At 69.4% G+C, this 115343-nt stretch carries 104 protein-coding genes and 4 tRNA genes (1 of these 108 running past the window's edge); 76 read left to right on the top strand and 32 right to left on the bottom strand.

Annotated elements, in window-relative coordinates; genetic code table 11:
- Window positions 1–139 precede the first annotated feature (139 nt).
- The gene (locus tag AB0H42_RS13870; protein ID WP_030521621.1) at window positions 140–334 is read right to left on the bottom strand and encodes a hypothetical protein; all 195 of its coding nucleotides are present in this window, start codon (window positions 332–334) and stop codon (window positions 140–142) included.
- A 269-nt stretch (window positions 335–603) separates the two neighbouring features.
- Here AB0H42_RS13870 and AB0H42_RS13875 point away from each other — a divergent pair, with 269 nt between their 5' ends.
- Entirely contained in the window at window positions 604–963 is a 360-nt protein-coding gene (locus tag AB0H42_RS13875; RefSeq protein ID WP_357054778.1) for a DUF952 domain-containing protein, read from the top strand.
- Window positions 964–980: 17 nt separating this feature from the next.
- Here the strand turns inward: AB0H42_RS13875 and AB0H42_RS13880 are convergent, their stop codons facing one another.
- Together AB0H42_RS13880 and AB0H42_RS13885 are read right to left on the bottom strand one after the other, a co-directional pair.
- Window positions 981–1643, bottom strand: coding sequence for a response regulator transcription factor (locus AB0H42_RS13880; protein WP_357054781.1), 663 nt, complete (start codon window positions 1641–1643; stop codon window positions 981–983).
- A complete protein-coding gene (locus AB0H42_RS13885; protein WP_357054784.1) occupies window positions 1640–2848 on the bottom strand; it encodes a histidine kinase in 1209 nt (402 codons plus the stop codon). The genes AB0H42_RS13880 and AB0H42_RS13885 overlap by 4 nt, the downstream gene beginning before the upstream one ends.
- A 243-nt stretch (window positions 2849–3091) precedes the next feature.
- Here AB0H42_RS13885 and AB0H42_RS13890 point away from each other — a divergent pair, with 243 nt between their 5' ends.
- Together AB0H42_RS13890 and eutC are read left to right on the top strand one after the other, a co-directional pair.
- Complete coding sequence (locus AB0H42_RS13890; protein WP_357054787.1) at window positions 3092–4513, top strand: ethanolamine ammonia-lyase subunit EutB; 1422 nt, start codon at window positions 3092–3094, stop codon at window positions 4511–4513.
- The gene (gene eutC / locus AB0H42_RS13895) at window positions 4510–5331 is read left to right on the top strand and encodes an ethanolamine ammonia-lyase subunit EutC (RefSeq protein ID WP_357054790.1); all 822 of its coding nucleotides are present in this window, start codon (window positions 4510–4512) and stop codon (window positions 5329–5331) included. The genes AB0H42_RS13890 and eutC overlap by 4 nt, the downstream gene beginning before the upstream one ends.
- An 82-nt stretch (window positions 5332–5413) precedes the next feature.
- Here eutC and AB0H42_RS13900 read toward each other — a convergent pair whose 3' ends face one another.
- A complete protein-coding gene (locus AB0H42_RS13900; RefSeq protein WP_357054793.1) occupies window positions 5414–6799 on the bottom strand; it encodes an RNA polymerase sigma factor in 1386 nt (461 codons plus the stop codon).
- 168 nt (window positions 6800–6967) lie between these two features.
- Window positions 6968–7726, bottom strand: a complete 759-nt coding sequence (ppgK, locus tag AB0H42_RS13905) for a polyphosphate--glucose phosphotransferase (RefSeq protein ID WP_357054796.1) — start codon at window positions 7724–7726, stop codon at window positions 6968–6970.
- Window positions 7727–7950: 224 nt separating this feature from the next.
- Between ppgK and AB0H42_RS13910 the strand changes: the two genes are divergently transcribed.
- Window positions 7951–8841, top strand: coding sequence for an inositol monophosphatase family protein (locus tag AB0H42_RS13910; RefSeq protein WP_357055105.1), 891 nt, complete (start codon window positions 7951–7953; stop codon window positions 8839–8841).
- A gap of 21 nt (window positions 8842–8862) precedes the next feature.
- On the opposite strand, the gene cei is transcribed toward AB0H42_RS13910, so the two are convergent.
- Window positions 8863–9543, bottom strand: coding sequence for an envelope integrity protein Cei (cei, locus tag AB0H42_RS13915; protein ID WP_357054799.1), 681 nt, complete (start codon window positions 9541–9543; stop codon window positions 8863–8865).
- A 391-nt stretch (window positions 9544–9934) separates the two neighbouring features.
- On the opposite strand from cei, the gene AB0H42_RS13920 reads away from it, so the two are divergent.
- Window positions 9935–10237, top strand: coding sequence for a DUF4193 domain-containing protein (locus tag AB0H42_RS13920; RefSeq protein ID WP_030521610.1), 303 nt, complete (start codon window positions 9935–9937; stop codon window positions 10235–10237).
- Between the two features lie 13 nt (window positions 10238–10250).
- Here AB0H42_RS13920 and AB0H42_RS13925 read toward each other — a convergent pair whose 3' ends face one another.
- Window positions 10251–10766 carry a DUF3093 domain-containing protein gene (locus AB0H42_RS13925; RefSeq protein WP_357054802.1) on the bottom strand — a complete coding sequence of 172 codons (516 nt, stop codon included), beginning with the start codon at window positions 10764–10766 and terminating at the stop codon, window positions 10251–10253.
- Between the two features lie 52 nt (window positions 10767–10818).
- Between AB0H42_RS13925 and dut the strand changes: the two genes are divergently transcribed.
- Together dut and AB0H42_RS13935 are read left to right on the top strand one after the other, a co-directional pair.
- A complete protein-coding gene (dut, locus tag AB0H42_RS13930) occupies window positions 10819–11313 on the top strand; it encodes a dUTP diphosphatase (RefSeq protein ID WP_357054805.1) in 495 nt (164 codons plus the stop codon).
- 1 nt (window position 11314) lies between these two features.
- The gene (locus AB0H42_RS13935; RefSeq protein WP_357054808.1) at window positions 11315–12241 is read left to right on the top strand and encodes a DUF3710 domain-containing protein; all 927 of its coding nucleotides are present in this window, start codon (window positions 11315–11317) and stop codon (window positions 12239–12241) included.
- An 84-nt stretch (window positions 12242–12325) separates the two neighbouring features.
- Here AB0H42_RS13935 and AB0H42_RS13940 read toward each other — a convergent pair whose 3' ends face one another.
- Window positions 12326–13024 carry an alpha/beta hydrolase gene (locus tag AB0H42_RS13940; protein WP_357054811.1) on the bottom strand — a complete coding sequence of 233 codons (699 nt, stop codon included), beginning with the start codon at window positions 13022–13024 and terminating at the stop codon, window positions 12326–12328.
- A 122-nt stretch (window positions 13025–13146) separates the two neighbouring features.
- Here AB0H42_RS13940 and AB0H42_RS13945 point away from each other — a divergent pair, with 122 nt between their 5' ends.
- The 3 genes from AB0H42_RS13945 to shbA all read left to right on the top strand — a co-directional run bounded on the left by AB0H42_RS13945 (window position 13147) and on the right by shbA (window position 15068).
- Window positions 13147–13551: an OB-fold nucleic acid binding domain-containing protein gene (locus AB0H42_RS13945; protein WP_357054814.1), complete on the top strand. Its 405-nt coding sequence runs from the start codon at window positions 13147–13149 to the stop codon at window positions 13549–13551.
- Window positions 13552–13554: 3 nt separating this feature from the next.
- Window positions 13555–14286, top strand: a complete 732-nt coding sequence (locus AB0H42_RS13950) for a DUF3159 domain-containing protein (RefSeq protein WP_357054817.1) — start codon at window positions 13555–13557, stop codon at window positions 14284–14286.
- Window positions 14287–14429: 143 nt separating this feature from the next.
- Window positions 14430–15068 (top strand): RNA polymerase sigma factor ShbA, encoded by a 639-nt coding sequence (gene shbA / locus AB0H42_RS13955; protein WP_357054820.1) that lies wholly within the window; start codon window positions 14430–14432, stop codon window positions 15066–15068.
- A 33-nt stretch (window positions 15069–15101) separates the two neighbouring features.
- On the opposite strand, the gene AB0H42_RS13960 is transcribed toward shbA, so the two are convergent.
- Complete coding sequence (locus AB0H42_RS13960; protein WP_357054823.1) at window positions 15102–15821, bottom strand: TrkA family potassium uptake protein; 720 nt, start codon at window positions 15819–15821, stop codon at window positions 15102–15104.
- Window positions 15822–15823: 2 nt separating this feature from the next.
- Window positions 15824–16489, bottom strand: coding sequence for a TrkA family potassium uptake protein (locus AB0H42_RS13965; RefSeq protein ID WP_357054826.1), 666 nt, complete (start codon window positions 16487–16489; stop codon window positions 15824–15826).
- A gap of 185 nt (window positions 16490–16674) precedes the next feature.
- Between AB0H42_RS13965 and AB0H42_RS13970 the strand changes: the two genes are divergently transcribed.
- Both AB0H42_RS13970 and AB0H42_RS13975 read left to right on the top strand, forming a co-directional pair.
- Window positions 16675–18663 carry an APC family permease gene (locus AB0H42_RS13970; protein ID WP_357054829.1) on the top strand — a complete coding sequence of 663 codons (1989 nt, stop codon included), beginning with the start codon at window positions 16675–16677 and terminating at the stop codon, window positions 18661–18663.
- A 6-nt stretch (window positions 18664–18669) separates the two neighbouring features.
- Window positions 18670–20055, top strand: coding sequence for a TRAM domain-containing protein (locus tag AB0H42_RS13975; RefSeq protein ID WP_357054832.1), 1386 nt, complete (start codon window positions 18670–18672; stop codon window positions 20053–20055).
- Window positions 20056–20080: 25 nt separating this feature from the next.
- Here AB0H42_RS13975 and AB0H42_RS13980 read toward each other — a convergent pair whose 3' ends face one another.
- Entirely contained in the window at window positions 20081–20740 is a 660-nt protein-coding gene (locus tag AB0H42_RS13980; RefSeq protein ID WP_357054835.1) for an SIMPL domain-containing protein, read from the bottom strand.
- Window positions 20741–20971: 231 nt separating this feature from the next.
- Here AB0H42_RS13980 and dxs point away from each other — a divergent pair, with 231 nt between their 5' ends.
- Window positions 20972–22870: a 1-deoxy-D-xylulose-5-phosphate synthase gene (gene dxs / locus AB0H42_RS13985; RefSeq protein WP_357054839.1), complete on the top strand. Its 1899-nt coding sequence runs from the start codon at window positions 20972–20974 to the stop codon at window positions 22868–22870.
- 47 nt (window positions 22871–22917) lie between these two features.
- Here dxs and AB0H42_RS13990 read toward each other — a convergent pair whose 3' ends face one another.
- Window positions 22918–24273, bottom strand: coding sequence for a ribonuclease D (locus AB0H42_RS13990; protein ID WP_357054842.1), 1356 nt, complete (start codon window positions 24271–24273; stop codon window positions 22918–22920).
- A gap of 38 nt (window positions 24274–24311) precedes the next feature.
- Window positions 24312–24947 carry a DUF3000 domain-containing protein gene (locus tag AB0H42_RS13995; protein WP_357054845.1) on the bottom strand — a complete coding sequence of 212 codons (636 nt, stop codon included), beginning with the start codon at window positions 24945–24947 and terminating at the stop codon, window positions 24312–24314.
- Between the two features lie 212 nt (window positions 24948–25159).
- Here AB0H42_RS13995 and hemE point away from each other — a divergent pair, with 212 nt between their 5' ends.
- The 3 genes from hemE to hemQ all read left to right on the top strand — a co-directional run bounded on the left by hemE (window position 25160) and on the right by hemQ (window position 28482).
- Window positions 25160–26215, top strand: a complete 1056-nt coding sequence (gene hemE, locus AB0H42_RS14000) for a uroporphyrinogen decarboxylase (protein WP_357054848.1) — start codon at window positions 25160–25162, stop codon at window positions 26213–26215.
- A 117-nt stretch (window positions 26216–26332) separates the two neighbouring features.
- Window positions 26333–27691: a protoporphyrinogen oxidase gene (locus tag AB0H42_RS14005; RefSeq protein WP_357054851.1), complete on the top strand. Its 1359-nt coding sequence runs from the start codon at window positions 26333–26335 to the stop codon at window positions 27689–27691.
- Window positions 27692–27786: 95 nt separating this feature from the next.
- Complete coding sequence (gene hemQ / locus AB0H42_RS14010) at window positions 27787–28482, top strand: hydrogen peroxide-dependent heme synthase (RefSeq protein WP_357054854.1); 696 nt, start codon at window positions 27787–27789, stop codon at window positions 28480–28482.
- 97 nt (window positions 28483–28579) lie between these two features.
- Here hemQ and msrB read toward each other — a convergent pair whose 3' ends face one another.
- The 4 genes from msrB to AB0H42_RS14030 all read right to left on the bottom strand — a co-directional run bounded on the left by msrB (window position 28580) and on the right by AB0H42_RS14030 (window position 32920).
- Window positions 28580–29032 carry a peptide-methionine (R)-S-oxide reductase MsrB gene (msrB, locus tag AB0H42_RS14015; RefSeq protein ID WP_357054857.1) on the bottom strand — a complete coding sequence of 151 codons (453 nt, stop codon included), beginning with the start codon at window positions 29030–29032 and terminating at the stop codon, window positions 28580–28582.
- 38 nt (window positions 29033–29070) lie between these two features.
- The gene (locus AB0H42_RS14020; protein ID WP_357054860.1) at window positions 29071–30417 is read right to left on the bottom strand and encodes a glycosyltransferase family 87 protein; all 1347 of its coding nucleotides are present in this window, start codon (window positions 30415–30417) and stop codon (window positions 29071–29073) included.
- Between the two features lie 106 nt (window positions 30418–30523).
- A complete protein-coding gene (locus AB0H42_RS14025) occupies window positions 30524–32074 on the bottom strand; it encodes an alpha/beta fold hydrolase (protein WP_357054863.1) in 1551 nt (516 codons plus the stop codon).
- 81 nt (window positions 32075–32155) lie between these two features.
- Window positions 32156–32920, bottom strand: coding sequence for a pyrimidine reductase family protein (locus tag AB0H42_RS14030; protein ID WP_357054866.1), 765 nt, complete (start codon window positions 32918–32920; stop codon window positions 32156–32158).
- Between the two features lie 35 nt (window positions 32921–32955).
- On the opposite strand from AB0H42_RS14030, the gene zapE reads away from it, so the two are divergent.
- Window positions 32956–33972, top strand: a complete 1017-nt coding sequence (gene zapE / locus AB0H42_RS14035; protein ID WP_357054869.1) for a cell division protein ZapE — start codon at window positions 32956–32958, stop codon at window positions 33970–33972.
- 161 nt (window positions 33973–34133) lie between these two features.
- Window positions 34134–34943 (top strand): tyrosine-protein phosphatase, encoded by an 810-nt coding sequence (locus AB0H42_RS14040; RefSeq protein ID WP_357054872.1) that lies wholly within the window; start codon window positions 34134–34136, stop codon window positions 34941–34943.
- 22 nt (window positions 34944–34965) lie between these two features.
- Here AB0H42_RS14040 and AB0H42_RS14045 read toward each other — a convergent pair whose 3' ends face one another.
- The gene (locus AB0H42_RS14045) at window positions 34966–35499 is read right to left on the bottom strand and encodes a GNAT family N-acetyltransferase (RefSeq protein WP_357054875.1); all 534 of its coding nucleotides are present in this window, start codon (window positions 35497–35499) and stop codon (window positions 34966–34968) included.
- A gap of 175 nt (window positions 35500–35674) precedes the next feature.
- On the opposite strand from AB0H42_RS14045, the gene AB0H42_RS14050 reads away from it, so the two are divergent.
- The 3 genes from AB0H42_RS14050 to AB0H42_RS14060 all read left to right on the top strand — a co-directional run bounded on the left by AB0H42_RS14050 (window position 35675) and on the right by AB0H42_RS14060 (window position 40237).
- The gene (locus AB0H42_RS14050; protein ID WP_357054879.1) at window positions 35675–38212 is read left to right on the top strand and encodes an FAD-dependent oxidoreductase; all 2538 of its coding nucleotides are present in this window, start codon (window positions 35675–35677) and stop codon (window positions 38210–38212) included.
- A 7-nt stretch (window positions 38213–38219) separates the two neighbouring features.
- The gene (locus AB0H42_RS14055) at window positions 38220–39173 is read left to right on the top strand and encodes a LysR family transcriptional regulator (protein WP_357054882.1); all 954 of its coding nucleotides are present in this window, start codon (window positions 38220–38222) and stop codon (window positions 39171–39173) included.
- A gap of 149 nt (window positions 39174–39322) precedes the next feature.
- Entirely contained in the window at window positions 39323–40237 is a 915-nt protein-coding gene (locus AB0H42_RS14060; protein ID WP_357054885.1) for a hypothetical protein, read from the top strand.
- A gap of 41 nt (window positions 40238–40278) precedes the next feature.
- Here AB0H42_RS14060 and AB0H42_RS14065 read toward each other — a convergent pair whose 3' ends face one another.
- Window positions 40279–40863, bottom strand: coding sequence for a helix-turn-helix domain-containing protein (locus tag AB0H42_RS14065; RefSeq protein ID WP_357054888.1), 585 nt, complete (start codon window positions 40861–40863; stop codon window positions 40279–40281).
- A gap of 78 nt (window positions 40864–40941) precedes the next feature.
- Here AB0H42_RS14065 and AB0H42_RS14070 point away from each other — a divergent pair, with 78 nt between their 5' ends.
- Window positions 40942–42156 (top strand): FAD-dependent monooxygenase, encoded by a 1215-nt coding sequence (locus AB0H42_RS14070; RefSeq protein WP_357054891.1) that lies wholly within the window; start codon window positions 40942–40944, stop codon window positions 42154–42156.
- 70 nt (window positions 42157–42226) lie between these two features.
- On the opposite strand, the gene AB0H42_RS14075 is transcribed toward AB0H42_RS14070, so the two are convergent.
- Entirely contained in the window at window positions 42227–43447 is a 1221-nt protein-coding gene (locus tag AB0H42_RS14075; RefSeq protein ID WP_357054894.1) for a hypothetical protein, read from the bottom strand.
- A 219-nt stretch (window positions 43448–43666) separates the two neighbouring features.
- Between AB0H42_RS14075 and AB0H42_RS14080 the strand changes: the two genes are divergently transcribed.
- The gene (locus AB0H42_RS14080) at window positions 43667–44773 is read left to right on the top strand and encodes a hypothetical protein (protein ID WP_357054897.1); all 1107 of its coding nucleotides are present in this window, start codon (window positions 43667–43669) and stop codon (window positions 44771–44773) included.
- Between the two features lie 66 nt (window positions 44774–44839).
- Here the strand turns inward: AB0H42_RS14080 and AB0H42_RS14085 are convergent.
- The 3 genes from AB0H42_RS14085 to AB0H42_RS14095 all read right to left on the bottom strand — a co-directional run bounded on the left by AB0H42_RS14085 (window position 44840) and on the right by AB0H42_RS14095 (window position 45103).
- Window positions 44840–44914 (bottom strand) — tRNA-Val (locus AB0H42_RS14085).
- 1 nt (window position 44915) lies between these two features.
- Window positions 44916–44986: transfer RNA gene (locus AB0H42_RS14090), tRNA-Cys, on the bottom strand.
- A 44-nt stretch (window positions 44987–45030) separates the two neighbouring features.
- Window positions 45031–45103 (bottom strand) — tRNA-Gly (locus AB0H42_RS14095).
- A gap of 315 nt (window positions 45104–45418) precedes the next feature.
- Between AB0H42_RS14095 and AB0H42_RS14100 the strand changes: the two genes are divergently transcribed.
- Window positions 45419–45490: transfer RNA gene (locus AB0H42_RS14100), tRNA-Val, on the top strand.
- 381 nt (window positions 45491–45871) lie between these two features.
- On the top strand, window positions 45872–46972 hold the full coding sequence (locus tag AB0H42_RS14105) for a CapA family protein (protein WP_357054900.1): 1101 nt from the start codon (window positions 45872–45874) through the stop codon (window positions 46970–46972).
- A gap of 168 nt (window positions 46973–47140) precedes the next feature.
- Here AB0H42_RS14105 and AB0H42_RS14110 read toward each other — a convergent pair whose 3' ends face one another.
- Window positions 47141–49486, bottom strand: coding sequence for a molybdopterin-dependent oxidoreductase (locus tag AB0H42_RS14110; protein ID WP_357054903.1), 2346 nt, complete (start codon window positions 49484–49486; stop codon window positions 47141–47143).
- Window positions 49487–49710: 224 nt separating this feature from the next.
- Here AB0H42_RS14110 and AB0H42_RS14115 point away from each other — a divergent pair, with 224 nt between their 5' ends.
- The 19 genes from AB0H42_RS14115 to pdxS all read left to right on the top strand — a co-directional run bounded on the left by AB0H42_RS14115 (window position 49711) and on the right by pdxS (window position 73312).
- Window positions 49711–50295 carry a biotin transporter BioY gene (locus AB0H42_RS14115; RefSeq protein WP_357054907.1) on the top strand — a complete coding sequence of 195 codons (585 nt, stop codon included), beginning with the start codon at window positions 49711–49713 and terminating at the stop codon, window positions 50293–50295.
- Window positions 50288–51409: a synthetase gene (locus tag AB0H42_RS14120; RefSeq protein ID WP_357054909.1), complete on the top strand. Its 1122-nt coding sequence runs from the start codon at window positions 50288–50290 to the stop codon at window positions 51407–51409. Before AB0H42_RS14115 ends, AB0H42_RS14120 begins: the two co-directional genes overlap by 8 nt.
- Complete coding sequence (locus AB0H42_RS14125) at window positions 51406–52533, top strand: thiolase family protein (protein ID WP_357054912.1); 1128 nt, start codon at window positions 51406–51408, stop codon at window positions 52531–52533. The genes AB0H42_RS14120 and AB0H42_RS14125 overlap by 4 nt, the downstream gene beginning before the upstream one ends.
- Window positions 52530–53210 carry an ABC transporter ATP-binding protein gene (locus tag AB0H42_RS14130; RefSeq protein WP_357054916.1) on the top strand — a complete coding sequence of 227 codons (681 nt, stop codon included), beginning with the start codon at window positions 52530–52532 and terminating at the stop codon, window positions 53208–53210. The genes AB0H42_RS14125 and AB0H42_RS14130 overlap by 4 nt, the downstream gene beginning before the upstream one ends.
- Window positions 53207–53809 carry an energy-coupling factor transporter transmembrane protein EcfT gene (locus AB0H42_RS14135; RefSeq protein WP_357054919.1) on the top strand — a complete coding sequence of 201 codons (603 nt, stop codon included), beginning with the start codon at window positions 53207–53209 and terminating at the stop codon, window positions 53807–53809. Before AB0H42_RS14130 ends, AB0H42_RS14135 begins: the two co-directional genes overlap by 4 nt.
- Complete coding sequence (locus AB0H42_RS14140) at window positions 53802–55172, top strand: AMP-binding protein (RefSeq protein ID WP_357054922.1); 1371 nt, start codon at window positions 53802–53804, stop codon at window positions 55170–55172. Before AB0H42_RS14135 ends, AB0H42_RS14140 begins: the two co-directional genes overlap by 8 nt.
- A gap of 166 nt (window positions 55173–55338) precedes the next feature.
- The gene (locus AB0H42_RS14145; RefSeq protein ID WP_357054925.1) at window positions 55339–56598 is read left to right on the top strand and encodes a cytochrome P450; all 1260 of its coding nucleotides are present in this window, start codon (window positions 55339–55341) and stop codon (window positions 56596–56598) included.
- 150 nt (window positions 56599–56748) lie between these two features.
- Window positions 56749–57939: an aminoglycoside phosphotransferase family protein gene (locus tag AB0H42_RS14150; RefSeq protein ID WP_357054928.1), complete on the top strand. Its 1191-nt coding sequence runs from the start codon at window positions 56749–56751 to the stop codon at window positions 57937–57939.
- A gap of 1093 nt (window positions 57940–59032) precedes the next feature.
- Complete coding sequence (locus tag AB0H42_RS14155) at window positions 59033–61339, top strand: SulP family inorganic anion transporter (protein WP_357054931.1); 2307 nt, start codon at window positions 59033–59035, stop codon at window positions 61337–61339.
- 309 nt (window positions 61340–61648) lie between these two features.
- On the top strand, window positions 61649–63958 hold the full coding sequence (locus AB0H42_RS14160) for a SulP family inorganic anion transporter (RefSeq protein ID WP_357054934.1): 2310 nt from the start codon (window positions 61649–61651) through the stop codon (window positions 63956–63958).
- 209 nt (window positions 63959–64167) lie between these two features.
- The gene (locus AB0H42_RS14165; RefSeq protein ID WP_357055108.1) at window positions 64168–64533 is read left to right on the top strand and encodes a TIGR02611 family protein; all 366 of its coding nucleotides are present in this window, start codon (window positions 64168–64170) and stop codon (window positions 64531–64533) included.
- Window positions 64506–65177 (top strand): (2Fe-2S)-binding protein, encoded by a 672-nt coding sequence (locus tag AB0H42_RS14170; RefSeq protein ID WP_357054938.1) that lies wholly within the window; start codon window positions 64506–64508, stop codon window positions 65175–65177. Before AB0H42_RS14165 ends, AB0H42_RS14170 begins: the two co-directional genes overlap by 28 nt.
- Window positions 65178–65413: 236 nt before the next feature.
- The gene (thrS, locus tag AB0H42_RS14175; RefSeq protein WP_357054941.1) at window positions 65414–67486 is read left to right on the top strand and encodes a threonine--tRNA ligase; all 2073 of its coding nucleotides are present in this window, start codon (window positions 65414–65416) and stop codon (window positions 67484–67486) included.
- A gap of 36 nt (window positions 67487–67522) precedes the next feature.
- Window positions 67523–68122, top strand: a complete 600-nt coding sequence (locus tag AB0H42_RS14180) for an HIT domain-containing protein (RefSeq protein ID WP_357054944.1) — start codon at window positions 67523–67525, stop codon at window positions 68120–68122.
- Between the two features lie 78 nt (window positions 68123–68200).
- Window positions 68201–68872 carry a phosphatidylinositol phosphate synthase gene (gene pgsA, locus AB0H42_RS14185; protein ID WP_357054947.1) on the top strand — a complete coding sequence of 224 codons (672 nt, stop codon included), beginning with the start codon at window positions 68201–68203 and terminating at the stop codon, window positions 68870–68872.
- Window positions 68869–69840 carry a phosphatidylinositol mannoside acyltransferase gene (locus AB0H42_RS14190; RefSeq protein ID WP_357054950.1) on the top strand — a complete coding sequence of 324 codons (972 nt, stop codon included), beginning with the start codon at window positions 68869–68871 and terminating at the stop codon, window positions 69838–69840. The genes pgsA and AB0H42_RS14190 overlap by 4 nt, the downstream gene beginning before the upstream one ends.
- Window positions 69837–70961, top strand: a complete 1125-nt coding sequence (locus tag AB0H42_RS14195) for a glycosyltransferase family 4 protein (RefSeq protein WP_357054953.1) — start codon at window positions 69837–69839, stop codon at window positions 70959–70961. The genes AB0H42_RS14190 and AB0H42_RS14195 overlap by 4 nt, the downstream gene beginning before the upstream one ends.
- Window positions 70961–72010: an NUDIX hydrolase gene (locus AB0H42_RS14200; protein ID WP_357055111.1), complete on the top strand. Its 1050-nt coding sequence runs from the start codon at window positions 70961–70963 to the stop codon at window positions 72008–72010. Before AB0H42_RS14195 ends, AB0H42_RS14200 begins: the two co-directional genes overlap by 1 nt.
- A gap of 381 nt (window positions 72011–72391) precedes the next feature.
- Window positions 72392–73312, top strand: a complete 921-nt coding sequence (pdxS, locus tag AB0H42_RS14205; protein ID WP_083872722.1) for a pyridoxal 5'-phosphate synthase lyase subunit PdxS — start codon at window positions 72392–72394, stop codon at window positions 73310–73312.
- 139 nt (window positions 73313–73451) lie between these two features.
- On the opposite strand, the gene AB0H42_RS14210 is transcribed toward pdxS, so the two are convergent.
- Entirely contained in the window at window positions 73452–74066 is a 615-nt protein-coding gene (locus tag AB0H42_RS14210) for a hypothetical protein (RefSeq protein ID WP_357054957.1), read from the bottom strand.
- A 94-nt stretch (window positions 74067–74160) separates the two neighbouring features.
- Between AB0H42_RS14210 and AB0H42_RS14215 the strand changes: the two genes are divergently transcribed.
- The 3 genes from AB0H42_RS14215 (at window position 74161) to AB0H42_RS14225 (ending at window position 76520) form a co-directional block, all read left to right on the top strand.
- Window positions 74161–74979, top strand: coding sequence for an acyl-CoA thioesterase II (locus AB0H42_RS14215; protein ID WP_357054960.1), 819 nt, complete (start codon window positions 74161–74163; stop codon window positions 74977–74979).
- Window positions 74980–75089: 110 nt separating this feature from the next.
- Complete coding sequence (pdxT, locus tag AB0H42_RS14220) at window positions 75090–75752, top strand: pyridoxal 5'-phosphate synthase glutaminase subunit PdxT (protein ID WP_357055114.1); 663 nt, start codon at window positions 75090–75092, stop codon at window positions 75750–75752.
- A gap of 12 nt (window positions 75753–75764) precedes the next feature.
- Window positions 75765–76520 carry a YebC/PmpR family DNA-binding transcriptional regulator gene (locus AB0H42_RS14225; protein WP_357054963.1) on the top strand — a complete coding sequence of 252 codons (756 nt, stop codon included), beginning with the start codon at window positions 75765–75767 and terminating at the stop codon, window positions 76518–76520.
- On the opposite strand, the gene AB0H42_RS14230 is transcribed toward AB0H42_RS14225, so the two are convergent.
- On the bottom strand, window positions 76517–77020 hold the full coding sequence (locus AB0H42_RS14230) for an SRPBCC family protein (RefSeq protein WP_357054966.1): 504 nt from the start codon (window positions 77018–77020) through the stop codon (window positions 76517–76519). The genes AB0H42_RS14225 and AB0H42_RS14230 overlap by 4 nt on opposite strands.
- A complete protein-coding gene (locus tag AB0H42_RS14235) occupies window positions 77017–77418 on the bottom strand; it encodes a metalloregulator ArsR/SmtB family transcription factor (protein WP_357054970.1) in 402 nt (133 codons plus the stop codon). Before AB0H42_RS14235 ends, AB0H42_RS14230 begins: the two co-directional genes overlap by 4 nt.
- A gap of 156 nt (window positions 77419–77574) precedes the next feature.
- Here AB0H42_RS14235 and AB0H42_RS14240 point away from each other — a divergent pair, with 156 nt between their 5' ends.
- The 4 genes from AB0H42_RS14240 to ruvB all read left to right on the top strand — a co-directional run bounded on the left by AB0H42_RS14240 (window position 77575) and on the right by ruvB (window position 80457).
- A complete protein-coding gene (locus tag AB0H42_RS14240; protein ID WP_357054973.1) occupies window positions 77575–78099 on the top strand; it encodes an O-acetyl-ADP-ribose deacetylase in 525 nt (174 codons plus the stop codon).
- A 94-nt stretch (window positions 78100–78193) separates the two neighbouring features.
- Window positions 78194–78763 (top strand): crossover junction endodeoxyribonuclease RuvC, encoded by a 570-nt coding sequence (gene ruvC, locus AB0H42_RS14245; protein WP_357054976.1) that lies wholly within the window; start codon window positions 78194–78196, stop codon window positions 78761–78763.
- A complete protein-coding gene (ruvA, locus tag AB0H42_RS14250) occupies window positions 78760–79362 on the top strand; it encodes a Holliday junction branch migration protein RuvA (protein WP_357054979.1) in 603 nt (200 codons plus the stop codon). Before ruvC ends, ruvA begins: the two co-directional genes overlap by 4 nt.
- 6 nt (window positions 79363–79368) lie before the next feature.
- Window positions 79369–80457, top strand: coding sequence for a Holliday junction branch migration DNA helicase RuvB (gene ruvB, locus AB0H42_RS14255; protein ID WP_357054982.1), 1089 nt, complete (start codon window positions 79369–79371; stop codon window positions 80455–80457).
- 59 nt (window positions 80458–80516) lie between these two features.
- On the opposite strand, the gene AB0H42_RS14260 is transcribed toward ruvB, so the two are convergent.
- Complete coding sequence (locus AB0H42_RS14260) at window positions 80517–80762, bottom strand: DivIVA domain-containing protein (protein WP_357054985.1); 246 nt, start codon at window positions 80760–80762, stop codon at window positions 80517–80519.
- Window positions 80763–80953: 191 nt separating this feature from the next.
- Here AB0H42_RS14260 and yajC point away from each other — a divergent pair, with 191 nt between their 5' ends.
- From yajC to AB0H42_RS14375, 23 genes are all read left to right on the top strand, one after another.
- Window positions 80954–81325: a preprotein translocase subunit YajC gene (yajC, locus tag AB0H42_RS14265; RefSeq protein WP_357054989.1), complete on the top strand. Its 372-nt coding sequence runs from the start codon at window positions 80954–80956 to the stop codon at window positions 81323–81325.
- Between the two features lie 104 nt (window positions 81326–81429).
- Window positions 81430–83283, top strand: a complete 1854-nt coding sequence (secD, locus tag AB0H42_RS14270; protein ID WP_357054992.1) for a protein translocase subunit SecD — start codon at window positions 81430–81432, stop codon at window positions 83281–83283.
- Window positions 83284–83285: 2 nt separating this feature from the next.
- Window positions 83286–84494 carry a protein translocase subunit SecF gene (gene secF, locus AB0H42_RS14275; RefSeq protein ID WP_357054996.1) on the top strand — a complete coding sequence of 403 codons (1209 nt, stop codon included), beginning with the start codon at window positions 83286–83288 and terminating at the stop codon, window positions 84492–84494.
- Between the two features lie 18 nt (window positions 84495–84512).
- Entirely contained in the window at window positions 84513–86198 is a 1686-nt protein-coding gene (locus AB0H42_RS14280) for an ABC transporter substrate-binding protein (RefSeq protein ID WP_357054999.1), read from the top strand.
- A 96-nt stretch (window positions 86199–86294) separates the two neighbouring features.
- Window positions 86295–86801 carry an adenine phosphoribosyltransferase gene (locus AB0H42_RS14285; protein ID WP_357055117.1) on the top strand — a complete coding sequence of 169 codons (507 nt, stop codon included), beginning with the start codon at window positions 86295–86297 and terminating at the stop codon, window positions 86799–86801.
- A 185-nt stretch (window positions 86802–86986) separates the two neighbouring features.
- Window positions 86987–88564, top strand: coding sequence for an ATP-binding cassette domain-containing protein (locus tag AB0H42_RS14290; RefSeq protein ID WP_357055003.1), 1578 nt, complete (start codon window positions 86987–86989; stop codon window positions 88562–88564).
- A gap of 177 nt (window positions 88565–88741) precedes the next feature.
- Window positions 88742–91138: a RelA/SpoT family protein gene (locus AB0H42_RS14295; RefSeq protein WP_030521537.1), complete on the top strand. Its 2397-nt coding sequence runs from the start codon at window positions 88742–88744 to the stop codon at window positions 91136–91138.
- A 431-nt stretch (window positions 91139–91569) separates the two neighbouring features.
- Entirely contained in the window at window positions 91570–93216 is a 1647-nt protein-coding gene (locus tag AB0H42_RS14300) for a cutinase family protein (protein ID WP_357055006.1), read from the top strand.
- A gap of 57 nt (window positions 93217–93273) precedes the next feature.
- Window positions 93274–94206: a hypothetical protein gene (locus AB0H42_RS14305; protein WP_357055009.1), complete on the top strand. Its 933-nt coding sequence runs from the start codon at window positions 93274–93276 to the stop codon at window positions 94204–94206.
- Between the two features lie 14 nt (window positions 94207–94220).
- Window positions 94221–95090, top strand: a complete 870-nt coding sequence (locus tag AB0H42_RS14310; protein WP_357055012.1) for a hypothetical protein — start codon at window positions 94221–94223, stop codon at window positions 95088–95090.
- A 328-nt stretch (window positions 95091–95418) separates the two neighbouring features.
- Window positions 95419–96072, top strand: a complete 654-nt coding sequence (locus tag AB0H42_RS14315; protein WP_357055015.1) for a hypothetical protein — start codon at window positions 95419–95421, stop codon at window positions 96070–96072.
- Between the two features lie 96 nt (window positions 96073–96168).
- Window positions 96169–96468, top strand: a complete 300-nt coding sequence (locus tag AB0H42_RS14320) for a hypothetical protein (RefSeq protein WP_030521532.1) — start codon at window positions 96169–96171, stop codon at window positions 96466–96468.
- A 7-nt stretch (window positions 96469–96475) separates the two neighbouring features.
- Window positions 96476–96745 carry a hypothetical protein gene (locus tag AB0H42_RS14325; protein ID WP_030521531.1) on the top strand — a complete coding sequence of 90 codons (270 nt, stop codon included), beginning with the start codon at window positions 96476–96478 and terminating at the stop codon, window positions 96743–96745.
- A gap of 31 nt (window positions 96746–96776) precedes the next feature.
- Window positions 96777–97427: a hypothetical protein gene (locus AB0H42_RS14330; RefSeq protein WP_357055018.1), complete on the top strand. Its 651-nt coding sequence runs from the start codon at window positions 96777–96779 to the stop codon at window positions 97425–97427.
- On the top strand, window positions 97424–98230 hold the full coding sequence (locus AB0H42_RS14335) for a hypothetical protein (RefSeq protein WP_357055021.1): 807 nt from the start codon (window positions 97424–97426) through the stop codon (window positions 98228–98230). Before AB0H42_RS14330 ends, AB0H42_RS14335 begins: the two co-directional genes overlap by 4 nt.
- 35 nt (window positions 98231–98265) lie before the next feature.
- On the top strand, window positions 98266–99795 hold the full coding sequence (locus AB0H42_RS14340) for a hypothetical protein (RefSeq protein ID WP_357055024.1): 1530 nt from the start codon (window positions 98266–98268) through the stop codon (window positions 99793–99795).
- A complete protein-coding gene (locus AB0H42_RS14345) occupies window positions 99792–101282 on the top strand; it encodes an SCO6880 family protein (RefSeq protein ID WP_357055027.1) in 1491 nt (496 codons plus the stop codon). The genes AB0H42_RS14340 and AB0H42_RS14345 overlap by 4 nt, the downstream gene beginning before the upstream one ends.
- Window positions 101283–101289: 7 nt before the next feature.
- Window positions 101290–103329, top strand: a complete 2040-nt coding sequence (locus AB0H42_RS14350; protein ID WP_357055030.1) for a hypothetical protein — start codon at window positions 101290–101292, stop codon at window positions 103327–103329.
- Window positions 103326–103634, top strand: coding sequence for a transposase (locus tag AB0H42_RS14355; RefSeq protein ID WP_357055033.1), 309 nt, complete (start codon window positions 103326–103328; stop codon window positions 103632–103634). The genes AB0H42_RS14350 and AB0H42_RS14355 overlap by 4 nt, the downstream gene beginning before the upstream one ends.
- A gap of 16 nt (window positions 103635–103650) precedes the next feature.
- Window positions 103651–105327 carry a peptidoglycan DD-metalloendopeptidase family protein gene (locus AB0H42_RS14360; protein ID WP_357055036.1) on the top strand — a complete coding sequence of 559 codons (1677 nt, stop codon included), beginning with the start codon at window positions 103651–103653 and terminating at the stop codon, window positions 105325–105327.
- Window positions 105324–105932, top strand: coding sequence for a hypothetical protein (locus AB0H42_RS14365; RefSeq protein WP_357055038.1), 609 nt, complete (start codon window positions 105324–105326; stop codon window positions 105930–105932). Before AB0H42_RS14360 ends, AB0H42_RS14365 begins: the two co-directional genes overlap by 4 nt.
- Window positions 105933–105960: 28 nt before the next feature.
- A complete protein-coding gene (locus tag AB0H42_RS14370) occupies window positions 105961–107910 on the top strand; it encodes a TraM recognition domain-containing protein (protein WP_357055041.1) in 1950 nt (649 codons plus the stop codon).
- A complete protein-coding gene (locus AB0H42_RS14375) occupies window positions 107907–108338 on the top strand; it encodes a DUF4913 domain-containing protein (RefSeq protein WP_357055043.1) in 432 nt (143 codons plus the stop codon). Before AB0H42_RS14370 ends, AB0H42_RS14375 begins: the two co-directional genes overlap by 4 nt.
- A gap of 79 nt (window positions 108339–108417) precedes the next feature.
- Here AB0H42_RS14375 and AB0H42_RS14380 read toward each other — a convergent pair whose 3' ends face one another.
- Together AB0H42_RS14380 and AB0H42_RS14385 are read right to left on the bottom strand one after the other, a co-directional pair.
- Window positions 108418–109011 (bottom strand): hypothetical protein, encoded by a 594-nt coding sequence (locus tag AB0H42_RS14380; protein ID WP_357055046.1) that lies wholly within the window; start codon window positions 109009–109011, stop codon window positions 108418–108420.
- Window positions 109012–109335: 324 nt separating this feature from the next.
- A complete protein-coding gene (locus tag AB0H42_RS14385) occupies window positions 109336–110223 on the bottom strand; it encodes a peptidylprolyl isomerase (protein ID WP_357055049.1) in 888 nt (295 codons plus the stop codon).
- A 192-nt stretch (window positions 110224–110415) separates the two neighbouring features.
- Between AB0H42_RS14385 and hisS the strand changes: the two genes are divergently transcribed.
- Both hisS and AB0H42_RS14395 read left to right on the top strand, forming a co-directional pair.
- Complete coding sequence (hisS, locus tag AB0H42_RS14390) at window positions 110416–111678, top strand: histidine--tRNA ligase (protein WP_357055052.1); 1263 nt, start codon at window positions 110416–110418, stop codon at window positions 111676–111678.
- 101 nt (window positions 111679–111779) lie between these two features.
- Window positions 111780–112424 (top strand): hypothetical protein, encoded by a 645-nt coding sequence (locus AB0H42_RS14395; RefSeq protein WP_357055055.1) that lies wholly within the window; start codon window positions 111780–111782, stop codon window positions 112422–112424.
- Window positions 112425–112472: 48 nt separating this feature from the next.
- Here the strand turns inward: AB0H42_RS14395 and AB0H42_RS14400 are convergent, their stop codons facing one another.
- Window positions 112473–113561: a 2-oxoacid:ferredoxin oxidoreductase subunit beta gene (locus tag AB0H42_RS14400; RefSeq protein ID WP_357055058.1), complete on the bottom strand. Its 1089-nt coding sequence runs from the start codon at window positions 113559–113561 to the stop codon at window positions 112473–112475.
- Window positions 113558–115343: the 3' portion of a 2-oxoacid:acceptor oxidoreductase subunit alpha gene (locus AB0H42_RS14405; RefSeq protein WP_357055061.1), read on the bottom strand. 176 nt of this gene lie beyond the right edge of the window; only the last 1786 of its 1962 coding nucleotides appear in the window; its start codon lies off the right edge, out of view; the stop codon is at window positions 113558–113560. Before AB0H42_RS14405 ends, AB0H42_RS14400 begins: the two co-directional genes overlap by 4 nt.

Genomic DNA, 115343 nt, shown 5'->3' on the forward strand with positions numbered 1-115343 from the left:
AACTGATGGTCGGCACCCCGTGGACGTTCCAGGCGCACGGCCTGTTCGTGCTCGCGCTGCTCGCGTCGACCGGATCGGTCGCCCGCCACGGAGACGGTGTTCTGTTGTTCGATGCTGTTGTGTCGGACGCGAGGACGGGTCAGAGAGCGGGAGCGGACTCCGTGTCGATCACGGCGTCGAGTTCGCGCAGTCGTTCCATGTGTTCGTTCGCGTGGTGCTGGCAGAAGAGCAACTCGCCACCTGCGGGCAGAACGGCACGTACACGCGCAGCCGCCCCGCAGCGATCGCAGCGATCGACCGCGGTCAGTGGGGTGCTAGTCAGGGTTCCTGGCATGACTCCTCCGTCCTGGCTTCCGGCACAATACCGTTCACCTGGTGTGAGGCCCGTGGTCACTCCGCGGGCTCGCTTCCGCTACTTCCCAGCAGTGGTGTAACTACTCTGTCAGACGTTCGGGGCATCGGGATTGTTCCCACTGGGGAACCAATGTGTTTTCCCTAACACGACCAGCGGTTTTCGCCTGTGGCGAACACCGCGGGGCGGGTGTGGAAAACGTACGGCCGTTGCTCCGTACCGACTGTCGAGTTGTGTATCGGAGGTTACCCGTGCCCTGTGACACTCACACCCTTGTTCACCTCTGCACTCCCGGTGAGTGGGCAATTGCCCGCGAAGTGGGTGCGCATCGGCCCGATTCGCTGCGGACGGAGGGTTTCGTTCATCTCTCCGCGCCACCGCTGGTGCACCTGCCCGCGAATCGTCTTTTCGCAGGTCGGCGCGATCTTCTGCTACTCCGTCTGGACCCGGACCGCCTCGCGGCGCCGGTGCGCTGGGAGCCGGGGGCGCCCAGCGACGATCCGGCGTTGCGTTTCCCACATCTGTACGGTCCGCTGCCGGTCGAGGCCGTCATCGGGGTGGACAGCTACCTCCCCGGCACCGACGGACGCTTCGCGCCGCTGCCCGGCTGAGCCGCGACCGGATTCGGCTACCGATACCCGGTGGCCCCGTCGCCGAGTTCGCGCGCCAGGATGGCGGCCTGCACCCGGGACCGCACCCCCAGTTTGGTGAGGACACGTGACACATGTGTTTTCACCGTGGTCTCGCTGATGAACAGCTGCGCCGCGATCTGCGCGTTGGACAGCCCGCCGCCCAGACAGTCGAACACCTCTTTCTCCCGGCCGGTGAGCTCGGCCATACCCGGTGGCGGTTCGGGTCCCCGGCCGGACGGAGTTCCGGCGAAGGCGTCGATCACCGCGCGGGTGACCTCCGGGGCGAGCACCCCCTCGCCCGCGGCGACCGCGCGGACCGCGTCGACCAGCGCGGGTCCGGACGCCGACTTCAGGACGAACCCGGAAGCGCCCGCGCGGAGGCTGCGGAACACGTATTCGTCGAGGTCGAAGGTGGTGAGGACGAGCACCCGCGCCAGACCCTCGCCGGTCACCCGGGTGGTCGCGGTGATGCCGTCCACCCCCGGCATGCGCAAATCCATCAGCACCACATCCGGCCGCAGCGCCCGGGCCTGGGCCACCGCGACCTCGCCGTCGGCGGCCTCGCCCACCACCTCGATATCGCCGGCCGCGTCGAGGATCATGCGCAGTCCGGCGCGGATCGCGGCATGATCATCGGCGATGAGAACCCGGACCGTCACCGCGGATCCCCCGCGGTGACGGGCACCGCGGCCAGCGGGAGCCGAGCCCGCACCCACCAGGCGCCGGCCTCCGGCCCCGCCCGCAACGTACCGCCGAGGGCGGCTGCGCGTTCGCGCATATTCGACAGGCCGCGCCGGTCGGCCGGCGGCTCCGGCGCCGGAGGCGGCCCGGCGCGCAGCGGATTGCGGACCGTCAGCACCAGTGTCGTGGACTCGGCGTGCACGTCGATATCGACCTCCTGCCCAGGGGCGTGTTTCATCACATTGGTCACCGCTTCCTGGACGATGCGGTAGGCCGCCTGGTCCACCGCCCCGGCCGGTACGGTGTCGCCCAGGTCCAGCCGGACGCGTACCCGCATACCCGCCTGCCGGGCCGCGGTGACCAGCCCGGGCAGCTGGGCCAGGCGCCCGGGCGCGGTCGTCTGATCGGCGTCGTCCTCGCGGCGCAGCAGGCCGATCATCGTCCGCATCTCCCGGAGCGCTTCGACGCTGTTGGTGCGGATCGCGCCGAGCACCCCGGCCAGCCGCGGGTCGGCGGTGCCGCCGAGGCCGCCCAGTGCCGCTTCGGACTGCAGGGCAATGGCCGACAGATGCCCGGCGATCACATCATGCAGGTCCCGGGCCATGGCCTTGCGCTCATCGGCCACCGCCACCCGCCGGTCCAGTTCGGCGACGAGCGATAGGGCGCGGGCGCGGGCCCGTTCGGCATCGGCAGTCTCCTTGTGCGCGCGAACGGTCAGGCCCCACCACAGCGAGGTGCCGACGAAGGCCGCCGCCAGCACCAGCGCCAGCGACATCAGATGCCAGTCGCCGGTGATCGCCAGCACCACCCCCGCCGCGGTCACGGAGAGGGTCAGCCAGGCCACCACCGCGCCCTGCATCTGGCGTCGCGTGCCGTACACCACCGCCGCGTAGATCAGATCGGTGTACACCAGCCAGACCGGCAGTGTCGGACCGAGCGACAGATCCATCACCAGCGGTATCAGCCCCAGCACCATCGCGGTGATCGGTGCCCGGCGTCGTACCGGCAGGACCGCGCTCGCCAGCCCGAGGATCGCGATATGCGGCCACAGTGGGCCGGCCTGCGCCTCGGGCGTGAACATCATCTGGAAGCCGGCCAGGTACAGCAGCACGCCGAACAGGAACCATCCGCCCGCCACGACGACGTCCCGTGTCGTCGCCGACAACGCCGACCACCGCTGCATCCGTACATCTCAGCACACCGATCCGCGGCTCGGATCCATCGGAGTGATGAGCGGTGCCGGTACGAACTGCGGAGGCCGCCGCAGCCGGCCGTGGTCCCGGCGGAATCCCCCGGTGTCCGGGCGCGGAACCATCGAGGACGGTAATCTGCGGGGGCACCGTGTATGTCGGCCGCCCACCGCCCGGTCCGCAGGACACCGTCCACGGGCCGGGCGAGCAGAGCGGCCCGGACGGACGGGAACCGGATGACGGTCTACACCCAGCGCCTCGGCGGCACCAACTATCGCTTCGACGGACTCGTGGACGTGCTGGCCAAGGCCACACCCCGGCGCAGCGGCGACGAACTGGCCGGGTGTGCCGCGGGCATCGATGCCGAGCGAGCGGCCGCGCAATGGGTGCTCGCCGATATCCCGCTCACCGAGTTCCTCGAGCAGCCGGTGATCCCCTACGACACCGACGAGGTGACCCGGCTGATCCTGGACACACACGATCGCACCGAATTCGGTCCGGTCGCCGCGCTCACGGTCGGCGGACTCCGGGACCGGCTGCTCGCGGTCGCGGCCGGCGAGGGAACCGCCGATCCGGCCGCCACCCTGCGCGCTCTCGCGCCCGGCCTGACCCCGGAGATGGCCGCCGCGGTCAGCAAGATCATGCGCAATCAGGACCTCATCGCCGTCGCGCACGCGGCCCGCGTCGGTTCGGCGTTCCGGACCACCATCGGGGCGCCCGGCACGCTGGCCACCCGGTTACAGCCCAACCATCCCACCGACGACCGCGACGGGATCGCCGCCGCCGTCCTGGACGGCCTGCTGCTGGGCTGCGGTGACGCCGTGATCGGCGTCAACCCGGCCACCGACTCCCCGCGGGCCGCGGCGGACCTGCTCACACTGCTCGACGATATCCGCACCCGCTTCGACATTCCGGCGCAGTCGTGCGTGCTCGCCCATGTCACCACCACGATCGAGCTGATCGCGGCCGGGGCGCCGGTCGACCTGGTCTTCCAGTCCGTCGCCGGGACGGAGGCCGCCAATGCGGCGTTCGGCGTGAACCTGGCGCTGTTGCGGGAAGCGAATGACGCCGGGCGGTCGCTGCGACGCGGCACCGTCGGCGACAATGTGATGTATCTGGAGACCGGCCAGGGATCGGCGCTCTCTGCCGATGCGCACCGGGGAACGGGCGGCAGGCCGGTGGATCAGCAGACCCTCGAGGCACGCGCCTACGCCGTGGCCCGGGAGTTGCGGCCGCTGCTGGTGAACACGGTGGTCGGGTTCATCGGCCCGGAGTACCTCTACGACGGCAAACAGATCGTGCGGGCGGGTCTCGAGGATCATTTCTGCGGGAAATTGCTGGGTCTGCCGATGGGTGTGGACGTCTGCTACACCAATCACGCCGAAGCCGACCAGGACGATATGGATACGCTGCTCACCCTGCTCGGTGCCGCCGGATGCGCCTTCGTCATCGCGGTCCCCGGCGCCGACGATGTGATGCTCGGCTATCAGAGCCTGAGCTTTCACGACGCGCTCTACGCCCGCCGGGTGCTGGGACTGCGGCCCGCCCCGGAGTTCGCGCACTGGCTGGACCGGCTCGGAATGCTGGACGAGACGGGCCGGGTACTGCCGGTGGCGCCGGCCGCGTCCCCGTTGCGCGCGCTGACGGGGGGCCGATGACCACCGACCAGGAGAGGGCGTCTGCGGACTCCCAGGCGTTCTGGACCGGACTGCGGTCGTTCACCCAGGCGCGTATCGGTTTGGGCCGGGCCGGTGACGCGCTACCCACCCGGCGTGTTCTGGAATTCGCGGCGGCACACGCCGCCGCCCGCGATGCGGTGCACCTCCCGCTCGAGGTGCCGGCGCTGTGCGCGCGGCTCGCCGAACTGGACGTGGGCGCGCCGGTCCATATCCGCAGCCGGGCCCGGGACCGGGCCGAATATCTGCGCCGCCCCGACCTCGGCAGGCTGCCGGCGGTCGACCCGGGCGCGGCGGACGGTGGCCCGGCGCGGCTCGCGCACTCGGGCGCCGATATCGGCCTGGTACTCGCCGACGGATTGTCCGCCCGGGCGCTCACCACCCACGGGCCGCCCACTGTCACGGCGTTGCTGGAGGTATTGCGCCCGCACTGGTCGATCGCGCCGCCGGTGGTGGCGACGCAGGCACGGGTGGCGCTGGGTGACCATATCGGTGCCGCCCTGGGGGTGACGACCGTGCTGGTGCTGATCGGCGAACGTCCCGGCCTCTCGGTGGCCGACAGCCTCGGCGTCTACCTGACCCACCGGCCTCGGCCCGGCCGCACCGACGCCGACCGCAACTGCGTATCGAATATCCATCCGCCCGAGGGCACGGGATACCGCCGGGCCGCGGAGATCGTCGCCGCCCTGATCGCCGGGTCCCGCCGGCTCGATCGCTCCGGTGTGACGCTGAAGGACACGTCCCGGGACCCGATCCTGCCGGGGCCGTCCGGCCGGTTATCGGACGGCGAAGCGGGGTAATCGCGCAACGGCCCCTGGACACCGCGGGGAACCGGTGGTTCCACAGGTGTGCAGGGGCCGTTGTGGGTGCTGCTGCCGGGACTCAGTCCAGGTAGTCGCGCAGGACCTGCGACCGGCTGGGGTGCCGGAGCTTGCTCATGGTCTTGGATTCGATCTGCCGGATCCGCTCGCGGGTCACCCCGTAGACCTGACCGATCTCGTCCAGGGTGCGCGGCTGACCGTCGGTCAGGCCGAAGCGCAGCCGGACCACGCCCGCCTCACGTTCGGACAGCGTCTCCAGCACCGACTGCAGCTGATCCTGCAGCAGGGTGAAGCTGACCGCGTCCACCGCGACCACGGCCTCGGAGTCCTCGATGAAATCACCGAGCTGGCTGTCGCCCTCGTCGCCGATGGTCTGATCCAGCGAAATGGGCTCCCGGGCGTACTGCTGGATCTCCAGCACCTTCTCCGGGGTGATGTCCATTTCCTTGGCCAGCTCCTCCGGGGTGGGCTCGCGACCCAGGTCCTGGAGCAGCTCGCGCTGGATACGCCCGAGCTTGTTGATGACCTCCACCATGTGCACCGGGATACGGATGGTGCGGGCCTGATCGGCCATGGCGCGGGTGATCGCCTGCCGGATCCACCAGGTGGCGTAGGTGGAGAACTTGTAGCCCTTGGTGTAATCGAACTTCTCGACCGCGCGGATCAGGCCGAGGTTGCCCTCCTGGATGAGATCCAGGAACGCCATCCCGCGGCCGGTGTAGCGCTTGGCCAGCGACACCACCAGACGCAGGTTCGCCTCGAGCAGGTGGTTCTTGGCGCGGTTGCCGTCGCGGATGATCCAGTTGAAATCGCGGCGGGTGGCCACGGGAAGCTTGTCCCCGGCCTCGGTGAACTCGCGCATCTTCTCCGCCGCGTAGAGCCCGGCCTCGATCCGCTTGGCGAGTTCGACCTCCTCCTCGGCATTGAGCAGCGCGACCTTACCGATCTGCTTGAGGTAGGCCCGCACCGAATCCGCGGACGCGGTCAGCTCGGCATCCTTGCGCGCTTGGCGCAGCGCCTCGGACTCCTCCTCGTCCCAGACGAAATCGCCCGAGGCCTTGTCCGCCGCGGTGGGCTCGGAGGTGCCGTCCTCGGCTGCCTCGGTCTCGGGTTCCTCCCCGACGGCCTCGGCGACGAGTTCCTCGCCCTCGTCGGTGAGATCGTCCTCGGAGACCTCCAGGTCGCCGAGATCCGCCACATCCAGCGAATCGTCGTCGAGCTGTTCCTCGCCCGAGCCCGGGGCGCCCGCGCTCCCCGCCTTCTTGGCGGGGGCCTTCTTGGCCGCTCCCTTCTTGGCAGCGGCCTTCTTGGCCGGAGCCTTTTTGGCGGCGGCCTTCTTCGCCGGGGCCTTCTTGGCCACGGCCTTCCGGGCCGGGCGTGCCGCGGGAACTTCCGTGGCCTCGGCGTCGGCCGATTCGGCTGTCTGACGGGTATTCGTGGCTACCACGTACGCCCTTTCGTGACGGTCTCGTGCGGCGTCACGCCAGAGTAGTATTCCGGCGGAGCGGTCTGTCGGGTTTACCGGCTAAAACGCCGGTCTGGGGTCCGGCTCACCGCCGGGTGCTTCCATTGTAACGATCCGACCAGTGTGCACTGGCCCGTGGCGTGGACAACCTCAGGGGGTGATCCCGGCATCGACGGCCATGGCCGCGCCGACAATACCCGCTGTGTTCTTCAAGTTCGCCGGAACCACGCGGGTGCGGTTGGTCAGCAGTGGAATCCACTGGTCGGCGTCGCGGCTGATCCCGCCACCGGCCACGATCACCGTCGGCCAGAAAAGGTCCTCCAGGCCCCTCAGTACGGTGCTGACCCGCGCCGCCCACGCGGGATAGTCGAGGCTTTCCCTCTCCTTGACCGAGGCGGCGGCCCGGTGCTCGGTTTCCATGCCGCCGATCTCGAGGTGGCCGAGTTCGGTGTTCGGAACGAGGGAGCCGTTGTTGAGCAGCGCGGAACCGATTCCGGTACCGAATGTGAGCAGGAGTACGAGCCCGTGGATATCGCGGGCGGCGCCGTAGCGGTCTTCGGCGAGTCCCGCGGCGTCGGCATCGTTGAGCACGGTCACCTCGCGACCGCCGAGTGTCGTCGCGAAGAGGGCCCGGGCGTCGGTGCCGATCCAGGATCTGTCGACATTGGCGGCGGTGTGCGCGACACCGTCGAGCACCACACACGGCAGGGTGAGACCCACCGGTCCGTCCCAGCCCGCGGTCTCGATCAACTTGGCCACGGCTGCCGCGACCGCGTCCGGGGTGGACGGATGCGGGGTCGCGATCTTGATGCGCTCGTGCACGAGCTCCCCGGTGTCCAGATCGACCGCGGCGCCCTTGACGCCGCTACCGCCGATATCGATACCGAACGCGTGCCGTCCAACGGACATGCGGGTTCCTCGTTCCCTGTGCTGGCTGATGTCGTGGTGCGCACCGGTTTCCGGGTGGGCCGGCCGCGCGCGAGGAGATCCGGACGGCGTCGGTGGGCCACCGCGTCGCGCTGCCTCCGCCGCGGCTGCGCTCCGCCGGTGTGGTGTGCACGACAAGGGTAATGCGCGCGCCCGGACGACCTCATCGCAGGATCTGTGCTCCGATGGAAGACGTGCCGGAATCGATTTGGTCTCTCACCGCTGCCACCGACCCCGCCCCCGCCGATGCCACCGTGCTGCGCCGGATCGCGGCCCATCTGGCCGGTATCGCCGCCGCGCATGCCCGGGTCCGACGTCGCGAAGTCTTCGCCTCCGCTGCCTCCGCCGAGGCCGCGGTGCGGACCAAGAGCACCCCGACCGATCCGGTGACCGTCGTCGATACCGAGACCGAACAGCTCATCCGCGACGAACTGGCCCGGCTGCGACCCGGCGACCACATCCTCGGCGAAGAGGGCGGCGGCGATCTGGCCGCGGCGGGGGACGACGAAGTGGTGTGGGTGATCGACCCGATCGACGGCACCGTGAACTTCCTCTACGGGATCCCGGCCTATGCGGTATCGGTGGCCGCGGTGCGCGGTGGGCGGCCGGTCGCGGGGGCGGTCGCCGATGTCGCGGCGTCGACGGTCTACACCGCGGCCACCGGCCTCGGGGCGCTGCGGATCGGCCCGGACGGCCGCGATACGCCGCTGCGGTGCAATCCGGTGCGCTCCGCGCGGCTGGCCCTGGTCGCGACCGGCTTCGCCTACGGGGTCCCACGGCGGACGCGGCAGGCGGCCCGCGTCGCCGAGTTGCTGCCGCATGTGCGCGATATCCGCCGGATCGGCGCGGCCGCGCTGGATCTGTGCATGGTCGCCGAGGGACGGGTGGACGCGCACTACGAACACGGTCTGAATCCGTGGGACTGGGCGGCCGGCGCGCTGATCGCGGCCGAGGCCGGTGCGGTGCTGCGGCTGCCCCCGCTGCCGACGACCGGCGCCGCGGGGGCACTCGTGGTGGCCGCGGCGCCAGGTATCGCCGACGAGCTGTTCGCGCTGCTCGATCGCCTGGGTGTCGCCGCGCCGATCCCGGAGGCCTGACTCGCGGCCCGGCGTCCGCGGTCAGCAGCGGGCGGTCCGGGCGGCCGCGAGCATATCCGGGTCGATCGCCGGGCTCTCCCCGCTCACCGGGTTCTTCAGCGACCGCAGCACTTCTTCGGCGTCGTTGTTGGGCTGCAGGTCGCCGCCGAACAGCGAGCCGAGCACCAGGTCGACGGATTTATCGGAGCGTTTGTCCTCGACGAGTTCGGCGCACGGAACGGCCAGCTGTACCGCGGCCGCGATGGGACGGCCGTTCTCACCGAACCGGATCTGGCCGGTGCATTCCAGGTCACCGTTGGCGTATATCGGATCGTTACCGTATGGATCCCCGGGCGGACTGCCGAACCCCAGATCGCCGAGCTGGGCCGCGACATGCGCGGCCTGGCCGCGCTGTCCGTTGGCGTTCAGGACGCGAACCTGGGTACCCGCGGTCGGTGCGGGTTCCACATCCTCGAGGCGACTCGCCCCGACCCGCTGGCCGGGCAGCGGCTGCGGCGCGGCCTTGGGATCGGTGGCCGGGGTCGGCGAATTGCATGCCATCGGCGTGTGGTCGTCATCGTTGGTGGTCAGTGCCTTGATCCACAGACCTGCGCAAACAACCATGAGAACGACCACGAGGATCAGCCAGGGGCGCGGCCGTCGACGCGGGTAGGGACGGCCTTTGGCATCCGTCGGTCTGCCTTCGGTGATCAGTGAAACCACGTCGATACTGTACGTACCCCGGCCCGCGTGCCGCGCACTACCCAGGCCGCTCCGGGCGCGTTACCGGGGCCGGTCACGGCTCGCTCGGGGCGGCATATCGATTGCCCAGCGGTTTCGACACGGCCGGGTTTCGATTGCGACATTTTCCGCACCGTCCGCTATTGTCTGGCCGCCCAGACCGAAATATCCATGAGTAAATCGGCGATCGGTCGCGGGAACAAGCAGGGCAACTCATGCGTTGTCCGGACGCTATCGGAGGTGAGTCCATCGGATTCGCGCTGATAGAGGACCGGTGCGGGTGTGAAGTGCACCACCGGCGGGGCGGCGGGCGCGGTCGAGAGACGGCGTACGCCGGTCCGGATATACGGAGTAAGGACGAGGGGAAGACGACATGGCAACCGACTATGACGCACCGAGGCGTACCGAGTCCGACGATGTGTCGGAGGATTCGCTGGAGGAGCTGAAGGCTCGTCGCAACGAGGCCCAGTCCGCCGTCGTGGATGTCGACGAATCCGATACCGCGGAGTCGTTCGAGCTCCCCGGCGCGGACCTGTCCGAGGAAGTGCTGACGGTTCGGGTGATCCCGAAACAGGCCGACGAGTTCACCTGCTCGAGCTGTTTCCTGGTACATCACCGCAGCCGCCTGGCCAGTGAGGCGGGCGGTCAGATGATCTGCATGGATTGCGCGGCCTGAGCGGAGCGTGAGGTCAATCCGCGCTCGGCAGGCCGAGCGCGGCCAGGACCGCTGTGGGCCGGCGCGTGCTGACCAGCCAGTAGGGTGTCGGATCGTCCGGGTCGTCGAGAACCAGCAGGACCATGGTGCCGATCCACGGCCGGTGCTGGACATAGGCCGCGGGATCGAGCTGACGGCCCAGCGCCGCGCTCTTGGCGCTCCTGGGCACCACGGTCGCCCGGGCGACGAACGATACCGGCAGATGAGCCCGGTCCACCCGCAGTTCGGGGGTGCCCGTCGCGTCCGGGGTGACTTCGAGGCGATGTCGGCTCGTCCACAGCAGCACCCAGACGGGCACCGGGAACAACAGGACATACGGCAGCCAGGCCCGCAGGCCGGGTGCTCCCATATGGATCTCCGCGGCGAGCAGACCGGCGAGGGCGAAGCCCACCGGCCACCACCACAGCGGCACCCAGAGGCGTTCGCGGTAGGCGGTCGCTTCCGGTCGCGCGGGGCGCTCGGTTTCGGCGGGTCGAGGCTGGTCGGACACGACTCAACACTAAGCGACACCCGCGCCGGGCCTGCGCGTAGGCTGGTCGGACGTGAACGCACTCTCACCGATACCGCTGCTCCGGCTGGACCCCGGGATTCCCATGCCGACGCGCGCCCACGAAGGCGACGCGGGCGTGGATCTGTGCACCGCCGAGGACGTCGTCCTGGAGCCGGGGGAGCGGGTACTGGTCGGCACCGGTATCGCTGTCGCGCTGCCGGTGGGCACCGTGGGCCTGATCCATCCCCGCTCCGGGCTGGCGGCCAAGGCCGGACTATCCGTGGTGAACGCGCCGGGGACCATCGACGCCGGCTACCGAGGTGAGATCAAGGTATGCCTGATCAACCACGATCCGCGCACCCCCATCGAATTGCGCCGCGGTGACCGGATCGCGCAGCTACTGGTGCAGCGGGTGGAGCTGGTCGAGTTCGTGGCGGTGGACCGGCTCGACGAATCCGCCCGCGGCGCGGGCGGTTACGGATCCAGCGGGGGACACGCGAGTTTGACGCCGGGCGGGGCGGACGCCGCCGACGGCAAGGAGGCCTGACATGTTCGGACGACGGAAATCCGGCGGACGCAGATCCGGCGACGGGAACGACACCGGCGAGTACACCACGGGTGAGTACGAGACCGGCGAATACGAGGACTACGACGACGGCGGGTACCACCGCGCCGAATACGACGAGCCCTACGACGACAGCTACGACGACGGTTACGGCGGCGCTGCCTACAGCGACGCCTACGACGCCGCGATCGACGATCCCGACACCGAACCCCAGCGGCGCGGCCCCTACGACTACGACGATGTCGCCGAGGTGCTGGAGAACTTCACCGATACCCGCCTCGACCTGGGCTCGGTAATCCTGCCGGTGCCGCCTGGCGGGCAGCTGCAGGTGGAGATGACCCCGCAGGGCACCCCGCAGGCGGTCCATCTGGCCACCGAACACGGACGCATCACCGTCGCGGCCTACGCCGCGCCGAAATCCAAGGGCCAGTGGCGCACGGTCGCGGCCGACCTGGCGGAATCGCTGCGCAAGGACGGGGCCCGGGTCTCGGTGGAGAAGGGCCCGTGGGGCCGGGAACTGGTGGCCGTCACCGAGGGCGCCGATCTGCGCTTCATCGGGGTGGACGGTTACCGGTGGATGATCCGGCTGGTGGCGGCGGGACCCTCGGGTGCCACCGCGGCGGGCGGCCCGCTCGTCGTGGCGGCGCGAACAGTGCTCAGTGAAACGATCATCCGGCGGGGAACCGACGCGCTGCCGGTGCGCGAACCGCTCCCGGTGGTCTTGCCCCAGCAGCTCGCCGAACAGCTCACCGCCGCCCACCAGCAGCAACAGCAGGCCCAGCAGCCGGTTGCGACCCCGCCGCCCGCCGCCCGGCCCTCGCCGGCGCCCGCGGTGCTGCCGCCGCAGCAGCCGCAGCAGCCGCGGCGGGGCGCCGAAGGGTCGGCGATGCAGCAGCTCGGCCGTAACTGACCGACCGCGTGGTCCGGTGCCCGAGCGGATCCGGACCACGCGGCCGGGATGCGGATCCGGACCGCGCGGCCGGGACGGCGGGTGTCAGCCGAGGTTCCGCAGCGCCAGCCGCCCCACAATGCCCGGATCTGCGCCGAATTCGTCCAGCGTCACCTCGGTGAGCACCGAGCGGGGCGCCCGGCGTGCCCATTCCCGTCCCACGGCCACCGGATGCACCGGGTCGTCCGAAGCCGCGATCACCGCCAGGGGGACCCGCAGCGCGTCCAGCAGGGCGGGTTCCGGCCATTTGTACTGCGCCGCTTCTTCCAGCGCCGCGGGCAGCCCGGGCCACTGCGAACGCCACGACCGGGTGAGCGCGTCGGCCAGCCAGCCGGGGCTGCTCGCCCGCATCCTGGCGATCACCGCGTCCAAACCCTCGGCGCGCAACTGGGCCGCCGTGACCGCCGCGCTGTGCGTGGCGGGGCATTCCGCGGTATCCGGACCGGTCCACGCGGGCAGGGCCGCCACCACACCACCGACTTCGTCCGGTTCCCGGCCCGCGGCCCATTCGACGGCGACCGCGGCGCCGAGCGAGATACCCGCCGCCAGCACCGGGCCGTGGGTCGCGGCGTCGTCCAGGGCGGCGCGGTAGCTCTCGATCACCGCGGCCGGATCGGGGTGCACAGCGACGAAATCGATTCCCGCGGCGGCGGATGCGGGGCCGAACGCGCGGCGGGCGAAATGTGCGTCGGAACCGGTTCCGGGCAGGGCGACGAGAACGGCCGGACGTGGGGAATCGAACACCGGACCGAGCGTAGCGGCGGCGCCGGTACCCATCTACAGTGGCGGGTACGGCCACAGCCGGGCCGGAGTAAGGAATTCGGATGACGTGCGACCCATGTCGTCCGCGCACAGGAGAGCAGGCGATGTCTTCCGGGGCAGGAAAAAAAGCGGGCGCCAAGTCCGCGACCGGATATTTTCGCAGGCTCGGCCGTAGATTGACCGAGGATATCGATCAGCTCGACGCCGAGGACCTGGCGGAGAAGGCAGACGCATCGGGCGCCTGCCGAGTCTCCGAGTGCCGGCGCGGTGAGGAGGCGACGATGCTGGGCCGTTTGCGCAGTGTCGACTCCTGTCCGCAGTCCGCGGCTGCGAGTATGCAGGCGGAGTTCTTCGACGGTACCGATGCCATCACTCTGGTGTGGATCGGGCGCCGCCGGATTCCCGGTATCGAATCGGGACGGCGCATCATGGTGCGCGGCCGGGTGGGAGAACGCGAAGGCCGTAAGGTGATGTACAACCCCTACTACGAATTGCGCGGAAACAGCTGACGTATGCCATCGAGCGACGAGTACGCCACCAGACCGCTGCCCCGGGCCGCGACCACCCCGGACTCCGCGCCCGTCGTCCGGGCCGGTTCCGCCGACGACACTCCTGAGGAACCGGACAAGCAGACCCTGCTGGAACAGCTGGGTGGCTTCGGCGGCCTGATCTACTCGACGCTGCCGGTTCTGGTCTTCGTCCCGGTGAACACCCTGTTCGGACTGACTGTGGCGGTCTGGGCGGCACTCGGAGTGGCGGCGGCGATCCTGATCTGGCGGCTGGTGCGCCGCGAGCCGATCCAGCCCGCCGTCTCCGGCTTCGTGGGCGTGGGTATTTGCGCGCTGATCGCCTGGCGGGTCGGCGAGGCCAAGGGTTTCTTCCTGTTCGGGATCTACACCAGCCTGATCTACGGTGCCGCGTTCCTGATCTCGATACTCGTCCGGCGGCCCCTGGTCGGGGTGGTGTGGGGTGTGCTCAACGGCCACGGCGGCGACTGGCGCGGAGATCCGCGGGTGGTCCGCCTCTACGACCTGGCGACCGTGGCGTGGGTGCTCGTCTTCGGTGCCCGCTACCTGGTCCAGAACCACCTCTACGACACCGACAGCACGGGCTGGCTCGCCGCCGCGCGGATCGCGATGGGCTGGCCGCTCACCGCCGTCGCGCTGGTGGTGACGGTCTGGGCGGTGCGCCGGGCCGGGCATCTGCCCGCCGGCTCCGGACGGCATTCCGCCGGCCCGGCCTGACTCTCGCCGCGCCGCATCATCCGAAGATACGGGCCGGCATCCTCCGAAAGGGTGGATGAGGACCCACCCTTTGGTGTCTATTCCGCACGCGCTGTTCATCGGACGATCGTTGACGTAGACGATCTCCTCGAGAGGACTGGCGAATGCGAACCGAGCAGCACCCGATCACCCGCCCCGAGCGGGGATCCGAACATCCGGTGCAGTCCCAGAGCCGCCGGATCTCCGCCGAACTGGACGTCCTGGTCCCGGCGGCGGCCGGCGGTGACCGCGCCGCCGTGGCCGAGATCCTGCGACTGGTCCAGCCGCTGGTCCAGCGCTACTGCCGGACCCGTCTGGGCAACGCCGCCCATCTGCACGTCACCGCCGACGATGTGGCGCAGGAGGTGCTGATGGCCACCGTGCACGCCATCGGGCGCTACCGGGATCAGGGGAAGTCGTTCCTCGCCTTCGTGTACGGCATCGCGGCGAACAAGGTGTCCGACGCGTTCCGCGGTGCACAGATCCATCCGGCCTATCCCATGGCCGAGGTCCCCGAAGCGGTGTCCACCGCGGCGGGCCCCGAGGAGTGGGCGCTGGCCGCCGAACGCGGCGCCCTGGCCCGCGAACTGATGCAGCAGCTCAACCCCGTGCACCGGGAGGTGCTGGTGATGCGGATCGTGCTGGGCTGGAGCGCGGCCGAGACCGCGGCGGCGATCGGCACCAGCCCCGGCGTGATCCGGGTCATGCAGTACCGGGCGTTGAACAAGCTGCGTGCGCGCGCGACGCAGCCCGTCGCCGCCTGAGGCCGCGGACGTGGGCCGAGTGCTGCCGGGCGGTCAGTATTCGGCGTCCTGCGCGGGTGTCAGGCCGGTGGTGCTGCCGGTCTGCGATTCGATCCCGTGCGGTGCCAGCACCGCACGCAGTTCCTCCTCGGCGGCCGTGGAGACGACGAACAGCAGTTCGTCGTCGCCCTCGAAGGGGTCGTCGGGCTGTGGCACGATGACCCGCCCGCCGCGCAGAATGGTGACCAGCGCGGAGTCCCGCGGCAGGGTCAGATTGCGCACCGGTTTACCGGCCAGCGTCGTATCCGGTGGCAGGGTGAGTTCGACCAGATTGGCCTGCCCCTGCCGCAAGGTCATCAGGCGGACCAGATCGCCCACCGAGACCGCTTCCTCGACGAGAGAGGCCAGCAGACGCGGGGTGGAGACGGCCACATCGACACCCCAGGAGCCGTCGAAGAGCCATTCGTTGCGCGGATCGTTGACCCGCGCGACCACCCGGCGCACTCCGAATTCGGTCTTGGCCAACAGACTGTGCACCAGGTTCGCCTTGTCGTCGCCGGTCGCGGCGATGACGACCTCGTAGCCCTCCAGCCCGGCGTCTTCGAGCAGTTGCAGTTCGCAGGCGTCGGCATGGACCCAGATCGCCTCGGGGACCGCCTCGCGGTCGATATGGTCGAGCTCGCGTTCGAGCAGCATGACGTTGTGTCCCGCCCGGAGTAGTTCGCGGGCGATGGAGCGGCCGACGGCCCCGGCTCCGGCAATGGCCACTTTCATGATCAGTCCTTGCTAGCTGGAGGTTTCGCGGCCAGCGCGACGGCCTCCCCGGCCGAGCCGGAGGTGGCGGCCACGTACACGATGTCGTCGGCCTGCACGACGGTCTTGGCGTCCGGCAGGATGCCCTGCCCGAACCGGATGACGAACGCGACCCGGGCGCCGGTGGCGTCCTCCAGTTCGCTTACCGTGCGCCCGTACCACTCCTCGTGCAGGATCAGCTGGGCGACGGCGACGGTTCCGGTGGGGTCACGCCAGGTCGTGGTGCCCGCGTCGCCGATCAGTGTGTGCAGGAAACGGTCGGTCGTCCACGGCACGGTGGCAATGGTCGGGATACCGAGCCGTTCGTAGACGGCGGCACGTTTGGCGTCGTAGATACGGGCCACCACCCGGTCGATCCCGAACATCTCCCGTGCCACCCGCGCGGAGATGATGTTGGAGTTGTCACCCGAGGACACGGCCGCGAAGGCCCCGGCCCGTTCGATACCCGCCCGGCGCAGGACCTCGCGGTCGAATCCGACCCCCACGACCTGCGCACCCGGGAAATCCGGGCCCAGGCGCCGGAACGCGTCCGGATTACGGTCGATCACAGCGACTTCGTGACCTATCCGGACCAGGGCGCGGGCCAGCGACGCCCCCACCCGGCCGCATCCCATGATCACCACATACACGGTGAACCTCGCTCCTGACTCGGTCTGCCCTACGGCAAGTGAAACAGCCGTGTGGCTGCTGCGAAAACGAACCGTACTCGCTGGTTCTCGCCCCCAGCCACGTTCCCCCCGCGGGGGGCGGCCAAACCCCGCCGTCCGGTGATGCCTCGCAGCGCAGCGGAGCACGGGGGCTTATGCTCCGTCCAGTGTCGAAGTTGACGACCGCCACCAAGCGTCTGGTGTTGGGGCGGCCATTCCGTAGTGACTCCCTGGGCCACACCCTGCTGCCGAAACGAATCGCGCTGCCGGTGTTCGCCTCGGACGCGATGTCATCGGTCGCCTACGCGCCCGAGGAGATCTTCCTCGTGCTGTCGGTGTCCGGGCTGGCCGGTTACGCGTACGCCCCGTGGCTCGGCCTCGCCGTCGCGGTCGTCCTGGTCATCGTGGTCACCAGCTACCGCCAGAACGTGCACGCCTACCCGTCCGGCGGCGGTGATTTCGAGGTGGTCACCACGAATCTGGGTCCCACGGCCGGGTTGACCGTGGGCAGCGCGCTGCTGGTGGACTATGTGCTCACCGTCGCGGTCTCGATCGCGTCGGCCGCGTCCACCATCGGCTCGGCGATCCCGTTCGTGGCGACCCACAAGGTGCTCTTCGCGGTGGCTGCCATCGTGCTCATCACCGCGATGAACCTGCGCGGGGTGCGGGAGTCCGGCCGGACGTTCGCGCTGCTGTCCTACGCCTTCCTGTTCGGCATGTTCACCATGCTCGCGTGGGGACTCATCCGGATCTTCGTACTGGGTGACGAAGTGCGCGCCGAATCATCGGGTTTCGAACTCCGGGCCGAGGAGGAGCATCTGGCCGGGCTGGCCCTGATCTTCCTGCTCGCCCGCGCCTTCTCTTCCGGTTGCGCGGCGCTCACCGGTGTCGAGGCGATCAGCAACGGCGTGCCGGCCTTCCGCAAACCCAAATCGCGCAATGCCGCGACGACCCTGCTGATGCTCGGGGCGATAGCCATCGTGTTGCTGCTCGGCATGATCGTGCTCGCGCGCCAGGCGCACGTGGTGTTCGCCGAAGACCCCGAACAGCTCGTCGGCGCGCCCGAGGGATACCACCAGAAAACGTTGATCGCGCAGATCGCGCACGCGGTGTTCAGCGGTTTCACCCCGGGTTTCTACTTCGTGGCCGTAGTGACCGCGGTGATCCTGGTACTGGCCGCCAATACCGCGTTCAACGGATTCCCGGTTCTGGGTTCGGTCCTGGCCCAGGCGCGCTTCCTGCCCCGCCAGCTGCACACGCGCGGCGATCGGCTCGCCTTCAGCAACGGGATCCTGTTCCTGGCGGTCGGCGCGATCGCGTTCGTGGTGGCGTTCGACGCGGAAGTGACCCGGCTGATCCAGCTCTACATCATCGGCGTGTTCGTCTCGTTCACCCTCAGCCAGACCGGGATGCTGCGGCACTGGAGCCGGTTGCTGGGCCGGGAGACGGATCCCGTCGAACGGCGCCGGATGATGCGTTCCCGGGCCATCAACGCGCTGGGCCTGGTAGCCACCGGGGCCGTCCTGGTGATCGTGCTGGTGACGAAGTTCTTCGCCGGCGCCTGGATCGCCATCGTGACCATGGCGGTGATCTTCGTGATCATGAAGATGATCCACCACCACTACAACTCGGTGGCCAGGGAACTGGACGAACACGTGTGGGACGGGGTCCTGCCGAGCCGGACCCACTCGATCGTCCTGGTGTCGAAACTGCACCTGCCGACCCGCCGGGCACTGGCCTACGCCCGGGCCGGGCGGCCGGATACCCTCGAGGCGATCACGGTGAACGTCGACGAGGACGACACCCGGGCACTCGTGCGGGACTGGGAGAAGAGCGACAATCCGGTCCCGTTGAAGGTGATCGAATCGCCCTACCGCGAAATCACCAAACCGGTGCTCGAATATGTGAAGCGGGTGCGCAAGGACGCGCCGCGCGATGTGGTGACCGTCTTCATCCCCGAATACGTGGTCGGGCACTGGTGGGAGCAGGTCCTGCACAATCAGAGCGCGTTGCGGCTGAAGGGCCGGTTGCTGTTCGAACCGGGCGTGATGGTGACCAGCGTGCCGTGGCAGCTGAGTTCCTCGGTGCGCGCCCGTGCGGCGGGCGAACCCGCGGCACCGGGCGCGGTACGGCGCGGCTACGGCGACAATGGGTGAGGTCCGATGAGTTCCTGGCGCGATCAAGTGCTGTCGGTACGGCTCGGGCCGCCCGGGCACGGCGGATTCTGTGTGGCACGCCATGAGGGCCGGGTGATGTTCGTCCGGCACGGCCTGCCCGGGGAGCTCGTGCGGGCCCGGGTCACCGAGGACCGCGGCGGCGCGTTCTGCCGGGCCGAGGCCGTGGAGATCCTCGAGGCATCACCGGACCGGATTCCCGCCACCTGTCCGGTATCGGGTCCGGGTGGGGCGGGATGCTGCGATTTCTCCTTTGCCACCGCGGCGGCGCAGCGGGAGCTGAAGGCAGCGGTCGTGGCCGAACAGCTGCGCCGCATCACCGGTATCGAACGCGCGGTCGAGGTGGAACCCATCACCGGTTCCGGCGATCGCACCGGCGGCTGGCGCACCCGGATCCGGCTCGCGGTGAATATGGAGGGCCGGGCCGGTGTGCATCGCTATCGCAGTACCGGGGTGCTGACCGACCTCCGCTGTCCGCAACCCGTGCCCGGCGCCCTGGACGATATCGACCGGCGCCGCTGGACGCCCGGCGCGGAGCTGGTAATCGCGGTCGACGACACCGGGGCCCGGCATATCGTCGAAATCGCCCCGCCGGTGCCCGAAACCGGCCGACGCGGCGGTGATCGGTACGGCGGCGGCTCCGGCCCCGGGAGCCGGGTCGACCGGCGTGGCGGACGTGTACGCGGGCCGCGGGACGGCTCGAGCCGCGCCGGCGCGGAGCCGGAGACGCCGGGCGCGCAGCGGCGGCGCACGGCGGCCCGGCGCGCCGCCGCGCACACCGACCGCGACGAATGGGTGGTCGAGGGCAGCGGCCGGGCCGTCCAGTACGTGGCCGGCCGGCGCTGGGAGGTGTCGGCGGCCGGATTCTGGCAGGCGCACCGCGGTGCCGCGCAGTGCTATTCGGATGTCGTCGCCGCCTGGGCCGATCCGGGCGTGGGTGCGACCGCGTGGGACCTGTACAGCGGCGCGGGAGTTTTCGCGGCGCGCCTGGCCGAACAGGTCGGCCCGACCGGCGCCGTGCGGGCACTGGAATCCGCACCGGCCGCGGTCGCCGACGGGAACGCCGCCCTGGGCGATCTGCCGTGGCTGGAGCTGCGCACCGGACGGGTCGAGCAGTGGGCGGCCGGACACCATCACCCACGGCCGCGGGTGGTGGTACTCGATCCGCCGCGGGCCGGGGCCGGCAAACCCGTGGTGCACGCCGTGGCCGGCGCGGCGCCGGACCGGATCGTGCACATCGGCTGTGATCCGGCGTCGTTCGCCCGGGATCTGCGCCTCTACCTGGACGCCGGCTACGGGCTGACCGCATTGCGCGCTTTCGACGCGTTTCCGGCCACCCACCATGTGGAATGCCTTGCGCTCCTGGAGCGCTGACAAGCCCGGCCGGCGCCGCGGCGCCCTACTTCAGCTGCCAGGTGGCCCGCAGCGTCGCGGTGATCTCGGTCTCCCCGGATTCGACGGGCACCGGCGCCGGTGCGGACGCGGCGACCATCCGGATCCCGCCGGGCTCCGTGGGCTGCGCCGGCGCGGTGGTGTGCTCGGTGATCTCGAGCACGGGACCCAGCTCGCGGGCGGCGCGGCGGGCGTACTGCCGTGCCTTGTCCAGTGCGTTGTCCCAGGCGGCGTCGCGGGCGCGTTCCAGTAGCCGTTCCCGGTCGGCGAAGGTGTGCCGGAGCCCACCCAGCCGCGCGTCGTCGCCGCCCGCCGCCACGGCATGGGCCACCACGTCCGACGGCGCCGGGCGCGCGGGGTCGGCCGTGGCGGCGAGCGTGACCGTGAGCGTGCTGGTCGCGATATAGCCGATCACCCGTGCGGTGCCGTCCTGCCAGGCAGTATCCGAGCGCACCGACAGCATGCCGGTGCCGATATCGGTGCCGGGGACGCCGTCTTCGCGTAACGCGGCCGTCAGCGCCGTCACACTCCGGCCCGCCCGGTCGTAGGCCAGACCGACGGTGCTTGCGCGACATTCGACGCCGATCGAGAGCACGATCAGATCGGGAACGGCGCGGACGGTGCCGTACCCGAATACGGTCACCGTTCCCGCCTGCGGCTGGGTCATCCGGTCTCCTCGCGGCCTGTGTGCGGCGCTCGTCGGTGCGCCGCCGTCCCGGGGCCCGCGGCCGGACGCGGTTCGCGCGGTACCCGCCTCTCACCCTAGGCTGGACCGATACGCCGGACCGCGGTTCCGGCCCGGTTCGGAGTTGGGCACGTCTCGCCGCCCGGGTGGTGCAGTCGGCCGCGGCTCCTAGACTGGTCGGATCAACTGCGCTATCCGGAGGGAGCGAATCAGGTGGGAGTGCTTTCCCGGGTCGATACGCCCGAAGACGTGCGTCGGCTCTCGGCACCGCAACTGCGGGAGCTGGCGGCCGAGATCCGCGAATTCCTGGTGCACAAGGTCGCCGTCACCGGCGGGCACCTGGGACCCAACCTCGGGGTGGTGGAACTCACCCTCGCCCTGCACCGGGTATTCGATTCGCCCGCCGATCCGTTGATCTTCGACACCGGGCACCAGGCCTATGTGCACAAGATCGTGACCGGTCGCAAGGATCGCTTCGACACCCTGCGCCGCAAGGACGGGTTGTCGGGGTATCCCAGCCGCACCGAGAGCGAACACGACTGGGTGGAGTCCTCGCATGCCTCGGCGTCGTTGTCCTATGCCGACGGCCTGGCCAAGGCGTTCGCGCTCACCGGCCAGGACCGTCATGTCGTGGCGGTCGTCGGTGACGGGGCCCTCACCGGCGGTATGTGCTGGGAGGCGTTGAACAATATCGCCGCCGCCAAGGACCGCCCCGTGGTGATCGTCGTCAACGACAACGGCCGCTCCTATGCCCCCACCATCGGCGGGCTGGCCGACCGGCTCACGGCGCTGCGCACCCAGCCGGTGTACGAGCATATGCTCGACACGGGCCGCCGGTTCCTGAAAAGCATTCCGGGCGTGGGTGATTCCGCGTACTCGATGGTGCACGCGGTGAAGGCCGGGATAAAGGACGCGGTGAGCCCGCAGGAGCTGTTCAGCGATCTCGGTCTCAAATACGTCGGTCCGGTGGACGGCCACGATCTCGTCGCGCTCGAATCGGCGCTGCGGCACGCCAAAGATTTCGGCGGCCCGGTGGTGGTGCACGCGGTCACCCAGAAGGGGCACGGATACGAACCGGCCGAAAATCATGTGGCCGATCAGATGCACGCCTGCGGGCCCATCGACCCGCGGACCGGCGAATCCGTGAGCAGCGGGACCGCGGTCAGCTGGACCTCGGTGTTCTCGAAAGAGCTCATCTCCCACGCCGAACGGCGCGACGATATCGTCGCGATCACCGCCGCCATGCCGGGTCCCACCGGGCTGTCCGCGTTCGGTGAGCGTTTCCCGGATCGGCTCTTCGATGTCGGTATCGCCGAACAGCACGCGCTGGCCTCGGCGGCGGGTCTCGCGCTGGGCGGGCTGCACCCGGTCGTGGCCATCTACTCGACCTTCCTGAACCGCGCCTTCGACCAGTTGCTGATGGACGTGGCATTGCTGAAACAGCCGGTCACCCTGGTGCTGGACCGCGCCGGGATCACCGGCGCCGACGGCGCGAGCCATAACGGTATGTGGGATCTGTCGCTGCTCGGCATCGTGCCCGGTATGCGGGTGGCCGCCCCGCGCGATGCCGCGACCCTGGCCGAGGAGTTGACCGAGGCGCTGGCGGTCGGCGACGGGCCGACCGCGTTGCGGTTCCCCAAAGACAATGTGGGCGCCGAGATCCGGGCGATCGAGCGGCTCGACGGCGTGGATGTGCTGTGGCTGCCGGGCCGGGAGGGGCCGTCGGCGCAGGCCCAGCGCGGCGATGTGCTGTTCGTGGCCGTCGGCGCCCTGATACCGGCCGCGCTACAGGCCGCGGAGTTGCTGGAGGCGGAGGGGATCACCGCCACGGTCATCGACCCGCGGTGGGTGCTGCCGGTTTCCGATACCGTCGTCAAACTGGCCGAGAACTACCGCCTGGTGGTGACCCTGGAGGACAGCGGCCTGCACGGGGGGATCGGGGCGACCGTATCGGCCCGGCTGCGTGCCGCCGGTCTGGACGTGCCCGCTCGCGATATCGGCATCCCGCAGGAATTCCTGGAGCACGGCAGTATCGCCCAGGTGCGTCAGGAGCTGGGCCTGACCGCGCCCGATATCACCCGGCGCGTCACCGGCTGGCTGGACGCGCCCTAGCTGCCGCGCGGGGACGGCCGGGCCCGCGGATACCGTGCGGGCGGCCGTCAGCTCGGCGGTTGCTCGATGAGGGCGGTGGCCAGTGGCTGCGCGGCGAGTTCGCGCTGCCAGGGCCGGGCACCGTGGCTCTTCAGAAAACCGTCGACCGCCGCCGCGACCTCGCCGGCCGCTTCCGGCCCGCTGCGGTAGTCGGGTAGGCCGTCCCAGCACAGCCGCCGCACCAGATCGGGCGACAGCAAGTTTTCCACCGGTACCGCCACCCGCTCGGAGATCCGCGTCATCACCGCGCGGGCCCGGGCCAGCCGGGCCGCGGCGGCGGGATCGCGGCGTTCCCAGCGGTTCACCGGCGGCGGCCCGTCGTAGGGCTGGCTCATCCGGGGTAGGTCCTCGTCCGGCAGGGCGCGTGCGCGTTCCACCGCACCCAGCCATTCCCTGGAGTAGCGGCGCTGGCGCGGGCCGCCGAACACCGGTAACTCCCGTAGCTGCCCGATCGAGGCGGGTTCGGCCTTGGCGGCCGCGATGATGGCGGAATCCGGAAGTATCCGGGAGGGCGCGATATCGCGACCGCGCGCCAGGGTATCCCGGGTGGTCCACAGTTCCCGCACGATCGCCAGCTGGCGGGCCCGGCGCAGGGTATGGATCCCGGAGGTGCGCCGCCAGCGGTCCGGTTTCGGCGTGGCCGGTTCGAGCAGCCGGATATGTTCGAACTCCTGCGCGGCCCAATCGGTTTTACCCTGTTCGGTCAGCGCGGCGGCCACGGCCCCACGGAGTTCGATCAGCAGTTCCACATCGAGTGCGGCGTAGTTGAGCCAGGCTTCCGGAAGGGGCCGGGTCGACCAGTCCGCGGCGCCGTGCCCTTTGCGCAGCGCCCGGCCGAGCAACTGTTCGACCATGGCCGCCAGACCGACCCGGGGAAAACCGGCGAGCCGCCCGCCGAGTTCGGTATCGAACAGCACCGCCGGTCGCAGCCCCAGCTCGGCCAGACCGGGCAGGTCCTGATCGGCCGAATGCAGGATCCATTCCAGTCCGTTGATCGCCTCGGCCAGCGGGGCGAGCGCGTCGGCGACCGGTATCGGGTCGATGAGCACGGTGCCCGCCCCGGCCCGGCGTAACTGGATCAGGTACGCCCGGGACGAATACCGGAAACCCGAGGCGCGTTCGGCGTCCACCGCCAGCGGCCCGGAGCCGGCGGCGAGACGTTCGGCGGCCGCCGCCACGGCTTCGGCGGTGCGGCAGACCGGGGGAATACCCTCGGCCGGGGCCAGCAGCGGTTCCGCGGTGGGCTCGGCCGGACCGGAATCGGTGGCTTCGTCGCGTGGGCCCGGATCGGACGCCGGAGGCAGGCCGGTGCCACCATCCGGGTGGTCACCGGACAGGTGTTCAGGCTCCTCTACTACCGGCATAAAGGGCCACTCTACGTGGCCGGGGTCAGGTCCGATATTCAACCACGGTCGGTCTCGCCGGCCGGTGAGGGCCGCAGATCGGTGATGCCCGCCGGCGGCAGACCCGCCGCGTAGGCCAGGACTTCTCCGAACGCTTCCACATGGGGGCGCATCTCGGTGGTGCGGGCCGTCCAGGAGGCCCGTAGTTCCAGCTGGTGCGCGCGGGGCGGACCGGCGATATCTCCGTAACGCACCGAACTGGTGGAGGTCACCGTACCGCCGAGCGCGGTGAACGGACCCTCCCGGGATTCCAGGGCGTCCACCAGCCAGCTCCAGGCGACCTCAGGGAGGAGCGGATCGGCGGCCAGCGCGCCGTCGATATCGGCCTGGATATAGGCGACCAGCCGGAAGACGCCGTGCCAGGCCTCGTCCCCGCTGGGGTCGTGGAGCAGGATGAGCCGCCCGAAGGCGTCGCCGTCGGAGTCGATCGGTACGACGGGTGAGTCCTCGTGGATCACCTCGGCGCCGAGCGCATAGGAGTAGGGGGCGAGACGCTGCGGCGGACGGATCGGGGCCAGCTCGATCCGCGGGTGTACGGATGCGGCGCCCATCGCCGAGACGGCGGCACGAAACGCTGCGGGTTCGTCGCCGGGCCCGTCGTCGGTTGCGCCGTCGCGGATATCGAGCGGTGTCACGGGGAATGACGGTAGACCCGTAGCACCCGGGGCGCGCGGAGGCGCGCCGGGCGACCGTTGTTGCTGCGTGGGTGGGCCCGATCGTGGTAAACACCGAGCAACCCGCCGGGACGGCATACGCAGCCGCCGCCCAGGACGGCGGATCGGTGGTCCCGGCGGTGCTGTGCGGCCTTGCGCGCCGGGCCGGGCGGGGCCGCATACGATGGCGGGTGATGAGCACATATACGCGCCGCCGGTTGTCCGATGCCCCGTTCCTGGCCGCCGCCACCGGCGCCGCACCGGCTCGGCGGCCGGTGTGGTTCATGCGCCAGGCGGGCCGGTCGCTGCCGGAATACCGCGAGGTCCGGGCAGGTATCGGGATGCTCGAGTCGTGTTTCGATCCGGAGCTCGTCTGTGAGATCACCATGCAACCGATCCGCCGCCACGGCGTCGACGCGGCGATCCTGTTCTCCGATATCGTCGTTCCGCTCAAGGCCGCCGGAATCGATCTCGATATCGTGGCCGGCGTCGGTCCGGTGGTGGCCACACCGGTACGTACGGCCACCGATGTCCAGGCGCTGCCCCGGCTGCGGCCGGAGGAAGTAGGCGCGGTCACCGACGGGGTGCGGTTGCTGGTCGAGGAACTCGGGCAGACCCCGCTCATCGGTTTCGCGGGTGCACCGTTCACGCTGGCGTCCTATCTGGTGGAGGGCGGCCCCAGCAAGAACCACGAGCGCACCAAGGCCATGATGTACGGCGATCCGACGGCCTGGCACGCGCTGCTCGGGGTGCTCACCGATATCACCATCGTGTTCCTGCGGGCCCAGCTCGAGGCCGGGGTCGACGCGGTGCAGCTGTTCGACTCGTGGGCCGGGGCGCTCTCGCTGGCCGACTATCGCCGCTATGTGCTGCCGCATTCGGAGCGGGTGTTCGCCGAACTCGCCGAGGCCGGGGTACCCCGGATCCATTTCGGGGTGGGCACCGGGGAACTGCTCGGCGCCATGGGGGAGGCCGGAGCCGATGTGGTCGGTGTCGATTGGCGGTTGCCGCTGACCGAGGCGGTGCGACGGGTCGGCCCCGGAAAAGCGTTGCAGGGCAATCTCGACCCCGCGGTGCTCTTCGCGGGCTGGCCGGTGGTGGAGGCCGAGACACGCCGGATCGCCGACGAAGCGGATTCGGCGCTCGCCATGGGCGCCGCGGGCCATATCTTCAATCTGGGTCACGGGGTGCTGCCCGAGACCGACCCGGGGGTGCTCACAGCGCTGGTGGAGCTGGTCCACGAGCTGTGAGGCCGCGGCGGCCGTCGTGACATCGGCGTCCGGGACCGGACATTCCGGCCGCGGTGGGTGTTTCGGAGGTGGAAGGGCGCGATCGCGCGGTGCGCGGGCGCCGGATACGGTCGGGGGATGAGAATCGCGGTGGTCGGTGGGGGGATCAGCGGGCTCGTCGCGGCCTACCGGTTGCGCGGGTTGCTGGGAGAATCGGCCGCGATCACGGTGGCCGACACCCGGGACCGGTTCGGCGGGGTATTGCGGACCAGCGAGATCGCGGGTGAACCGGTCGATCTGGGTGCGGAGGCGTTCGTCGGCCGGCGGCCCGAGGTACCCGAGCTGCTGGGCGAACTGGGTATTGCCGACCAGCTGGTCCATCCGGCCGGTCTGCGCCCGCTGATCTGGTCGCAGGGGCGGGCCCATCCGCTACCGGAGCGCACGCTGATGGGTATCCCGGCCGATGCCGCGGCCGTCGAAGGACTGGTCGATGCCGCGACGGTGGCGCGCGTCGCCGCCGAACCCGAGCGTCTGTTCACCTGGCGGCCCGGTGCCGATATCGATGTCTACTCGCTGGTGGCCGACCGATTCGGCGCGCAGACCGTGGCGCGCAGTGTCGATCCGCTGCTCGGCGGCGTGTACGCCGGTTCCGCTCGCTCCATCGGGCTCCGCGCGGCGCTGCCCACGCTGGCCGCGGCGCTGGACCGTGGCGCCGGCAGCCTCACCGAGGCGGTGGCGGCCGCACTGCCCCCGCCGTCCGGCGCACCGGTGTTCGGGGCGCTGCGCGACGGTTACGGGGCGCTGCTGGACGCGCTGGCCGGTCGGACGGCGGCCACCACGATCCGCGACACCGCCGTCACCGGCCTTCGGCGGATACCGGGTGGCTGGGCGGTGGAACCGCTCGGTGAATTCGAGGCGGTCGTCCTCGCGACTCCGGCGCCGGTGACGGCCCGGTTGCTCGCCGATATCGCGCCCGTGGCGGCGCGCGCGGCCGCCGGAATCGAGCTGTCCTCCTCCGCTCTGGTCGTACTGGAACTGCCGAAGGACACCGCGCTGCCGCCGAATTCGGGTGTGCTGGTCGCGACGGGGGAGCCGTTGCGGGCCAAGGCATTCACCCTGTCCAGCCGGAAATGGTCCCATCTGGCCGCGCGGGAGACGGCCCTGGTGCGGGTCTCGTTCGGCCGGTTCGGTGACGACGCGGTGCTGGGTCTGTCCGATGCCGAACTCATCGACGCCGCCGCCGCCGACCTCGCCACTGTCACAGGGGCGGCGATCACCCCGCGGTCCGCGATCGTGCAGCGCTGGCCCGGTGGCCTCGCCCAGTACGCCCGCGGGCACACCGAGCGGATCGCCGAGATCGAGTCCGCGCTGGCCGGTTTCGGTGACCTCGCGGTGACCGGCGCCTATCTGCACGGTGTCGGGGTGCCCGCCTGTGTGGCGGCGGCGACGCGGGCCGCGTCACATATCGCCGGCGGTGTGGCACCCGCACCGGCCTGAACGCCGCTCCTCCGGGTGCGGGCAGCCGGTCGGACAGGCCCGGCGATCGACCGGCCCCGGCCCCGCCGCGATCCGGCGAGTGGCACGATGGGGCCATGGCGCGACTCGATTACCAGTCTCTCAACTCCACCATCCGCTATCTCATGTTCTCCGTGTACCAGGTGCGGCCCGGAGTGCTGGGGGACGACCGCGCGACAGCGCTGAAGGAGGCCCGCGAGTTCTTCGACGGCCTCGCCGATCGCGGTGTCGTGGTGCGTGGCGTCTACGACGTGGCCGGTATGCGCGCCGACGCGGATTTCATGGTGTGGACCCATGCCGAGCGGGTCGAGGACCTGCAGGCCGCCTACGCCGATTTCCGGCGCACCACCGAACTCGGCCGGGCCAGCACCCCGGTCTGGAGCAATGTGGCGCTGCACCGGCCCGCGGAGTTCAACAAGAGTCATGTCCCCGCGTTCCTGGCCGGCGAGGAAGCCGGGAACTACATCTGCGTCTACCCGTTCGTCCGGTCCTACGAGTGGTATCTGCTGCCCGACGACGAACGCCGTAAGATGCTCGCCGATCACGGTAAGGAAGCACGCGGCTATCCCGATGTGCGAGCCAACACCGTCGCCTCGTTCGCGCTCGGCGACTACGAGTGGATTCTCGCGTTCGAGGCGCCGGAGCTGCACCGGATCGTCGACCTGATGCGTGACCTGCGGGCCACCGAGGCCCGGATGCACGTCCGGGAGGAGACTCCCTTCTACACCGGGCCGCGGGTCGAACTCGATCAGCTCGTCGCCGCGCTGCCCTGACCGGATATAGCGCAACCGCCCGGCGCAGGCCCCGGAAATAGGGGGCCAGGTCCGCCGGGCGGTTGTCACATGACGTACTGCCGGCCGGCCGGAGGGGTCACTCGGCTGTACCGGTCGCGGGTTGCAGGCGTAGGGAAATGGAGTTGATGCAGTACCGCTTGTCGGTGGGTGTGGGATAGCCCTCGCCCTCGAACACATGCCCGAGGTGGCTGTGGCAGTTCGCGCACAGCACTTCGACGCGGCGCATTCCCAGCGCAGTGTCCTCGCGCAGCAATACTGCGTCCGAGGCGGCCGGATCGAAGAAGGACGGCCATCCGCAATGCGACTCGAACTTCTCCGTACTCCGGAAGAGTTCGGCGCCGCAGGCGCGGCAGCTGTACACCCCTTCGGTGGTGGTGTCGGTGTATTCGCCGGTGAACGGTCGCTCGGTGCCGGCTTCGCGGAGCACCGCGTACTCCGCGGGGTCCAGCCGGGTCCGCCATTCCTGCGGGCTGAGCTTGATCTTCGGGGTCGGCAGGGAGGTATCGGTCGCGTCCGTTTCGGAACTCATACCTCCACGCTAATACGTGTGCCGCGGCGCGTCCCGTATCAGCGGCGGACGGCCTGCGTCTCGACGACGCGCGCACCGGCCGGTTCGGCCTCCACCGCGGGGCCCGCGGCCGGGGCCCGGACCGGCGGGGCCGGTGCGGCGAAATCGTCCACCCCGGCATCCCGGGAGTCGGGCGCCTCGGCCATCCACACCGGGTCCAGCCGCGGCAACCGGCCCGCGCGCCGGGCGGCCAGATACCGGTCGCCGAGCACACAGAACACGACGACCAGCAGCAGGCCCCAGCCGAAGGTGATCCGCAGATACTCCAGGTTGCGGCCGATATCGGGCCAGCGGTCCGACAGCCATTTATCGTAGGACAGGAAACCGAACACCGCCAGCCAGGCCGGCCAGTTGCGCAGCACGGAATTGCGCAGCACCACCGACATGAGGAACGGGAACAGCATCATCGAGTAGTACATCTGGCCCAGCGAGGCCAGCAGCCACGAGGCGGTCAGCAGCACACCCGAGGCGGTGGTGACGAAGAACAGCTCGTCCTCGCGGTAGTACCGATACAGGATCCACAGCGAAACCAGCACCAGGACGGCCATCGTGAGCCGGATGGTCCAGGTCAGCCAGGGGGGCAGGCCGTAGTACTCCGCGTTGCCGGGAATGGCGCTGTTGAAGTAGTCGCGCGTTTCGAACAGGTACGGCGCGGTACGGGTGAAGAAGCGCTCCGGATCGCGTGACAGCGGCCAGGCGACGGCGGTCAGCGCGATCGGCACGGTCACCGCCGTGGCGACGAGTGTCCACTGTTTGCGGACCACGGCGATCAGCAGCAGCGGTGCCAGAGTTGGTTTGACGGCCATACTGAGACCCAGCACCACACCTGCCAAGACATCTCTTCGTCGCAACAGCAGGATCAGGAACAGTATCTCCGCCAGCAGCAGGCATCCGTTGACGTTGGTGAACACCAGCGTGTTGATCACCGTCTCGGACAGGAACATCGCCAGCAGCAGGACCGGGGCGGCGATGGAGCGCAGCGTGTAGTTGAACAGCCGCAGCAGCAGGTACCAGGCGATGAGGATGGCGACAGCGTTGAGCAGGATGAAGAGCCAGCGCGATTTCTCGTAGTCGATCACCGCGATGGGCGCGATCAACAGGGTGCCGCTGGGCGGGTACAGGTAGTGCGGGTCGACCGAATCGAAATTCGCCGTGTAGACCTCGCGGCCGTTGAGGAAATCCAGCGAGGCCTGGTAGACCGGCTTGTAGTCATCGGTCACGAAACCGTTGACAGCCTTGATGAACACCCGGTTCAGCACGGTCATGACCGCCAGCGGCCAGAGCGCGAACCGGATCACGTCGGCGGTTGATCGAGCAGTGCGGGGCTCGAGCTGTCGAAGGAACACCACGGCACGGTACACCGGGCGGTGCCGTGGTGTTGCCGGGGCCCACCCTCGACGTGCCGGTCAGGCGCCCCTCGGACCCGGCTCGGGGCGCCTTCGCGCGGGACTGTCAGGCGGGGCAGGCGGTGCCGTCGCCGGGCAGCCGTCCGTCCTTCAGATACGCCACGAGCGCGGTTTGCGCGCATCCGGAATGCGCGCTCACCGGATGACCCCAGCCCTGCCAGGTCATGGTCGAGGTCCGGGCGCCCGCCGCCCCGAGGGCGCCGGTCACCGAGGCCTGGGCGACACCGGTCACCGGATCGGCCACACCGGTGAGTACCAGCACCGGCAGCTCGAGTTTCTCCAGCGCCGCCGGTGCCTCGGTCACCGGCCACGCCGAGCAGGCCAGCATCGACAGCGCGGTCGCGCGGCCGAATGCCGGATATTTCTGCGCCCAGATACCGCTGAGGTCGGTGACCTGGGGCGCGGGCGGGGTCTGCGGCAGATCGGTGCAGCCGTTGACGAACTGGCCGTCGGTCGCGGTGGCGGCCTCCTGCTGATCGATCAGCGTCTTCAGCCCGCCCAGGTCGCCGCGCCCGGCCGCGGACAGGGCGTCGGCGAGTGCGCCGATCCGGCCGGTCTGGTCCGCGCGGGGGCTGCCGAGGAACCCGGTGACAGCCGTGCGCACCCCGTTTGCCGAGATGTCGCCGAGCTGCCCGTCGGCGGCTTTCTGCATCAGCGCGGTCACCGCCGCGCGCGGATCGGGTCCGAGCGAGCACGAGATACCGGCGCACTGCTGGGCGAACGCCGACAACGCCGCCTCGGCGCCTTGGACGGCGGTCTCGGTCCGGGTGACGGTGTCCACACCCACCGGGGTGGGGGAGTCGAGGACGAGACGGGCCAGCCGGTCACCGTATTTGCGGGCGTATTCCAGCCCCACCAGCGCGCCGCTGCCGGTACCCAGCACGGCGATGTGGTCGACGTTCCACTCGCGGCGCAACTGCTCGATATCGTCGGCGGCGTGCGCGGCGTCGAAGGTGCCTTCGTAGGGCTGCAGGAAGTCCCGGCAGGAAATGGTGCCGTTGCGCGACAGGTCGGACATACCGGTCACCGCGTCGCCGCCCGGGGTGAACTGGGCGTTGTCCTGCAGGCCGCTGCGGATATCGACGGGTAGACAGTCGATCGCCTGGGAGCTGCCGATACCCCGGCGGTCCACCGCGACCAGGGGGTGGGCGGTGAGCAGGGCGCTCGCCGGACCGGTGGCCAGCCCCGCGAGGGTGGTGCCGGAGGAACGGTCCACACCGGAGGTCAGTACCACGGGTGCGGCGTCGGGCGGGGTCTGCGGCAGCCGGGCGCGCACCGCGCCGGTGCGGAAGTTGCCCAGCACCGTGCCCGCGCTGTCGATCGGAGTGGAGAAATCAGCGCATTCCAGGACCAGTCCGGCCGGCCCCGGGCCCATCCCGGCCTGGTCGAATGTTTCCCGGGTGCACTCGCGCCACGGCAGGTCCTGTTTCGGAACCTCGGCGGCCGGCGGCGGTGGGACCTGGGCGGAGGTGGTGGATTCGCCTGGCACAGGCGGACGTTCGACGGCGACGTGCGGGCGGTCCGACGGACCGGCCCCGCATCCGGCGATCATGATCAAAAGTGCCGAGGCCGGCACCACTGCCCGAGTCCAGCGCATGCGCTACACCCTGCCAGGTCCCGATCGGATCCGCCTGAGCGGGACGCCCGGGCCCCGCCACGCACGCTCGCCGCCCGGGTTTCAGGCGCGCACCCAGCGGGTGAGCATCGTCCCGTCCGGGTCCAGCAGCACATGCGCCGGCATCATCCGCATCCCGAATTCCTCGTGCGACACCGAGATCCGGCGCGCCGCCCCGCCGACCAGCAGCGGCGCGATGGTCAGGCAGAGTTCGTCGACCGCCCCCGCGGCGGCCAGCGAGCCGAACAGCTGCGGTCCGCCCTCGCACAGCATCCGCCGCAACCCCCGCGCCGCGAGCACCTCCGGAACCGCGCGTGGCGCGATCACCTCGTCACCGATCTCGATCACCTCGGCTCCGGCGTCGGCGAGGGCGCGTACCCGCTGCGCGGGCGCCGCCGCGGTGGTGAGGATCAGGGTGGGGGTCCGGGCGGTGGTGATCACCCGATGGTCCGGGTCCAGCGCGGCGGAGGCGGTCACGATCGCGATCGGCGGCGGGTCGCCCTCGGCATGTCCGCCGATGCCCCGGGTGAACAGCTCCCGGCGTAGGCCCGGGTCGGTCTGCGCGCCCCCGTAGTTCTCCGCGCGTACGGTGCCCGCGCCGACCAGGACGACGTCGCACAGTTCGCGCAGCAGATGGAACACTTGTTTGTCCGCCGGTGTGCCCAGCGCACCCGACACACCGCCGGATCCGGTGACGGCGCCGTCGATACTGGAGACGAAATTGACCCGCAGCCAACTGTCGTCCGGACTGCCCGGATAGGCGTACAGATCGGCGAGTGCGTCGTTGTCGAGGTCTGTGAGCTGGATCGCATCGGGGATACGCTGCATACCAACAGCTCATACCACGTCACTAGGCTACGTCCATGCCGATGCGCCTCGTCGACCGCCGTCCGGAGGTCCCCGCCGACCAGTTGGTCGCCCAGATGGTACCGCCGCCCATGTTCGACGAGGTCGGTTTCGATACCTACATTCCCGACCCGAACGAACCCAGCCAGGCCGCGGCGGTCACCTCGGCCCGAGCCTTCGCGGAGAAGGTCACCGCCATCCACAAGGCCGCGCAGAAGAAATCCTTCTTCGGCAAGAAGAAACCGACGCAGGGCGCGGGCCTGTACCTGGACGGCGGTTTCGGTGTCGGCAAGACCCACCTGCTGGCCTCGATCTTCCACAGCGCGCCCGCGCCGAAATCGTTCGGCACCTTCGGTGAACTCACCAACCTGGTCGGCGCGCTGGGATTCGGCAACGCGGTCGAGCGGCTGTCGGCCAACAGTGTGCTGTGCATCGACGAGTTCGAACTGGACGATCCGGGCGACACCATGCTGGTCTCCCGGCTGCTCACCGAGCTCTCGGCCAGTGGCGTCTCGGTCGCGGCCACCTCCAACACGCTGCCCGGGCAGCTCGGCGCGGGCCGGTTCGCGGCGCAGGACTTCCTGCGCGAGATCAAGAAGCTCGGCTCGATCTTCGACACGGTGCGGGTGGACGGCCCCGACTACCGGCACCGCGATCTGCCGCCGGCCCCGGAGCCCAGCAGTGACGCGCAGCTGAACGAACGGGCGGCGGCCACCCCCGCCGCGACGCTGGACGATTTCGACGCCTTGCTGGGCCACCTGAGCACCCTGCACCCGTCGAAATTCGGGGCGTTGATCGACGGGGTATCCGCGGTCTTCGTCTCCGGCGTGCATCCGGTCAACGATCAGGCGGTGGCCCTGCGCCTGGTGGTCCTGGCCGACCGGCTCTACGACGCGGGCACCCCGGTGACCGTCTCGGGCGCGAAACTCGACGAGATCTTCTCCCAGGAAATGCTCGACGGCGGCTACCGCAAGAAGTATCTGCGGGCGATCTCCCGGCTGCTGGCGCTGTCCCGCTTCGAGGTCCCGGCCTGAGTGCGGCCCGGCGGTAGCCGGATCGTTTCCGGCCGCCGGGCGCCGACCCGCGCGGCGTGCGGAGACGCGCCGTTTTCGGGTTGACCCCGGACCCCGGGGTTGGTTTGCTGAGTCCGGCACGCCGCGCGGGGGTGCCGGCGAGCACGATGGGAGTTCCGCTCATGGTTCATCGTTCGGCGCGCGTATCGGCCGCTGTCCTCACCGGTGCCCTGATCGCGTTCGGCCCGGCCACGGCGGCGAATGTCACCGCGGCGCCGGCGGCCGCCGAGGTGCTCACCGTCGACCGGTCGCTCCACCTGGCCGGCGCTCCCAATGCCCGCGATCTCGGCGGTTACCGCACCGTGGACGGACGCACCGTACGCACCGGTATCGCGTTCCGCACCGATCAGCTCAAAGATCTCACCCCCGCGGACCTCGCGGAGCTGAGCCGGCTCGGGGTCCGTGCGGTCGACGATCTGCGCACGGTCTACGAGCGCGCGATCGGCCCGGACCGGATCCCCGCGGGTGCGCGTGCCAACTGGTACGACATGATCGGCGCCGCCCCACTGCCGGAACTCGTGTCGACCCTCGCCGGTGGCAGCGACCTGTACCGGGCGTTCATCACCGCCCCGGGCGCGAACCAGGCGGTGGCCGGAGTCCTACGCGATATCGCGGCGTCCGGGCAGGGGCCCGAGGCCGGCGCGGTGCTCTTCCACTGCACCGCCGGCAAGGACCGGACCGGCTGGACCGCCGCGGTACTGCTCACGGTGCTCGGGGTGGATCGGGCCACGATCACCGAGGACTATCTGCTGTCCAACCAGTACCGCGGCGCCGCGTCCGATGATCCGGTGGGCGGGGTCCAACGGGAGTGGCTCGACGCCGCCTTCGATCAGGTCGCGGTGAGCTACGGCGGTTTCGACCGCTATGTGAGCGAGGGTTTGGGTCTGAGCGCCGCGGAGATCGACACCCTGAAACAGCGCATGCTGGATTGAGACCGCGAGCGAGGGCCGGCGGTCAGAACTCGAGTCGCAGCACGAAGTCGTGGTGCAGCTGGCGCCCGACGGTGAAAGTCCGGGTACCCACCTGCTCGAAGCCGTATTTGGCGTAGAAGCGTTGCGCCCGCAGGTTCTCCTGGTTCACGCCGAGCCAGACACCGGCGTAATCGGCGCCGCGGGCCTGCTCCAGTGCCGCGTGCATGAGCGCGCTCGACACTCCGGTGCCGTGCTGGCCCGGCAGCACGTACATCTTGCTGATCTCGAGCACCGGATCGAGCGCTACCGCCGTCGCCACCGCGGGGTCGGACGGCGGCCCACTGTGCAGGATGGCGTACCCGACGATCTCGCCGTCCGCGACCGCTTTGAGGACCGTGCGCGCCGGATCGGACAGATATTCGCCGAACCGCTCCCCGGAGAGCACCTCCGCCAGGAACACCTCGATATCTTCCATATCCGAACCCGGCGGGCAGGCCAGCGGAAAGGTCGCGGCGGCGACATCGCTGAGCGCCTCGGCGTCCCACAGTCCGGCCCGGTCCACGGTGACAGTGGTCATATCCCAATGAGACCACAGCGGTACGGCACGGCGGTGTGTCCGCTGGTCCGGCAGGTGCGGCCCGCCCCGCGATCAACTGGTCCGGGGTTCCGGCGGGACTCTCGCGACCTGCGGCGATGGGCGTAATAGAGCCTCCGGCTTTGCTGCCGGACACATCCGACGTAATCTCTCGCCCATGAGGAGCGGGAACCGCATCGCGATCGTCGGTGCGGGTATCGCGGGTCTGGTCTGCGCGAAGGTCCTGAGTGAGGATGGGTTCGCGGTCGAGGTTTTCGACCGAGCCCCCGATATCGGCGGCGTGTGGAGCGAGACTCGCCGTTACCCGGGCTTACGCGCGCAGAGCAGCAAGTACACCTACCACTTCTCCGACCATCCGATGCCCGCCGACTACCCGCGGGTGCTCGACGGAGCCCGGATGCAGGAGTATTTGGCGAGCTACGTGCGCGCCTTCGGGCTGACCGATCGCCTCCGGCTGCGCACCGAAGTGGTCGCGGCCGATCCGGTCGACGGCGGCTGGCTGCTCGAGATACGCGATCTCGACGGTGTGCACCGCACCTCCTGTGATCACCTCGTCATCGCCAACGGCGTATTCAGCGAACCGGAGATCCCCGATTTCGCGGGTATGACCGAATTCGGTCGTGCCGGAGGCCAATTGGGCCACAGCACCCAGTTCCTGGATGTCGACGCGGTCCGCGACCGCTCGGTGGTCGTGGTCGGCTACGGTGCCGCGGCCTGCGATCTGGCCACCGAGATCAGCCGGGTGGCCGCCGAGACCACGGTGGTGGCTCGCCGGCTGCTGTGGAAGATGCCGCGCCGGCTGGCCCCCGGGCTGGACGCCGAACGGGTGTTGCTCACCCGCACCGGTGCCGCCCATTTCCGGCATCCCGAGCCCGGCCGGGTCGAGCGTCTGCTGCGTGGCCCGGGCCGTTCCTTCCGGGAGAGCAACCTCGATCTCATCGAAGCACTGGTGGCCCAGCGGTCCCGGGCCACGGAGCTGGGGCTGGTGCCGCCGGTGCGGTTCGACCAGGCCCACGAGGCCGCGTTCGGCCTGGTCGCAGATGATTTCGCCGATCAGGTCGCGGCCGGCCGTATCACCGTGTGCGGCGGAACCGAGATCGCCGCGCTGGGCGGCGGCCAGGCCGGGCCCTATGCCGAACTGTCCGACGGCCGGCTGGTCCGTGCGGATATCGTCGTCTGCGCCACCGGTTTCCAGCAGCGGGTCCCGTTCCTGACTCCGTACGTACAGCGCCAGCTCACCGACGATCACGGTAATTTCCGGTTGTACCGGCAGATCCTGCCGTTGCAGGTACCACATCTGACCTTCGCCGGTTACAACTCGTCGCTGCTGAGCGCGGTGGGTGCGGAGGTCGGCGCGCATTGGACGTCGGCCCTGCTCACCAGGAGCCTGTCCCTGCCGCCCGCGGAGACGATGAGCGAGCGGATCGAGGCCCGCCTGCGCTGGATGCACGAGTACACCGGCGGTCACCACGCGCACGGTGCCTCGGTGACGCCCTACGCCCTGCGCGATATCGATGAACTGCTCGCCGATCTCGGGGTGAAGTTGCCCTTCGCGGCACGCACCGCGCAGTGGGTGCGCCCGGCCCGGCCCGGTGACTACAAGGTGGTGTCGCGCCGGAAACGGGGGCCCATGGCCGAGCCTCTCGCGGCTCCCTACGGTGCGCCTTCGGCGCAGCCGTCGCCACCACAGCCGCCCGCGTCGCCACCGCAGCCGGCGTCGCCGCCGACCGGTGCGACCGAACCGATCCACACCGGCGCCGCCCGCCCCGAATCGTCCGGCGGGCGACCCGTGGCCTCGGAATCTCCGACCGTGAAATTGCCGGAGTCGGCTCTTCCGGGCGCCGACGAGCGGACCAAGATCATCGCGATGCCCGCCGCGCACCCGGCCGGCCCGGACCCGCAGCCCGCGCCCGGGCAACCTCCCCAACCGCAACCCGCGCCGGGGCAACCTCCGCAACCGCAACCCGCGCCGGGGCAACCTCCGCAACCGGTGCACCAGTCCCGGCCCGCGGCCGCGGCGGTGAACACCCGGTGGCCGGTGAACGCCCCGCAGCCACCGAACACACCGCAGCAGGAGAGCGCGGCGCCCCCCCACGGGCAACCCGCGGAGACGCCCCCCGCAGCGCAACAGTCGGCGGTGGACGTCGCCCGGGACGCGGCCCGGCGGGCCGCGGCCGAAAAGCGCGCGGCCGGTATCGCCGCACGATCCAACAGTCCCACGGTCCGGCTCGATATGCGTGCGGCCCAGGCCGCGGCAGCCGCCGCGGCGGCCGAGACCTCCGCGCCGCCGCCCGGGCCGGGGACACTCGGCGATACCCCGACGGACGCGGCATCCGCGTCCGCCGCCGAGACCGGCACCCAGGAGGCGACGAAACCTGGTACGGCCACCACGGGATCGGACCGCGCCCACCCGGCGAAGCCCGACCCGGCACCGGCGGCCGGGACGGTGGGTAAGGATTCGGCTGCCGACCGGTCACCGGCTACCGGTGCCGGTGACACGGCGCCCGCTGAAGTTGCGGGTCCATCGGCTCCCAAGGCCACCGAGCCGGCGCCCGCCGACACCACCGAGCAGGCGCGGGCCACCGGTACGGCGCCTGCCGCCGGACCGGAGACGCCGGACAGGGCAACCGCCGACTCGGAATCGGCTTCGCCCGAACCCGAGGCACAGGCCACCGGCGCGTCCTCACGAACCTGATCCGGCCGTGCCGGATCTGGATCTGAACCTGCTGGTGGCCCTACACGCCCTGCTCGAGACCAACAGTGTCACGCAGGCCGCCGAACGGCTCAACACCTCGCCACCGGCGATGAGCCGTACCCTGGCGCGGCTGCGCCGGGTCTACGACGATCCGCTGCTTGTCCGGGCCGGGCGTCAGCTCGTCCCGACTCCGCGCGCGCTCGAGCTGCGGTTCGAGGTCGGCGCGCTGGTGGAACAGGGACGGGCGCTGCTGGCGAAACCCGATACGGTCGACCCGACCGCCCTGGTACGCGGGTTCGCGTTGTACGTGGACGACGCGGTGCTGCCCGAACTCGCCGGCCGGCTGCTCACCGAGGTCCGGGCCCGGGCACCGGGAGTGACCTTGCGGTTCGTGCCCGGCGAGACGGCCGGTTCGGCGAGTGCGCTGCGCGACGGCCGGATCGACGCGCAGGTCGGGGTGATCGCGCAGGCGGATCCGCAGACCCGGGTGGAACGGGTACGCGGAGACCGGTTGATCGGGGTCGCCGCACCCGGGCATCCACTGGTGACCGAGCGGGTGACCGTGGCCGCCTACGCCGCCGCGGCCCATATCAGCATCTCGGCGCGCGGGATCGCCCGCGGCCCCATCGACGACCGTCTCGCCCTGCACGGCCGCACCCGCCGCGTCGTGGCCACTGTCCCCGATCTGACAACGGCGTTGCTCGCCGTGCGTTCCGGTGTCGCGGTGTGCCCGGCCCCCGCGGTCGTGGCGGTCACCGCGCTGCCGGCGTTGGGGCTGTGCGCGTTCGAGATCCCGCTGCCGCTGCCGGAGGTGACGATTTCGCTGGCCTGGCATCCGCGCAACACCCCCGATCCCGCGCACGCGTGGCTGCGCACCCTGGTGCGTTCGGTGCTGACAGCCGCCGATCCGGTGACCGGGACACCGCCGGGGGTGAGGGTTGCATGGGTCCCATCTGGGTAACTGCTGGGCAGAAACCTGGCGGTGACCGGCCTCTGTGGAGCACCCTGGAATACGTCGGTGTGGTGTCGGGCCGACATGGTGGGACGGGTTAGATGGGTGGTCGCATGCAGACGAAGCGGCGGAGTGATATTCGGTGCGGGCGCCGGACGATGTTGTCCGACCTGGGTATATCCGACGGTCCGGGGGGTACGGACACCGCGGAGCAGACCACCTCCGGGTACGGTTGCGGCTGCGCGCGCTGTGTGGAGGCGCAGTGGGACGCGCAGCGACTCAAGTACTGGCTGGCGAGCCGGCTGCTCGCGTTCGGCGCGGATGAGGCGGTGGTGGACCGGCGCTGCGGCCCGGTCACCGTCGACGTCTGGTGGCGGCGCGGTACCGAGCAAGGCGCGATCGAGGTGCGCACCGGCCCACTGACCCAGGAACTCGCGCAACAACATACGGACCGGCTGCGTGTGCTGGGCTGCGCGAAGGTGCTGTGGTTGTGCGCGCCCGGTTTCTGGGTGTCCCAGTTGCCCGCCCTCGGTATCGCCGATCTCGCGCCCGCCTCGTGTGAGTACCGCGCCGTGAGCGGCATGCTGGAAACCGGTCCCACCGGCTTGGTCGTGCCGAGCGCGCGGCCCTACGAATTGCGGGAGTTCCTGCGGGAGTGGGTGGCAGGCGAGGTCGCGTGGGGTTACCGCGATCATATGAAGAAAGGATGGGCGGCCGTGACCGACTGGGAGAAGCACACCAGGACCCAGGCACTGCTGCTCGAACAGCAACGTCTGGAACTGATGTCGCAGCGCACCGCGCTGGCCGTGGCCCGGCAGGCGGTGCGCGAGAAGAAGCGGCAGCTCGCCAAAACCGTCGCCCGGATGGAGCGGACGGCACAGCGCGCCCGGGAGCAGGCCGAGGCGGTGGCGGCGGTGGATCGCCGGATCGCCGATGAGCGACGGGTACATCGCGCGTTGGAGGACACCATCCGGCGTCTGCACAAAACCATCGACAACTGGCAGCTGATCACGGTTTTCGTCATGTTGTTGCTCGCGACCTTCATCGCGGCGACCATGCTGGTCAAACCCTGACGGCGACCGCCCGGCCCGATCTCGTTCCCGCCGGGCGGAGTTCAGCGCGTAGGGGCCGCCGAGTCCGCCGCGGGCGGTCTTCTGTCCAGCGCGGCGCACGCCGCGTCGAGCGCGGCCACGCGCAGTTCGTCCACCGGCGTATCGGCGAGCAGGACCAGGCAGTCGCCCAGGCCGCCCAGCGCGACGATGGCGCGGGCCCGGTCGCCGAGTCCGGCGTCGGGACCGACCAACAGGGCGGTGAGCCGACGGCGCCAGTCGACGACACGATCGAGGAAACCGAGTTCGGCCAGCGGCGCGATATCGCGGAGCAGCAGCGCGGTGATCGCGCGATGCCGGTAGGAGACGTCGAAATAGCGTCCGAGTAGTTCTCGTGCGTCCACCGGGCCGCCGCCGGCGCGGGCTTCATCCGCGGTGATGGCGGCCTCGGCATCGTCGAACAACGGTTGTACCAGGCTGCGCAGCAGCTCATCGCGCGAGGAGAAGTGGTAGTACAGCGCGGGTTTGGTGAGTCCGAGTTTTTCGGCGATCTGGCGCAGGCTCGTCTCCCGGATACCGTGCGCGGTGAAGAGTTCGAGCGCCGCGGCGTGTATGCGCTCACGGGTTTCGCTGGATCGGGGTCTCGGCACTTCCTCACCCTAGCGTGTTGACCGCCCGGTAAGTAAACTGACTTACCTACCGATAAGTAAACAAATTAGGGGATCGCTATGGACGTCCTGATTTCCGGCGCGAGCGTGGCCGGGCCCGTTCTCGCCTACTGGCTCGATCGGTTCGGATTTACACCGGTGGTCGTGGAGCGCGCCCCCTTTCCGCGGCTGGGCCTGGGTGGTCACGCGGTAGATCTCTTCGCCCCGGCGACGGCAGTGATGGACCATATGGACCTGCTCGGGCCGCTACGGGAGGCGAGTACCGAATCGACCGCGCTCCGGCTCGAACGGCCGGGCAAACGGCCCATCGCCGTGGATCTGCGCGATATCTCGGACGCTTTCGCCGACGGGCGGCATCTCGAGATCATGCGCGGGGAGCTGGCGGCGATCCTGCACGAGGCGACCGGTAGCCGGGTCGACTACCGCTTCGGTGATTCGATCGCCGAACTCACCGACCACGGTGACGGCGTGGCGGTAACGTTCGACAGTGGTGCTTCGGCCCGGTTCGACCTGGTCATCGGTGCCGACGGTGTGCATTCCAGGGTCCGGGAACTGGTCTTCGGACCGGAGGAGCGCTGGCGCCGGCATCTGGGCGCCTACTTCGCGGTGGGCACCCTCCCGAACTATCGGGAGCTCGCCGGGCTGACACTGCTGTACAACGCCGTGGACCGGATCGCCGCGATGTATCCGGTCCGGCAGACCGGCCTGGCACGTGCGGTGTTCCTGTTCCGGCGTGGCGAAGAAGCGCGGCACGACCCTCGCGATATCGATGCCCAGCGCCGGCTGCTGCGCGCCGAGTACCGCGACGAGGGCTGGGATATCCCGCTGCTGCTCGACGAGATGGACCGCGCCGAGGATTTCTATCTCGATTCCGTCAGCCGGATCCAGCTGGACACCTGGTCGCGGGGCCGGGTGGCGCTGGTGGGCGACGCCGGGTACGCACCCGGACCGGCGGTCGGGGGCGGTACCTCGCTCGCCGTGGTCGGTGCCTACCTCCTCGCCCGTGCCCTGGCCGAAGCCGGCGGCGACCATGCGGTGGCCTTTCCCGCCTACCGCGCGCAGGTCGACGCGTACGCCCAGCGGTGTCGCGAGGTCGCGCCCGCGGTGCTGCGCCGGGGCATTCCACGCTCCCGGGCCCAGCTGCTCGTCGGCGAAACGGCGATGCGCCTGCTCCCGCACCTCCCGCGCCGGCTCCGTGCCCGCCTGATGTCCGGCAGCGCGAGCAGTACGCTCTCGTCGTTCACCGTGCCCGATCCTATCGGGCAGCACCGCTAGGCGGCCCGGCGTTTTCCGCGCCGCTGCACCGAGCGGGCCCCGCCGGGGTGGGGGCCGGATGTTGCGTTGGCTACCCGGCGGTCAACCGGAACGGGCCCCGATCCCACCGCCACTCGTTACGGACCACCAGCGCGATCAGGTCCACTGTGTCGAATCCGGTATCCGCCCGCACCTGCCGTAGCGCGGGCAGCCGGACCGGGCCCTCGGTAAGCAGCTCGGTGAGCCGATCCTCGAGGCCCGCGGGCACCCGGTGGGCCGCCAGTTCCGGTTCGCCGAGGTGGCTGCCCGTCCAGAGCAACCAGCCCCAGCCGTTCTCGTGCGCCCGGGCGCGGGCCGCCGCGGACTTCATCCGGTTCACATGGAAACCGATATGCCCCAGGGGTTGTTCGTCGATCAGTACCAGGCGCCCGTCGGCGAGTTCGGCGACGACGGTCGGGAAGTGCACCTGTTCCGTGCCGTCGATCCGGTACCCGACGGCCTCGGGATATTCCTGGAAATTGCGAATCCGGTCGTCGGCGTCGAGCAGGCGGAGGAGCCGGGCCTCGAGCCCGGAGTCGAAACCGATATCACGTCCCGGTTTATACAGGTAGAACCGGCCGCGACCGTCGTCGTCCACATCGAACGTCCGTGCCGGGCCGGTGGGCAGCGGTGCGGGCGAGCCGTTTCCGGTGGGCCAGTCGATCCGGTCGAGCCAGGGCGCCGGCGGTCCGGCGGGTTCCTCGTCCATGCGCAATCGGGACAGCAGGTGGTTGGTCTTCTTGCGCCAGCCCACGATGCGCTGGGTGACGAAACCCGCGATCCGTTTCGCGTCGGCCGCGGTATGCCCCGCCAGCCGTAGCTTCAGGTAGGACAGGTCGTTCACCGCGATATCGGTATCGGTGGCGTAGGTTTCGGCCAGCAGCGCGCGAGTGAGCGCGGAATCCCGGGTACCCACGGGGTAGCGCCGGGCGTACTCGGGAACCGGCAGCCGTCCGGAGCGCGCCGTGTGCCGGAGCAGTTCGCCGACCGCCTTGGTATGCAACTGGCGGGCCCGGTCCCGCGCGAAATCCAGTCGTGCGCCGATACGGGTGAGCGTTTCGGGGCGGTCCCCGGTGATACCGAGCCGCAGTCGCAGGATCGTTGCCGCCCGTTCCCGGTCGACTGCGTAATCGTCCACCAGCTCGGCCAGGGCGTGGCCGCACTCCTCGAGTTCGAAGGACAGATGCTCACGGAGATCGTCCGGGAACGTTTCCCCGGTGTCCGTGGCGGCCGGACCATCCGGCATCACATCGCGGGCTGGTTCCGTCTGCACACACACCCCCTGTCGGGACCCGCCGGGCCGGTCGGCTCGAGTTCGTGCGGGTCAGCTTAACCGCGCCCGCCGACAACCCCGGTGGACGCGTACCGACTGTCCGGGGTCGTCCTGTGCTCTAATGAAGTTTGCCGAGTATTCGCCCTGCGCCACGACCCACCGCCGCGATCCCCGGCTCCACCGGATTCGGCGCGCCGACCCCACGATGTGGAGGATTTCGTGCTGCACACCGATATCCCGACTCGCGGCGAGATCGAAGCGCTCGCCGCCCTCACCGACGACTGGTGCGTATCGATCTACACCCCCACCGAATCGGATGCGGCCGATCCGGACCGCAACCGGATCGCGTTCTGGGACCAGGTCCGGCAGGCACTCGACCAGGTCACCGACGCGGCGGCGCGGACCGCCCTGGAGGAGGAATTCGACGTCCACATCGACGATGCCGAGTTCTGGCGCTACCAGTCGCGCACCCTGGTCGCCCTCGCCACACCGACGCGGATCCGCACCTTCCGGGTGCCCAACGAGTTGAACGCCTCCGTCACGGTGGGCGATCGGTTCTATCTCAAACGCCTGCTCCGCGCCGTCACCTTCCCGCAGTCGGCGTTCGTCCTGGCTCTGGCCGAAGGCAGCGTCCGGCTGGTGGAGATCACCGCCGATAAACCGGCGTACACGGTGCGGATACCCGGGCTGCCGGCCAACGCGGCCGCGCACGCCGGCAAATCGAGCCTGGGCGATCGGGCCCCGAAGCGCCGTGTTCAGGGGGAAGAGGGCCGCAAGATGCGGGCCCGCCAGTATGCCCGCGCCATCGACACCGAACTCCGCGATTTCCTGTCCGGCCGCCACGTGCCGCTTATCCTCGCGGCCACCGAACCGATCGACTCCCTGTTCCGGTCGGTGAACAGCTACGACGGCCTGCTCGCCGAAAGCATCTCCGGCAACCCCGAGCACGCCTCCGACCAGGAACTCGCCGAACGTTCCCGTGCGGTACTGGACCGCCACTACGCCGCGCAACTGTCCGAGCTGATCGACCTGCTGGACCGCCGGCGCAGCGAGGGCCGGGCCGCCACCGATGTCTCCGATCTCGCCCGCGCGGCCACCGCGGGTGCCGTGGACACCCTGCTCGTCGATATCGATGCGTCGGTGCCCGGTGCCGTATCCGCCGATGGTGCGGTCACATTCGCCGAACCGGAGCCGGTCGACGCGCCCGGCATCCTGGACGAGATAAGCCGTCGCGTCCTGCTCACCGGTGGCCGGGTTCTGGCCGTGCGCGCCGAGGACCTGCCCGGTGAGACGCAGATCGCGGGCATACTCCGTTATGCGGCGTAGCCGCCCGGAAAAGCCGTAGAGGCACTTTCCGATCCGTTCGGAAAGTGCCTCTCAACCGATATGAACTGGTGCGCGATACTGGGATTGAACCAGTGACCTCTTCCGTGTCAGGGAAGCGCTCTCCCGCTGAGCTAATCGCGCGAGGTGGAGACGGGAATCGAACCCGTGTGCACGGCTTTGCAGGCCGTTGCCTCACCACTCGGCCACTCCACCGCGCAAAGGGGGAAGGCATTCTATGCGCCTGGCCCTACCTCTCGAGCGGATGACGGGATTCGAACCCGCGACCCTCACCTTGGCAAGGTGATGCGCTACCAGCTGCGCTACATCCGCATTCTGCATCCCCGGCGGCCGTTTCCGTCCTCCGTGGTGCGAGACAGAACATTAGCCGACGTTCGGCGAAACCTACAAATCGCCTGGTAGATGCCGGTAAACTACAAGCTTGTCATTTTCCGCCGCTGCCGGCGTGCGGGTCGTGCCACTCGTGCGTCCGGGGCGCGGCACTCCGCTGTCAACGGGTGGGCGTAGCGGCCCCGGCCGACCCCGGTGAATGAATGACAACCGGGTGATTTGGTGACGAACGGGTGGTGCGTGTTAAAGTTCGTACTCGTTCGGAGGGCATCGAAATTCCCCCCGAGCGGTTCCCCCGGTCTCATAGCTCAGCGGGAGAGCGTCCGCCTCACACGCGGAAGGTCGCTGGTTCGATCCCAGCTGGGACCACAGTAAGTAATCGCCTCCTATCTGTAAATCAGCAGGTAGGGGGCGATTGTCGTCTCGCGCCGATTTCCGCTACCGCACCCTCGGGTTCAGTTTTCGCACCGGTTCGGAGTTCGATACCTGCGGCGTAAGTGGAGGAGTGCTCCCGCTCGCGGTATTACGTGCCGATACCCGGATATGCGCATCTGAACATGTCGACCACCCCGAGCGGCGCCTCGGCCCTGAATCACCGCAGAGCTGGTGATAGCTTTCAGGTATGGGTTTCGGGGCGGAGCCGATGGCTCGTGCGATCGCCCCGGCGCGGCTCGTTGTCGGTTCGGGGGCGTGCCGGGCCGGGATGGTCGGAATATGGGCCGGACCTGTGCTGCACTGGGCGGTGCCGTGATGACGGTCACGGTTCTTCTCGGTGGAGATGTGATGCTGGGTCGCGGTGTGGATCAGATCCTGCCGCATCCGGGTGCCCCGGAACTGCGGGAGCCTTGGGTCCGGGATGCCCGGCGTTACGTCGAGTTGGCAGAGTGGGCCCACGGCTCGATGCCGCGGCCCTGCGGTTACGACTGGGTGTGGGGTGAGGTGCCGGGCCTGCTGGATGAGCTCGCGCCCGAGGTACGCCTGGTCAATCTGGAAACCGCGGTTACCGCGGACGGTTGTTTCGCTCCCGGCAAAGCCATCCACTATCGGATGCAGCCCGGTAACCTGCCGGCGCTCACCGCGTTCGCCCCCGACGCCTGCGCGTTGAGCAACAACCATGCCCTCGATTTCGGTATCGGCGGATTGATGGACACACTCGACGCATTGGCCGGCGCGGGTATCCGGGCCGCGGGTGCGGGGGCCGACCTCGCGGCGGCGCAACAGCCCGCCGCGGTGCCGCTACCGGACGGACGCCGGGTCCTGATCGAGTCCGTATCGACCAGGTCCAGTGGGGTTCCTTCGGACTGGGCCGCCGCCACCGGCCGTCCCGGAGTACGGCGCATCGGTCACCCGTCGGCGCGGCACGCCGACGATATCGCGGCGCATCTATCGGCCCCTCGGCGTGCCGGCGATCTCACCATCGTCTCGGTCCATTGGGGTTCCAACTGGGGGTATGGAATCGGCCTGAGCGAGCGGCAGTTCGCGCACCGCCTCATCGACGCCGGTATCGATATCGTGCATGGCCACTCCGCGCACCATCCCCGGCCGATCGAGATCTACCGCGGCAAACCCATCTTGTACGGGTGCGGTGATGTGATCGACGATTACGAGGGCATCGGCGGTCACGAGTCCTACCGGCCCGAGCTGCGGTTGCTGTATCTCGTCACGCTCGGTCCCGCCGGCCCGGCCGTGCTGCGCATGCTGCCCCTCCGTATCCGTCGTATCCGGCTCGAGCGCCCGGGGCGATCGGATACACAATGGCTACGGACTCGGCTTGCCGAGATCAGCCGCAGTTTCGGCACCCGGGTCGAGATCGGGCCCGACGATCTGCTGACTGCCGGGTCGGCGGTGTGAGGCTCGAAGAGCCGGATTGCAGGTGATCGGGTGAGCTCGGTCGTTGAGCATTGTTTCCCACTTCGAGTGGCCCTCGAAGTCGTGGATTCGAAACGGCTGTCGTTCGGCAACGTTCATGCCTTTGTGTTCCGCCGGCGAATCGATCACGCTGGGCAGGCCGTGGGCCGGTCATTCGGGGAGGTCGTCGACCTGTGCGGCCGGGATCAGCTCGGGGGGCCGGTGGATGCGCAGGGGTGGGAGGTCGCCCGCGTAACGTTCGATCTGGACCAGGCAGCTGTTGACCGACGGCCCCTGGGCCAGCGAACTGGTGCCGATGTCGAGGGTGACGGTGTTCGGGTTGCCGTGGACGTCCAGTGATTCCGGGTCGTCGGGATCCAGGGGGTCGTACCAGGCGCCGGTGGCCATGTGCACGACCCCGGGCCGGACCGCGTCGGTGAGCCGGAGGCCCGCGAGGAGGGCACCGCGGTCATTGAAGACGCGGACGATATCGCCGTCGCGCAAGGCGCGGGCGGCGGCGTCGGCGGGGTGCATGCGCAGGGGTTCGCGGTCGCGGATCTTGGATTCCCGGCTGGTGGCGCCGTAGTCGAGCTGACTGTGCAGGCGGGTCGCGGGCTGGTGCGAGAGCAGGTGCAGCGGAAAGCGTTGCGCGCGGGGGCTGCCGAGCCACTCCCGGGCGGGGAGCCAGGCGGGGTGACCGGGGCAATCGGAGTAGCCGAAGTCGGCGACGGTGCGGGAGAAGATTTCGATCCGGCCCGACGGTGTACTGAGCGGATAGCGGTCCGGGTCGTCGCGGAACCGTTCGAGTACGTGGCGGCTCTCGGGGAGCCGGGGACGCAGGTCGATCGGCGCACCGGACCGGAACTCGGTGTAGTCGGGGAGGGTGATGCCGGCGGCGGCCGCGTTGTCGGCGGTCATCTGCCACAGGTGTTCCACCCACTGCCGCGCGGTGCGGCCTTCGGTGAACCGCGGGCCGAAACCCAGCCGGTCGGCGAGGGCGGCGAAGATCGCGTAGTCGTCGCGCGCCTCCCGGTAGGGCGGCAGGGCCGCGCGCATGGGGGAGAGCCAGTGATCGACCGGCGCGGCGGCGAAATCCTCGCGTTCCTGGGCGGCCGTGCTGGGTAGCACGATATCGGCCAGGCGGGCGGTGGAGGTCCAGCCGATCTCGTTGACGATGACCGTCCGCGGCCGGGTCCAGGCACGGCGTAGCCGGTTGAGGTCCTGATGATGGTGGAACGGGTTGCCGCCGGCCCAGTAGACGAGGTCGATGTGCGGATAGGTGAGAACGCGGCCGTTGTAGTCGACGGTCTCGCCGGGACGTTCCAGCATATCGGTGAGGCGCGCCACCGGCACCACCTCGGCGACCGGATTCGGCGGCTGCGGCAGGGCGGCGATCTCGAACGGCAGCCGGCGCCGCTGCATCCCGTTGGTCATTCCGCTGCCGGTGCCCATGAGGACGCCGCCGCCGGACAGGCCGATATGGCCGAGGGCGGCGGCCAGCGCCCAGGCGGTCCAATAGGTCTGCTCCCCGTGTTCGGCGCGCTGCAGGGCGTAGGGGAGCCCGATCACACAGCGTTCCCGGGCCAGCAACCGGGCCAGCTCCCGGATCTCGGCGGCGGGTACCTCCGACAGCGCCGCCGCCCATTCCGGGGTTTTCGGTTCGCCGTCCGCGCGCCCGGTCACATAGTCGGCGAAGCGGTCGAAACCGACGGTGTAGCGGTGCAGGAAGGCCCGGTCGTGCAGATCCTCGGTCAGGAGGGTGTGCACCAGTGCCAGCATGATCGCCACATCGCTGCCCGGCCGGCACGGGATCCAGCGGGCGGCGAGTACCGGCTCGAGGTCGTCGCGGACGGGTCCGATATTGATCGTGTCGACGCCGGCGGCGCGGAGGGCCGCGAGGTGGTCGCGGTAACCGTGGGCGCCGAAGCTACCGGGGTTGACCTGGGCGTTTCGCGCCGCTGCCCCGCCGAAGAAGACGATGCGGGCACAGTGCCGCGCGATCTCCTCCGTGGTGGGGGACTGCCGCGCCGCGTAATAGGCGTTCATCCCGAGCACATGCGGGATCGTGACCTCGGCGGCGGCGAACGAATAGGTGTCCACCGAGGCGGTGTAGCCGCCGAACATTCGCAGGAAGCGATGGATCTGCCCCTGGGTGTGGTGGAACCGGCCGGCGCTGGCCCAGCCGTAGGAGCCGCCGTAGATCGCGCGGTTGCCGGTTCGCTCCCGGGTGGACCGCAGGGCGCCGGCGGCGATATCCAGTGCTTCGTCCCAGTCGACCTCCACGAACGGTTCGCGGCCCCGGCGCGTGGTGTCGCTGTGCTCGCGGTCCCGGTAGTAGCCGAGCCGGACGGCGGGCCGGGCGATCCGGTGATCGGGGTCGTGGGTGGCGGTGAGCGAGCGGCCGATCGGCGAGGGGTCGGGGTCGGACCCGGTGGGCGTGACGCGGAGTTCGCCGTCGCCGGCGCGGTCGATCAGATAGTTGCCCCAGTGTGTCGCGGTCGGTAGCGGCTGCGTCATCGTGGTCCTTCGGGCGGTGGTACGGCGATCCGGGTCATCGATCACCGTACGACCGGGTCGCTGTTCGAAGCGGGGCGCGGGGTGTGACGGGGTGCGGGATCCGTGCGCCGGGCGCGCCCGGCCGCCGCGGGCCCGGGTGACCACCGTGGGGGACCCCTCGGCGGGTTCCCCGGCGATTGCTATCTTGAACGTCGTTCAAGTCATGGTATTGCGGAGGTATCCCGGTGAGCGGTGTCGACAACGAGCGGAGGCCGCGGCCCGGTATCACCGCACGCGATATGGCACAGATCGCGGTATTCGCCGCGTTGATCGCGGCGCTGGGCCTGCCGGGTTCGATCACGGTCGGATTCACCGGTGTGCCGATCACTGTGCAGACCCTGGGTGTCCTCCTGGCCGGGGCGGTGCTGGGACCGCGTAAGGGCACGGCCGCCGTGGCAGTCTTCATCGCCCTGACCATCATCGGGCTGCCGCTGCTGTCGGGCGGCCGCACCGGGCTGACCGCGCTGGCCGGTCCGAGCGCCGGCTATCTGGTCGGCTGGCTCCCGGCGGCGCTGTTCATCGGGCTGCTCACGGCGCGGATCGTGCCCAAGTACCCGGTGCTGCCCGCGCTGCTGATCAACGCGGCGGGCGGCATCGTGGTCATCTACTTCTTCGGAACCCTCGGACTGTTGCTGCGCACCGATATCGCACTGTGGCCGGCGATCACCTCGAACGGCGTGTACCTGCCCGGTGACCTGCTGAAGGTGGTCGTCGCGACGATGGTGGCCAAAGGCGTACACCGCGCCTACCCCGGGTTGATCCGTGCCTAGCCGGGAACTCGGTGGAACCGGCGACGCGCCCGCGCTCGATCTCGGCGGGCAGCGGTACAGCTACGCCGAACTCGACCGCGCCGTCGACCGCTGGATCGACCGGCACGAGCCGGGCCCGGGTGAATACGACGCCTCCACCCTTCCGGTCGCCGAAGCGCTGATCTGCGTCTGCGCGGCCGCACGGCGCGGTGTCCCGGTCGCCGTGGAGGACCCCGCCGCGCGCCCCGACCGCACCGAATGGCCGGCCTCGGCGTTCCTGCTGGTCGCCACCTCGGGGTCGACCGGCCGACCCCGGCCGCTGGCCCGCACCGCCGCCTCCTGGTACGACAGTTTTCCGGCCTTCACCGCGCTCACCGGGGTCACGGCCACCGACCGGGTCCTGCTCACCGGCCCGCTGCACGCGACGATGCATCTGTTCGGGGCCCTGCACGCGCTGTGGTGCGGGGCCTGTGTCACCGACGACCCACGGCACGCCGGCGTCGTGCACGCCGTCCCGGCGGTACTGCGCGAGGTCGTGCGTATCGCGCCCGAATTGCGCACCGCCGTCGTCGCCGGTATCGCCGCCGACCCCGGCGCGCTCGCGGCGGCCCGTCATCTGCGCGTCGTCGAGTACTACGGATCCTCCGAGGTATCGCTGGTCGCCGCCCGGCGGGTCCCCGAACCGCTGCGGTTGCTCGACGAGGTCGACGCCGAGATCCGCGACGGGTTGCTCTACGTCCGATCGCCCTACACGGTGCTCGGTGCGCCCGAATGGTTCGGTGTCGGCGATCTGGCCGTACTCGGGGACGACCGGGAACTCGCGGTCCGGGGACGCGGCGAGGCGGTGATCAATGTCGGCGGTACCACCGTCGTCGCCGAGGATGTGGAACGGGTACTGGGCGGTATCGACGGTGTGGTGGCGGCCGCGGTGATCGGTTCGGCGCATGCGGTGTTCGGCGAAACCGTCACGGCGGCCGTCCAATTGGACGGCATCGCTATCGAAGAGGTGCGGCGGCGGGCGCGCGGGCTGCTGAGCCGGGAAGCGGTGCCGCGGCGCTGGGTGCGGGTCGGTGAACTTCCCACCACGACCGCGGGCAAGGTCGCCCGGGGCCGGTTGAAAGACTTGCTGGCGTGAGTGCTGTTCCTGTTCTGGTCGCCGCCCGGCGCACCCCGATCGGTACGGCCGGGCACGCGTTCGCCGGACTGACCGTCACCGAGCTGGCCGCCCCGGTCCTGCGGGCCGTCGCCGAAGAGGTGCGCGCGGCCGGGCTGGACGACGAGATCGACGATGTGGTGCTGGGCAACTGTTTGGGCCCCGGGGGGAATCCGGCCCGGGTCGCGGCGCTGCGGGCCGGGCTCGGAACGCAGGTACCCGGCGTCACCGTGGACCGGCAGTGCGGTTCCGGGCTGGACGCGGTGATGCAGGCCGCGCTGCGGGTACGCAGCGGCGTAGACGGGTTGATCCTCGCCGGTGGCGTCGAATCCGCGAGTACCGCGCCGTGGCGGTTCTGGCCGCCGGAGCCGGAGCGGGAACCGGTGCGCTACACCCGCGCGCCGTTCGCGCCCGAAGGTTTTCCGGACCCGGATATGGGCGTCGCCGCCGATGATCTCGCCCGGCGCCGCGGTATCGGCCGGGAACGGCAGGACGCCTACGCCGCGCGCTCCCATGCCCGCGCCACCGTCACCGATTTCGGCGCGGAGCTGGTACCGGTCGCGGGGGTGAGCCGGGACCAGCGCATCCGGCCGGGAATGACCGCGCAGCGGCTGGGCCGGCTGCGGCCCAGCTTCGGCGCCGACGGCACCGCGACCGCGGGCAATTCCTGCGGGATCTCCGACGGTGCCGCCGTGCTGGCCGTGACGAGCGAGACACGCGCGGCCGGGTTGCCCGCCCTGCGGATCCTCGGTTCGGCGGTGTGCGGCTCGGATCCCGCGCTGCCCGGGCTGGGACCGGTGCCGGCGATCCGGGAGGTGCTGCGCCGCACCGGTCACTCGGTGGCCGACCTCGGCATCGTGGAGATCACCGAGGCCTTCGCCTCGGTGGTGCTGGCGGTGGCCGACGAACTGGGCTTGGACGAAGCGGTGCTCTGCCCGGAGGGTGGCGCGATCGCCATGGGTCATCCCTGGGGTGCCTCCGGCGCGGTGCTGCTGGTGCGGCTGGCGAGTCAGATGTTACGACCGGACGGGCCCGCCCTCGGACTGGCGGCCTGTGCCATCGGCGGTGGTCAGGGGATCGCCGTACTCGTGGAGCGGATGCAATGAGCGAGATCGTCTTCGATGCGGTGAGCCACCGCTACGGTGAGCGCCGGGTCCTGCGCGCAGTGGATCTGCGGATCACCGAGCGCCGGGTCGGAATCATCGGCGCCAATGGGTCCGGGAAATCGACCCTGGCCCGCATGATCAACGGCCTGCTGACCCCGACCTCGGGCACCGTCACCGTGGACGGTGTCGACGCGTCGAAGAAGGGCGCCCGGGTACGCCGCAAGGTGGGGTTCGTGTTCACCGACCCCGACTCCCAGATCGTCATGCCGACGGTCGCCGAGGATCTGGCGTTCTCGCTGCGGCGCACAGGCCTGAGCAAACCGGAGATCGCCGGGCGGGTGGCCGAGATACTGGACCGCTTCGGCCTCGCCGCCCACGCCGAACATCCGTCCCATCTCCTCTCCGGCGGGCAGAAGCAGTTGCTGGCGCTGGGTGCCGTCCTCATCCGGCGCCCGGAGGTGATCGTCGCCGACGAGCCGACCACGCTGCTGGACCTGCGCAACGCCCGCGCCGTCGCCGCGGCACTCGATTCGGTGGACCAGCAGGTGATCGTGGTGACCCATCAGCTCGGACTGCTGGACAGTTTCGAACGGGTGATCGTCGTCGACGAGGGCGCGGTGGTCTTCGACGGCACCCCCGCCGCGGCCGTCCCCGCCTATCGGGAGCTGATCGAGTGATCGGGCTGTACCTTCCCGGCCACTCGCTCCTGCACCGGATGCCCTCCGGTGTGAAACTGCTGTCGCTGGTCGCGATCATCGTGGCGGCGACCGTGCTCGTGCGAACACCCGCGCAGGTGGGTGGCGTCGCGCTCGGCGTCGCCGCGGTGTTCGCGCTCGCCCGGATCCCGTGGCGGGTGGCGCTGGCCCAGCTGCGACCGGTGGTGTGGATGCTGGTGTTCATCGCGGTGGTCCAGGTCCTGACGACCTCGCCCGCGCGTGCCACGGTGGTGTGCGGGCTGCTGCTGATCTCGGTGGCGCTGGCCGCGCTGGTCACCTTGACCACCCGGGTCACCGATATGCTGGACGCCGTCACCAGGGGGCTCGGCCCGCTGCGCCGTCTCGGCGTCGATCCCGAACGTATCGGCCTGCTGCTGGCGCTGGCGATCCGCTGTGTGCCGCTGCTGGCCGGGATCGTCCGGGAGGTGGCGGACGCCCGGCGCGCGCGCGGACTGCAGTGGTCGGTGACCGCCCTCGCCACGCCGGTGCTGGTCCGGGCGCTACGCACCGCCGACGCGATGGGCGACGCGCTGGCCGCCCGCGGAGTCGACGATGACTGAACTGCTCGCCGAGCGGATCGCGCGGCAGGCGGCCCGGGATCCGGCGGCGACCGCCGTCGTCGCCGCCCGCGAACAGGCCACCTACGGTGAATTCCTGGAGCGGGTCACCCGTACCGCCGCGGGTCTGGCCGGCGCGCACCGGGTGGCGGTACTGCCCACCTCCGATATCGGCTCACTGGTCACCGTGGCGGCGGCGATGTACGCCGGGGTCGGTGTGGTGCTGCTGCACCGCCATCTGCTGCCACGGCAGCTGGACCGGGTCCTGACGCTGTCCCGTCCCGCGCAGGTGTGCGCCGCCGCCGGACATCATCGGCTGCTGCGCCGGCTCGGCTGGACGGGGACGATCCGCACCGCGGTGGAACTGGAAACAGACGGGCCCCGCGGACGCGCGGATCCCGGCAGCGAACTACTGGTGGGGATCACCTCCGGCACCACCGGTGAACCCAAACTGTTCGTCCGGGATCAGCGATCGTGGGCGGCGACCCTGGACCGCTCCGACGCGACCTTCGATATCGGACGGGGAGACCGGGTCTCGACGCCGGGTGTACTCGATCACACGCATTTCCTCTACGGCGCGCTGCACGCGCTGACCCGGGGCGCGACGGTCGATCTGCGTCCGGTCACCGCGGCGCTGGCCGATGACCCCACCCATCTGTACTCGGTCCCCGCCATCGCCTGGGACGTGGTGCGTTCGGGCGCGGGGCCGGTCGGCAGTGTGCGCGAGGTGCTCTCCTCGGCGGCGCGCTGGCCGCGGCCGGGCCGGGCGGCCTTGCGAGAGGTACTGCCGAATGCCGCGCTCACCCATTTCTACGGGGCCTCGGAGCTGAGTTTCGTCTCGTTCGACCGTGGCCTCGGCGATACCGACGACAGTGCGGCGGGGGAACTGTTCGACGGAGTCGAGGTGGAGATCCGTGACGGTCTCGTTCACGTACGCAGCGATATGGTCTTCACCGGGTACCTGACCGAGGACGGTGTGGTAAGCGGCCCGGTCGACGGCTGGTTCTCGGTCGGCGATCGTGGCGCGTTGGCGGCCGGCAGGTTACGGCTCTTCGGTCGCGACGGCGAAATGCTCATCCGGGGCGGCCTGAATGTGGAGCCGGCGGCGGTCGAGGCCGCGCTGACCGCGATCCCCGGGGTCACCGAGGCAGTCTGTGTCGGACTCGCCGACGCGCGCTGGGGTCAGGTGCCGGTGGCCGCCGTCGTCGTCACCGGCGACGCGCCCGGCTCCGAGGAGATCCGGCGGCGGCTGCGGGCGGTGCTGCCGGCCCCGAGCATGCCGGATCGAGTGCGGGTGGTGGACCGGCTGCCGCGGACGCCGCGGGGCAAAGTGGATCGCGCCGCGCTGACCGCCCTGTTCGGCTGACACCGCGCCGGCCGGCGCGCGACGGCGACCCGCCACGCTGGGTGCGGCACCCACCCAGGAGCACAGAACCGCCGTGCGCCAGGTAATCTCGCGTCCCTGACGTAGCCGGGACTTCGGTCGAGTCGCACGGGGCGTCGAGTAGCCACCGCCGTGACTGGAGAACTCTGTGAATTCCGCACGTCCCACCGCGCTCCCGGGGATCCCGGCCGCCCTCGGCTCACCCCAGAACAGCACCGGGCCTCGTGTCCCCCTGTACTCCGACGAGATCGCCACCACGCCGCAGCGTGCCTATCAGGATATGCGGCGGCGGTACGGCTCGCTGGTACCGGTCGAACTGGCGCCCGGGGTCCCGGCGACCCTGGTCATCGGCTACCACACCGCGTTGCGGATCCTGAACGATCCCGCGCACTTCCCCGCGGATTCCCGGATCTGGCAGCAGGACGTCCCGCGGGACTGCCCGGTGCGGTCGATGCTGGAGTGGCGTCCGGCCGCCATCCGCAGCACGGGCTCCGAGCACGCGCGCTACCGCCGGGCGACGGTCGCCGGGATCGACGGCGTGGATCTCTTCGGGATGCACAGCACCGTCGAGCAGATCGCGATCCCGCTGATCGACAGCTTCTGCGGCACCGGATCCGCCGAGCTCATCGGCCAGTACGCGTTTCCGCTGACCTTCGCGGTGGTGAACAGCATGCTGGGGTGCCCGGCCGAAATCGGCCAGCGGGCCGCGGCCGGGATGGCCGCGATGTTCGAGGGTGTCGACGCGGAGGCCGGCAATATGATGTTCGGCCGGGCCATGGCGGATCTGGTCGGGTTGAAGCGGTCCCGACCGGGGGACGACGTGGTCACCCGGCTGCTGGCGGATCCGGCCGATCTGAACGACGAGGAGATGCTGCACCAGGTTTTGAGCTTCTACGGCGCGGGGATCGAACCGCTGCAGAACCTGATCGTCAACACCCTGCGGCTGATGCTCACCGACGAACGTTTCGCGGGCGGCATCCTGGGTGGCAGCCTGTCCACCCGGGACGCGCTGGACGAGGTGCTGTTCACCGATCCGCCGCTGTCCAACTATTCGGTCTCGTTCCCGCGGCAGCCGATCCTCATCGAGGGGGTGTGGCTGCCGGCGCATCAGCCCGTGGTGATCAGCATGGCCGGCTGCAACAACGATCCCGCGATCGCTACCGGTGCCTACACCGACAACCGATCGCATCTGTCGTGGAGTATCGGACCGCATTCCTGCCCGGCGAAATCGGTGGCCTACCTGGTGGCGCAGGACGCCATCGATCAGTTGCTGGACGCGCTGCCCGAGATCCGGCTCGCCGTACCGGCCGCCGAACTGACCTGGCGGCCGGGACCGTTCCATCGATCGCTCACCGCGCTGCCGGTGGCGTTTCCCGCGTCCGCGCCGCTGCGGCCCGCGAGCGTGTAGCACGGTGGCGCCGGCGCTCGCGGTGCCGCGCCGGTGCCACGCAGGCACGGTGCTCGGCGGCCGTCGCCACAGTGGGGAGCGCGCCGGTCGGCGCACCGATTATCGTGCAGAGCGAGAAGTTTCGATGTGTGAAGGGTTCGGGTGGTCGAGGTGTCGGTTCGGGAAAAGGGCAGGGCGGCAGGGCTCACCACGCGGATTGCGGGGCACTACCTGCGGGATGTGATCCGCAGAACGTCTCCCACCGAGCTCACCGAGGTACCGGCCGCGCCCGAATTGCTGACCGAACAGTGGCTCACCGCCGCGTTGTGCGCGCAGCATCCGCAGGCGCGGGTGGAGTCGTTCACGCTCACCGCGGGCAGTAACGGCACCTCGTCGCGACGGGGGCTCACCGTCCGGTACAACGAGGCCGGGGTGGCTGCCGGTCTGCCGACCGAGCTGTTCACCAAATCCACCGCGGCGCTGACGATGCGAGTGGTGTGCGGGCTGTGTCAACTGCTGGGGAACGAGTCCGGCTTCTATCGCCACATCAGGCCCGAACTCGAGCTGGAGGCGCCCTGGGCGTATCACGCCGCCTTCGATCCGCGGTCCTTCCGCTCGTTGTTCGTGCTCGAGGATGTCGTGGCCACCAAGGGCGCCACCTTCGGCAACCCGCTCACTCGGGTGCTGGAGAAGGCGATGGCCGAGGACATGGTGGGGCAGCTGGCGATCTATCACGGCGCGTACTGGGACAGCCCGCGGCTGCGCAGTGATTTCGGCTGGTTGCTCACCGGTGCACAGTGGCACACCACCATGAACAACATGATCAATACCGGCCGGATGTTCCGTACCGGGCTCGCGCGCGGCGCCGAGGCGATCCCGCCGGAACTGCGTAACCGGCAGGACGAGCTGTGGCCCGGTCTGTTCCGCGCCATGGCGCTGCACGAGCGCACCCCGCAGACCCTGCTGCACGCCGATGTGCACGCCGGCAACTGGTACGTCACCGGTGACGGCCGGATGGGCCTCTACGACTGGCAGTGCACCCTGCGCGGGAACTGGGCGGCCGACTTCGCGTACGCGATCATGTCCGCGCTGACCGTGGAACAACGCCGGGAATGGGAGCGCGACCTGCTGGAGTACTACCTCGACCGGTTGCGGGCCGCGGGTGGCGCGGCGATCGCGTTCGACGCCGCGTGGTTGCAGTACCGGCAGCAAACCTTCCAGGGCGTTTTCGCCTGGGTCGGCACCCTGGGACAGGGCCGGATGCAGCCCGATATGCAGCCCCGCGATATCAGCCTCGCGAACTTCGAGCGGATCCTGCAGGCAGTAGCGGATCTGGAGTCGCTGGACAGTCTGGCGGAGTAGCCCGCGGGCGCGACCGGCCCGGCTCAGGCCCGGGGCCGGTCGCCGGCGGCCCGGCCGGGGCGGGGTCGGGCACATTCCGCGTATGCGACGGATCTCGTTGTGCTGCTGCCGGATCCGACGTCGGACCGGCTCGAGGTAGCGCTCCGCGTGGCCGAGTGTCAGTTGCTCGGGGGCGCCCCGGCCACCGTCGTAGCCGCTGTCGACGGCGGTGTGCAGGGGGCGAACTCGGCGGTCGAGCGGCGCACCTCCCGGGTGCGCGTAGACCGCCCGCCACGCGGTAGGAGATCTCCGCGCGTGAAAACTCCTTGGTAGGCCGGAAGTGAGCCGGACACGTTCGGGATCGTCCGTATCCGGTGTGTACTCGATGCCCCGGTCCGACACGCCGACGGGAATACCGCCGCGGCGGCCCGGGCGGCGGTCGTCCGCCGGTCGTCCCGGCAGCACCACCGTGGTCCTGCGGCCCTTTGTGGTCGATTAGCGGCAAATATTGTGTTTCCGCTGTTCAGGACTCAGCTTTGTTCGATAGAGTCATGTCGATTCATTGATGTGACGCGCGTGTCGCCGGCTCGGTCACCCGAGGGTGCTTCCGGGGCGCCGCACGTCACCGCATCGCAATGACACGTATCGTTTGGGTAGCGATTGTCATTTTCGTCTCGCTAGCTCTATTGCTGAGTTTGGGTAGTTCTTTACTATGTGTGGAGCTGGACTGTGGCATCTCATATCTATGGGACGCCGCGGGCATAATGGTGACGGTGTATCGGAAGGGTTCGCCCGATCACTGTTCATCGTTCTTCGATCAGCTGTCCTGCATGGGTTTTCAACAGTATTCTGGTAGTCGAGTCTGCTCGTTCGACTGGTTCCGATAGTGGGATCGCTGCGGTTCGGCCTTCGTGGTGGCGGTGTCGCCGGATGCGAGGTCCAGTTCTTAAGCTTTGCTGAGCCTTTACCAATACCATAGCGATGGTTTGAAACTCGGCTCGTTGCCGTGCCGAGGACCTGCTTCACCGCGAGATGCCGGTTCGCGGTCTGTGCCCGACTGGACATGTTGATCGTCAACCGACCTCGGCTCGTGCCGAGTCGGCGAAGGAGACCAATGGCAACCAAGATCCCGAATGCCCATGCGTCACCGCCTGGACCGGGCTCGTCCGTAGCCACGGCCGGGTCCGGATCCCGCTTGCGCTCCGTGGTCCCGGCCTCGATCCTGCGCCATGATGTCCCGGCCTCGATCGTGGTCTTCCTCGTCGCGTTACCACTCTCCATCGGCATCGCGATCGCCTCCGGTGCCCCGGTGGCCGCCGGTCTGATCGCCGCCGTCGTCGGCGGTGTCGTCGGCGGTGCGCTCGGCGGCTCCGCTCTGCAGGTGAGCGGCCCCGCGGCCGGCCTCACCGTGGTCGTCGCCGAATCCATTCATCACTTCGGCTGGCGCGTAACCTGTTTTATTGTCGCCGCAGCCGGTGTGTTGCAGATCCTGTTCGGCTTGAGCCGGGTCGCCCGGGCGGCGCTCGCGGTGGCGCCGGTGGTGGTACACGCCATGCTCGCGGGGATCGGGATCACCATCGCACTCCAGCAGGTTCATATACTGCTCGGTGGCGAATCCGGCAGCGCCGCATGGACGAATATCACCGGCCTGGCGGGCCGGCTCGCCTCCGCGAACGGCCCCGCTGCGCTGCTCGGCGTGGCCGTGATCGTCATCATGCTGGGCTGGAATCGCCTGCCCGTACGGGTCAAGGTGGTGCCCGGGGCGCTGGTGGCCATCGTGGTGGCCACCGGGCTTTCCGTGGTGTTGTCGCTGGACGTGAAGCGGGTCGCGCTGGACGGCTCGCTGTTCGACGCGATCATGTTACCCGCACTGCCACACGGTGATTGGGCCGCCGTTGTCATGATGATCTTCACCGTAGCGCTGATCACCAGTGTGCAGAGTCTGCTGTCGGCCGTCGCGATCGACAAGATGCACACCGGACCGCGGACGGACCTGGATCGCGAGATGATCGGCCTGGGATCGGCGAACGTCCTGACCGGGTTGCTCGGCGGTTTGCCCGTCGCGGGCGTTATCGTGCGCAGTTCCACCAACGTGGCCGCGGGCGCCCGCAGCCGGGCTTCGGCGATCCTGCACGGCGCGTGGATATTGGTGTTCTCGGTGGCCCTGGTGTCGCTGGTGGAGCAGATCCCGCTCGCCGCGCTGGCCGGTCTGCTGATCGTCATCGGAATGCAGCTGGTCAAACTGGCGCATATCCGGCTCGCGCACCGCACCGGCGATCTGCTCGTCTACGTCGCCACCCTGGCGTCAGTGGTTTTCCTGAACCTGCTCGAGGGGGTTCTGATCGGTTTGGCCCTGGCCTTCGCGCTGCTGATCTGGCGGATCGTGCGGGTCGCGGTGACGGCGGAACAGATCGGCGGCACCGATCGCTGGCTCGTGCGGATCGACGGCTCCTGTACTTTCCTTTCCCTGCCGAAACTGTCCACCACCTTCGCCGAGGTCCCGCCGGGGGTCGCGGTGACGGTGGAGCTCACTGTGGACTTCCTCGATCATGCCGCCTACGACGCGATCACCGACTGGGCGCGGCAGCACGAGAGTAACGGCGGCACTGTCGATTTCGTGGAAATCGGTTCCTCTCGGATGGCGCACGTCACGGATGCTCCGCCGTCGCGCGGGATGGGCCGGGTCGCGCTCGCCGATGTCCTCGGGCCGTGGCGGTTGCATCGCAACGGTTCGTCGATGGGACCGGATGACAGTGGTGATCCGCTGGCCAGCGGTATCGCCGCCTACCATCGCAGCCGTGCGCATTTGGTGCGATCCCATCTGGACGAGTTGCGTGACGGGCAGGATCCGGATTCCTTCTTCCTGACCTGCTCGGATTCACGGATCGTGCCGAATGTGATCACCCACAGCGGGCCGGGTGATCTGTTCACGGTGCGCAATGTGGGCAATCTGGTGCCCGAGCACGACGCCTCGGTGGAGGCGGCGCTGGCCTTCGCGCTCGAGAAACTCAGTGTTCGCACGGTGGTGGTCTGCGGCCATTCGTGCTGCGGGGCCATGGGCGCCCTGTACTCGGGTGAGTCGGCGGGTCCGGGTATCGACCGGTGGCTCGAGTACGGTCGGCCGAGCCTGGAGCGTTATCGGGCCGGACATGTGGTGGGCGCCGCGGCGGAGTCGGCCGGTTTCGGTCCGGTCGAGCAGCTGAGCATGGTGAATATCGCGGTGCAGCTGGAGAATCTGCGGCGGCATCCGTCGGTCCGCCGAGCGATCGAGGAACGTGGGCTCACCGTCTCCGGTCTGTTCTTCGATATCGCCAGTGCTCGGCTGATCGAGGTGGGTGTGGACGGGATTGCTTCCATCGAGGACTCGGACGGGCTGCTGGCGCAATTGCAGCGCGGACCGGCGTCGATGGGGACGGTATGAGCATGGTTGCGGCCCCCCGTTCCGGTGCTGCCGGTCGAGTCTTGATTCTCTGCGAGACAATTGGTTTCGGCAGTGATGTCGGTCATGACGCGATCGGGCCGACATGGTCGCGCGCGTTATCGCCAGCGGTGGGGGTGCCTTCTCAGGCTTTGATAAGTCATTACCCTTACTATGGCAACGGTTTACAACTCGGCCCGTTGGTGTGCCGAGTACCCACTTCACCGCGAGTTGCCGGTTCGCGGTCTGTGTCCGAGCGGACACGTTGATCGTCAACCGACCTGGCCCGTGCCGAGTCGGCGAAGGAGAACGATGGGCACCCAGAGCACGAATTCCCCAGAATCAGTTACTGATTCGGGCCCGGACGGGCGCGAGCCCCCCGGGTCCGGGCGCAAACCCACCCCGACCTGGCCGGCCTCGATCCTGCGCCATGATGTCCCGGCCTCGATCGTGGTCTTTCTCGTTGCGTTACCGCTGTCCATCGGTATCGCGATCGCCTCCGGCGCCCCGGTGGCCGCCGGGCTCATCGCCGCGGTGATCGGTGGTGTGGTCGCCGGCGCCCTCGGCGGCTCCGCTCTGCAGGTGAGCGGCCCGGCCGCGGGCCTCACCGTGATCGTCGCCGAATCGATCAGCCAATTCGGCTGGCGCGTAACCTGTTTCATCGTCGCGGCGGCCGGTGTCCTGCAGATCCTGTTCGGATTGAGCCGGATCGCCCGGGCGGCACTGGCGGTGGCGCCGGTGGTGGTGCACGCCATGCTCGCCGGAATCGGCATCACCATCGCGCTGCAACAGTTGCACGTACTGCTCGGTGGTGAATCCAACAGCACCGCGTGGACCAACATCACCGACCTGCCCGCGCAGCTGGCCGCGCTGCACGGGCCGGCCGTCATCCTCGGCGCCGTCGTCATCGTCATCATGCTCGGCTGGAAGTACCTCCCGGAACGGATCAGGGTCGTCCCCGGCGCCCTGGCCGCGATCGTGGTGGCCACGGTGCTGTCGCTGGTGTTCTCGCTCGACGTCAAGCGGGTCACCATCGACGGTTCGCTGTTCGATGCGATCGGGCTGCCCGAATTGCCCCGCAGCGACTGGGCCGGGGTCGTGGTGATGATCCTGACCTTCGCGCTCATCGCCAGTGTGGAGAGCCTGTTGTCGGCCGTGGCGATCGACAAGATGCATACCGGACCGCGGGCCGACTTCGACCGCGAAATGCTCGGCCAGGGTTCGGCGAACGTCCTGTCCGGCCTGCTCGGTGGCTTGCCCGTCACCGGCGTCATCGTGCGCAGCTCCACCAACGTCGCGGCCGGTGCGCGCAGCCGTGCCTCGGCCGTACTGCACGGTGTCTGGCTGCTGATCTTCTCGGTGGCCCTGGTGTCGCTGGTCGAACAGATCCCGCTCGCCGCCCTGGCCGGCCTGCTCATCGTCATCGGCGTACAGCTGGTCAAACTGGCGCATATCCGGCTCGCCCACCGCACCGGCGATCTCCTCGTCTATGTGGTGACCCTGGCCGCGGTGGTCTTCCTGAACCTGCTCGAGGGGGTTCTGATCGGTTTGGCCCTGGCCTTCGCGCTCCTGCTCTGGCGGGTCGTACGGGTCACGATCACCGCCGAACCGCTCGGTGGCACCGATCGCTGGCTGATCCAGGTCGACGGATCGTGCACGTTCCTGTCGCTGCCGAAACTGTCGTCCACCTTCGCGAAGGTCCCGCCGGGTATCCCGGTGACCGTGGAGATGACGGTCGACTTCCTCGATCACGCCGCCTACGACGCGATCACCGACTGGGCGCGTCAGCACGAGAGCAACGGTGGCACTGTCGATTTCGTGGAGATCGGTGCCGCGCGGATGGCGAACGTGGGGACGGCACCGCCTTCGCGCAGTATGAGCCGGGTCGCCCTCGACGGTGTCCTCGGGCCCTGGCAGGTGGATCGCAACGGTTCGTCCAACGGTTCGGGTGACAGTGGTGATCCGCTGGTCAGCGGTATCGCCGCCTACCACCGCAGCCACGCGCATCTGGTGCGGCCGCATCTGGACGAGCTGCGTGACGGGCAGGATCCGGATTCCTTCTTCCTGACCTGCTCGGATTCACGGATCGTGCCCAATGTGATCACCAACAGCGGGCCGGGCGATCTGTTCACCGTGCGCAATGTGGGCAATCTGGTGCCCGAGCACGGTGACGCGTCGGTGGAGGCGGCGCTGGTCTTCGCGCTGGAGAAGCTGAATGTCCGATCCGTGGTGGTCTGCGGTCACTCCTCCTGTGGGGCCATGGGTGCGCTGCACTCCGGCGAACCCGCGGGCCCGGGCATCGACCGCTGGCTCGAATACGGCCGGCCGAGCCTGGAGAGCTACCGGGCCGGGCATGTGGTCGGCCGCGCCGCCGAGGCCGCCGGTTTCGGTCCGGTGGAGCAGTTGAGCATGGTCAATATCGCGGTGCAGCTGGAGAACCTGCGGCGACATCCGTCGGTCCGCCGGGCCGCCGACGAACGCGGACTCACCGTCTCCGGTCTGTTCTTCGATATCGCCAGCGCACGGGTCATCGAAGTCCGCCTCGACGGCATCGCCCCCATCGAGGATAACGACGAGTTATTGGCGCAGTTTCAGCGGGAACCGGCGCAGTCCGCCCGGTGACGCGCCGGAACGTGACCCGTCCGGGTGCCCCGGGCGGGTCACGTCCGCGCTCTCGTCCCACGGCGCCTCGTAGGCTGGTACCCGTGGAAAGTCGTTCCGATTCCGTCGCGGATCATCCCGCGGCCGAGGCCGGTGTGCCCGGGGAGGCCACCGAGCCCGAGTCCGGGCACCGGTCCGGTCCCGCATTCTGGCGCGCCTACCGGGACCGGATCGCGCGGCGCCCTACGCTCGAGCTCGTCTACCGAGTCGGGGTGGCGGTCGTCGGCACCGCGGTGTTAGTCGTCGGGGTGATCACCATTCCGTTCCCCGGTCCGGGCTGGGCACTGGTGTTCGCCGGTATCGGCATCCTGGCCACCGAATTCGCGGTGGCGCGGCGGGCGCTGGTGTGGTTGCGGGACAAGTACCGGCGCGGGATGGCCTGGTACATCTCCCGCGGGCCGGTCATGCAGGTGATCGCCTTCCTGGCGACGTGTGCGCTGGTCGTGGCCACCCTGTGGGTACTCGGGACGTTCGGATTGGTCGGTGACTGGATCGGAGTCGATTGGCCGTGGTTGCGCAGCCCCCTGATGTCGTGACGCCGGTGAGCGGCCGGATGCTCACCGACGAATCGTGGCTGGCGGCTCGAATAGCGGATCTCGGCGCGTCCTGGCGTACCGATTCGATGCGGGTGAGCGCGACGCTGTGGTGGTGTATGACGGCCTCGGCGCTGGTCGAACAGGTGGTGCGGGCGCTGGCACAGCGGCGTCCGATTCCGGCACCCACCCTGGAGCGGCTCACGCTGACCCTGCGCGCCGACGGGTCGGTCGAACGGGTAGAGATCGACGAGGCCGGGTGGCACGCGGCGGGCGCGGACTCCGGGATCGAGGCCACCGAGGCCGATATCGCGGTGACCTTGCGGGAGACCGTCACCACGGTGATCGACTGCCTCACCGCGGTGTCGGGTGTCCGGGGACCGGCGCTGTGGGCGGTGGTCACCGATGTGGTGGGGAGCTGGGCCGTCGATGCCGGGCAACCCCCGATCGGCCGGCGGCTGGCCGAGGCGATCGGCACGGCACTGCCCGAACCCCGTTTCGTCGAGGTCGCCGGGCGCACCTTCGTCCGCCGCGCCTCCTGCTGCCTGGTGTACGAGGCGCCGGGCTGCGAGAAATGCGTCAGCTGCCCCAAGCGCCGTCCCCACGAGCGTGAAGCGCTGCTCGCGGACTACGCGCGGCGGGGGTGAGGAGCCGGTTCCGGCACCGGCCGGGCGTTCGAGCGGGCACGGCGAGCGACCTCGTCCGGTCCATCGACACGCGTTCCCGGCTGTGCCGATAGCATGGTCGCGGCCGGGCTGTGCCCGGTCACCGACAGACGGATCGAGCCGTCGACGAACCGGAACGAGCCGGAGTGATGCGGGCGATCCGTTGCCCGAACGAGCCGAACCGTAACCGGCCACAGATACCCGAGGAGAGCGCCACCGTGACCACCACAGCCCCCCGCAGCCCAGCCACCCTCGTCCGGGTGCCTGCCGGGACGACGGCGGGTGCCGCGGTGCGTGAGGCGGGCCTGCCGGCCAAAGGCCCCGATACCGTGGTCGTCGTTCGCGACGCCGCGGGACAGTTGCGCGACCTCTCCTGGGCACCGGAACTCGAGACAGAGGTCACCCCGGTCGCCGCGAACACCGAGGACGGCCGCAGCGTGATCCGCCATTCGGCCGCCCATGTGCTGGCCCAGGCGGTGCAGCAGGAGTTTCCTGAGGCCGTGCTGGGTATCGGCCCGCCGATCAAGGACGGCTTCTACTACGACTTCCGGGTCGAGCGCCCGTTCACCCCTGAGGATCTGGCCCGGCTGGAGTCCCGGATGAAGAAGATCGTCAAGGGCGCGCAGCGGTTCTCCCGCCGCGTCGTCGAGGTGGACCAGGCGCGGATCGAACTCGCGCGGGAACCATTCAAACTCGAACTGATCGGCGACAAATCCGGGATCGACGATCCGGAGATCATGGAGGTCGGCGGTAACGAGCTGACCATCTACGACAATCTCGACCCACGGACCGGCGAGCGGGTGTGGGGCGATCTGTGCCGGGGTCCGCACATCCCCACCACCAAGTTCATCCCGGCCTTCAAGCTGACCCGCAGTTCGGCCGCGTACTGGCGCGGTGACCAGAACCGGGAAGGCCTGCAGCGCATCTACGGCACCGCCTGGGAATCGACCGAGGCGCAGGACGAGTACCTGCACATGCTCGCCGAGGCCGAGAAGCGCGACCATCGCAAATTGGGCCTGGAACTCGACCTGTTCTCCTTCCCGGACGAACTGGGTTCCGGTCTGCCGGTGTTCCATCCCAAGGGTGGCATCATCCGTAAGGAGATGGAGGACTACTCGCGTCAGCAGCATGTGGCGGCGGGCTACGAGTTCGTCAACACCCCGCACATCACCAAGGCGCATCTGTTCGAGACCTCCAAGCACCTCGAGTGGTACGCCGACGGGATGTACCCGCCCATGCACCTGGACGCCGAACTCAATGAGGACGGCACCGTGCGCAAGCCGGGGCAGGACTATTACCTCAAGCCGATGAACTGCCCGATGCACAACCTGATCTACCGGTCCCGGGGCCGGTCGTACCGGGAACTCCCGCTGCGGCTGTTCGAATTCGGTTCGGTGTACCGGTACGAGAAGTCCGGGGTCGTACACGGTCTCACCCGGGCCCGCGGTTTCACCCAGGACGACGCGCACCTGTACTGCACCCAGGAGCAGGTGGTCGAGGAACTGACCGGCACCCTGCGGTTCGTGCTCGACCTGCTGAAGGCCTACGGTCTGGACGATTTCTACCTGGAACTGTCCACCAAGGATCCGGACAAGTACGTCGGCTCCGACGAACTGTGGGACGAGGCCACCGAGACCCTGCGCCAGGTGGGGGAGGCGTCCGGTCTGGAACTGGTGCCGGATCCCGGGGGTGCCGCCTTCTACGGTCCGAAGATCTCGGTGCAGACCCGCGACGCGCTCGGCCGCAACTGGCAGATGTCGACCATCCAGCTGGATTTCTTCGAACCGGATCTGTTCGAGCTCGAGTACACCGCCTCCGACGGCGCCAAGAAGCGGCCGGTGATGATCCACCGGGCCCTGTTCGGCTCGATCGAACGCTTCTTCGGCGTCCTCACCGAGCACTACGCGGGTGCGTTCCCGGCCTGGCTGGCGCCGGTGCAGGTCGTCGGCATCCCGGTGGCCGATACCTTCGTCCCGCACCTGGACGCGGTGGTGACGCGGCTGCGCGCGGCCGGGGTCCGGGCCGAGGTCGATCGCGGTGACGACCGGATGCAGAAAAAGATTTTCAACCACACGGCGCAGAAAGTGCCGTTCATGCTGCTGGCCGGCGCGCGGGATGTGGAGGCCGGCGCGGTGAGCTTCCGGTTCCGGGACGGCACCCAGGTCAACGGAGTACCGGTGGACGATGCGGTGCGAGTGGTCGCGGAGTGGATCCGCCGCCGCGACAATTCCTCGCCCACCGCGGACACGGTTCGCGCCCTGGTGGACAGCGAAGGCGGTGCGCCCGAGTGACACCGGGTCCGTCCGGGCGGGGAAAGGGTATGGAGCATGAGTGAGCGCACGGCGCCGGACGAGCTGACCGAGGAGTCGGGCGCGACCCCGGAGCGGTCCGGCGAGATCGTGGATCGCGGTGCGGGCGAACCGGACCGGTTGCAGCGGCTGTGGACGCCGTATCGGATGTCCTATATCGCGGAGGCCGCGACCACGGCCCCCAAGGGCGCGACCGGGCATCCGTTCACCGATATCCCCACCATGTCCGACGAGGACGGTCTGGTCATCGCCCGCGGCGAGCAGGTGTACGCGGTGCTGAACCTGTACCCCTACAACCCGGGGCACATGATGGTGGTGCCCTATCGCCGGGTCGCGAACCTGGAGGATCTCACCGCCGCCGAATCCGCCGAACTGATGGAGTTCACGCAGCGGGCCATCCGGACGATGAAGAAGGTGTCCCGGCCGCACGGCTTCAATGTCGGACTCAACCTGGGGGGTGTCGCGGGCGGCTCGCTCGCCGACCATCTGCACCAGCACATTGTGCCGCGCTGGGGTGGTGACGCGAACTTCATCACCGTGATCGGAGGCGCGAAGGTGATGCCGCAGCTGCTGCGCGAGACCCGGGCGCTGCTCGCGTCGGCCTGGGAGGAGGCGTAGATGAGCGACGCCGTGCCAGGCGCGCGCGCCGGAGCCGGGCGGGTGCGGGTGACCTACCGGGCAGAGCAGGAGGGGTAGGTGCTGAGCATTATCGGCCGGGCGACCTTCGCCAAGGCCACCGCGCCGCTGGGCAGGGCACTGGTCGGCACCGGCCTCACCCCCGACGCGGTCACCCTCATCGGCACCGCCGCCTCGATCGCCGCCGCGGTCACCCTGTTTCCCACCGGGCATTTGTTCTGGGGAACCATACTCATCTGGCTGTTCGTCATGTTCGACATGCTCGACGGCGCGATGGCCCGGGCCCGGGGCGGTGGGACCCGCTACGGGGCGGTGCTCGACGCGACCTGCGACCGCATTGCCGATGGCGCCATCTTCGGTTCGCTGGCCTGGTGGGCGGTCTACCACGAACAGAGCAGGCCGCTGTTCGTGGCCACCCTGGCCGTCCTGGTGACCTCGCAGGTCATCTCCTACGCCAAGGCCCGGGCCGAGGCCAGCGGGCTGTCCGCCGACGGCGGCCTGATCGAACGCCCGGACCGGCTGGTGATCGTGCTGGTGGGTGCCGGGCTCACCGGGATCGGCGGGCACTGGGGTATCGAATGGCTCACCTGGGCCGTGCACGTGGCGATGTGGGTTCTGGCCGTACTCAGCATCGTGACGGTGGGCCAGCGGGTGCTGGCGGTGCGCAATTCACCCGGGGCCCGCGAGATCCTGGACAGCACGAACAACAAGGGAACGGAGCGGCCGTCGTGAGCAGGTGGCGGGCGACCGCGAGCGATCGCGGATACGCCGCGGGCTGGCGGCTGGTGCGCGCCCTCCCGGATCGGGCGGCGCGCACACTGTTCGACCGGGGTGCGGATTTCGCGGCCCGCAAGGGCGGGCCGGTCCAGTTGCGCCGCAATCTGGCCCGGGTGGTCGGGATGCCCGCGGAAGCCGTATCCGACGAACTCGTCCGGGCGAGTACGCGTTCCTACGCCCGCTACTGGCGGGAGGCGTTCCGGCTACCGACGATGGATCACGCCGAACTGGTGCGGTCGGGCCGGATCACGGTGATCGGCCGGGAACACCTGGACGCCGCGCTGGCCCGCGGTCGCGGAGTGGTGTTCGTGCTGCCGCATTCGGGTAACTGGGATATGGCCGGTACCTGGCTGGTCCAGAACTACGGGACGTTCACCACCGTCATGGAACGGCTGAAACCGGAATCGCTGTTCGAACGGTTCGTCGCCTACCGGGAGAGTCTCGGCTTCGAGGTGTTCCCGCTGACCGGCGGCGAGCAGCCGCCGTTCACCGCGCTGGTGCAGCGGTTGCGCGACAACAAGATCGTCTGCCTGATGGGGGAGCGCGACCTCACCGGCCGCGGTGTCCCGGTCACCTTCTTCGGCGAACGGACCTGGATGCCCGCCGGAGCGGCCGCGCTTGCCGTGGAAACCGGTGCCGCGCTCATGCCGGTACACGTCTCGTTCACCGTGGACGACCGCGGCCGGGAGAGCTGGGTGGTCCGTACCCGGGAGCCCCTGGACGTCACGGACGGTGTCGCGGCCGCGACGCAGGCGCTGGCGGATTGTTTCGCCGCCGGTATCGCCGAGCACCCGGCCGACTGGCATATGTTGCAGCCGCTGTGGGAAACGGATCTGTCCGAGGCCCGGCTGGACCGTATCCACACCGAACAGGCGCGACGCGAGACGTATTCGATCGAAACCGGTGGAGACCGCGCCCCATGAGAATCGGCATGGTCTGTCCCTACTCGTTCGACGTACCGGGCGGCGTGCAGGCGCATGTGGTGGAGCTCGCGCAGGTCTTCCTGGAACGCGGGCACAAAGTGAGTGTGCTGGCGCCCGCCTCCGAGACGACCGAGCTTCCCGATTTCGTCGTCTCGGCCGGGCGCGCGGTGGCGATCCCGTACAACGGCTCGGTGGCCCGGCTCTCCTTCGGGCCGACCGCCTACACCCGGATCCGCCGGTGGATCGAGAGCAACGAGTTCGACGTCCTGCACATCCACGAACCGAACGCGCCCAGTCTGTCCATGCTGGCCCTGAAGATCGCCGAGGGCCCGATCGTGGCCACCTTCCACACCTCCACCACGAAGTCCCTGATACTGGCGACATTTCAGGGTGTGCTGCGGCCGTATCACGAGAAGATCAGCGGCCGGATCGCGGTATCGGAACTGGCCCGTCGCTGGCAGGTGGAGGCGCTCGGTTCCGACGCGGTGGAGATCCCGAACGGGGTCGATGTGCAGGCGTTCGCCCGCGCCCCGCGGCTGCCCGGCTATCCGCGGCCGGGCGGCACCGTCCTTTTCCTCGGACGCTACGACGAGCCGCGTAAGGGGATGCAGGTCCTGCTGGGGGCCCTCCCGGCCCTCGTCGCGCGCCATCCCGAGGTGGAGGTCCTGGTCGTCGGCCGCGGTGACGAGGAACGTCTGCGCCGGGAGGCCGGTCCGTGCGCCCGGCACCTGCGCTTTCTCGGCCAGGTCTCGGATGCGGAGAAAGCCTCGGCCCTGCGCAGCGCCGATGTCTACGTGGCACCGAATCTGGGTGGGGAGAGTTTCGGGATCATTCTCATCGAGGCCATGGCCGCCGGGACCGCCGTGGTGGCCAGCGGACTGGATGCCTTCCGGCGGGTCCTGCGCGACGGCGCCGCCGGGTTGCTGGTGCCGATCGGTGACGCCACGGCTCTGGCGGACGCCCTGGACACGGTGCTCACGGACGGGGTCCGGCGCGGCGCTCTGGTGCGTACGGCGACCCAGGTGGTCGGCACCTACGACTGGCCGGTGGTGGCCGAACAGATCCTGCGGGTCTACGAAACCGTGGTGGTCGGTGACCTGCGGGTCCGGGTGGCCGGATGATCACCTTCTCCGCGACCACGGTTCTCGTTCTCGCGTTCGTCGCCGCTCTCGTGGTCGCACTCGGGGTGTGGGCCTATTCCGCCGCCAACCGGCTCGACCGCCTGCATGTGCGCACCGATCTGGCCTGGCACGCCCTGGAGGCGGCGCTGGCCCGCCGGGCCGTGGTGGCCCGGGCGGTGGCGACGTCGCTGTCCGGTGCGCACGCCGGCCCGGAGCCCGATACGGCCGAGTCCGCCCGGCGGCTCACCGCACTGGCCGACCGTGCCGAGCGCGCCGGCCGCGAAGACCGGGAAACCGTGGAGAACCAGCTGGCGGCCGCCCTGTCGGCCGTCGATATCGCCAAGCTGCCGACTCAGCAGGTCGCCGAACTGGCCGATGCCGAAGCCCGGGTGCTCATCGCCCGCCGCTTCCACAACGACGCCGTGCGCGACACCCTCGCGCTGCGGACCCGCCGCCCGGTGCGCTGGCTGCACCTGGGCGGTACCGCCCCCATCCCGACCTACTTCGAGATCGCCGAACGGGCTACTCCCGCGGCCTCCACCGGACTGGAGGTCGACACCACGCGGGTCTCGGCGCGGGTGGCCCTGCTCGACGAACAGGACCGGATCCTGCTCATGCGCGGCCACGATCCGCTGGCTCCGGAGGTGTCGTTCTGGTTCACCGTCGGCGGCGGGGTGGAACCGGGGGAGAGTCTGCGCGAAGCCGCGGTGCGCGAGGTGTACGAGGAAACCGGGCTCATCGCCGATCCGGCCGCCCTGCGCGGCCCGATCTGGCGGCGGGTCGCGGTTTTCCCCTTCAACGGCGATCTGATCCGGTCCGAGGAACTGTTCTTCGCGTTGCGGGTACCGCGATTCGAACCCGATGCGGCCGATCTGACCCACGTCGAGCAACGCTCCATCACCGGTAACCGGTGGTGCGGCCCGGACGAGATCAGGGCCCAGGTCGCCGCAGGGGAGATGGTGTATCCGTACCAGTTGGACGAACTGCTCGCGGAAGCCTCGGCCGCGGCCGACGCCGCGGGCGATCCGGAGGTTCGCTCCATTCGGTGAATGTGACCGGGCTCACTGGCGTGATAGGGTCGCAGACGGTTTGACACGCCGAGGATGTGTCGATTCGGTGTGTGGAGGTGAGTACGTGTCCTATATCCTGTTCGATTACCTGTTGCCGATTCTGGGTCCCGGCGCCGCCGAGTACTGGGCGAAGCTGCTGGTGGTCGATCCGATCTGAATCGGTTCGCAGCGCCCCGCCGGGCCGGTGTCACACCGGTCCGGCGGCGCCGTTTTCCGGTCCAGTAGCCGGAGGTCGCCGGTACATCGCAGGTGGTGGCCAGGCCAGTGTGCGTCAACTGGCTATGAAGCCGGTTTGTCGCCCCACCTAGAATCGTGGTGTTCATCGACGATCCCCACCTGGCAACAGACACAGGAGCTGCCGTGACCACGCCCGAGACCACCCAGACCCCCGACGCGACCCGCGAGGCCGGTACCGCCCGCGTGAAGCGCGGTATGGCCGAGATGCTCAAGGGCGGGGTGATCATGGACGTCGTCACCCCGGAGCAGGCCAAGATCGCCGAGGATGCCGGCGCCGTCGCGGTGATGGCGCTCGAGCGGGTACCGGCCGATATCCGCGCCCAGGGCGGGGTGTCCCGGATGAGCGACCCGGACATGATCGACGGGATCATCGAGGCGGTCTCCATCCCGGTGATGGCCAAGGCCCGGATCGGGCATTTCGTGGAGGCGCAGGTGCTGCAGAGCCTCGGTGTCGACTACATCGACGAATCCGAGGTCCTCACTCCCGCCGACTACGCCAACCACATCGACAAGTGGAATTTCACGGTGCCGTTCGTCTGTGGCGCCACCAACCTCGGTGAGGCGCTTCGCCGGATCACCGAGGGCGCGGCCATGATCCGCTCCAAGGGCGAGGCGGGTACCGGCGATGTCTCCAACGCCACCACGCATATGCGCAAGATCCGGCAGGAGATCACCCGGCTGACCTCCCTGCCCACCGACGAGCTGTTCGTCGCCGCCAAGGAACTCCAGGCGCCCTACGAACTGGTGAAGGAGATCGCCGAAACCGGGAAACTGCCCGTCGTGCTGTTCACCGCCGGCGGTATCGCCACTCCGGCCGACGCGGCCATGATGATGCAGCTCGGCGCCGAGGGCGTTTTCGTCGGCTCGGGCATCTTCAAGTCCGGCAACCCGGCGCAGCGCGCGAGCGCGATCGTCAAGGCGACCACCTTCTACGACGACCCCGATGTGCTCGCCAAGGTCTCGCGTGGACTGGGCGAGGCGATGGTCGGTATCAATGTCGACGAGATCCCGCAGCCGCACCGGCTGGCCGAACGCGGTTGGTGATCGGCGCGCAGAACTGCGCGCCGTCCCTGTGCCGGGCGTGCGCCGGTGGCCTCGATCCGGTGTGATCCACTGATCGTCACCTATGTCGCGGGCGCGAGTGACACGGATCGGCGCCCGGTCCATGGAGATGATCGCTCGGTCAGCCTGTGCCGGTCCGCAGGGCGGGGCGGTCGGGATGGTCCCAGCGCACGAAGTACTCCGCTGTCCCGGTGTGTACACGATCGTGGGCGAGCAGCGCCGGCACGGTCCAGGCATCGTCGTCCGGGGTGCCGCGGGCGAGCGCGGCCGCGCTGAGGTCGAGGCGAACAGTGCGATCGAAGGGCAGGCCGCGACCCAGCAGCATGGGGCCCGCCACGAACAGCACGGTCCCGGGCAGCGCGGTGCGCCGGCGGCCCCGCGCGGAGCGATCGGCGGCCTCGTCCCACAGCGCGGGTAGCCAGGTACCGGTGTGGTGCATCGCATCGAGTACTTCGCGCCGCAGCGCCGAATAGTCGAACCAGCCTGTGCGATACGAGTTCTCGTCGCGGCCGAACTCCATTCGCAGCGAGGCGGGCCGGACGTAATCGTGCAGCGATACCGTTTCCGCGGGCCGTCCGTCCGCCCGCACCCGCTCGGCGGCGCGTCCCGCGAACCCGAGCGGGCACGCCGCGTCGGCGCCGTCGACACCGACCACCCGGTACCCGTCCAGCGTCCGCAGGTCCCGGGTCACCAGTTCGGTGAGAGCGTCGGGTGTGGTCGGAGTGAAACGCGGCACCGGACCATCACAGCAGGTCCGGCCGGGCGGTCGGTGACGGGGATTACCCGTGACCGGATCGTGGAAAAACGGGGACCCGGGATAATCTCGGCGGATGGCGACTATCGAAGAGGCACTGGAGATCGAACGCCTCGAGCGGGATATCTTCCGCGGCGCGTCCACCAAGACCCAGCTGCCGCGTACGTTCGGCGGCCAGGTGGCGGGCCAGGCGCTGGTGTCGGCGGTGCGCACGGTGGAGCCACGGTTCCAGGTCCATTCGCTGCACGGCTACTTCTTGCGGCCCGGCAATCCCGAGGCGCCCACCGTCTACCTGGTGGACCGGATCCGCGACGGTCGCTCCTTCTGCACCCGCCGGGTCACCGGTGTGCAGGACGGTGACGCGATATTCACCATGTCGGCCTCCTTCCACCTCGGGGACGAGGGTCCGTCGCATCAGGACGAGATGGCCGATGTGGCACCGCCGCACGATCTTCCCGATGCCAAGACCAGCATGGATCCGGAGCGGCTGTGGGCCATGCGGGAATGGGAGCACTGGGATATCCGCCCGGTGCCGCAGGATCAGGTGACCCGGCGGCCCGGTGTGGTCTCCCCGCAGCAGGTGTGGTTCCGCTACCGGCATCCGCTGCCCGACGATCCGCTGTTCCATGTGTGCACGCTCGCCTATATGAGCGATATGACGCTGCTCGGCTCCTCCAAGGTCACCCATCCCGACGAGCCCACCCAGAACGCTTCGCTCGACCACGCGATGTGGTTCCTGCGCCCGTTCCGTACCGACGACTGGTTGCTCTACGACCAGTCGTCGCCGTCGGCCGGGTTCGGCCGGGCCCTGACCGGCGGGAAGATCTTCGATCGCGGCGGCCGGCTGGTGGCCGCGGTGGTGCAGGAGGGGCTGATCCGGACACTGCGTTCCTAGCCGGGACGGTTTGCGGCCGCCGGGTGTCCGTCCGGGACCGGCGTGACCCCGGGCACACCGGTCCGGCTCGTAAGCTCGCACACGTGAACGAGTCTGCGGTGTCCCCGGAAGTGGCGGCCGCACCGGATGCCGGTGCCGCGCCCGACCAGCCCACCATCGGCGTGCTGGCCCTGCAAGGCGATGTCCGGGAACATATCGCGGTGCTCGCCGAATGCGGTGCCCGCCCGGTCCTGGTCCGCCGCCCGGACGAGCTGGCCGCCGTCGACGCGCTGGTTCTGCCCGGCGGGGAATCCACGGCGATCAGCAAACTGCTCGAGATCTTCGAACTACTCGAACCGTTGCGCGCCCGGCTACGCGCCGGGATGCCGGCGTTCGGGTCCTGCGCCGGGATGATCCTGCTGGCGAGCGAGGTGCTCGACACCCGCGCCGATGCGAAGCATCTCGACGGAATCGATATGACGGTGCGCCGCAACGCTTTCGGGCGTCAGGTCGACTCGTTCGAAACCGATATCGATTTCGCCGGGCTGCCCGGCGACCCGGTCCGGGCGGTGTTCATCCGCGCGCCGTGGGTCGAACGGGCCGGTGACGAGGTGGAGGTGCTGGCCCGGGTGCCGAGCGGCCCGGCCGCCGGCCGGATCGTCGCCGTCCGGCAGGGCCGCGTGGTGGCCACGGCCTTCCACCCGGAAGTCACCGGTGATCACCGTGTGCACCGAATGTTCGTCGATCTGGTCCGTGGCGTAGCGTTGTCGAGCGATACCGTGCCATCGACCTGAAGGAAGTAGGGAATGAGCGGCCACTCCAAATGGGCCACCACCAAGCACAAGAAGGCGGCGATCGATGCTAAGCGTGGCAAGCTCTTCGCCAAGCTGATCAAGAACATCGAGGTGGCGGCCCGGACCGGCGGTGGCGATCCGGAAGGCAACCCGACGCTGTTCGACGCCATCCAGAAGGCCAAGAAATCGTCGGTTCCCAACGACAATATCGAGCGGGCACGTAAACGCGGCGGCGGCGAGGAAGCCGGCGGCGCCGACTGGCAGACCATCATGTACGAGGGCTACGGCCCCAATGGTGTCGCCGTCCTGATCGAATGCCTCACCGACAACCGCAACCGGGCTGCCGGTGAGGTGCGCGTCGCCATGACCCGCAACGGCGGAAACATGGCCGATCCGGGATCGGTGTCCTACCTGTTCCACCGCAAGGGCATCGTCACCCTGGAGAAGAACGGTCTGTCCGAGGACGATGTGCTGACGGCGGTGCTGGACGCCGGCGCCGAGGAGGTCAACGACCTCGGTGAATCCTTCGAGATCATCAGCGAGCCAGGCGACCTGATCGAGGTCCGGAAGGCGCTGCAGTCCGCCGATATCGACTACGACTCCGCCGAATCCGGTTTCCAGCCGTCGGTGAGCGTCGCGGTCGACGCGGACGGCGCCCGCAAGGTGTTCAAACTGGTCGACGCGCTGGAGGACAGTGACGACGTCCAGAACGTCTACACCAATGTCGACATCTCCGACGAGGTGCTGGCCGAACTGGACGCCGACTAACTGTACCGACCCGCGAGTGCGGTGTAGTGATCCCGCAGGGCGGGGTAGTAGTCGTCGAAGTCGGGGTGTCGCGCATCCGTGCGCGACGCCCCGAGCGCGTCCAGGTAGTAATCCCAGCCCGGCCCGATCTCGGGCAGCTGTTCGGGCGAAACCAGGTGGTGGACGAAGACGAGCTCGGTCAGCTTCTCGTGTTCGGTGAGCGTGACCTCGAGATGCCAGCTGCCGTGCTCGTCGACGGCGCGCAGGGCGAGGCGACGCGGCGGGTCGCACACGTCGATGGTGTACTCGCTCCACGGCTGTCCCGCTTCGTAGGACAACCGCACCCGTATCGTCCGGCCCGGTCCGGGGTCGCCCTGCCACGGGCCGAACCAGCGGGCGGTGCGCTCGGATTCGGTGATACTGGCCCATACGTCCGCGATGGGTGCGCGATAGGTCCGGGTGAGGACCAGATCGTGGCCGGCCGGTGTGTTCTCCAGGCGTCCGGTGGGACGGATGGTCATGCCGAGTTCTCCTCGTTGTCGGTAGTTTCCGGGGCGCCCGAAGAGGGCGGCCCCTGCTGCGCTCGGGCGGTGGTGGACCTGCGCTCGCGCCGTGTCCGGTGGACCTCGGTGGCCAGCGCGTCCAGCCGGTGTTCCCACGCGGCCGGTTCTTCCAGAGCGGCGAGCCAGGTGCGCAGCTCGCGCAGTGGTGTGGTGTCGAGGGCGTAGTAGCGCTGCCGCCCCACCAGTTCGTCACGGACCAGGCCGCTGTCGCGCAGCACCCGCAGGTGCCGGCTGATCGCGGGCCGGCTGATGGGGAACCGGGCGGCGATCGCGCCCGCGGTATGCCGGGTGCCGCGCAGCATCTCCAAGATCTCCCGTCGTATCGGGTCGGCGATCGCCGCGGCCACCTCGTCCACGGGGCAAAGCGTAACCAGTTGGTTACCCTTTGTCCAGGGGGCTGCTTCGTGGCACGTCACGGACGAGGGGCGGCGGTGCCGGGCATGCGGGTATCGATCGAGGGAGCGCGGGCGTGCCACCGGAGGAGGGGCGGCGGGCGGCGGCACAATGGCGGCATGGTCGCTGTGACTCTCGTGCCCGGGGATATCACCGAGCAGCAGGTCGACGCGGTGGTCAATGCCGCCAACTCGGAGCTGCTCGGCGGTGGGGGCGTGGACGGTGCGATACACCGGCGCGGGGGACCCGCGATCCTGGCCGAATGCCGGCGGCTACGGGAGACCGACTACCCCCGCGGACTGCCCACCGGGCAGGCGGTGGCGACCACGGCCGGTGACCTGCCGGCCCGGTGGGTCATCCATACGGTCGGTCCGGTGTGGTCGGCCCGCGGCGACCGCGCGGCGCAACTCGCCCCGCTGCTGGCCTCCTGCTACCGCGAGTCGCTGCGGGTCGCGGACGAACTGGGCGCGCGGACGGTTGCTTTCCCGGCGATCTCCACCGGGGTGTATCGCTGGCCGATGGACGACGGCGCCCGGATCGCGATCGACACCGTCCACGCCACCGCGACCCGGGTCGAGGAAGTGCGGTTCGTGCTGTACGACGCCGCCGCGTACGACATCTTCGCAGCGCAGCTGGGTCGCTGAGCCCCCGGTGACCCGGGCCCGTGTCCCTGGCGCCCGGATACCCGGTCCTGCACTAGACTTCGAACAACTGTTCGTTCTGGGAAGGGATTCGTCGGTGCGGGTGATGGGCGTCGACCCCGGGCTCACCCGGTGTGGGGTGAGCATGGTCGAAGGGGGCGCGGGGCGCACCGTGCGGGCGATCGCGGTGGATGTGGTCCGCACACCGGCCGATATGGACCTGGCCCGGCGACTGCTGCGAATCTCCGACGCCGCCGAGGAGTGGATGGACACCCACCGCCCCGAGGTGGTGGCGATCGAGCGGGTGTTCGCGCAGCACAATGTGCGCACCGCCATGGGCACCGCGCAGGCGGGCGGGGTCATCGCACTGGCGGCCGCGCGGCGCGAAATCCCGGTCATGTTCCATACTCCCAGTGAGGTGAAGGCGGCCGTCACCGGCAACGGTGCTGCGGACAAGAGACAGGTGACCGCCATGGTCACCCGGATTCTCGGGCTCGCGACCCCGCCGAAACCGGCCGATGCCGCCGACGCGCTGGCGCTCGCCATCTGCCACTGCTGGCGGGCGCCGCTGCTGGAGCGGATGGCACGGGCCGAAGCCCTGGCCGAACGGGCCCGGCAGCAGTACACACAACGACTGGAACAGCAGCGGAAGGCGGTACGCGGGTGATCGCGTCCATACGTGGCGAAGTCCTCGAACTCGCCCTCGATCATGCGGTGCTGGAGGCATCGGGCGTCGGATACCAGCTCAACGCCACCCCCGCGACCCTGGCCGGTCTCACCCGCGGCGCGGAGGCCACGCTGTTCACCGCGTTGATCGTGCGTGAGGACTCGATGACCCTCTACGGGTTCGCCGACACCGAGTCGCGCGATCTGTTCGGTCTGTTGCAGACCGTGTCCGGGGTGGGGCCGCGGCTGGCCATGGCGGTGCTCGCGGTGCTGGAACCCGAGGCGCTGCGCAAGGCGCTGGCCGCGGGCGATATCGCGACCCTCACCCGGGTGCCGGGCATCGGCAAGCGCGGGGCCGAGCGGATGGTGGTGGAACTGCGGGACAAGGTGAACCTGGTTCCTGTTCCGGCGGACCGCGCGGCCGCTGTCGCGCCGGTATCCACGCCGGTCCGCGATCAGGTGGTGGAGGCGCTCAGCGGCCTGGGATTCCCGCTGAAACAGGCCGAACCCGCTGTGGACGCGGTATTGGCGGAGAATCCCGACGCGGGTAATTCGGCCGCATTGCGCGCCGCGCTCGGGATGCTGGGCAGGAATCGCTAGGCCGTAATGGAATACGACGACGACCAGACCTCGCCGGAATCGCAGGTGAGTGCCGACTACCTGGCCTCGGACGGCGATACCGACTCCGGGCTGCGTCCCACCTCACTCGACGGGTTCATCGGCCAGCTGCGCGTGCGCGAACAGCTCACCCTGGTGCTGCGCGGCGCCCGGGCCCGCGGCGGTACACCCGACCACATCCTGCTGTCGGGGCCGCCGGGGCTGGGCAAGACGAGCTTGGCGATGATCATCGCCACCGAGCTGGGCACCGCGCTGCGCATCACTTCCGGCCCGGCCCTGGAACGTGCGGGTGATCTGGCCGCCATGCTCAGTAATCTGGTCGCCGGTGACGTGTTGTTCATCGATGAGATCCACCGCATGGCCCGGCCCGCCGAGGAGATGCTGTATCTGGCGATGGAGGATTTCCGGGTCGACGTGGTGGTCGGCAAGGGACCGGGCGCGACCTCGATCCCGCTCGATATCGCCCCGTTCACCCTGGTGGGGGCGACCACCAGGTCTGGTGCGCTCACCGGCCCGCTGCGTGACCGGTTCGGTTTCACCGGCCATATGGAGTTCTACGAACCCGACGAACTGCTGCTCATCCTGCAGCGCTCGGCGCGGATTCTCGGCGTGAGCATCGATCTCGACGCCGCCGCCGAGATCGCGGGCCGCTCGCGTGGCACGCCCCGGATCGCCAACCGGCTGCTGCGCCGGGTACGCGACTACGCCGAGGTGCGGGCCGACGGCCTCATCACCCTGGCGGTCGCCCGGGCGGCGCTCGAGGTCTACGACGTCGATCCGATGGGCCTGGATCGGCTCGACCGTGCGGTGCTGAGCGCCCTGGTCCGTGGCTTCGGCGGCGGACCGGTGGGCGTCTCGACGCTGGCCGTGGCGGTCGGTGAGGAACCGGCGACGGTCGAGGAGGTGTGCGAACCGTTCCTGGTGCGGGCCGGGATGGTCGCGCGTACCCCGCGCGGCCGGGTCGCGACCGCCGCCGCCTGGTCGCATCTGGGCCTCATCCCGCCTCCGGACCTGGCGTTCGGGGCGCTCGAGGTCCGCGGTCGCGAACCGCATCCGACGCTCGATCTGTTCGAATGAGCCGCTGTCCACGGGCCGGTGGCGCGGGATCGCTCGTCGCGGCCTGATCCGTGCGCCGGTCAGAGCCCGAACCGGCGGCGCACCTGCTGCAGAAAGGCGTCCACCTGGTCGGGGTGGTAGCCGCGCTGGAAAATGTTCGGCACGGTGCGGACACCGCGGCTCAGATGCTCGGAGGTGACCGTTGCCCGCCCGGCCAGCGCGGCCGCGATCAGATCCAGCAGCTCGTCGACATCGCGCTCCCGATAGCCGCGGCGGCCGAATGGTGCTCGCGCGAAAGTGATCTGGTGAACATCTTCGGGAGTCATTCGCTGATTATCGCGCGGCCGGGCGCTCCTCATCGCGGGTTCGCCGATGGGTGATATGTGCCACCGGCTCGACTCCCGGCTACCCGGCTGCCGCGTGTTCCGGCGTGCGGGTGTGGCGCGGATCCGAAGAACTGGCAGACTGTGTGCGTACCTGTCCCCCTCCCCACCCAGATCAGGAACTGACTTCGACCATGGATCTGCTGTTTCCGCTCATACTGGTCGCGCTGCTGGTGCCGATGTTCCTAGGCATGCGCCGCCAGAAGAAAGAGGCCGACAAAGTCGCCCAGATGCAGGACAGTCTGAAGGTCGGTGACCGGGTCACCACCACCTCGGGCCTGTACGGCACCGTGATCGACGCCGACGACACCAGTGTCGATCTCGAGATCGCCGAGGATGTCGTGACCACCTGGCTGCGTGCGGCCATCCGCGACGTGCGCGTCGACGATACCGACGACGAAACCGCTGGTGACAGCACTGAGGGCGCCGAGTCGACCGACTCCGTCGACGCCCCCACCGCCGAGGAGACCCCGGAGCAGACCGAAATCCGGCTGACCAAGGACTGATCACCACGGCCCGGCCACCGGAACCGGATATCCCGGGCAACCGGTGGTATAGGCATGTGCCGTGGCCGCTCCACCCAGAACTTCCGCCTAGGAGATGACGACCTGTGCCACCGTCCCAGGGATCGGCGCACCAATTCCGCTGGCTCGCCTTGTTCGGCGTGCTGGTGGCCGCGATCTACGCGCTGGTGTTCTTCACCGGTGACAAATCACCGACACCCAAACTCGGCATCGACCTGCAGGGTGGTACCCGGGTCACCCTGACCGCGCGAACGCCCGACGGGAACCGGCCCAGCAAGGACAGTCTCGCCAAGGCGCAGGAGATCATCGAGAACCGGGTCAACGGTCTCGGCGTCTCCGGATCCGAGGTCGTGATCGACGGGGACAACCTGGTCATCACCGTCCCGGGCGAGGACAGTCAGCAGGCCCGCACCCTGGCCAGCACCGCCAAGCTGTACATCCGGCCGGTCCTGAACGCTGCGCCGGCGCCGAGCGCGCAGCAGCCGGCCCCGGGCCAGACCACCCCGGCGCCCGAGCCCGCTCCCGCACCGGCCGGTGCGGAGGGCGCGGTACCCGGTACCGGTGCGGAGGACACAGCTCCCGATGCGGGCACCACGCCCGACACCGGCACTCAGGACGGTGCGGCTCCCGATACCGGCGCCACCGCACCGGCCGAGGAGACCCCCGCCGCCGCGCCCTTGCCGGAGAGCGAGGTCGACGTCCATCCGGCGCAGGCGCCCGGTGAACCGCCCACCGAACCTTCGGCGCCCGCCGAGACCACTCCGGCTCCCGCTCCGCAGGATCCGAACGCTCCGCCGGCCACTCCCGCCGAAGGATCGCTGAGCCCGCAGGAACAGGCGCAGCAGGAGATCGAGATGGCCAAAGCCATCCGGCAGAGCACCGATCCCACCACCCAGCAGCTCGCCATGGCATCCCTGGACTGCACCGCCGCCGATCCGCTCGCCGGCAACGACGATCCGAACCTGCCGCTGGTCACCTGCTCCACCGACGGTAAAGAGGTGTTCCTGCTCGACAAGAGCCGGATCGACGGACAGGAGATCGCCGACGCGACCTCCGGCCTGAACACCGAGCAGGCGCGGCACGAGGTCAACCTCGAGTTCAAGGGCAGCGGTAGCGATGCCTGGGCCTCGCTCACCGGTGAGTACGTGCAGCAGCGGGTCGCCTTCGTCCTCGATTCGGAGGTGGTCAGCGCACCCGTGGTCCAGCAGGGTCCCCAGCTGGGCGGGCGCACCTCGATCTCCGGTGATTTCAACGCGGCCAGCGCCAAGGAACTGGCGAACACGCTGAAGTACGGTTCGCTGCCGCTGTCGTTCCAGACCTCCGAAGCCGAGACGGTTTCGGCGACTCTCGGGCTGTCCTCGCTGAAGGCGGGCCTGCTCGCCGGGGCGGTCGGCCTGGTCGCGGTGCTGATCTACTGCCTGGTCTACTACCGCATGCTCGGATTCCTCACGGCATTGTCGCTGATCGGATCCGGTTTCGCGGTGTACGGGATCATGGTCCTGCTCGGCCGCTGGATCGGGTTCACCCTGGACCTGGCCGGTATCGCCGGTTTGATCATCGGTATCGGTATGACCGCCGACTCGTTCGTCGTGTTCTTCGAACGTATCAAGGACGAGATGCGGGAGGGACGAAGTTTCCGGTCGGCGGTACCGCGCGGCTGGCAGCGCGCGCGCAAGACCGTCCTGTCCGGTAACGCCGTCAGCTTCATCGCGGCCGCCGTGCTGTACGCACTGGCCGTCGGCCAGGTGCGCGGCTTCGCGTTCACGCTCGGTTTGACCACCATTCTCGACGTGGTGGTCGTGGTCCTGGTGACGGCACCGCTCGTCCACCTGGCCTCCCGGTCCACTTTCTGGGCCAAACCGTCGGTGAACGGGCTCGGCGCGATGCAGGAGCTCGCCCGGGAACGCAAGGCGGCCGAGGCCGCGGTCGGGAAGGCGTGACGATGAACAGCCCCGTGACGATGGACAAACCTTCCGCGCCGCGCCCCTCCGGCGCCCGGCACAGCTGGTTGAACCGCCTTTACACCGGCACCGGTGTACTCGATGTGATCGGCAACCGGCGCCGCTGGTATCTGATCACCGCTGGGATCGTGCTGATCTGCCTGGCCAGCATGGCGGTGCGCGGTTTCACCTTCGGTATCGATTTCGTCGGCGGCTCGCGTATCCAGCTGCCGGCCGGTGATGTCACCACCGAGCAGGTGGAGACGGTCTACAGCGACACCATCGGTTCGGAGCCCGAATCGGTGCAGACCGTGGGTACCGGCGACGGCAAAACCATTCTGATCCGTTCGGAAACACTGGATGCCGAACAGCTCGGCGCCCTGCAGGCCGCGCTGTTCGACCAGTTCCAGCCGCGCGATGACAGCGGGAACCCCAGCCGCAACGCCATCAGCGCCTCCGATGTCAGCGAGACCTGGGGCGGGCAGATCACCAGGCAGGCGCTGATCGCGCTGGCGGTGTTCCTGGTACTGGTCAGCGTCTACATCGGTATCCGCTACGAACGCGATATGGCCCTGGCGGCGCTGGCCGCCCTGGTTTTCGACCTGCTGGTCACGGCCGGGGTGTATTCGCTGGTCGGCTTCGAGGTGACCCCCGCGATGGTGATCGGCATGCTCACCATCCTCGGGTTCTCGCTCTACGACTCGGTCGTCGTCTTCGACAAGGTCGAGGAGAACACCCGCGGGGTGCTGCACACGAGCCGGCGCACCTACGGGGAACAGGCGAACCTGGCCATCAACCAGACCCTGATGCGTTCCATCAACACCACCCTCATCGGCGCACTGCCCATCATCGGCCTGATGGTGATCGCGGTGTGGATGCTGGGGGTCGGCACACTGCAGGACCTGGCGCTGGTGCAGCTCGTCGGCACCCTGGTCGGCGCCTACTCGTCGATCTTCTTCGCGACTCCGCTGCTGGTATCCATCAAGGAACGCTGGGGCCCGGTGGCGGCGCATACGAAGAAGGTGCACGCGCGGCGCACGGCACCGGCGAGCGGACGGCCCGTCCCCGGTGCCGACCGGGCCGCGGCGGGACCCGGCCGGCGCCCCGCGGGCGCACCCGAAGACCTGGATCAGCGCAACCCACGCAGGACCGGGCCCGGCGGGCCTCCGCCCGGCGCCCGCCCCACCGGAAAACGACAGAGGCGGCACTGACAGACGAGGGGTAGTTCGATGCGACACTCATCTCTGCGCCGGACGATCGCGCTGCTCGCGGCCACGGCCGCGGCGGCCGGACTGGCGGCCGGATGTTCCGGCAAGGACAAGGTGCCGTCGATCGGCTACGCCGTCGACACCACCGTCACCAGTTACAACGGCGGGACCACCGCCGGGGCGGCTGCGGCCCAGGCGGTGTTCGGCCGGGTGCTCACCGGCTTCTTCTACACCGGCCCCGACGGGCAGCCGATCGCCGATACCGATACCGGGTCCGCCAAGGAGGTGCCCGGGGAGGCGCAGACGATCCAGTACCGGTTGAACCCCGCGGGTGTCTACTCCGACGGTGTCCCCACCTCGTGTGACGACCTGGTGTTCACCTGGGCCGCACGCAGCGGCCGGTTTCCCGGGTTCGATTCGGCGAGCACGGCCGGCTACGAGGATATCGAGCGGGTGGAGTGCCGGCCCGGGTCCAAGGACGGCACGGTGGTGTTCCGGCCGGGCCGTCGCTACTCGCCCTGGCGCACCCTGTTCGGCGCCGGTGAACTGATGCCCGCGCATGTGGCGACCCAGGCCGCGAACGTGCCCGATATCGTCGCCGCCGTCCAGAACGACGACCGGCCCGCCCTGGACCGGCTGGCCCAGTTCTGGAATACCGGGTGGAATCTGGCGCCCGGTGATCTCGATATCACCGCGTTCCCGTCCTCCGGGCCGTACCGGATCGAATCGTTCGATCTCGGCAACGGATTGGTCCTGGTGGCCAACGAACGCTGGTGGGGTGACGCTCCCGCCACGGGCCGGATCGTGGTGTACCCGAAACCGGCCGACCTCGCCGCCCATATCGCGGACGGTTCGGTCTCGGTGGTCGATATCGGTACGGGCTCGCTGCCGGACCTGAACCTGGATGCGTTCGCGGTCGAACAGCAGCCCGGCCGCGGGGTAGAGCAGTTGGTGCTCGGCACCGGTGGAGTCTTCGAAACCGATGCCGCGCGGCGCGCGTTCGCGCTGTGTGTGCCCCGCCAGGCGCTGTTCGACCAGCTCGGCCGGGTGGCGGAGGCACCGGAGACCGGGCTGGGCTCGGGTCTTGCGGATTCGCGTACGGTGCAGCCGGATTCGCCGTTCTACCCGGCGGTGACCGGCGCCGCCGATCCGTTCGCCGGCGGTGATGTGGCCGGGGCGAAGGCTGCGCTCGCCGAGTCCGGGAAGAAGCAGCTCACCGTCCGTGTCGGCTATCTGGCCCCGGATGCCCGCCGCGCGCGCACCGTATCGATGATCGCCGACTCCTGCCGGCAGGCCGGGATCGCCGTGGAGGACGCCGGCACCCCGGACTTCGGCACCGCGCAACTGGCCGGCGGCGCGGTGGACGCGGTTCTCGGCGGCCCCGGCGGACTGCCCGGTCCGGCCGGTTCGCTCGACGGTATCGCCGCGGTGAGCGGACTGCGCAGCGGCAGTGGGCTCAATGTCGGTCAGTTCCGCAACGGCCGTTACGATGCGATCACGGATCAGCTTGCGGCCGACGAGAATTCGACAGATCAGCTGAATCTGCTCACCGAGGCGGAGAACCTGCTGTGGGCACAGCTGCCGAGCGTGCCATTGTTCGCGACGCCGCGCACCATCGCCTTCGGCGGAGGGCTGCAGAACGCCGTCGCGGGGCCCACCCGGGCCGGATCCGGCTGGAATATGGACCAGTGGGTCCTGCAGCGCTGAGCTGCGCGGTAGCCGATCATGGAGGTGTCGATGAGCAAGCACGCGGCGGTCGAACCCGCGGACGTGGTCGCCGCGCGATCCGGTCAGGCCGCCGCGATGGTGCGCAGATACACCCGCTGGGCCGACGACTTCCCGGAGCCGGGGGTGCGATTCGCCGATCTCACTCCGGTTTTCGCCGATTCCCAGGGCTTCCGTACGGTGGTCGACTGTCTGGCCGCGCTGGTGCCGGATGCCGATTTGGTGGCCGGGGTCGATGCCCGGGGTTTCCTCCTCGGCGCCGGAGTCGCCACGACACTGGGTACCGGTGTGCTGGCCGTCCGTAAGCGCGGCAAACTCCCACCGCCGGTGATCACGCGGGAGTATGAACTCGAATACGGTACGGCGGCGCTGGAGATTCCGGCCACCGGCGTGGCGCTGGAGGGCCGCCGCGTCCTGCTGCTCGACGATGTCCTGGCGACCGGCGGGACGCTTGCCGCCGCCGCCGACCTGTTCGCTGAGGCCGGGGCAGAGGTGGTGGCTGCCGCGGTCGTGCTGGAAATCGAGGCGCTGGGCGGCCGGGCCCGACAGGGCGAATACCCGGTCACGTCGATCGTCACCGTGTAGGTCACGCGACTCCCGGGCCGAAATGTGACCCGGTGCGCAATGTGCTGGCGTTCGTGGTGGCCGGCGCGTATCGTCGCCGGAGTCTTGTTTCCGAGGATCGGAGCTGCCGTTGCTCTCATGAGGTAGTCGCTCGTGCGGCCCGCGTTCTGCGCGTCGCCTCCGTATCGATACCTCCAGGGGCAGCCATGGCCGATATTTCCCTTTCCGATCTTTCGTTCACCTGGCCGGACGGGACTCCGGTGTTCGACGGGCTCGACGCGGTGCTCACCGCGGGCCATATCGGGCTCGTGGGAGCCAACGGCGCCGGGAAATCCACCCTGCTGCGGCTGGTCGCGCGCGATCTGCTGCCCGCTCGCGGGTCGATCACCGTGACCGGGGAGCTGGGCTATCTTCGCCAGGATCTCGGGCTCGCCGTCGGCCGGCGCGTCGATGAGGTACTCGGTATCGCGGGGATCCGAAAAGCGTTGCATCGCATCGAGTCCGGTAGCGGTACCGAGACCGATTTCGAGGTCGTCGGGGCGCAGTGGGATATCGAAGAACGCGCGGTGGCGATGCTCGGCCGGCTCGGTCTCGGCTACCTCGCCGACGGTGTACAGCAGCTGGACCGCCGCCTGGCGACGCTGTCCGGTGGCGAGACCGTCCTGCTCGGCCTGGGCGCGCAACTGCTGACCGAACCGGATGTGCTGTTGCTCGACGAACCCACCAACAACCTCGACGGTGCCGCCCGCGCCCGCCTCTACGAGGTGGTCGCACAGTTCACCGGGACCGTCGTGGTGGTCAGCCACGACCGCGATCTGCTGGAGCGGATGGACACCATCGCCGAACTCCGCGGCGGCGTGCTGCGATTGTTCGGCGGCAACTACAGCGACTACGAGCGCGCCGTCGATCAGGAACAGGAGACAGCGCGGGCAGCGATCCGGGAGGCCCGCAGCGATGTGCGCAAACAGTCGCGGGAACTGGTACAGGCCCGGATCAAACTCGACCGGCGGCAGCGGTACGGGCAGAAGATGTTCGAGAACAAGCGCGAACCGAAGATCATCATGGGCCAGCGCAAACGGCAGGCACAGGTCGCAGCGGGCAAACTGCGCAACAACCATCTGGAGAAAGTGGAGGACGCCGGGGAACGGCTGGACAGGGCCGAGGAGATGCTGCGCGACGATCGCGAGATCCGCGTCGATCTGCCCGGTACCCGACTGCATCCCGGGCAGGAGGTCCTCGAGCTGGACGGGGTGGAACTGGCCAACGGCCCGGTGGTGTCCCTCGCGGTGCGGTGGCCGGAGCGGCTGGCGATCACCGGCCGCAACGGTGTCGGAAAGACCACGCTGCTGCGGCGGATCACCGCGGAACCGCCCCGGGTGCCCTGGCGGCTGCTCCCGCAGCGTCTCGATATCTTCGACGAGCAGCGGACCGTATACGACAACGTCGCCGGCGCCGCCCCACACGCGGCACCGGAACGGATCCGCGCCCAGCTCGCTCGCTTCCTGTTCCGTGGTGCCGCCGCCGATGTGCCCGCGTCCGCCCTGTCCGGTGGCGAGCGGCTGCGGGCCGCGCTGGCTGTTCTGCTGCTCGCCGAACCCGGGCCCGGCCTGCTGATACTGGACGAACCCACCAACAATCTCGACCTGGTGAGTCTCGGCCATCTCACGCAGGCACTCGCCGCGTATCGGGGAGCGTTGCTGGTGGTGAGTCATGATCAGCGGTTCCTGGACGAGATCGGGGTCACCCGGCAGTTGGAACTGACCCCGGCCGGTCTGGTGGAATGACCCCGGACCGCGCCGACGGGGGAACGCCGGGGTGCGATCGGGCCGTTCTCCCGGGTGGCCGGGGATATCGATCGATGTCGATGGTGTTGCGGCGGGGGTTTCCCACGGTGCTGTGGGGGTTAAAGTTGGTGGTCTGGAACGTTGCGGTGATCTGCCGCGGCACGGAGAGGTGGTGGCATGACTCAGCATCTGGGCGAGGCGAATGTCGAGCAGACGTCCGGTTCGCAGTCGAACGGTGCCGCCACCCCTGCCCCTGCCGCCGGTTCGCGCCCGGAGCCCGCGCCCGAACCCGACGGTGTCCGGTCCTCCGGCGCGGTCCCGAGTTCGGCGTCGCGCCGGGTACGGGCCCGGCTGGCCCGGCGGATGACCGGTCAGCGCGGCATCCCGGCGGTCAAACCGGTGCTCGAGCCGCTGGCCACGGTGCACCGCGAGCTGTACCCGAAGGCCAATCTCACCCAGCTGCAGCGGGCGTTCGACGTGGCCGACGAGCGGCACGCGACCCAGTTCCGCAAATCCGGTGATCCGTACATCACCCACCCGCTGGCCGTCGCGAATATCCTGGCCGAGCTGGGGATGGACACCACCACCCTGGTTGCGGCCCTGCTGCATGACACCGTCGAGGACACCGGGTACTCGCTCGAACAACTGACCGCGGATTTCGGTTCCGAGGTGGCCCACCTCGTCGACGGTGTCACCAAGCTGGACAAGGTGAATCTGGGCGCCGCGGCGGAGGCCGAGACCATCCGCAAGATGATCATCGCGATGGCGCGCGACCCGCGTGTCCTGGTGATCAAGGTCGCCGACCGGTTGCACAATATGCGGACCATGCGGTTCCTGCCCCCGGAGAAGCAGGCCAAGAAGGCACGCGAAACCCTCGAGGTGATCGCGCCGCTGGCGCACCGGCTGGGTATGGCCACCGTGAAATGGGAACTGGAGGACCTCGCGTTCGCGATTCTGCATCCCAAGAAATACGACGAGATCGTCCGCCTGGTTGCCGACCGGGCGCCGTCACGTGACACCTATCTCGCGAAGGTGCGCGCGGAGATCGTCAACACCCTCGCGGCGTCCCGAATCCCCGCCACGGTCGAGGGCCGCCCCAAGCACTACTGGTCGATTTATCAGAAGATGATCGTGAAGGGGAAGGATTTCGACGATATCCACGACCTGGTGGGTATCCGGATCCTGTGCGACGAGGTGCGCGACTGCTACGCCGCCGTCGGTGTGGTGCATTCGCTGTGGCAGCCGATGGCCGGGCGGTTCAAGGACTATATCGCCCAGCCCCGCTACGGCGTCTACCAGTCGCTGCACACGACGGTGGTCGGCCCGGACGGTAAACCGCTCGAGGTGCAGATCCGCACCCACGATATGCACCGGACCGCCGAATTCGGGATCGCCGCGCACTGGCGCTACAAGGAGACCAAGGGCCGCCATTCCGGGGACGCCGCCGAGGTCGACGATATGGCCTGGATGCGGCAGCTGCTCGACTGGCAGCGGGAGGCCGCCGACCCGGCGGAGTTCCTGGAATCGCTGCGCTTCGACCTCAAGGCGCCCGAGATCTTCGTCTTCACCCCCAAGGGTGATGTGATCACGTTGCCGCAGAAGTCGACGCCGGTGGACTTCGCCTACGCGGTGCACACCGAGGTCGGGCACAAATGCATCGGTGCCCGGGTCAACGGGCGGCTGGTGGCGCTGGAGCGCCAGCTGGAGAACGGTGAGGTCGTCGAGGTCTTCACCTCCAAGGCGCCCAATGCCGGGCCCAGCCGTGACTGGCAGACCTTCGTCGTCTCGCCGCGCGCCAAGGCCAAGATCCGGCAATGGTTCGCCAAGGAGCGTCGCGAAGAGGCACTGGAGAGCGGCAAGGAACAGATCAACAAGGAGGTCCGCCGCGTCGGACTGCCGCTGCAGCGGTTGATGAGCGTCGATGCCATGACCGCCGTCGCCCACGAACTGCACTACAGCGATATCTCCGCGCTCTACACCGCCGTCGGCGAACATCAGGTCTCCGCGCATCACGTGGTGCAGCGGCTGATGGCCCAACTGGGCGGAATCGGTGATGTCGAGAACGAACTCGCCGAACGGTCCACGCCGTCCACCACACCGTCGCGGCAGCGGCTCACCGGTGATGCCGGCGTACTGATCCCGGGTGCCGAGGGGACCGTCGCGAAACTGGCCAAATGCTGCACTCCCGTACCGGGTGACGAGATCATGGGTTTCGTGACCCGCGGCGGGTCGGTGAGTGTGCACCGGGTCGACTGCACCAACGCCGATTCGCTGCGCGCCCAGTCCGAACGCATCATCGAAGTGGAGTGGGCGCCGTCGCCGCATTCGGTGTTCCTGGTGGCCATCCAGATCGAGGCGCTGGACCGCACCCGGCTGCTCTCCGATGTCACCAAGGTGCTCGCCGACGAGAAGGTCAATATCCTGTCCGCGTCGGTGGCCACCCATGGCGACCGGGTGGCGATCAGCAAATTCACCTTCGAGATGGGTGATCCGAAGCATCTCGGGCATTTGCTGAATGTTGTCCGCAATGTCGAAGGTGTCTACGACGTGTACCGGGTGACCTCCGCCGCCTGAGCGTCCCCCGCGTCCATTGTGGTCGTGGTCGTACTCTTCCCGGGTGCCCCGATGTCCGGCGTGGCCGTGTGCGTTCGCTGCGGTGGTCTCGGCGGCCGAGCGGTGCGCGGGCGTCGGCCGGTGTTCCGGGTGTCCCCGTGGTGACCGCGTGCGTTTCCCGCGGATTCCGTCTTTCACCGAGACGGGAAGAGGGGTGTTCCGGGACGTGTTTCGGGGCCTTGGCAGCCCTTCTGCGGTCGCCGGAAGAATATAACGTTCGGGCTTCGGCGCGCCGCGTCACGTACGGGTCGTGCTGGCGGGTCGCGTAAACTCTTCGGCGCTTCAGCGGTCATAGCCGGAATCTGTTACCGTTTACTGCGTTTCGTCGCGCTCGGTAACTGCGGTAGGACTGATTGCGGGTCGCTATGGCTGGATGCACAAGATTCTCGGGGATGCTGATCGCATTCACCGTCGCTGTGGCGACGGCGGCAGCGGGCACACTCGCCGCTCCCGCGTACGCTCAACCGCCGAATCCGGCGGGCCCCTCGACCGAACTCGCGGTGACGTCGTGTCCGGCACTGTACGCGTTGGGGATCCAGGGCACCGGCGAATCCTCGCCGGATGCCGCCCCCACGACCGATACCGGCATGCTGTCCACCGTCTTCCGGCCGCTCATGGCCGCGGCGCCCGACCAGGGACTGGTCGAGCGTGCCTACGTGCCGTACGAGTCCAGCTTCGGTGGGGTCGACGGCGGTAGCGCCACACCGTATTCGGATTCGGTGAAGGGCGGCCTGATCCGGCTGCGTAGTATGGCAGGCTCGGTGGCACAGCGCTGCCCGGAGACCCGCTTCGCGATCGTCGGGTATTCGCAGGGCGCGCATGTGGCCTCGGTATTCGCGCAGGAGATCGGCCGGGGGCAGGGCGGCCTGCCCGCCGACAAGGTCGCCGCGGTCGCCTTGATCGGTGACCCGACCCGGAACGCCGGAGCCCCGCTGTTCCCCGGTGCGCCGGGCAAGGCCAACCCCGACCCCGCTCCCGGCACCGAGGGCACCGAGATCGGGCATATCGCGGCACTGAACCAGACGCCGGCCACCGGCGGCGGTATCGCGCCCGATCGGGATACCGCGGAGAATTTCGGTGCGCTCACCGGGCGTGTGGCCAGTTTCTGTGCCGCGGGCGATCTCGCCTGCGATGCTCCCGAGGGCGCGCCGATCCTCAAGGCGGTGGCCGGTGTCGTGGGGCAGATGAAACTCAGCGGCGGCGATCCGATCGCCTCGCTCACCTCGATCGCCCAGGCCCTGGCGTTCACCTCCATCAAAACGGCCACCAAGGTGGTCAACGAGGACATCCAGGGCACCTCGCTGGCGACGCTGAACATCTCGCCGAAGAAGTCGATCTCCGAACGGCTGGCCGACGCCGCCGATCCGCGGACCCCGCTGGATATTCCGGGCGCCATGCGAGCTCTGCTGAAAGTGGGCATGATCGGGCTGAACGCGGTGGTCACCGTGGTCCGTACGGTGTTGAACCCCACGGCGATCGCCGAACTGGCCACCGCCGGACTGGCGAATCCCCCGGCGGCGCTGCTGATGCTGGGTGTCAAACTGCTGGGTGCCGTTCCGCAGCTCGTTCCACCCACCACCGGTATCCGGTTGGTGAGTCAGGCTTTCGACGCGGTCGTCGACAACATCACCGACAACCACGCCCTGCTCGACACCACGACATGGGTGCGCTACTGGGACACCATCCAGCGACACCAGGCCTATGGCAATGCGGCCATTTCGGCCACCGGTGAGGCGCCCACCCGCTTCATCGCCGACTGGTTCGCCGCCGCCGCGCGGGATCTCGCCGCGGTACACGGCAGCGGCAACGAACCCGTCGCGGAAAGGGCGATACCGCAGGTCCCGAGCATGCCGGACAGCGGAGTTCCCGCTCCGAACGGATTCTCAGGTGCCGATCCCGGCGCGTCGCCTGCGCCCGCTCCCTCCGGTACGGGACAATTCCCTTTTGGGACAGGAGTGAACAATGGTGCCCCGGAGGGTCCGGTGACCACCACTCCTACACCCCGTACAACCAAAACCGACTCGTTCTCCGTGAACTGATCGCCGAGAGGGATCGATGATGCCAGATCACGTGCCCGGCGCCACGGGAATGGGGGAATGTTGAAGTCCTACAAAAAGCTCGATCGATGGTACGGTCCGCTGGAGCCGGAGGGGACGCGCGACACGGATGTGCCGCCTCGCGCGCCGGAGTCCGGTGGCGAGGTCGTCCCGGGGGCCGACGACGACGGCCCCGCCAGGTACCCCGACTACATCGCCGAGGCCGGAAGCGCGACAGCCCGGCCCGATCCGGCGCCCGCCGAACTATCCGGTCGCCGCACCGAATTCACCGGTGGCTGGTCGGACTGGGTGGACGCGCCCGGCGATGAGCGGGACGCGGACCTGGTCCGGTTTCCTTGGGCCGACGACGAGGAACTCACCGAACCGGCGCGGATCGGCCGTACCCCCGCCCGGCTCCGCGATATCGGAACCGAGCACGGCGCCCGCCGGCGCCGTACCGCCGGAGTGCTCCTTGCCGCCGTGGTGCTGCTCGGTATCGCCGCCGCCGTGGTCCTGTACCTGCTGGCGCCCGGCACACCCGGTGCCGCCGGCCCCGGAGCCGCGCCCGACGGAGGCGCGGGCCTGCGCTTCACCGCCGGGAGCGCCGGCGCCGATCCCACCGCCGCGGCGTGTCCGGCCGAACAGACCGCGCAGGTGGTGCGTGGTGCGGGGCCGGGCGGCACGAATTCGGGTCCCGAGGCCGTGCTGCGCTTCCAGTACGCCTACTACGTGCAGCGTTCCGGTGCCGAGGCGCGCGCCGCGGTCGCACCCGACGCCCCGGTCTCCTCCGCCGAGGTGATCCAGGCGGGTATCGACAGCGTGGCGCCCGGCACCGCGCACTGTGTACGGATCGTGACCGTGGCCGATGGCCGGTACACGGTCGAGGTCACCGAGTTCCGGCCCGGTGGCGAGCCCGCTACCTACAGCAGGCAAACGGTCACCACCGCGGTGATCGACGGCCGCACCCTCATCACGGGTATCTCGGCCGGATAGAGGAGAGTGCTGCGATGGGAGAGGATTGGAGCCGCTGGCTCGACACCGCACCGGATGCCGAGGTGACGGACGGGACAGGCGGAGACCGGAAGGCGCGGGTGGTGCGGTTGCCGGGTGGCGCCCGGACCCGTGCGGCCGGCGAGCCCCGGCCGATCCTGGTGGTGGGCGGCTGCGGCGGCGCCGGCACCACGACCACCGCGCTCGGGCTGGCGGGTGAACTCGGTCTCGCGGGGACCGCCACGGTCGCGGTGGACGCCACGCCGGCGGGGGGCGATCTGGCCCTGCGCGGCGCCGACGAGCATCTGCACCCGATCAGCATGCAGCAGTGGTTGTACGGCCGCGGCGACGACGAGCCGGCCCCATTGAAAGACTGTATGTCCCGGGCCACCTCTGGAATCGGCCTGCTGTGGCGTGACGCCGCGCCGTTGCGCCGCCGGGCGAGCTACCTCACCGTGGCCCGGGCGGTCGACCAGGCCGGATACACCGGCGTCTACGACGGCGGGAACCCGATCGCGAGCCGGCAGCTGCGGCCGTTGCTCGACGACGCGGATGTCGCACTGGTCCTGACCATCCCGGCGCGGGTCGACGCGGCAAACCGCCTGCGGGTGACTCTCGAATGGCTCGACGACGAATACGGCGACTCCTCGGAGCCCATGGGCGGCGGGATCGTCGGCGATACCACCATCGTGGTCTCCCATCAGCTGCGCGGCGCCGATTCGCGGGTAGCCGACCATTTGCGGGAACATCTGGCCGGTTGGGTCCGCGATATCGTCGAGGTGCCCTACGACCCCCATCTGGCACGCGGCGAACTGGTGCGTCACGTCGCACTCGCCGACGAGACGCGGCAGACCTACGAGCGACTACTCGCCGGGATGGCGTCATGATGCGGCCTCGTCGTCAGGGCTCCGGCCTCCGCGGACCGTGCGCCGCGTCTCGCGGGCGGGATCATGCGGTCGCTGGGCCTTCGTCGACTCCGCGGGCCATCCGGAACGCGGAGGGTGGCATCGTGTTGCGATCCTTCTGTCAAGGCTCCGGCCTCCGCGGACCGTGGGTTGCGTCCCGGGGGCGGGATCATGCGGTCGCTGGGCCTTCGTCGACTCCGCGGGCCATCCGGAACGCGGAGGGTGGCATCGTGTTGCGATCCCTCCGCCTTCGCTCCGGGCTCCGCGGACTACAGGTAGCGCCGTCGAGGGAGGCATTATGTCCCTTGCTATGAATCTTCCTCGTCGACCCGACCATCACGCTGTTGCCGGAGTGGTACCACCGCCGGAATCACGTCGCGCCGCGGTCTGGGACCGTCCTGTTCCCGGCGCCGGCCGTGCGCCGCTGGTGTGGCTGCTGGGTGTCCACGGCGGCGCCGGTGCCAGTTCGCTGGCCCATGTGCTGGCGCCCGCCGCCGATTCGGGCCGGCGCTGGCCCGGTGTCTTCGACCGGGAATCGCCGTTCGTGGTGCTGGTGGCGCGGGAGACCATTGCCGGACTGACCCATGCGCACGATCTGCTGCGTCAGCACCACTCGGGGTTCGCCGGGCCCAGCCAGGTTCTCGGCCTCATCACGGTGGCGGCGCGTCCGGGCCGGATGGCGCCGGAGATCCGGCGCTACCGCGATGTGGTCGCCTCACTGGCCGGACAGATCTGGCAGGTGCCCTGGTACGAGGAGTGGACGCTGGTCGAACCGGAGAAGTTGCCGGTGTGGACGCCGGGTGTCGCGACCTCGCCGCAGCGCCGCCGCCGGATCGACCCACTCGACGAGGTTCCCCTGGACATCAGGGAACTCGGTTCGGAAATCGTCGCGGCCGCCCGGGCCGCGCTGGAGGAATCGGAGGCCGCCCCCACTCGGGGCCGATCGAGATTCGTAGAGGAGTGATGCCGTGATCGCCGCCGTCGAGTACGTATTCCGTGTCGTGCTCCCCGCGCTCGCGCGGACCGAATGTTGCACCTCAGCTATCGAGAAAGGCACCCGATGAGCACCGTACTTCTCGCCGTGCACCAGGTCTACGACACCGTTGTTGTGGCCCAGGTGGGCAATCCGACGCCCGAGGCCCCGCCCGGGTCGGAGAAGATCCTGCAGCTGGTGCGGTACCTCACCTGGTTCGTCCTGCTGTCCGGGATCTGCGGAATCATCTACGCGGGCGGCAAGTTCGCGTGGGAGAAATGGACCGGCGGTGGACTCGAGTCCCCGAAGATGGTGGCCGGAGCGATGATCGGCGGCGTGGTCGCGACCAGTGCCGGAACGATCATGAACGCCGTCATCGGAACGTGAGGTTGTAATGGATCTGGTCGGGGCGGCCGGTGTTCTGGCGTACAAGCAGATGCCGGCCGAAGTGTTGGAACCGTTGATGCAGTTGCTGAACTGGCTGCTCTGGTTCGTTCTCATGGGTTGTCTGGCGTGGATGATCGTTTCGGCCGGAAAGCTGTGGCTGACGTTCAAGGGCGATCTGGCGATGAACGACGCCTCGCACGGGGTGCTCATGAGCCTGCTCGGCGCGATCGTGGCCAGCGGCGCCTCCGGTATCGCCCTGGCGTTCCTGCCCGGATGATCCGGGGCGAGGCGAGGAGAACGACCTGCGCATGAAATCGACCGTGATTCCGGCCCCGCGCCGGTCCGGCCGGCCGTATGTCCTCAGGGCTGCCCAGGTGCTGTCCGCGCTGCTGCTGGCCGGCGTCGTGGGCTGCGGGGGCGGGGACGCCGCGGCACCGCCCGATCTGTCGGCGCCCCCGACGAATGTGCGCTGGGTGCCGTTCCAGGGCGTATCGTTACCGCATAGCGATCAGGGTCCGACGGCTCAAACCGACGGCGCCGCAACGGGTTTCGAGCAGAGCCCCGCCGGCGCCGGGGTGGCCGCCATGGTGCACGCCGTGCGCCTGGCGATCGCCGACGACGGACAGTGGTCGAATATTGTTGCCCGGGAGGTGGTTCCGGGCCCGGCGAAGGACGAATGGGCGGTGAACCGGGTGCAGCTGTCCATCAGTGGTCCCGCGGATCCGGTCTACGCGCCGCGGCTGCTGGGATACCGGATCACCGAGTACAGCGACCAGCGCGCCGCGGTGGACGTGTACAGCGAGTACTCGGACAGTTCGAGAGCGGTGAACCACACGACGGTGGAGTGGTTCGCTCAGGATTGGAGGTTACGGCTGCCGGATCCGGAATCGACTACGCGACCGATCGACCCTGTGACCGAATTACCCAGTGACACTGTGAAAGTGGAGGCGCCGAAGTGAGCGGGAAGGAGACCTATCAGCGTGACCGCGTCTCCTTCGGAGTCATCGCCTCCGCGGCGGTACTGGCGCTGATCGTGGTGGTCGGCGTCGTCATGTGGACGGGCCGCGACGACGAACCCGTCTCGGCGCCGCCGCCCCCGGCCGCGGTGGGCGAGGGCTTCGCCGATCCGGAGGTGGATGTGTTCAACCGGCGCATCGATATCCCCAACAACCCGGCGGGGCAGGTCCTTCCGCAGGACCCGTCCCCGCAACGCAAGCCGACGGACCCCGATTGGCTGACCGCCGCGCCGGTGGGCACCACCGATCCCCGCGGCTGGCAGCGGGTGTACGGGGCGTCGGTGCCGTTCTCGAGTTCCGACGGTCCGCACCGGATCGAGGACGGGCTGGCCGTGGGGTACTCGCACACCCCGCAGGGCGCCGCGCTGGCCGCGGCCCAGATCACCTACCGGCTGAACGCCCGGCCGGCGGACCGTGATCTCTATGTACGGCAGGTGCGGGTTTCGGCGCAGCAGATCGCGGCCTACGACAAGGCCCTGGAAGCGGATCGGCTGCCCGAACAGCAGCCCGAATCGGTGACCCGGTACCTCGTCGCGTCCGACGCGTTCAAGATCGACGACTACGCGGACGATATGGCGATCGTGCGGTTGGCGCTGCGTGCTCCGGCGCTCGACGCGAAGCCGGTGTGGGTGACGTTGCGACTGATCATGGTGTGGGACGCGGGGGATTGGCGGCTCAAGCCGACCACCTCGCCGAACACACAGACCGAGTATGTCGAATCGCTCGAGGGGTGGACTCGATGGTGATTCCGATGTTGGGACGAAATGTGGAAGCTCAGGTAGTGCGCGCAGACGACCCTTCCGAGCGCGGGGAGCGAACTCCCGCGGTCTCGTACCGGGTGTCACTGGCCAGACGGCTCGTCACGATCCTCGCGGTGATCTTCACCGTGTCGATGGCGACGCCGGTGGTGGCCTACGGTCAGTCCTACGGGTTCGACGAGACCTGTAACGAGATACACGATGCCCTGGACGAGCTCGGCATCCCCGGGATCTCGCTCGGCGACGCCGCCGCGGCGGTGTGCAAGGCGGGCAATGCCGCCACCCATCCCGGTGAAGCGGCCACCGCCGTCAAGGACAAGGCGTGGGATTCGACCTTCGGCAAAGTGGTCGATTCGCTGATGAACGGGCTGGGCGAGGCGATCATCCTGGCGCTGACCTTCTGGATGAAGGTGCCCAACGAGGTGGCCAGCGATTCCGGTTCGCTGTTCACCAAGATCAACGACTACACGTATCAAATACAGATACTGCTGTTGATGGCCTCCATCATCATCACGGGCCTCAGATTGGCCGAGGCCAGACGCGGCGGCGCGATGCAGGAGGCGGCCGAATCGTTCCGGATGTTCACCCGGGTGGTGTTCAGTTCCTGGATGCTGGGCGCGGTGATCGTGGCCGGCACCGTGGCCTCGGACCGCTTCGCCGAATGGATTATCCAGGACTCCACCGACGGCAATGCCCGCAACATGGCCGAACTGATGGTGAAAACCAGTAAGCTGCAAGCTTTCTCGCCCGGCCTCGTCCTCATCATCGCGATCGTCGGACTGCTCGGGGCGCTGGCCCAGATCGTGCTGGCCATCGTCCGGCAGGGCCTGCTGGTGATCGCGGCCGGTGTGCTGCCGCTGGCGGCCGCCGCCTCCGGGATGAGCACCGGTAAGCAGTCGTATCAGAAACTGGTCGGCTGGATCATCGCCTTCATGCTGTGGAAACCGGTGGCGGCGATCGTGTACATGATCGCGTTCACCACTGCCGGGCACGTGGACGAGATGACCCCGGCGGGCGGACTGCCCGAGGCCGAGGAAGCCCAGCGCATGCTGGTGGCCATCGTGCTGCTGTGCAGTGTCGCGTTCGTACTGCCCGCGCTGATGCGGCTGGTCACGCCGGCGGTCGCCATTGTCGGCAGTGGCGGTTCGGGTCTCACCGCGACCGGTGGAACCTTGATCGCGGCAGCCGGTCTGGGCGCCATGGGTACCAAGGCGGTCGGTGCGAAGGGTGCCGCGGCGCCGGGTCGCGCCGGCTACGTGGGCGGCGCGGCCGGTCCGCCGCCACCCGGCGGCCGCGGTGGTGGTGCACCCCGCCCGATGCCCCCGCCGCGCGGTGGCGGAGGTGGCGGCGCGCCGGCCGGTGGACAGGGACCTCGGTCGAGTGGGTCCCCGGGCGGTGTACCGTCCGGTGCGTCCCGCGTGGCCAACAGAATGGGCGCAACCCGCGCCGCGACCGCCGGGATGACCCGCGCGGACCAGGCCATGGGTGATGTAGCAGGCGACAATTGGCGCAACCGTAACCCCGACTTCGGTAGGAACACCATCCCACGATGACCAGCACCGAGACCTACGAACGCCGCTCCTACGGCCTGTGGCAGAAGCCCCGCAGCGCCGGACTTTTCGGGCTGCGGTGGGAAGAGACCGTGCTCGGCTTCGCGGTGGTGATCACCGCGCTGCTCACCGCCATGATCGGCGGTTTCCAGTGGGGCGCCGTCGTCGGCGGGGCCGGTGTGGTGATCATGGCTCCCCTCGTCATGCGACGCGGTGGGCGTTCGGGCTACGAGACGGGATTGATGATGTTCCACTGGATGCGTTCGCGTAATCGCGGTGAGCACGTGTACCGCGGCGGCCGGTTCTCCCGGGTGCCGGGCGGTTTCACCCGGCTGCCGGGGTTGCTCGCGCCCTCCAAGCTCTACGAGGGTATCGACGCCGGCGGTTACAGCTTCGGCATGATCCACCTGCCGCAGTTCGCGCAGTACACGGTGGTACTGCGGGCGTGGCCGCAGGGTCACGAGGCGGTGGACCAGCCGGTGATCGACCGCTGGGTATCGGCCTGGGGCACCTTCCTCGCCTCGGTCGGCCAGACGAGCGATATCGTCGCCGTGGTGCCGGTGATCGATACCGTCCCGGAGACCGGGAACCGGTTGCTCACCGAGGTTTCCACCATTACCCGGCCGGAGGCGCCGGATCTGGCGCAGCAGGTGATGTACGAGCTGGCCACCGAACTGCCGCAGGAGCGGGTGCAACTGCTGCCCCGGGTCGCCATCACGTTCAAGGCGACCACCGCCGAACGTCGCAAGAATCCGGCGGAGGAAGCGGTCGAGATCGGCCGCCGGCTACCGGGTATCTGCGCCGCGCTCGCCGAAGCCGGGGTCCGCGCCCAGCCCATGTCGGCCGACGAGGTGATTTCGTTTATCCGGCGCAGCTACGACCCTGCCTCGCAGGCCGATCTCGAGGTGGCCGCGGGTGAGCCCGAGGGCCACGGCCTGGACTGGGCCGATGCCGGGCCGGTCTCGCACGACGAGAAATGGGATCACCTCATCCACGACGGCGGCCGGTCGGTGACCTGGGAAATGGACACGGCCCCGGAGGGCGCGGTGGACGAGCGGGTGCTGCAGCGGCTGCTGGCGCCGAATCCAGAGGTGCCGCGGAAGCGGATCGCCATCGTGTACCGGCCGCATTCGGCGGCCGATGCGGCCGAGATCGTCGACGACGATTTCAAGAACGCCCTGGTCGCTCAGCAGAGCGAACGCGGTGTGGTGTCGGCGTCGGCGACCCTGCGGGTCGGCGCGACCCAGCAGGCCCGGGAGGAGCAGGCGCGCGGCCACGGTGTCACACGGTTCGGCGCCCTGGTCACCATCACCGAGCCGAACCGCGGTGACCTGCCGCGGATCGAGGCGATCACGCGCGACCTGTCCACGCAGGCCCGGCTCAAGATCCGCCGCTGCTACCGCTACCAGGCGGCGGCCTTCGCGGCATCGCTCGGTTGCGGGGTGATCCTGCCCGAGCACGCGACCATTCCCAAAGCATTGGCGGGGTGAACGACTGATGGCACGCGAGCACGAGCCACCCGTACGGGAGCGCAACAGAACCCGGGTCGCCACCGGCGACCGGTCGCGGTCCGGCCGGGACGACGAACGGCATATCCGGGACGGCCGGCGCGGATCCGGCGACGCCGAACGGGGCGATCCCGAACGCTCGCGGGCCGATCGCCGGACCCGTACCGGGCGCGACGGCGAGGCGGGCACCCGGGAGCGGGTCCGCCGCAACCGGGTCGATACGGCCGCCGACCGGGCGATGGGCACACCGGAGTTCGACAAGGCGGCCCGCCGGGCGAAGGCGCGGGCCGAGAAACGCCGGCAGCAGGGCCCGCCGCTGCTCGACGCGGCCACCCGCTCACGGCTCGAGGAGGTGAGCCGGGAAGGCGCGGGTATCCGGGCCGCCTGGGCCACCTTCCGGATCCGCACCGACGATATCCGCCGCCGCAACTATGCCGCGCGCGCCGAACAGGAGTACCAGGACGGATTCGACCGCCAGACCGCCCAGTTGACCGACCGTGGGTTCGCCGGGGCCGGCGGCGGCCGGATGAACGTGGTGGGCCGCCCGGTCGAGTACCGGGCCACCACCGCGCAGGTCGCCGGGCTGTGGCCGTGGTCGGTCGGCGCCGGCGCACCGCTGATCGGTACACCGCTCGGCTCCCACCTGCACACCGGCGCCCCGGTGTGCTTCGACCCGATGAACTGGTTCATGCGCGGTAGTTTCATCACCGCGCCGAGCTTGTTCGTGCTGGGTCTGAACGGTTTCGGCAAGTCGTCGCTGGTGCGGCGGATCGTGCTCGGCGGGGTCGCGCAGAACATCACCCCGCTGGTGCTCGCCGATGTGAAACCCGACTATCGGCGGCTGGTGGAACTGGTCGGCGGTCAGGTGATCGATCTCGGGTACGGCCACGGCAAACTCAACCCGCTGGCCGGCGGCGTGCTCGGCGATATCGTGCCGCGGCTGGAAGAGCATCCCGAGCTGCAGCGGCAGGTGCTGCAGGACCTACGGGCCCGGCAGGTCACGCTGATCGCCGGTCTGGTGGAACTGGTGCGCGGCGCGCGGGTACGCGATTACGAGGAGACACTGATCTCCACCGCCCTGCGGATCCTGTACCGGCCGGGCAGCGGATTCAGTCCGGACCAGCCGCCCATCATGGAGAATCTGCTCGAGGTCATCGTCGCCGGTGGCGAGGAGATGATGCTCGATGCCGGCGCCGACAGCCCCACCGAGTACCACGAGGCGATCCGCGGGTTGCGACGGTCGCTGCGTGCCCTCACCCAGGGTCCGTTCGGCGCGGTGTTCAACGGGCAGACCTCGGTGCCGATCGATACCGATTCGGTTGCGGTGTGCATCGACGTCTCCCATATCCCGAACGGGGACAAGAAGCTCAAGGCCGCCGTCATGCTGGCCTGCTGGGCCGACGGATTCGCCGCCGTGGAGGCGGCGCATACGCTCACCGACGCGGGGATGGCCCCGCAGCGGTACTTCCAGGTCGTGATGGACGAGCTGTGGCAGGTGCTGGGCCTGGGTGATTTCATGGTCGACCGGGTCGACGAACTCACCCGTCTGCAGCGCGGTATCGCCACCGCCCTGATCATGATCAGCCACACCATCAAGGACCTGCAGTCGCTGGGTTCGGAAGCCGCCATCGCCAAGGCCCTCGGTTTCCTGGAACGGGCCCGCGCCAAAATCTTCGGCGCCCTGCCCGGCGAGGAGATCAAACGACTGGACAGCACAGTGCCCTTCACCGCGGCCGAGGAGGAGATGGTGACCAGCTGGTCGGCGCCACAGGCGCTGACCGGTGAGGCCCTCAGACCGGGTCAGGTCAGACCGTCCCCGCCGGGTACCGGCAAGTTCCTGCTGAAGATCGGGGAGGACCGGCGGCCGGGCATTCCCTTCCATATGGAATTCACCGCGGCCGAGAGGAGCAGCGGGATCCACGACACCAACCAGCGTTTCGAAGAATTCACCTCCTATCCGGGGCGCTATGCGGCCGAACAGGCCGCGGCGCCGGACAGTTCATATCCGGTAGGCGGGAGCAATTCATGATGCCGCATCGGTCCTATCGCCGGGTCTCGCCGGAGGTCCGGGCCGCCGCGGTGGAACAGGTTCTCGCGCTCACCGGCAAGCTGCGCAGCGAATCGGAGGCGTGCCGGCTGGTCGCCGAACAGATCGGGGTGCACACCAATTCGGTACGCAACTGGGTGCGCGCGGCGGAGGGGCCGAGCCTGGAGCGGATGGACGCGGCCGCCCTGCGCCGCAAGGTTGCCGCGCTGCAGCAGCAACTGGCGGTGGCCGCGGAGGTGAACCGCGCCCTGGCCGACACCCTCAACGAATCCCGGCGCGAGACGTGAACCCCGCGGGAGCGCGGTGAACGCGAAATCGGTGCTGTGGACCTGCCTAGGTCTGGTGCTCGGCCTGATGACGGTCATCCTCGTCATCGTGATGCCCGCCGTGGACGACCCGTGCGAGGGCGGGTCGGTGCTCGACCCGAGCCAGGCGACGCTGCCGCCACTGGGCGGATACCCGCCCGGTGACCCGCGCGCGGCCGGTGAGACGGGAATCCCGGACGGGTCCACCGCCAATCCCACCGCGATCGCGACGCCCTCGCTGGCCGCCGGAGCGGGTCCGCTGGGCCGCAGTTGGCCGATGGCCGCCGGCACCTATTTGGTGTCGGATGTCTTCGGTTCGCGCGGCGGGGGGCACAAGGGTGTCGATCTGGCCGCGCCGGACGGTACTCCGATCTTCTCGGTGGCCGACGGAATCGTAGTGGCCGCGGGCCCGGCCTCGGGTTTCGGTAACTGGATCGTGGTGGATTCGGTGGATGCGGGCAACGGGCGCGCGTATTCCGCGGTGTACGGGCATATGTGGGACAGCGGCGTACTGGTGCGGGTCGGCCAGGTCGTGCAAGCCGGCCAGCATATCGGCGCGGTGGGTTCGGCCGGTGAATCCAGCGGGCCCCACCTGCATTTCGAGATCGTGCCGGGCGGCCGGTTCACCGGCGGCCGGCAGATCGACCCGCTGCCCTGGCTCGACGGTGCGCCCACCCCGGATCTGGGTGGTGCCCGTGCGTATTCCACCGACCCGGCGTGTGTGCGCGGTTTCGGTACGCCGGGTGGGGCGCTGGCCAATGGGAAAGTGCCACCGGAATTGGAGATCTGGTACCGCCGCGCCGGGTCGCTGTGTCCCGAGGTCTCCCCGTCCCTGCTGGCCGCGCAGGGGCGGCAGGAGTCCGGTTTCCGCCGTGGGCTCACCTCACCCGCGGGCGCGCAGGGGCTCGCGCAGTTCCTGCCCGGCACCGCCGCGAGTATCAATCCCGACGACGGTCAGCCGTACGTGATCGATGCCGACGGTAATGGAGTGGCCAGCGTGTGGGACGACGGTGACGCCATTGTCGGACAGGGCCGGTACATGTGCGCGATCGCGCACAAGATCACCGGCTGGATCGGCGAGGGGCGGGTCCAGGGCGATGTGGTGGCGTTGACGCTGGCCGCCTACAACGCGGGCGAGGGCGCGGTGCTGGCGTCGGGCGGTATGCCGAATCAGGTGGCCGCGCACTACTCCGAGACCCAGCCCTACGTCACGAACATCCTGGCGATGGAAGCGGAATACCGCGATCCGGGGGCCACCGGGCGTTTCGCTCCCGACAGTGCGGGAGCGGCCGGGGACCAGGTCGTGCAGGCCGCACACGAATGGCTGGGCACTCCGTACGTATGGGGCGGCGGTGGCCCGCAGGGACCCAGCGGTGGCGGGCTCGACGGGCCGGGCCTGACCTCGGCGGCAGTATTCGCCGCCTCGGCCGGCGCGGTCTCGTTGCCGCGTACCGCCGAGCAGCAGTGGGAGGCCGGTACCGAGGTGCCGCTCGCCGAGGTGCAGCCGGGGGATCTGGTGTTCAGCGAGTTCGGGCCGCGTGGACCCGCGCGGGTCGGAATCTACAGCGGGAACGGGCAGATGATCCAGGCGGCACCCGCGCTGACCGCGGATTCTCCCGGCGGGGTGGCCGAAACTGCCGTACCCGGCGACGCCCGGGCGAGGAGGGTGCTGTGAACACGCGCGGATCGGCGGCGTTTACGAGGTCCGGGCGGTTAGCCTGGAACGAGAAGACGAGTGCTGGTGCGGGACTGGTGGTGGTGCTGATGCTGGGCATCACGGTACTGAGCGGATGCGGCGGCAGTGGCGAAGAGGACGTGAGATCGGGTGGCACCGTGGCCACCTCGACCACCCGGCGGCTCGAGGCCGTGCCCGCCCCGGATCCGGTGACCCCGGACGGGGTCGCGGTGGCGGCGCTGCGCGAGATCTATCAGTGGGAGCCCGCCACCGAGGTTCCGGGCGCCTCGCTGGAACGAGCGCGGAAATGGCTGGGGCCCAGCCTGGTCCGGGTGCTGGACGCGTCGACGGCCACCGCCGGTGCTCCAGCGGTGTCACTGCAGTGGGGTGACTGGGCGGTGGCCGGGGCGCGGGTGGAGGCGTTCACCTTCGCCTCCGGCGACCGACCGCCGGCCGGGCCGGATCCCGGTGTGCAGCAATTCAAGATCGGAATCGAGCAGACCGTCGTCTATCCGGACGGCCGCGAGGAACCCCTGGCGCCGTCCACCGTCATCGCGACCGTCGTTCGTACGCCGCAGGGCTGGCGTCTGGACGGCTACCGGTGACCCGGCAGGCACCATTCAGGAGGCAGTAATGGCCAAGAAGAAACCGGTGAAGGACCCGGCCGCGGTCGGGCCCGATCTGACCCTCATCGCGATCTACGTCGGCGGCGCCGTCCTGGGAACCGTATGGGTGGCCCTGCACCTGGGCAATATGCTCTCGCTGCAGAAGCAGGACATGCCGATCAACCCGATCGACATCGTGGCCGGGATGGTGAAGGGCGAGCTGCACTGGCCCACCGGTACGACGGTGATCCTGCTGCTCGTACTGCTCGCGCTGGCCCTTTTCGTGCTGTACCGGCGGCGGGCCACGGCCAGACGGCTGGTGGGCCGCCTCGCCGTGGACGACAAGGCCGATGTGATGGGCAACGGCGGCGCCATCGCCGCGATGACCGAGGCCGGGGTCCGGGAGAAGGCCCAGAACATGGGCGTCCAGCTCGGCTACAACGACGCACCCGGGGTACCGATCGGCGTCGCCGTCGCCGACGGCACGATGCTGTACGGCTCCTATGAGGATCTGCACCTGGACATCTGGGGGCCGCGGCAGGGCAAATCGACCTCCCGGGTCATCCCGGCGATCCTCACCGCCATCGGACCGGTCCTGGCCACCTCCAACAAACGCGATGTGGTGGACGCCACCCGCGATGTCCGCGAGGCCAAGGGCAGCCGCACCTTCGTCTTCGACCCGCAGGGCGTGGCTGCCGAAGAGCCCACCTGGTACTGGAATCCGCTGGCCTGGGTGGACGCGAACAGCGACGGCTGCGAGATGCGGGCAGCTCGCCTGGCCGGTCATTTCGCCGACAGTGACAGCGGTTCCGATTCCCGCAACGACGCCTTCTTCGATCCGGAGGCCGAGGATCTGCTGGCCGGGCTCTTCCTGGCCGCCGCGATCGCGAAGAAGCCGATCACTCAGATCTGGGAATGGGTGACCGATCAGCAGAACATCGAACCGATCAATATCCTGCGCGATGCGAGACACGATTTCTCCGCCTCCGGTCTGGCGGCACAGTACAACGCCGACCCGCGGACCCGCAGCGGTATCTTCGGCACCGCCAAGAAGATGGTGCGCTGCCTGAAACTGCGCAATGTGCACAAGTGGGTCACCCCGCACAGCGAGGAGCGGCACGAGCCGGCCCGGGCCCAGTTCGACGAACTGGAGTTCATCGAGAAGAACGGCACCCTCTACAGCTTGTCGCTGGAGGGCCGCGGTTCGGCGGCCCCGCTGGTGAGCGCGCTCACCGAGGCGGTGATCGATGTGGCCATGCGCAAGGCGTCGCGTTCGGCCTACGGACGCCTGCCGATTCCGCTGCTGGCGGTGCTGGACGAGGCCGCGAACGTGGTCCGGTGGAAGGATCTGCCCAAGCAGTACAGCCATTTCGGCTCGCGCGGCATCGTGGTGATGACCGTGCTGCAGTCCTGGGCGCAGGGCGCGCGCTGCTGGGGCGACGACGGGATGAACGCGCTGTGGTCGGCGGCCAATATCAAGGTGCTCGGCAGCGGTGTGGACGACACCAACTTCCTGCGAGAGCGGTCCGAGGCCATCGGGGAGCACTCCGCCATCTCCGCCTCGGTCTCCGAATCCAAGGGCGGTAAGAGCTATTCGCGGTCGCTGGGTTCCTCCAAGACCTTCACCGTGCAGGCGCTGGCGACGCTGCCGCGCGGCCGGGCCATTGTGTTCTCCTCCGGCGCGCCGCCGGTGCTGGTGCGCACCGTGCCCTGGTGGGAGGGCGACTACGCGGCCGCGGTGAAGAAGTCCATCGAACAGCACGATCCGCAGCGCAAGACCTTGGTCACCGATCTCATCGGTTCCCCCGCGCTGATCAAGGAGAAGCCGGCGGAGCCGGACCACGGCCCGGCGGGCGCGCCGACGATCCTGGACAAGAAGCCGGCGGGAGCACAGACGGAACCGGATAACGGTCCGGGCGGAACACCACCGGGTCCGGAGAACGGGCCGGGAGAGAGGCAGGAGGTTCGACCGCTGTGACCGAGACTTCCCGAGAGCAGCAGATACCGACCTACAAGAACGTGGTGGAGTTCGTCGAGAACTACCTCAGCGTCGTCTATCGGCGGCAGGTCAGCGATCTCAGCGATACCGTGTGGTGCCCGGAGTGGTGGAAGCATACGGAGGCCATCGCGCGCCTGGACGCGATGTGGCGGGCCTGGGAGCATCTGCGGCAGGACGGCGCCACGGGTATGAGCGTCTGGTTCCTCGACCACGCTGACCAGCACATGGCCGTACTCCTCGACCCGAAGGGCCCGTTCAAATATTGCAGCGTGCGCAACGGGCACAAGGACATGCTGGTGCCGCTGCCGCTGACGGCTCCGCCCGACGGAATGTTCAGCGATCCGTTCGACAGTACCGAAGAAGCCGAAGCCCCGGTCCGCTCGGCCGGTAGCGAAGTCAAGAGCTGACGACCCGCCGGCGGCCCCGGATACGGAGAACGCCCGTCCTCCTGGACGGGCGTTCTCGTATTCCGGCCGGAACCGCGGCCTAACGGCTGCGTTCGAGACCGCGGGCGAGTTCCTGCTCCCGGGTGCGCTGGACCGACGGTGCCCGATCGGGCCGGTTGCGCACCGCCTCGCTCGGCGGGGTGGCCTGCCCGACCTCGACCAGCATCCGGGCCGCGGCCAGTTCGGGTGCGACACCGATCTTGGCCAGATGCGCGGCCAGGGCCGCCCGCCGCTCCACCGAGTCGTAGCGCACCGCGTCCGCCGCGCTGCTCACCTGATCGGATTTGTCGGCGAACGAGCTCATCGAGAAGCGGTCCTTCTCCAGCTGGACGCCGCGATAACCGGGCGTTTCCCGATGCGGTACCGCGGTGCCCGGTGGTCCGACCTCCGCGACCGACCGCGAAATGGTCTGGCTCAGGGCGAGATTGCGCGGATCCTTGGCCTTGGCGTCGCGTGCCTCACGGATCTGCAGCTCCCGCGCCTCTTTCACCCGGGCCTCGGTCATCTTGACCCGCATTTCGGCTTCACGCTGACCGCGTTCCCGGGCCTTGAGTGCGACCAATGTCGCGATCTGCAACATCGTCTTCATCATGGCCGCGGTTTCCCGGCCGATGTCGTCCAGTTCCTCGGACATGGCTGCTCCCCGATACTGCGGTGTGCACTATTGGATGTTGTGGTGCCCCAGCGTCACGGACCGGGCCGGCGGATCGGGATCCGCCGGCCCGGTCCGCGGAACCGCCCGGCGAAGGTACGCCCGGCGCGACGCGAACACCGGGAGAACTCGCGAGCGGCTCCCCGGCCCGGAACTGCGGCCGGGAAGCACGACTTGGTCACGCGCACTCCCTTTTTCGAGATTACCCGAGAAATGGGGGCTCAGTCTTCGCAACGCTGCGCCGACCAGCATATATCGCCGGAAACCGAGGTGAGCGGAACGCGCCCGAGGGCGGGGCCGCCGGGATCAGTCGATCCGGACCGAGTTCAGCGTGACCGGCTGCGTGGGTTTACCGTCGCCGGGACCGTTGGATTCGTCCTGGCCCTGACCGGCGATCTTGTCCAGGGTCGCCAGGCCGCCCTCGTCCACGGTGCCGAAGATCGTGTAGTTCGGCGGGAGCATCGAATCGCCGTACACGATGAAGAACTGGCTGCCGTTGGTGCCCGGACCGGCATTGGCCATGGCCAGCACGCCGCGTCCATAACTGATCGGCTGCTGCAGCGCCGGATCGTTCGGCGCGAACTGATCGGTGGGGTACTCGTTGTCGAATTCGTACCCCGGGCCACCGGTGCCGGTGCCGGTCGGGTCACCGCACTGCAGCACCTTGAGGCCCTCACCCTGGGTGAGCCGGTGGCAGCTGGTGCCGTCGAAATAGCCCTGGCCGGCCAGGCTGGCGAAGCTGTTCACCGTGCACGGCGACTCGGCGTTGTTCAGCGTCAGCCCCAGCGGTCCCTGGTTGGAGTCCACGCTGATGCTCAGCGAGGAGTTGCCGTCGCCGGTCTGGATACCCTCCGCGCGGGGCTTCTGCACCGGCTTGGACGCGGGTTCCGCGCTGTCCCGGTAGGCGCAGTTCACGCTGGCCGGTTTGGCGGCCGCGGGCGGGGGCGGGGCCGCGCCCGGCGTGCTGGACAGCGAGGCGTCCGGTGTCTGCGAGGCATTGGAGGCCGTATCGGCGCTCTCGCCGCCGCGGGTCAGAAAGTACACCCCGGTCACCGCGGCGATCACCACGACGACCCCGAGCGCCGATCCGGCGATGGTCAGTTGTTTACGCTTTCGCGCGCGTTCGGCCCGGTTGGCGAGCTGTCGTTCCAGCTTGCGTTTCGCCGCCGCTCGGCGTTGTTCGTTGCTGGGCACTACCACGTTCCTCCCGTGCGGCGGCCGGACCGGCAGGCCCGGCCGGTCGCGGCTGGTCTGTTGCTTCCGGCACTAGAGTCTGCCATCTCCGGCGCCCGGCACCCGGATATCGACCGGACCGGCCGCCTCGGGGCCCGGATTGGGCGGAACCGGTTGGACTCGACCGGGGCGGGTGGGGGAAACTGGTTCACCGTGACCAAGACCAGCAGCTTCTCCGCCCCGAAGGGGGTGCCGGATTACGTTCCGCCCGGTTCGGCCGAGTTCGTCGCGGTACGCGACGGTCTGCTCCGTGCCGCCCGTCTCGCCGGGTACGGGCATATCGAGCTGCCGGTCTTCGAGGACACCGAACTGTTCGCCCGGGGTGTCGGTGAGTCCACCGATGTGGTGAGCAAGGAGATGTTCACCTTCTCCGATCGCAGCGAGCGCAGTGTCACCCTCCGTCCCGAGGGCACCGCCGGGGTGATGCGTGCGGTGATCGAGCACGGCCTCGACCGCGGCCAGTTGCCGGTCAAGCTGAGCTACGCCGGCCCCTTCTTCCGCTACGAGCGGCCGCAGAAGGGCCGGTACCGGCAGTTGCAGCAGGTCGGCGTGGAGGCGATCGGCGTCGACGATCCCGCGCTGGACGCCGAGGTCATCGCGGTCGCCGATGCCGGATTCCGGAGCCTGGGCCTGACCGGGTTCCGGCTGGAGATCACCTCGCTCGGTGACGAGACCTGCCGCCCGCACTACCGCGAGCGGCTGCAGGAGTTCCTGTTCGGACTGGACCTGGACGCCGAGACCCGGCGCCGGGCCGAGATCAACCCGCTGCGTGTGCTCGACGACAAGCGCCCCGAGGTGCGGGAGATGACCGCGACGGCGCCGCTCATGCTCGACCACCTGTCCGAATCCGCGAAGACCCACTTCGACCAGGTCCTCGCGCACCTCGACGCGCTCGGCGTGCCGTATGTCCTGAATCCGCGCATGGTGCGCGGGCTGGACTACTACACGAAGACGACCTTCGAGTTCGTGCACGACGGGTTGGGCGCCCAGTCCGGGATCGGCGGCGGCGGCCGCTACGACGGACTCATGGCCGAGCTGGGCGGGCAGGCCCTGTCCGGAATCGGTTTCGGTCTCGGTGTCGACCGCACGGTCCTGGCGCTGGCCGCCGAGGGCGTCACGGCGGGCGACCCGGCCCGCTGCGAGGTATTCGGTGTCCCGCTCGGCGAGGCCGCCACACAGCGCATGGTGGTCCTGGCCGGTGAACTGCGCGCCGCGGGGGTCCGGGTGGATCTGGCCTACGGCGGCCGCGGGGTGAAAGGCGCCATGAAGGCCGCGGACCGGTCGGGTGCGCGGGTCACACTGATCCTGGGCGATCGCGATCTGGCCGAGGGAACCATCGGGCTGAAGGATATGCAGACCGGCGACCAGCGGCAGATCCCGCTCGACCAGATCGTCGCCACGCTGGCCGCGCAGTAGTCACCGCGGCCGCCGGGGCCGAGGAGTCGCGAAATGCGCGCTGTGCGACGGGTCGTAGTACTGTCCGGTGCGACCCGTCCCCGGACCGAAATGCGCCTGCCGTGACCGATGCACCCCTGCCCGACGACGCCCGGCGAATCGGGCTGGATCTGGTCGCCCCGGAGGTCTACGGTCCGGTGCTGCGACGACTGGCGGTGCTCGCCCTCGCGCTCGCTCTCGCGGTCGGTGTGATCGCCGGACTCCTCTTCGGCCCGCCGGCGGGGCTGGTGGCGGCACTGGTGGTGGCCGTACCGGCCGTGGGCTACGCCCTGGCGGTACCCCGGCGCCGGCTGTGGCTACGCGGGACCTCGCTCAACGCACGCACCCTGCTCGGCACCCGGTCTCTCGATATCGCGGCCGTTACCGGTGTCGAGCTGCTGATATATCCGGGCCGGCTCAGCCGCCTGGCGCTGCGGCTCACCGCCGGCCCCGACCGGCAGGTCGTCCCGCTGGCCATGTACACCGACGCGGGGAGCGGCCGCGAGCTGCATCTGCTGGGACTGCGGCGGTTGGCGGACGCCCTGGTGCACAGTGACCTTCCCGCGGCGCTCGCGGTGGCGGATCTACTCGTCCACCAGTTACGTGCCGAGGCCCGCGACGCGCCGCTTCCGCAGCGGCCGCTGTACCGCGCGGTGACATTGACCCGGGCCAAGGACTATGTCGCTCCGATCGTGCTCACCGACGAGGAGATCGCGACCCTGTACTGACCGCGGGACCGGCGTCGTCCGGCGACCGCCCGCGCGCCGACGAGCCGCTCAGCCCACCGTCCAGGTCTCGGAGCCGGTGAGCAGATTCTGCAGTGAATCTTCGGCCACCGGGAACCGTTCCCGGGCCGCGGCGGTCTGGGCCCGGACTCCGTCGTCATAGGTGGGCCGGTCCACCGCCCGGAAGACACCCGTGACCACATGGTCGAGATCCTGATCGGAGAGCCGGGACAGCGCGTAGGCGTACTCGGGGTCGTCGGTATGCGCGTCGTGCACCACGATCTCGTCGTCGGGAACATTCGCCGCCGGCACCGCGGCGAGACCGAAGCCCCTTCGCACTACGGCGTATTCACCGTGGGCGCCGAACCGTAGCGGTTCACCGTGGCGCAGGCGGATGAGCCGGGATTCGCTGTCCCCACGGCGCAGCACATCGAAGGATCCATCGTTGAAGATCGGGCAGTCCTGGAGGATCTCCACGAAGGAGGTGCCGCGATGTTCGGCGGCGGCGCGCAGTACCTCGTTCAGGCCGGTGCGGTCGGAGTCCAGGGCGCGGGCGGCGAAGGTCGCTTCGGCGCCCAGGGCCACCGACAGGGTGTTGAACGGGTGGTCCACCGAACCCATCGGGGTCGATTTGGTCACCTTGCCCGGTTCCGAGGTGGGGGAGTATTGGCCCTTGGTCAGGCCGTAGATCCGATTGTTGAACAGCAGGATCGTCATATTGACGTTGCGGCGCAGCGCGTGGATCAGATGGTTGCCACCGATGGAGAGGGCGTCACCGTCGCCGGTGACCACCCAGACCGACAGATCCGGGCGGGTCACCGCCAGCCCGGTGGCGATGGCCGGCGCGCGGCCGTGGATGGAGTGGATACCGTAGGCGTCGAGGTAGTAGGGGAAGCGGCTCGAGCAGCCGATCCCGGAGACGAACATCAGGTTTTCCCGGCGCAGGCCGAGGTCGGCCAGGAAGCCGCGCACGGTGGCGAGGATGACATAGTCGCCGCAGCCGGGGCACCAGCGCACCTCCTGGTCGGAGGTGTAGTCCTTGGCCTTCTGCGGGCCGTCGGCCGTCGGCACCCCGGACAGGCCGGAGACCGGTGTGAGCCCGAGCTCGGTACCGGTCAGCGAGGTTTCGACGATGGTCATGATGCGCCCCCGTTCGTGCGATACGTGGCCCGGGCCCGCGCGGCGCGGGCCTTGTCGTGCTCGAGTCCGGCCAGGGTGCCGTCCAGTGCCGCGTCGATGACGCCCACCAGTTCCTGGGCGGAGAACGCCGTACCGGCGACCTTGGTCCACGGTTGGACGTCCACCAGGTACTTCGCGCGTAGCAGCATGGCCAGCTGGCCGCCGTTCATCTCGGGGGCGACCACCGTGGGGTACCGGCGCAGGACCTCGCCCAGATCGGGCGGCAGCGGATTGAGATGCCGCAGATGCAGCTGGGCCACTCGCCCGCCCCGGCGCCGTACCCGCCGGCACGCCTCACCGATCGGTCCGTAGGAACTGCCCCAGCCGACCAGCAGGATCTCGGCAGCGCCATCGGGATCGTTCACCTCGGCCGGCGGTACCGTGATCCCGTCGATCTTGGCCTGCCGCAACCGCACCATCAGATCGTGATTGGCCGGATCGTAGGAGATATCGCCGCTGCCGTCGGCTTTCTCGAGCCCGCCGATCCGATGGGCCCGGCCCGCGGTGCCCGGGACCGCCAGCGGGCGCGCCAGAGTTTCCGGATCGCGGGCATAGGGCAGGTACTCGCCTTCCGCGTCGGTCTCGAAGCCCGGGTCGATGGGATCGAGGCCGGCTACCGACGGGATGGCCCACGGTTCGGATCCGTTGGCGATCGAACCGTCGGACAGCAACAGCACCGGCGTCCGGTAGGTGAGGGCGATCCGCGCGGCCTCCACCGCGGTGGCGAAACAGTCGGCGGGTGAGCGCGGCGCCAGCACGGCCACCGGGGATTCGCCGTTGCGTCCGTACAGGGCCTGCAGCAGGTCGGCCTGCTCGGTCTTGGTGGGCAGCCCGGTCGACGGGCCGCCGCGCTGCACATCGACGATCACCAGCGGGAGCTCGGTCATCACGGCCAACCCGATGGTCTCGCTCTTGAGCGCCAGACCGGGGCCCGAGGTGCTGGTGACCCCCAGCGCGCCACCGAGGGACGCCCCCAGCGCCGCGCCGATCCCGGCGATCTCGTCCTCGGCCTGGAAGGTGGTGACGCCGAAGTTCTTGTGTTTGCTCAGCTCGTGCAGGATATCGGAGGCCGGGGTGATCGGATAGGTCCCCAGGAACACGGGCAGGCCCGCCAGCGAACCGGCCGTGATCAGCCCATATGCCAGTGCTGTGTTACCGGTGATCTGCCGGTAGGTGCCGGTGGGCAGGACCGCCGGGGCGACGCTGTAGGTGGTGGCGAAGGCCTCGGTGGTTTCGCCGTAGTTCCAGCCCGCCCGGAAGGCGAGAACATTGGCCTCGGCGATATCCGGTTTCGCGGCGAACTTTTCCCGCAGGAACTTTTCGGTACCGCCGATGGGGCGTCCGTACATCCAGGACAGCAGGCCCAGCGCGAACATGTTCTTGGCGCGTTGGCCGTCCTTCTTGCCGACTCCGGTGGATTCGGTCGCGGCCAGCGTGAGCGAGGTCATCGGCACCTGGTGGACCACGAACTCGCCGAGGCTGTCGTCGGATAGCGGATCGGCCGCATAGCCGACCTTGGTGAGGTTGCGTTTGGTGAACTCGTCGGTGTTGACGATGACGGTGCCGCCCCGCGGTAACTCGCCCAGATTGGCCTTCAGCGCCGCCGGGTTCATCGCGACCAGCACATCCGGCTGATCGCCGGCCGTGAGAATATCGTGGTCGGCGATCTGGATCTGGAACGACGACACACCCGGCAGCGTCCCCTGCGGTGCCCGGATCTCGGCCGGGAAATTGGGCTGGGTG

Origin of the sequence: Nocardia sp. NPDC050799 (assembly GCF_040654015.1) — a bacterium.
Taxonomy (GTDB): domain Bacteria; phylum Actinomycetota; class Actinomycetes; order Mycobacteriales; family Mycobacteriaceae; genus Nocardia.

What these genes read in the sequence shown, in the direction of transcription:
- AB0H42_RS14290 (WP_357055003.1), top strand. Translation starts at nt 86,987, where the DNA reads ATGGCCGATATTTCCCTTTCCGATCTTTCGTTCACCTGGCCGGACGGG.
- AB0H42_RS14050 (WP_357054879.1), top strand. Translation starts at nt 35,675, where the DNA reads ATGAGGAGCGGGAACCGCATCGCGATCGTCGGTGCGGGTATCGCGGGT.
- hemQ (WP_357054854.1), top strand. Translation starts at nt 27,787, where the DNA reads ATGGCGCGACTCGATTACCAGTCTCTCAACTCCACCATCCGCTATCTC.
- zapE (WP_357054869.1), top strand. Translation starts at nt 32,956, where the DNA reads ATGCCGATGCGCCTCGTCGACCGCCGTCCGGAGGTCCCCGCCGACCAG.
- AB0H42_RS14070 (WP_357054891.1), top strand. Translation starts at nt 40,942, where the DNA reads ATGGACGTCCTGATTTCCGGCGCGAGCGTGGCCGGGCCCGTTCTCGCC.
- AB0H42_RS13870 (WP_030521621.1), bottom strand. Translation starts at nt 334, where the DNA reads ATGCCAGGAACCCTGACTAGCACCCCACTGACCGCGGTCGATCGCTGC.
- AB0H42_RS14310 (WP_357055012.1), top strand. Translation starts at nt 94,221, where the DNA reads ATGGGAGAGGATTGGAGCCGCTGGCTCGACACCGCACCGGATGCCGAG.
- AB0H42_RS14230 (WP_357054966.1), bottom strand. Translation starts at nt 77,020, where the DNA reads ATGACCATCCGTCCCACCGGACGCCTGGAGAACACACCGGCCGGCCAC.
- AB0H42_RS13890 (WP_357054787.1), top strand. Translation starts at nt 3,092, where the DNA reads ATGACGGTCTACACCCAGCGCCTCGGCGGCACCAACTATCGCTTCGAC.
- AB0H42_RS13980 (WP_357054835.1), bottom strand. Translation starts at nt 20,740, where the DNA reads ATGACCCAGCCGCAGGCGGGAACGGTGACCGTATTCGGGTACGGCACC.
- AB0H42_RS14280 (WP_357054999.1), top strand. Translation starts at nt 84,513, where the DNA reads ATGCGACACTCATCTCTGCGCCGGACGATCGCGCTGCTCGCGGCCACG.
- AB0H42_RS14260 (WP_357054985.1), bottom strand. Translation starts at nt 80,762, where the DNA reads ATGACTCCCGAAGATGTTCACCAGATCACTTTCGCGCGAGCACCATTC.
- AB0H42_RS14285 (WP_357055117.1), top strand. Translation starts at nt 86,295, where the DNA reads ATGGTGCGCAGATACACCCGCTGGGCCGACGACTTCCCGGAGCCGGGG.
- AB0H42_RS14180 (WP_357054944.1), top strand. Translation starts at nt 67,523, where the DNA reads ATGAGTGAGCGCACGGCGCCGGACGAGCTGACCGAGGAGTCGGGCGCG.
- secF (WP_357054996.1), top strand. Translation starts at nt 83,286, where the DNA reads ATGAACAGCCCCGTGACGATGGACAAACCTTCCGCGCCGCGCCCCTCC.
- AB0H42_RS14040 (WP_357054872.1), top strand. Translation starts at nt 34,134, where the DNA reads ATGGTTCATCGTTCGGCGCGCGTATCGGCCGCTGTCCTCACCGGTGCC.
- AB0H42_RS14045 (WP_357054875.1), bottom strand. Translation starts at nt 35,499, where the DNA reads ATGACCACTGTCACCGTGGACCGGGCCGGACTGTGGGACGCCGAGGCG.
- AB0H42_RS13975 (WP_357054832.1), top strand. Translation starts at nt 18,670, where the DNA reads ATGAGTTCCTGGCGCGATCAAGTGCTGTCGGTACGGCTCGGGCCGCCC.
- AB0H42_RS14060 (WP_357054885.1), top strand. Translation starts at nt 39,323, where the DNA reads ATGTTGTCCGACCTGGGTATATCCGACGGTCCGGGGGGTACGGACACC.
- ruvB (WP_357054982.1), top strand. Translation starts at nt 79,369, where the DNA reads ATGGAATACGACGACGACCAGACCTCGCCGGAATCGCAGGTGAGTGCC.
- AB0H42_RS14195 (WP_357054953.1), top strand. Translation starts at nt 69,837, where the DNA reads ATGAGAATCGGCATGGTCTGTCCCTACTCGTTCGACGTACCGGGCGGC.
- AB0H42_RS14155 (WP_357054931.1), top strand. Translation starts at nt 59,033, where the DNA reads ATGGCAACCAAGATCCCGAATGCCCATGCGTCACCGCCTGGACCGGGC.
- AB0H42_RS14315 (WP_357055015.1), top strand. Translation starts at nt 95,419, where the DNA reads ATGAATCTTCCTCGTCGACCCGACCATCACGCTGTTGCCGGAGTGGTA.
- AB0H42_RS14320 (WP_030521532.1), top strand. Translation starts at nt 96,169, where the DNA reads ATGAGCACCGTACTTCTCGCCGTGCACCAGGTCTACGACACCGTTGTT.
- AB0H42_RS14370 (WP_357055041.1), top strand. Translation starts at nt 105,961, where the DNA reads ATGGCCAAGAAGAAACCGGTGAAGGACCCGGCCGCGGTCGGGCCCGAT.
- AB0H42_RS14110 (WP_357054903.1), bottom strand. Translation starts at nt 49,486, where the DNA reads ATGACGCAGCCGCTACCGACCGCGACACACTGGGGCAACTATCTGATC.
- AB0H42_RS14215 (WP_357054960.1), top strand. Translation starts at nt 74,161, where the DNA reads ATGGCGACTATCGAAGAGGCACTGGAGATCGAACGCCTCGAGCGGGAT.
- AB0H42_RS14025 (WP_357054863.1), bottom strand. Translation starts at nt 32,074, where the DNA reads ATGCGCTGGACTCGGGCAGTGGTGCCGGCCTCGGCACTTTTGATCATG.
- eutC (WP_357054790.1), top strand. Translation starts at nt 4,510, where the DNA reads ATGACCACCGACCAGGAGAGGGCGTCTGCGGACTCCCAGGCGTTCTGG.
- hemE (WP_357054848.1), top strand. Translation starts at nt 25,160, where the DNA reads ATGAGCACATATACGCGCCGCCGGTTGTCCGATGCCCCGTTCCTGGCC.
- AB0H42_RS14030 (WP_357054866.1), bottom strand. Translation starts at nt 32,920, where the DNA reads ATGCAGCGTATCCCCGATGCGATCCAGCTCACAGACCTCGACAACGAC.
- AB0H42_RS13920 (WP_030521610.1), top strand. Translation starts at nt 9,935, where the DNA reads ATGGCAACCGACTATGACGCACCGAGGCGTACCGAGTCCGACGATGTG.
- AB0H42_RS14130 (WP_357054916.1), top strand. Translation starts at nt 52,530, where the DNA reads ATGAGCGAGATCGTCTTCGATGCGGTGAGCCACCGCTACGGTGAGCGC.
- AB0H42_RS14305 (WP_357055009.1), top strand. Translation starts at nt 93,274, where the DNA reads ATGTTGAAGTCCTACAAAAAGCTCGATCGATGGTACGGTCCGCTGGAG.
- AB0H42_RS14105 (WP_357054900.1), top strand. Translation starts at nt 45,872, where the DNA reads ATGACGGTCACGGTTCTTCTCGGTGGAGATGTGATGCTGGGTCGCGGT.
- AB0H42_RS13945 (WP_357054814.1), top strand. Translation starts at nt 13,147, where the DNA reads ATGTCTTCCGGGGCAGGAAAAAAAGCGGGCGCCAAGTCCGCGACCGGA.
- AB0H42_RS14400 (WP_357055058.1), bottom strand. Translation starts at nt 113,561, where the DNA reads ATGACCATCGTCGAAACCTCGCTGACCGGTACCGAGCTCGGGCTCACA.
- AB0H42_RS14140 (WP_357054922.1), top strand. Translation starts at nt 53,802, where the DNA reads ATGACTGAACTGCTCGCCGAGCGGATCGCGCGGCAGGCGGCCCGGGAT.
- AB0H42_RS13960 (WP_357054823.1), bottom strand. Translation starts at nt 15,821, where the DNA reads ATGAAAGTGGCCATTGCCGGAGCCGGGGCCGTCGGCCGCTCCATCGCC.
- AB0H42_RS14330 (WP_357055018.1), top strand. Translation starts at nt 96,777, where the DNA reads ATGAAATCGACCGTGATTCCGGCCCCGCGCCGGTCCGGCCGGCCGTAT.
- AB0H42_RS13990 (WP_357054842.1), bottom strand. Translation starts at nt 24,273, where the DNA reads ATGCCGGTAGTAGAGGAGCCTGAACACCTGTCCGGTGACCACCCGGAT.
- AB0H42_RS14380 (WP_357055046.1), bottom strand. Translation starts at nt 109,011, where the DNA reads ATGTCCGAGGAACTGGACGACATCGGCCGGGAAACCGCGGCCATGATG.
- AB0H42_RS13950 (WP_357054817.1), top strand. Translation starts at nt 13,555, where the DNA reads ATGCCATCGAGCGACGAGTACGCCACCAGACCGCTGCCCCGGGCCGCG.
- msrB (WP_357054857.1), bottom strand. Translation starts at nt 29,032, where the DNA reads ATGAGTTCCGAAACGGACGCGACCGATACCTCCCTGCCGACCCCGAAG.
- AB0H42_RS14240 (WP_357054973.1), top strand. Translation starts at nt 77,575, where the DNA reads ATGGTCGCTGTGACTCTCGTGCCCGGGGATATCACCGAGCAGCAGGTC.
- AB0H42_RS14160 (WP_357054934.1), top strand. Translation starts at nt 61,649, where the DNA reads ATGGGCACCCAGAGCACGAATTCCCCAGAATCAGTTACTGATTCGGGC.
- AB0H42_RS14005 (WP_357054851.1), top strand. Translation starts at nt 26,333, where the DNA reads ATGAGAATCGCGGTGGTCGGTGGGGGGATCAGCGGGCTCGTCGCGGCC.
- AB0H42_RS13935 (WP_357054808.1), top strand. Translation starts at nt 11,315, where the DNA reads ATGTTCGGACGACGGAAATCCGGCGGACGCAGATCCGGCGACGGGAAC.
- AB0H42_RS14355 (WP_357055033.1), top strand. Translation starts at nt 103,326, where the DNA reads ATGATGCCGCATCGGTCCTATCGCCGGGTCTCGCCGGAGGTCCGGGCC.
- yajC (WP_357054989.1), top strand. Translation starts at nt 80,954, where the DNA reads ATGGATCTGCTGTTTCCGCTCATACTGGTCGCGCTGCTGGTGCCGATG.
- AB0H42_RS14345 (WP_357055027.1), top strand. Translation starts at nt 99,792, where the DNA reads ATGACCAGCACCGAGACCTACGAACGCCGCTCCTACGGCCTGTGGCAG.
- AB0H42_RS13885 (WP_357054784.1), bottom strand. Translation starts at nt 2,848, where the DNA reads ATGCAGCGGTGGTCGGCGTTGTCGGCGACGACACGGGACGTCGTCGTG.
- AB0H42_RS14225 (WP_357054963.1), top strand. Translation starts at nt 75,765, where the DNA reads ATGAGCGGCCACTCCAAATGGGCCACCACCAAGCACAAGAAGGCGGCG.
- AB0H42_RS14350 (WP_357055030.1), top strand. Translation starts at nt 101,290, where the DNA reads ATGGCACGCGAGCACGAGCCACCCGTACGGGAGCGCAACAGAACCCGG.
- AB0H42_RS14295 (WP_030521537.1), top strand. Translation starts at nt 88,742, where the DNA reads ATGACTCAGCATCTGGGCGAGGCGAATGTCGAGCAGACGTCCGGTTCG.
- shbA (WP_357054820.1), top strand. Translation starts at nt 14,430, where the DNA reads ATGCGAACCGAGCAGCACCCGATCACCCGCCCCGAGCGGGGATCCGAA.
- AB0H42_RS14300 (WP_357055006.1), top strand. Translation starts at nt 91,570, where the DNA reads ATGCTGATCGCATTCACCGTCGCTGTGGCGACGGCGGCAGCGGGCACA.
- ppgK (WP_357054796.1), bottom strand. Translation starts at nt 7,726, where the DNA reads ATGTCCGTTGGACGGCACGCGTTCGGTATCGATATCGGCGGTAGCGGC.
- AB0H42_RS14325 (WP_030521531.1), top strand. Translation starts at nt 96,476, where the DNA reads ATGGATCTGGTCGGGGCGGCCGGTGTTCTGGCGTACAAGCAGATGCCG.